This window comes from Trichocoleus sp. DQ-A2, assembly GCF_039961915.1.
Lineage (GTDB): Bacteria > Cyanobacteriota > Cyanobacteriia > Cyanobacteriales > FACHB-T130 > FACHB-T130.
This window is the reverse complement of the sequence record NZ_JAMPKD010000008.1, coordinates 173014-257327: the sequence shown is the minus strand read 5'-3', so window position 1 is coordinate 257327 and position 84314 is coordinate 173014. Positions and strand designations below refer to the sequence as shown.

Genomic DNA, 84314 nt, shown 5'->3' with positions numbered 1-84314 from the left:
ATCACCTTCTGACGCAGGTCATAACTATAGGGGTTTGCCATGAGCAGCTTGAATAACTTCAGGACAACAGGTGATCTCTACTCTACGTCCTAACTATCTTGGCGGTTGCTATAATTCGTCAGTAGGATTTTTTTATGCACAGAAGGCTAGGGAAAAGACTTAGTAATCGCAAAAACTTGTAGTTCCTCTGCGTAACTTTGCCCTTTCCCAGATTGCCCTTTGCGTTAAAAAATCATTACTCTTCTACTTGAAATATTCGTAAGCCCCAATGTCATGCTTTAGCCCTAGCGGACGGCTCGATCCTGCATAATCATTCGTGACTTGAGTAAGCGTAGTACCTCTTTCAATGGCTAGGGAACCAGGCTGAAGCTTGTAGTCAGTTGCCACTGTAGTTCCCGGATTTACCAGCAACGGGTTGGCAGTGATATCGCCGGTACCCACAGCAATACCAGCACTGCCACCATACCAAGAGTTATTCTGAAATGCCAATCCCGTTTTGGCTGGAATTTCTGTCATCGCGACACTGCCAGTTTGGGAGAAAATGTTGTTGGCAATCAGATTGTTTGTATGACCTGGATCGCTATGGATCAGGAGCATGGCTCGCGTCGCTTTGTAAAAGGTATTGTTGGCGATAACAAAGTTCTTCAACCCTCCGCCTCTGCCGTAATTTGAAAAATAGGCAAAGCCTGTAAGTCCCCCAATGACGATATTGTTGCGGATTTTAATGTTATTCACTGGGTTGGAAAAATCGTAGTATTCATTGGATGCCTGAATCCCACTCGCTGGTTTACCGTCTCGGTAAAAGTTTGTGTTGTTGGTGGTGTAAATGTGGTTGCGCTCTACCGTGATGTCAGTAGCGTTGTCCAGGTATAGATTCACGCTGTAGTTGTCATACACCTTATTACCAGAAGCTACACCGCCCTTGGTCAAAATAAAGTCGATTCCCTCACCGTAGTTCTGATACACGTGGTTGTTGCTGATGGTGACGTTGCTTGCTCTGCCACTAGCGATCCCCTGATCCCAACCATCAGCAAGGGTACGGCTTTTATTCGCAAGGCAATTCATATAAACGGTGTTGCCGTCGATTCGGATGTTTGAGGCTGTGGTCATATCTTTGTCGTAACCAACAAAGATACCGTTCTTGTAGGAGTTGTAAACGGTGTTGTTGAGGATCTGGAGGTTGTTGCCGCCCCAGGACACAATGCCTGTAAATTTGGAGTTCTTTACTTCAAAGCCCTTGAAGATGTTGTATGCGCCAGCTAGATTCACGATGTTGGTGTTGCTTGGCGTTTTAGTGCCATCTAAAATTGCTTTCTCGCCTGGATAGGATTGGTAGCTAATCGGACTGCTGGCGGTGCCGATGCTGCCAATGTATTGTTCTTTCGTAAAGCTGTAGGTGCCTCCCCGTACATATACCGTGTCGCCAGCCTTTGCCTTATAAGCTGCGTGACTGATAGTGGCAAATGGGCTGTTTTGGCTTCCAGAATTACTATCACTACCATTCGTCGCAACGTAGTAGGTGGTAATAGCGAGTGCTGGTTTTGTTACTAGTCCGACGCTAACCGTCGAGGCACTAAAAATCAACAGCAGGCTCAATCCAGAAGAGTGTACTTTAGACATTTTTTACTTCGTTGGTAAACGACAAGAACGCTAGAGATGACCCTGCTGTGCAGTTTTAGGAAGCTTCATCAAAACTTCATAAAACTGGTCTGCTAAATCCTAGCCGTCGTTAATACCGATTGAGATCCGCGATATTACTGACATCTTTCGGAGAAAAGGCTGAAATGCAGTAAAAACTTGCTTTATTTGTAGGCTTGTCTTGTGGTCGCTAGTTGCGTTTGCAAAAAAGTTACAAAGAATTTATCAGTAGTACGGAAACTGTACTTTATATAAAAAATATATATAACCGATCGCAAGCTAGCTAGAACAAGGTCTAACCCCGAGGATTATGGTGCTTGTAGCGTTTTTATTGTCCGTAATTCAAGGATTATTGCCAATAACCTTAACTTATGCCTGGATTTTAGGGCGAGTACCTTACGCTGACAATGAGCGCATCCTATGCACTCACAAGGTTTTGAAACTTTGCCACCAAGTTTGACAGTGTTAGCGATCGCTAACGCACCCTAGCCAACAAAAAGCCCCCTGCAAGCAGGGGGTCTTTAACCGAAGTGCTTTTTATGACTAAGTATTTACTAACTCTGACTGCATCTCAGGCTGGGCGGGTTCTTCCTCAGTGATGCCGTAAATGGAGTTGTACAGTTTGACATACTCCTTCGCGGATGTGTCCCAACTGAAGTCCATCTGCATACCCCGCTTCTGCAACTCCTGCCATTGCGGTTTGAAGCGGAAAGCTTCCCATGCCCGAACCATACAGGTGTATAGGTCTAGGGGTTCATAACGGTCGAAGGAGTACCCCGTACCAGCGTGGTTCACTGGGTCGTGGAAAGAAACGGTATCGACTAAGCCACCTGTGCGACGGACAATCGGCACGCAGCCGTAACGCATCGCCAGCATTTGGCTAATGCCGCAAGGCTCAAAGCGGCTAGGCATGAGGAAAGCATCGCTACCCGCATAGATGCGTCTGGAGAGAGCATCGTTATAGAGTAAGTAGTTTGCCATGCGACCAGGGTAGCGGGAAGCCATTTGCCACATCTGGGTTTCGTAATAGCGATCGCCTGTACCCAGGAGAACAAACTGAGCATCGGTATACGCCATAAAGCGATCGAGCATTTGAATCACAAGATCGATGCCCTTCTGCTCCACCAGTCGCGTTACCATGCCAATCACAAAGGCATTTTTGTTAACTTCTAAGCCGACTTCTTCTTGCAGTGCAATTTTGTTGGCTTGACGTTTCTCAAGAGTATCAATTGTGAAGGTCTGAGTAATGTATTTGTCAGTGGCGGGGTCGTAAACCTCCGTATCGATGCCGTTAACAATACCGGATAACTTTCCGCTAATGAAAGACAGCAAACCTTCTAAGGTTTCCCCGTAGGCAGGGGTTTGAATTTGCTGGGCATAGGTAGGGGAAACGGTATTTACCTTGTTGGCAAATTGCACTGCTGCTGCCATTGTGTTGTGTCCTTGCATATACCAAGGACACCAAGTAATTTTCTCTAAATACCAACGCCAAGGCCCTTGATAAGCCAGATTATGAATCGTGAAGACGGTGGTAATATCGGGATCTTGGTTCATCCACACCGGAATCATCCCGGTGTGCCAGTCGTGGCAATGGATAATTTGCGGCTTCCAGTAATTCCAGCAAAACTCTGCTGCACCGTTAGCAAACAGCGTGAACCGCCAGTCTTCATCGTCCCCAGAATAGATGCGACGTGGCATGAAAGCCGGATGACCAAATAGGTACAGTGGCACATCGGTTCCAGGTAGAACGGTTTCATAGACTGAGAACGACTGGAACATGGCAGAACCCGACCAAACAGGGTCTTTGGGAATCTCCATTTTGTCGGGCAGCATACCGTAGTAAGGCATGAAGATTCGCACATCATGCCCCATTTTTCGCAGAATTTTTGGTAAGGCACCAACGACATCACCCATCCCACCCACTTTGGCGATGGGCGCTGCTTCAGCTGCAACAAACAGAATTCGCATTATTGCTGGCGTTTCCTGAAATATTTTGGTTACATCATACCGAGTCAGGGGATCGCCTACCCGATTTTGGAGTTTGATTTTGGATTAATGACCGCGTCCGACTTCGGTAAAAATCTCTTCTAAAATTGCCGAAGCTCCCTGTTCGCGTAACCGATGGGCAAGCTGAATTCCGATTTGTTCGGCATCGCTGGCAGCACCGCTAACGGTGTCTTTAATCATCCGCTTGCCGTCTAAACTGGCAACCATGCCCGTCAAGGTGAGTGTATCGCCGTCAATCTGAGTATTCACTCCGATTGGCACCTGGCAGCCGCCTTCTAGTGTCCGTAAAAAGGCTCTTTCAGCGTAGCAGCGTTGAGCAGTGGGTTGATGCTCTAGTACCTTGAGTAACTCCAGAATTTCGGTGTCACCAGCACGGCATTCGATGCCTAAAGCACCTTGTCCGACGGCATGGAGGGATACTTCAGGGGCAATCACTTGATGAATGCGATCGCTCATATCCAGCCGTTGCAACCCAGCCACAGCTAAAATAATTGCGTCGTACTCGCCAGTATCTAGTTTTGCGAGTCGGGTGTTTAGGTTGCCCCGAATATCTTTAAAAGATAGGTGAGGATAGTGGTGGCGCAGCTGTGCCAGTCGCCGCAGGGAAGACGTTCCAATTACAGCCCCTTCTGGCAGGGTTTCCAGTTGCTTATCTTTGTGCTTTTCATGCACGACAAGGGCGTCTGCCGGATTTTCCCGTTCGCTAACGCATCCTAAAACCAATCCCTCTGGCAAGTTGGTGGGCAAATCTTTGAGGGAATGCACGGCAAAGTCTGTCTCTTGGTTGAGCATTCCCAGTTCGAGTTCTTTCGTAAAGAGTCCCTTATCGCCAATCTTGGCTAAGGCAACATCTAGAATTTTGTCCCCTTGAGTCGCCATCGTGTGGACTTCAAAGGTACATTCGGGAAAGTGTTTCTGGAGTTGTTCTTGCACCCAGTAAGTCTGGACGAGTGCGAGTTGGCTTTTGCGAGAACCGATGCGGATAGTACGAGCCGGACTAGAAACTGTAGGAGACATAAAGCGATCGCCTGAACACAGCAAATAAAGTCACCTGTTCTAGACTACCGCAGCCGTGGCTGTAATAAGCCTGGAGTTTGATGCCAACGCTCTCAAGATAGGTTAAGTAATATAAATTCTCCCCTGTGCTGGAAGTAAGCCAGTCATCGTTGATGGATGTTTATCAGCGACAGCATCATGGATAGAGCGATCGCCTTCTTCAAGAGTCATCGAATTTACAGGCTACAAGCCATTGCCAATCAAGATAAACGGTGCCCAATAATAAGGGTGGCTAAGCCGAGCGATCGCATCCGGTGATGAAGTATTGCCAATACGTTCGATGACAATGCCCCCGCGCTTTTGAGCCAAAGCTGTATAGTCGCTAGTAATCAGAGCAATTTGTGCCTGACGCAGGGCTTCAGCTTTTGTAGTGTTGCCCTTTTTGAGAGTTGCATAGAAGGCATTCATTAAGGCTTGAGTCCCGCCATCATCGACTGTCCAAAGAGATGCGATCGCAGCCCTTGCCCCTGCTCTCTGCATCTGGTAGCCTAAGCCGAGAATCTCTTCACCATTCCCCAGTTTTCCGCCCAATCCGGTTTCACAGGCAGAAAGAACTACCAAATCAACGTTTTTGAGGCTCCATTTTTGGATATCTCGGAGGGTGATGCGATCGCCATTACCAAAGAGAATAAAAGAATCATCCGGTGTCCCCACGACAAACGCGGCATGAGTCGCTAGATGCACGACGGTATAGTCATCCATTTTAGGAACGGTGACTTGAGGGGTGAAGGCTTTATCGATGAGTTTGGTTGTAGTGGGAACGGTCTTGGCTAAATTTTCTACCTCAGTTCCAGCAAAGGGCAACCCAGCAAAGTTAAAGTCTTGTCCACCAACCGTGAAACTGTAGCGTCCGGTGGCAAAGGCACCGGCTAAAACTTGCAGTTGCCGTTGAGGTTGGGTATTGAGTTCTGTAAGGGAAGTGGCAGTAATGTTATTGATGCGGTAGCGTTGCACTAACCATTGTTGTCCATCGTACAAAGCCGCTAGGGGAATGTAACGCAGTTGAGCGTCGGGTGCGTAGACAATCGTTTCGGCATCTGCGGCTTTCAGGTCTGGTTCTAGGGGTTTAATCAGCCAGTTGTAAAGTTGTTGGGCGGGGATTTTGGCGTCAGATTTGGGGTCTTGTAAGGCGCTGCGAAATGCTGCAATTGTCTCGTTGAGTTGTTTCTTGGAAACGTGGACGGTGCGCCGAATGGGGGGAGAGTCAGGGGTGGTGAGGATGAGTTCGATGCGGTCGTCCAGAATTAAGGGGTAGAGGAGGACTGCCTTTTGTTGCAGATTTTTCAGGTTATCTTGTAAGCCAATCAGGTCTTCTAAATCGTCCACCAAATCTGGTTTCCTGCTCTTGGGACTCAGCTGCTGAATCAGTGCCAATACTTCTGGACTTTCGCTGAAGTTATTGAAATCTTCGATAATTTTTTCTTGGGATTTCACCAATTGAGCGATGCGCTGTTCTTGTGCTGGGGTGCGGTTTTCGGGTCGTATTTGTCGTAGTTGAGTGAGTTCTTTGCCAATTTCTACCGCTTTGTCCAGAACCACTTCATAACTCGCCCAAGTCTGTTGTTCTAGTAGGAGATTCGGTAATCCTTGATTAGTATTGTTATTGCCTCGCACGTTGCGGAGGTAATCGTCGAGTTCTTGTACTTTGAGCAAATCTAAAACTCTTTGTGCTTCGAGGATTCGGTCTTGTTTGAGGAGAAGGTTAGCAAGATGACGATATACATTATTAGGAGATGTTTGAGAACAAGCGTTTTGTCTTGCACTGGGTAAGACTTGCAAATTTTTACGAAAGGCTTCAGTGATACTAACAAATTGTTTGTAAAAGATAATTGCTAATTCCGGTTGATTTTGTGCTTCCAACACAGAACCAATGGTATTGAGAGCAGTAGCTTCTTGAGAGCGTGAAGTGTAGGTATCGCCCTTAGACGAATCGCCGATTTCTCTGTAAGTTGCTAGAGCCTGCTGAAAGGATTCTAAAGCTTGAGGGTACTGTTTTAGTGCGACGTAAGACCACCCAATATTATCGAGAGTAGAGAGTTCTTCCCTGCGTGAAGCGTAGCTACCGCCGCTGTTACGATCGCCCATTTCTCTGTAAATTGCTAAAGCCTGCTGGAAATAGTCCAAAGCTTGGGTATGCTGTCCCAGATCCGTGTAGCTCCATCCAATTAGCCTGGAGATAAACGCCTCCTGCTTGCGGTTACTCCCTTTCCGCTCGACCTCCAATGCCTTCTGAAAAGACTGTGCTGCCTCTGGCAACTGATTGTTCCTAAGCTGCTGCAACCCTTCTACAAGCAGGCGAGCCACTGCTCGATCGGAGATAGGTGTTTCTTCAGCGAGACTCCTGCGGCTATAAACCTTCTGAAGGCTTTGGAGAGTTCTTTCTTCTCCTGTGCGATCGCAGGAGTCTCTTCTAATTACCCAAGCCTGCTGGTAGTATTCCAAGGCTTGGGAGTACTGTTTCAGGTTTTCATCATAAACCTTCCCAATATTGTTGAGAATGCGGACTTCTCTTGTAAGGTCGCCAAGTTCTGTATAAATGGCTAGAGCCTGCTGAGAGTATTCCAAACCTTGAGAGTACTGTTTTGAGTCGAAGTAAAACTCCCCAATTTCGCTGAGAGTGTAAGCTTGTTTCTTGCGAGCACCGAGTTCTGTGTAAATCGCTAGAGCCTGCTTGAGGTATTCCAGCCCCTGAGAAGACTGTCCCGACTCTAAGTAAAAATCCCCAATTTCCTCGAAAGTCTCGGCTTCTGACTCGCGAGCGCCAAGCTCTCTGTAAATGGCTAGAGCCTGCTGATAGTATTTCAAAGCCTGAATAGGTGGTTCTGCTTGAGCGTAGATCGATCCGATTCTTCTAGTTATAGTAGCCTCGCCTGCACGGTCGCCACGCTCTCGATATTTCTCCAATGCCTGTTGCAGGGACTGTAACGCTTCTTGAAATTGACCGTCTTCAACCTGCTCTAAGAGGCGTTCTGCTTCTGCCTCGCTGAGAATGGCTACTCCACTTTGAGCGAGCTGAACCCTGCGAATATTCTCAAGATAAGCAGCTTCTCTCCTACGATCGCCGAGTTCTCTATAGATTTCCAGACCCTGTTGGAAGTATTTCAAAGCCTGAGAGGGCTGTTTTAGATCGTGAAAGTAAATCCACCCGATGCTGCCGAGAGTGGAGGCTTCTGCCTTGCGCTCTCCCATATCTGTGTAAATAGCTAAAGCCTGCTTGAGGTATTCCAGCCCCTGAGAGGACTGTCCCGATTCCAAGTAAAACTCCCCAATTTCCTCGAAAGCCTCGGCTTCGTCCTCGCGAGCGCCAATCTCTCTGTAAATGGCTAGAGCCTGCTGGAAGTATTCCAAAGCCTGAGTATTTTGTCCTACCTCACCGTAGATCGAACCAATCTCTAAAGTTGTAGACGCTTCCTCTGCACGGTCGCCAAGCTTTCGATAAATATCCAATACCTGTTGAAAGGTCTGTGATGCTTCTCGAAATTGACCGTTTTTGAGCTGCTGCTCACCCTGCTCAAAGAGCTGCTCGTAGAGGCGTTCTTCTTCTGCGGTTTTAGGAATGGCTGCTCCACTTTGAGCGAGCTGAACCCTGCGAATATTATCGAGATAAGCAGCTTCTTTTTGGCGATCGCCGAGTTCTCGGTGAATTGCTAGACCCTGCTGGAAGGACTCCATAGCCATAGGGTACTGCTCTAAGTCAAAGTAAGACCAGCCAATATTGCCGAGAGTGTAGGCTTCTTTTTGGCGATCGCCCATTTCTCTATAAATGGCTAGAGCTTGCTGAAAGTATTCCAAAGCCTGGGTATGTTGTTCTACGTTCCTGTATATCGATCCAATTCTTCTAGTTATGGCAGCCTCCTCTGCACGGTTGCCACGCTCTCGATAAATCCCCAACACCTGTTGAAAAGTCTGTGAAGCTTCTCGAAGTTGACTGTCTTTTAGCTGCCGACGACCCTGCTTAATGAGGCGATCTACTTCTGCCTTATCAAGGATAGGTACTCCACTTTGAGCGAGCTGAACCCTACGAATATTCTCAAGATAAGCAGCTTCTCCTCTACGATCGCTGAGTTCTCTGGAAATTGCCAGAGCTTGCTGGAAGGCATCCAAAGCCTGAGAGTACTGTTTCAACTCAAAGTAAGACTTTCCAATATTGCCAAGAGTCGAGCCTTCTCTCCTGCGATCGCCAATTTCTCTGGAAATAACCAAAGCGGCTTGAAATTTCTGCAAAGCTTCTCGAATTTGACCTCTATTTAGTAACTGAACTCCCTCTTTGTTCAGCTGTAACGCCTCAGCCTTTCTGTCTTGGGTCGTTTGCGCCTGTACCGCAAGAGGCTCAAACTTCAAGGTAAGCGGTAAAAGGGGAGATGTCAGCGAAAGCAGTAAAGTAGCAGTGGCAAGGCTGAGAGATTCGAGACAGTAGTGCATTGGCAAATTCTCCAGCAGCTGATTTATAGATTTGGTCGCTCCATCATCTATATCTTTATCTGAACCGGAGTTATGCAAAAATCTAATTGGTCGCTAAGGGCCTTGCAGAATAGAGTTGGAATAGAGCGATCGCATTCCTCACCGATTTCATTTCAGTAGTGCGATCGCATTCTCGCTTTACCTATCGGCGTTGCTTAGATATTGCTCTAATTGCGCTGTCCGCTGTTTTGTTACTTCTGCAAGGCAACTACTGTAAATCATCGGTTCCATTGTTCCGCCTGCAAATTCAGTTCTTTCATAAGTACAACTCGCATCTCTAAACTTTATCCAAGCTTGCTGCGCTGATATTAATTTCTGTCGTCGCGAGCTTTGCAATCTTGGTAGGAGTTGTTTGTATACTTGGTTCAACTTTTTATCTGCATTTTGGTAATCTATTCCAGCGCAGGCATTCATTTCTCCTTGAGTCTGAGGATTGTTGCAGTTAGGTCGTTGAGCTAGGCGGATTCCCGATACATCTGGTGTTGCATTTGCATTTGTCACCGCCGCAGTACCTAAACTGAGCAAAGCTGCCACACCTACAATTGCGGGTAATAACTTATTCATGGTCAAATCTTGAATTCTGTGTAGCCAATAACATAGCAAAAAGGTCATAGCAACAAAGTGAAATGCGATCGCTCTTGATGAGCATCGGCTAGCATTGGCAAATGACTAACCTTGTTAGACCTATTAATCTATTTGAGTACGAAAGGCTAGCCAACCAGCACCTCTCTCAGATGGCGCTGGATTACTACGCTAGCGGTGCTTGGGACGAAATCACGCTGCGGGATAATCGAGCAGCCTTTGAGCGCTACAAACTCCGTCCTCGGATGCTGGTAGATGTCAGCCAGCGGGATTTAAGTACCACGATGCTCGGTCAATCTCTACAACTGCCAATTCTCATCGCACCAATGGCGTTTCAGTGTTTGGCGCATCCAGACGGTGAAATTGCTACTGCCAAAACTGCGGCAAAAATGGGAACCGCGATGGTATTGAGTACCTTAGCAACCAAAAGTATAGAAGAAGTTGCCAGCGTCGCGAATCAGACACCGCAGTGGTTTCAGTTGTACGTGCATCGCGATCGCGCCCTTACCCGTGCTTTGGTAGAACGCGCCTATGCTGCCGGTTTCCAAGCGCTGTGTCTGACAGTTGATGCGCCTCTGCTGGGTAAGCGAGAGCGAGATACGCGAAATCAGTTTGTTTTGCCATCGGGGATGGAACTGGCTAATTTAGCGACGTTGACAGATTTAGAGATTTCCTATAAACCCGGCGAATCGGGTTTATTTGCCTATTTTTTAGAGCAGCTAAACCCAGCGCTAACTTGGAAGGATTTGGAATGGGTGCAATCTCTGTCGCCTTTGCCCTTGGTGGTAAAAGGGATTTTGCGGGGAGATGATGCGCTTCGGGCGGTGGAACATGGAGCCAAAGCGGTGATTGTTTCTAATCACGGGGGCAGACAATTGGATGGAGCGATCGCTACGATTGATGCTCTGAGTGAGGTGGTTGCGGCTGTGGGGGACACCGCAGAAGTTCTGGTGGATGGCGGTATCCGTCGCGGCACTGATGTCCTCAAAGCCCTGGCATTAGGGGCAAAAGCCGTATTATTGGGACGCCCGGTGTTGTGGGGATTAGCGGTAGGGGGAGAGGCGGGTGTCGGGCACGTACTGGAACTTTTGCGGGATGAACTTGATTTAGCGATCGCTTTGAGTGGCTGCGCCAAGTTACAAGATATTGACTCCAGTTTGGTGCTGCGGTTGTAGGAATGCTTGGTGTTGCGCTTGCCGATGAGAAGCTGCGATCGCGCCTTTAAGACGGTAAATTCGCTGTATGTGACTAGGATCACCCAGTCCTGGAAATACGATCACATTTTCTCCGGCATGTCAATCACCTAATGTTAGATAAAAAGTATTCATATTAGTAGTATCAGAATCTTATGCGCTAATTTATCTGCTGTGGGGGGGAGTTTGAGATGCTGGAAAAACTAATGGTAGCCGCGACTCTAACATTCTCTCTCAATGTATTTTTGGGACATAGCTGGTCAACTGCCCCTCAAATGGCATCAGAACTCAACTTGCAAGAAACCGCATCGCAAATTATCAGCCTCTTACCTCGCCCAAATACTCACACTCCAGAGAATGGCAGCGGTTCTAATTCTGTACGATAAAGCTTGATGTTTTCCCGAATGGTTTATGCTGGGGAAAATAGAGAGCTACCGCTGCACAACTCGATATGAAACCCCAAATCGCCGCAACAGCAGCACTGCTGACGACACTTTCCCTTGCTGCTCCTGCAAAAGCTGAAAACGTCGAACATACTAGACAGTTATTAGCTACTAAACAATGTTCGCAGTGCGACCTCAGTGGTGCGGGTCTAGCTTTAGCTGACTTATCAGGAGCTAATCTCACTGGCGCTGATTTGAGCCGTGCTAATCTCAGTCGTGCCAACTTGAGTGGAGCCGACCTCAGAGGTGCAAATCTGAGCGGGACTTCTCTATTTGGGGTCAATCTGAGCGGTGCAAACTTGACAGGTGCGAACCTGGCAGGCGCTGACCTAAGAGAAACTTTTCTTGTTAATGCAAATTTGGCGGGTGCTAACATCAATGGTGCTAACTTGCAGGCGGCTATTGGCATCCCTAGCTATGCAGCCACGCCTGAAGATTTCTACGCATGGGGTGTAGCAGAGGGTCAAAAAGGAGACCAACAAGGGGCAATCGATCATTTCAACCAATCGCTGGCTCTTAAGCCCAACTTTGCCCCCGCATATCTAGCGAGAGGAGTAGCGCGTTATCAAATGGGCGATCGCTCTGGAGCCGTTCTGGATTCTCAGAAAGCTTCCGAACTCTTTACCATCCAGGGAAATATTCAGGGCTATCAGACTAGCCAAGTTTTCATTAAAGAGCTAACAACACCTTTGCAGGAAGCGGGTAGCAGCGGCGGAAATTTGGCGAATTTCCTAGGAGGTATTGGTAGCTTACTCCTCCGATTGCTTTTTTAATTCTGCTAGGGTGGGTTAAAATCCCTGCCCAGTGTTTACGAGTCAGTTTATGACGATATCCAGCGATTTGTGGCAGGAAAATCAAGATTTAGCACAAGCCTGCCTCAAGCATCCTTTTGTCCAAGGCATTGCCGACGGCACGCTACACCAGGAGCGATTTGCTTACTATGTGGGGCAAGACGCCTTTTTCTTAGAAGCTTTTGCCCGTGCCTATAGCATTGCTGCGGCTAAAGCTCCCGACACGCAGGGATTTAATACGTTTCATTCCCTAGCTGGGGGCGTTTTAGATGAACTTTCCCTTCATCAAGGCTATGCAGATGAGTGGGGAGTCAACCTGCAAGCAGTAGAACCGGGAGCCGCTACACGCCGCTACACGGACTTTTTATTAGCAACAGCTTGGAGTTCGGAGGTCAGTCTAATTGCTGTGGCAATGGCACCCTGTATGCGTCTGTATACTTTCTTAGGTCAGCAAATAGCTCAGAGTGGAATAAAAGACCATCAATACACTAACTGGATTCGCACTTATAGCAGTGAGGAATTTGAGCAACTAGCTCAGAAATTAGAAAATCTGGCTGATCGTTATGCCTCTACCACAGCATCTTTGAAATCAACTTACCGCTATGCGATGTTGTGCGAACGAGACTTTTTTCAAGCTGCCTGGGAGGCTATTGATTTAAAAATCTAGATTTCAATTGATAGCAATTCTCGATTGGATGCAGTACGGTTTAACCCTATCTCTGTGTCTTCCCGCTCACCCAGAAGGGTTTAATATTCTCTCCCCTCTCCGTGAAGGTCGAGAGGTTGGGGGTGAGGTTCCGAGTTGAAAAGCAGTGCGGGTTAAGAAGATGTTTCTAAATATTATTGCAAGAACTCTATTTTTATCCCTTGATTTTATCTTTGATTTGCTGCCACAAGCTTTTTTTCTTCTGAGTGAATGCTAATTGAGCTGGTTTAGGTTCATTCAGATAACGATAGTGTTCCCAAATATCCCAATACGAACCACCTGGCTGTAAACGGACGCCCGCCCAGTGTACAAACTTCAGAGGTTGATTAACTTTTGGATCGACTAATTTATAGCCTTCCTGCTTAAAATGCGGGCTTCCTGCCCAATTTCCAGGCCCCTTCCCGTTTTCTCGAACAATATTAAATCGTCGAGGCATTCGCTTTAATACGAGATAATTAAGAATCGTTTGGTCGGAGTTCAAGACATAAAAATATTCAGGATGAGATGCACAGAACTCAAAAGTATCTTGCAAATCTTGTTGAGTAATTAGGTTTTTCTTGGAACCCCAAAAACCACTATTGAAAACATCTTTCAATTCGTCTTCAGAGAAAATTTCTGTGATTTTGGGTGTAAAAACTTGTTTAATGCCTCCTGTGTATTGATAATCACAGCAGATAAAATCATTGTTTGCAAGATAATTAAGATTTTCTATAATTTTTTCAAATACAACAATATCAGTATCAATATATAGAAATTCATCGAAAGAACCAAACCAACAGGCTAACTTTCGAAGCAAATTGGGTCTATCTAAAAGGTTGTCACCACAGGTCTGCTTGACTAAAGCATCTATCTTTTCTAATAACTGTAAATCTTCGTATATTTTTACCCCATGAGACTTAGTAATAATATCAGCGATCGCTTGATACTGATTGTTATAGGGAATCATCACAATCGGACTATCAGCATCATAAGCACGAATGCTATTCAATAGCGCGATCGCATTATCAATTACGCGATCGTTAGCAAGAATATAGATACCACGACTCATTCAAATATCCTCAACTGGTGAATCCAATTTTCTTTAAAACTCTTTTGGCTAAACTTGGAGCCTGATTGTAAGGTGTCGGTTTGGTTGTAAACTTGGGGCGCTTCTCTGGTTCGTGAAGATAGCGATAATACAAGAAAATATCCCGATAGGGAAAATCAATATTTTCTCCCTCACTAATCCGAGAAAACAATTTTGATGACAGCCCAATATAGTGTAGATAGGTTAGTCGTTTGCCTCGATCGTACAGAATATTATCCCTAGCTTCAAAATGGGGAGAAGTAACCGCGTTTCCAGTTTTTTGCTCGTCAGGTAAACGCAGCGCCAAGTTATAAACTGGAATCTCTCCTCTCATCGTCATATAGTTAAGAACTGATTGGTTAGGCGCTGGCATAAATAAAATTTCTGCCTCGCCTTCCTCTAGCTTGGATACTAACCAATCTCTTTGTTCCTGGGGGAATAACCCTCGCTTCCCGGCGTACATTCCGGCACAAAATATCTCTGTACTAAGCCGGTTTTTATCAACAACTTCTAATAATTTTGGTGACTGGAGATTAAAGATATGATTGGGGGATTTGTACTGAAAATCATAAACCACAAAATCATTCTCATTTAATTTATCAAAGATAATTTTTAAGGAATCCATGACTACGATATCGGCATCTAAGTAGATAAACCTTTCAAAAGGGCTATCCGCATCAAAGGCGCAGTATCGCCGATTCATGCCTATACGATTAACACCGGGTATTCCTTGTTCTTGCCAAGTCTTTAAAGCAGTTGGATGAGCTGCCCATACCCGTTTAGAAAAATCTTCCCAACGAGCAAACAAGTTAACATCATCCAGCAAGGTTACATTTTCCCGATTAGCGATTTCCGCGCGAACTCGATCTACTCGATTATCATAGGCAATAACGCAGACTGGGATTTCTTTACCGACATTGGCTTCTATGCTATTTAATAGAGCAACGAGTTGGTCGTAGACTACATCATTCGCTAGTGTATAGATGCCGTCTGTCATATAAAAATCCTCAGCAGGTTAATTTGAATAATACATTAAAATCTTTTTAGGAGCTTCCTGATGTCTAAAACACAAAGGCAGAATTAATGTCAATTGCTAGCTGTTCACTGTGGATTTTGGTAGCGCGAACCGATCTGCCGTTCATGATGCACACCATTCCTCATCTAGTGAAGATGAGTAAATTCAAGTTTAGCGAACGGGTGTTGGCTGTAGATACGGCACCGCTAACGGGGGACAAAGTCGGGCGTCCAGGCATCGGTACTCTAGAACAGTTACGGGAGCGCTGCGATCGCTTGCTGCGTGATGGTGTGGTAGACAAGGTAGTCGATATTGACTACTCCGGAGCCTATCACGACCGAGTATATCGCAAACATTTTGGCAGCCGCATCCGGTATACACATAACTATAAGGGCTACCCCATTTTGGGCACGATTTTTCACATTGAAGAAGCCCAAGGTGACTATATGCTTCACTATGACAGCGATATGCTGCTCCATCAGCAACCCGATTATAGCTGGGTAGACGAGGGGATGAAGTTGATGCAACAACACCCGGAAGTGATGGCAATCAGACCGCTGACTGGGCCACCGACGGAGGATGGTAGTATGTATCAACGGGTGCCCTATGAGCGAGACCCAGATGGATTCTATACATTTAAGTTTTTCAGTAGCCGCATTTACTTAATTGACAAGAAGCGCTTCGACAAGTTACTTCCATTACCAGTGCTGTGGCGTCCTTATCGGCAAAAGATTGCCAATCGGTTGCCAGTGAGGTTACAAACGATATTGAACAATATCGCTGGTAAAGGAGCTTTGGATTCTTGGGAAGTGATGGTATCGAACCAACTGGAGGCGACGCAGTATGTCCGAGGGGTTCTCGATTCTCCGAAAGCCTGGACGGTTCATCCAAAAGACCGGGGTTCAGAATTTATCGAAGCTTTACCTAAAATAATCGAGAAGGTTGAAACAGGGTGGTATCCTCCGGAACAAGCCGGTCATTATGACCTTCAGTTGAAACATTGGCTTTGACAGAGCGTTTGAAGATTTCTTGTATTGCTTGATTTTCAAGATTTACCGTAGTTATCCATGCTTATCTCCATCCCTCATGGCTGAACAGCTTCCAACGATTTATTTTTATCTTCCCGAATCGGACTGGCCTGATAGCAACATTCCGGTGAATCCTGAAACTTATCAAGAAGTTTATAAAAGTGGTAAATGCACTGGTACGTACAACTGGATATTACAAACCTATCTTCGTTTGAAAGCTGATGGTTTTCCCTGTGAAGTAGCCGGACAGATCCCTGCTGAGGGTATTGTTGTTGCGTGGACAGGTACTGTACCACCCGATCTGCGACCAGGACCAAAACAAATATTAGTGGTTGTTTGTGGAGATAAAGGGAAACACCGTTACGCACAGCTTCATGTTGTCCAAAATCGCCAGGAAATGCTCTATCCACACGTACATGTTGGGGATAAATATTTGTTTCCAGGGGAGAAATATTACATTCCGCATTGGCCTCAACCAGGGTTGATCCCGCGAGATCCAGCACGAGGCGATCGCTTTGAAAATGTTGCCTATTTAGGTCGTAAAGAAAATTTGATCTTCGAGCTGAGGCAGCCGTCGTGGCAGGAGCAGATGAATGCTTTGGGTTTGCGGTTTCAGGTAGTGAGAAACCCGATTCAATGGGGCGACTATAGCGAACTTGATGCAATCGTGGCTGTACGCAGCTTGAATCGTAAAAATGATTACTACTGGAAACCGGCTTCAAAGCTCTACAACTCCTGGATTGCTGGTGTACCTGCAATTCTAGGACGATGCGAGTCGGGGTACCGTTGGGAGCGCAAAAGCGAACTTGACTACCTAGAAGCAGGTTCTATTGATGAAGTGATTCTGGCACTGAAACGTCTTCGCGATGACAAAGAGTTGCGTCGTGCGATGATTGAAAATGGTAAGCTCCGTGCGAAGGAACTACAACCCGATCAGCTCACCACACAGTGGCGCACCTTTTTAACAGACATAGCAATTCCAGCTTACGAACGCTGGTGTACGGCTTCAAATTCGACCAGGAAAGTATTTTTAACGCGCCGTGACTTAGCTACCCAAACAAAGGGAGTTCGCATTCGTCTAAGCAACCTCTTGCACAAAATCAGAACCATTTAGGATTTCCCTGGAATTAACAGTTTTTGCCGATTCCCTGAATAACGGATGGTTTTCTATATACTCTTATGACTGACAAGCTACCACCGATTTATTTTTACATTCCCCAAAGTGACTGGCCTGGTGACATACCGGAAACGATTGATACTTACTGGCAATGGTTGGATGCCAAGCGCGGAATGTACAACTGGACATTGCAAACTTATCTGCGCCTCAAAGCTGATAAGTTTCCGTGCGAACTGGTAGGAACCATGCCGACAGAGGGAATTGTCGTGGCGCATTGGGACTTTCTTCCACAAAGCCTACAACCGGGATCGAAGGTGCTGATTGTTTGCATTCAGGCAGACCGAGCGCAACATCCCTATGCACAGATTCATATTGTGCAAAATCCGCAAGAGGAAATGGTAGTACGTTCGGTGAAGCTTTGGGAAAGCTACTTTATGCCGTACTGGCCTCAGCCGGGGTTAATTCCCCGCGATCCCTCACGAGGCGATCGCTTTGAGAAAGTTGCCTATGTGGGTCGTGAGGAGAATTTAGCACGGGAATTGAGAAAGCCAGAGTGGCAGGAACAACTCAAGGATCTAGGTTTGCAATGGGAAATCGTCAATAGTCGCGATCGCTGGAGCGATTACAGTGAAATCGACGCGATACTAGCTGTTCGCAACTTTAACCGTCATGGCGATTACAGTTGGAAACCAGCAACTAAGTTATATAACGCATGGCACGCTGGTGTACCCGCAATTATGGGTACTGATTCGGCATTCCGAGCCGAGCGCAAGAGCAAACTAGACTATGTGGAAGTAGCTTCTCTTGAGGATGCGATCGCTGCTCTCAAAGGCCTGCGCGATGACAAAGAATTGCGTCATGCCATGATTGAAAATGGTCGAGTCCGTGCTGAGGAAACAAAGGCAGAAAGATTGGTAGAACGGTGGCGCAGCTTTTTAACAGAGATAGCTGTTCCAGCCTACGAACGCTGGTGTACGGCATCGAGTTTGACCCGGCAAACATTTCTGAAGCGCCGCTACCTAGCTGTCGAAACGAAAGATTTACGGCATCGTATCCGAATTGCGCGATCGCAGGTATCCCGTCCCGTAAAATCACTGGTGTCACGGGTTAGAGAAGCGTGGAATTCCCGTTAAATGGATGATAACGACAAAGCTCAGTGGTGCAAACAGCACTATTTACTGTCAATTTAACAAACGTCTAGGCAAGGCAAGCAAAGAAGCTTTTTGATTGCAGATTCTCTATGCCTCAATTTTCTACTAACGCCTGCTCCTCTTCTTACCGCTATGAGTGATAAATTACCGCCAATATATTTTTATCTTCCCCAGTCAGACTGGGTTGAGGATATGCCAAAGAGTGCCGATACTTACTGGCAAGGTTTTGGACAAGGTATATACTGTTGGACACTACAAACTTACCTTCGCCTTAAAGCCGATGGCTTTCCGTGTGAGCTAATAGGGACAATGCCTACTGAGGGTATCGTCTTAGCGCATCGGCGCTCTTTCCCATTTGCTTTACAGCCACAACCAAAATTGCTGATGGTTTGCTTCAAGGCAGACTACGAGCGACATCCCTACGCACAGCTTCATGTTGTGCAAAACCCTCAAGAAGAATTCACCTTTAAAGAAAGTTCCTACATTGCGCATTGGTCACAACCAGGGTTAATTCCTCGCGATCCCTCACGGGGCGATCGATTTGAGAATGCTGCCTATTTTGGTATTACACACAACCTGGCAGATGAATTGAAGAAGCCATTGTGGCAGGAGCATCTGAAGGCTTTAGGTTTAAGTTGGCATATAGTGAAGCCTGAGCGCTGGAACGACTACAGTGATGTCGATGTAGTCGTAGCCGTGCGTAGCTTCGATCGCCAAGACTACACCTGGAAACCCGCCACGAAGTTGATTAACGCCTGGTGTGCTGGTGTACCAGCAATTCTAGGCACGGATTCTGCATTCCGAGCGGAGCGCCAAAGCGAACTAGACTATTTAGAGGTAGCTTCCCTTGAAGATGCGATCGCCGCTCTCCAGCGCCTTCGCGATGACAAACAGTTGCGGCGTGCCATGATGGAAAATGGTCGAGTCCGTGCTGAAAAAACACAACCGGCGAGGCTAGTTACACAATGGAGCAACTTCCTCACAGATGTAGCGGTTCCAGCCTATGAACGCTGGTATACGGCATCAGCTTGGAGCCGACAAACATTTTTGCAACGTCGTTCCCTAGCTATTAAAATAAACAGTGTGCAACGTCGCAAAAATCGTCTGCAAGAATATTTATCACCTTTCATGAAATCTTTTATATCTCAACTCTAATTGTGTATATAAATTGATAGTAAATTGATAGGCATAATAGACGGCAACCGCAGAATTGAGTTGTTATCAAGTCGCAAATAAGCATTACAAGCAATAAATTCAAATAGGTAAAGAATCATGAAAAACGGCATATATTTATTAGCAAACGATAAAGTTTACGATCAGGTAGTTGCTTTGCTTAATAGTATAAAGGCTAACTATAGTCAGAACATACCTGTGTGCATAATACCTTTTAATGAAAAAACAGATTTAATAGAAAAAGAAATTGTTAAAAGAAACAATGTTTTCTTATTTGAAAATAAAAAATCTATAGAGAAATGGGAGAATTTTATTACTGAAGTCCACAAAATATATTACACAAGTCTATCTGAAATAAAAATCAAAAAGACAGAAGTTCTAAATATGCATAGGAAATATTGTGCATTTGATGGACCTTTTGAGAAGTTTATATATCTTGACTCCGATACATTAGTCTTTCAACCGCTAGATCATGTATTTTCTAAGTTAGAAAAGTACGATTTTGTAGTGCATGATTTTCAGAGAAAAACTGCTATAAAAAAGGGTACAATTAGCAATTTTCTTGAAGTTTTTAAGGATGTATATGAATCAGAAGATGCCCTTGCTGAACGAATTCACTGCGCTGGTTTTTGGGGATCAAAACAAAATCTTATAGATGAAAAAGATTTAGATATTTTCATCAAAGAACTTGCCAATAATGAAGTAAAAATCTTTGGGGAATGGCTGAGTGAGCAACGTATCTTAAACTATATGACATTGAAAAAAAGATTTGACCTTTATAATTTTACTTTAGACGAAAAGTCTGAATATAAAACAGGCGTATGTGTAACATCTCCTCACTTTAAAGAGAAAAATCATATTTTATTCGACCAAGAGAAAAGACTAACTTACTTGCACTATATGGGTGTTAAAAATGACCGATTTGAGCGTTTATGCCGAGTGGCACAGTTAAATTTTCCTTTAAAAAATATTTATATAAAGCTTAGTGATAAGTTATTAGACTGGCAAATCTCAAGTATTCCCTACAAAAACGTATTCCTTTATTATAGATTTTTGCATGAAACCGGAAAAAATTGAGAAGCTTAAAGGCGTAGATGTGTAGGGGATTTAGGCAAATATCAAGCTTTCAATTAAGGAAAACTTACTAAAATAGAGGGTATAAAAATGGATACATCAACATCAGAAAAAATAAAAGAAGTATTGCACAGACAACTAGAAGGTTTAGGAACATTTGAACAGTGTGCTTTACTGAGCTATCCCGATCATTACAATGTTGGCGACCATTTGATCTGGCTAGGTACTTTGTTTTATCTAAAGGATGTTTTAAAGACAAAGATTAATTATGCAGCAAGTATTGAGAGTTTTTCTGAATTAGCAATGGAGGAGCAAGTTGGTAAAGCTCCTATAATCGTTCATGGTGGAGGCAATTTAGGAGATATTTGGTCTTATTATCAAAAATTTTATGAAGGTCTTGTTTCTAAATACCAAGACAGACCAATTATTATTATGCCACAGAGCATTTATTTTGCTAATCTAGATAAGCTAAAGAAAGCTGCAAATGTATTTAATGCTCATCCTAACTTAACGATATGTGCCCGTGAAAATTATAGTTACGAACTAGCTAGCCAACATTTTCATAATTGTCAGCTACTTAAAGCACCTGACATGGCTTTTCAACTAGCCAACCTACCTGGTTTATCCTCTAATTATAGTCAAAAGCATTCAATTCTTTACCATTGTAGAGGGGACAAAGAATTCAATGAAACCTCCTCTCCAACTTCTCTTGAACTTCCTAACCTGGTTGTCGAAGATTGGGCTTCCTATAAATACAAAGGTGCACCTAGAACTTCCTCTATTGCAGGTATTACCAGAATTTTACAGGACGGTTGGCAACAAGGCTCTATAATTCCTGTGGAATGGATATCGCGACAAATATGGCAAAATTTCCATTCCTATACGGCCAAATTTGAAGATATGTATGAACCCTCTATACATCGCAAATCTTGGAAATTTATGCATAATGGGGTTTATCAATTTAAGCAGCATCGTCTGATCGTCACGAATCGTTTACATGGGCATATTCTTTGTGTTCTTTTAGGCATTCCTCATGTTTTTTTAGCGAACGCCTATCACAAAAATGAATCATTTTATCAAACTTGGACTTATCAAATTCCTTATTGTAAATTTGTAAAAGACGCTTCTCAAGTTAAAGATACAGTACAAGAACTTTTAGATGCGCTTAAAAATTGAAAAGCGCATAAAGCTTTAATGCTGAAAAGAATAAGGGTAGATAATTGCTATTTCATTTTAGAGCTTTCTTCTAGAAACTCTAAAGTTCTGAGAAGACGAATTGCTGACTCGTATGCTTCCTCGGTCAGTTCGCGTGACTCTTCTGCACTGTCTACTAAATCATCAACTACTAACTTGAGAAAACCAATCATGGGGTTCAGACGAGACCGAACTTCGTAAGAGGTTTTGACTAAAGCTTCATTAACGGCAGCTTTAATAACATTTTGAGTGGTTTCAGAGAACTGCATTGAGTACAGACGAGTGTAGTAGCCGTTTTTCTTTAAAAGTTCCTCATGAGTGCCGAGTTCTACAACACGACCTTTTTCCATTACGGCAATTTGATCGGCTTTCTGCACGGTGGAAAGGCGGTGAGCAATTACAACTGTTGTGCGATCGCGACAAAGTTCCTCAATCGCCTGTTGCACCAAACGCTCTGAAACTGTATCCAGGGCACTGGTGGCTTCATCTAAAATCAATATCTCTGGGTTGCGTAGCAGTGCGCGAGCGATCGCAATCCGTTGTCGTTGTCCCCCCGATAGGAGAACTCCCCGATCCCCAATGGTTGTATCAAATCCTTGGGGTAAGTTCACAATAAATTCGTAAGCGTTTGCTCGTTTAGCCGCTTCCACCACCTCTTCCTCAGTCACTTTCTCCCAGGCATAGGCGATGTTGTTGCGAACGGAATCATTAAATAGAAACGTATCTTGACTGACGATGCCCATCGCTTTTCTCAGAGAGTGCATGTCAAATTCCTTCATATTTCTTCCATCCATCGTGATGCGACCCTCGGTCGGATCGTAAAATCTTGGTAGTAGATCGACCAGCGTTGACTTACCTGCCCCCGATGCTCCTACTAAAGCAAGAGTTTTCCCTTTAGGAATCCATAAATCTATCTTGTTTAGGACTAAATCGTCACTCCCCGCATAGGCAAAAGACACGCCCTCAAAACGAATTTCATCTTTAAATCCGGTGTAAGGAACGCCACCACTTACCATCAATGGCTTGTTATCCCGGCGCAAGAAATCTGTCACTACTTCAACGCTGGGGACAGAGTTGGCAAATTCGCCCCTGGCACTGTTTAACTGACTTACAAAAGGCAGTAACCGGAACAGGACAACTAGATAAGTCAGTAGTACTGCTGAAAGCGACTCCAACTGCTGTAAAAATAAAGCACGACCTAACAATACAATTGCTAATACGACAATAATTCCCGATACTTCGTTGATGGGTCCAATCGCTGCGGAGTTCGCTTGCGATTGTAATTCCGCTTGTTCGCGTTCCTTGATCAGTTTGTTGAGTCGCTGGAATTCCTGCTCTTCATTGCTAACACTTTTGATAAGCCGAATCCCAGTCAAAACTTCAAGTTGGGCACTAGAATAAGCCTTTGATGCTCTTGATACTGCTTTCCCAAATTTCTTGGAGCGGTTGATATAAAATTGATTGGGCAGCGTTACTAAAATCAACAAAACTGTAGATGCTAAGGTCAGTTGCCAAGAAATCAATAATAATATCCAAACAAATACTAAAATTGTAACTACTGTAATAAATAGCCGTATTAAAACGCGAATTGAACCAGCAGTCCGACTAACTTCTTGTCCTAATCGATTAATAATATCTCCAACTTTCGTCTTTGCATAAAATTCAATATCGACATCTAACAATAGCTGAATTCCTTCTTTACGAATATCGTTGACCAAGGATTTGGATAGATAACTGCCGACTAAAGAGCTTACATAGCTAGTCACATTTTTGAGAATAATGGCTAGTAATACTGCCGCAGTCATTGCTATAAGGCGATTTTCTCCAGTAAAACCGTCAAAGACAGAAAGCATTCTCCGAATGATCGGGGGGCCTCCACTAACATTCAGCTGATCTTGCCCTAAAAAGTCCAGCACTACTGGCACAATTAAGGTTGTACTCACACCATTAAATAGAGCGCCGGAAAAGCCAAGAACAACTGTCGCGATCACTAGAACAGGATACCGTAGCGCAAATTGTAGAAGTAACTTATTAGAGTTTGAAAACATACTTTCTTTTCTGCTACGAAGCGAGCCTCACTTGATTGATAGTCTAAACCTTGCCAACTAGTTGCAAATCTTTAATCACATCAGATAGTATAGATGCCATTGTCTCGCTACTATAGTGGGATATGCATCTTTCTCTTGCTTTTATACCCTGCTGATTTGCTTCATCTAAATGCTCGAATATCCATTGGATTTTTTCAGCAATTTCTTCTGGAGATTCAGGAGCAACTAGATAACCTGTGCCGCCTAGAATCTCTGGAATATCGCCAACGTAAGTAGACAGAATTGGTTTTGCCATTGCCATTCCATCTGTTAGTTTGAGCGGGAACTGAGCCTGTGCAGCAGGGGTATCTCGTTGGGGAACAACCACAATATGGGCAGCGGCTACCACAGCAGGCATTTCTGAAACTGGATATTTTGGTAGTTTGATAATCCAACGCTCCCACTGTTGCATTAATTGATTATCGTAGGCATCGTAGGGACTTCCCCCAACAATTACGAGTCTAAGGTCTGGCTGATTCAGCCGGTCTAGTGCTGCTAAGACATCTTCAAGACCTTTGTACGGTCGTGGCGCTCCTGGAAACATTAAAATACGGTAGCCTGTGAGACCATAACGGATTCTACTTGCTTCAGAATCGAATTGGCTAGGATCGAAAAGAGTAGTATCTTTACCATTCGGTAAATATACACCTCCAAAGCGATCTTTCAAGAATTGAGTGTGTAATGTAATCGTATCGGCATAAGATACCAAGCTTTCCATCCACTTCAAATAAAGAGGGTGATCTGGATATCTTAATGCCCCATCAGGCTTCAAAGTATCTCTATAAAATTGCTTTAAACTGGGACGATATTTCCATTGCTCGCCTCCATGCCAACTGAGTTCCCAGTCATCTATATCTAAAATAACAGGACAACGAGCTGTTATTTTCTTAATGATAGATAATCCGAAACTTGTAGGTTTCAGTTTTACGGCGTATATAATATCTCCATCAATTTGTTTTATAAGTTTTTGAGCGGCTTTTATAAAACCTGAATGATAAGCGCAAGGAATAGCAACAATTGGTATGTTCGATTGAGCGACTTCTAGTGATTCTTCACCAAAAACAAAACCAAAAATTTTTACTTCATGGTTAAGTTTCTTTAAGGCTTCATATAGCAAAAACGTACGAACAGCCCCTCCCCATCTTCCTGCACCACTAGCGGATAGATCGCTTACAATCAATGAAATTTTTAATTTTTTGTTTTGCTGTAAGTCCACAAATTTCTAGTTAAATTTAGATAGTTGAACATAGAATAAGCGAGTAATAGTACAGTCTAGCTGAAATAACCAATTTAATCCTTTCTAGAGACTGACTTCATTCTTTATCAGTATAATGGGTGAAGTTAAAATATCAAGAAACTGGAATAAATGTATGTAGGAAAAAACAATGGTAAGTAAATCAGCTAGTAGGGTTCGGTGTCTGTTCGGCATTCCCATCTGCTAAAAAAGAATTGAAGAAGGTCTAGTCAACAAACTTTAGATGACCCGTTTGGATATTGTCAAAGATGCGATTAAGCTGGCGACGTTCTTCGTCTGTCACTAGGTAATCAGAAAGAATAGCCGTTGTCAGATGCAGATACTCGCTTCGGGTCAACTGACCGGCTGACAGGATACGGTCTACCATTTGTTGAATCTGTAGGTTTGACTGGCGTTCTCGTGTCCATGCCATAGGTGGTTAGTGACTCCTCAATTTTCGCCGATTATTTGGTGGCGTCTACTGTCTATTTAAGATTATCTGTTTGCCGTTCGTTGGCATTTGTCTAAAGTTTCTGTAAGAATAATGTTAAGAAATGATAAAGTCCTGTCCCATTGGGACACTCCCTTACAGAGGCAGTGGTAAATGCAGGTTGACCGAATTCCGGTACTTTCTGACAACTACATCTTTTTGCTGCATGACCCGACTCAGAAGATAGCAGCGGTTGTAGACCCCGCTGAAGCTCAGCCGGTACTGCAACGCTTGCAAGAAATTGACGTGCAGTTGGTAGCAATTTTCAATACTCACCATCATAGCGATCATGTGGGCGGAAATCGGCAGCTGATGCAACGCTTTCCGGATGTCTGCGTGTATGGGGGGGCTGAGGATAAAGGTAGAATTCCTGGGCAACAGGTGTTTTTGCAGGAGGGCGATCGCGTCGAGTTTGCCGGTAGAAGTGGCGAAGTTTTCTTTGTTCCCGGACATACCCGCGCCCACATTGCTTACTACTTCCCGCCAGCAACTGCTGAGGAAACGGGCGATTTATTTTGTGGTGACACCTTGTTTGCCGGTGGCTGTGGCAGGCTGTTTGAAGGTTCACCCACTCAGATGGTGTCAAGCTTGAGCAAGCTCAGGGCTTTACCGGATACTACCCGCGTTTGGTGCGCTCATGAATACACCCTGAAAAACCTCCAATTTGCTCTCACCGTCGATGGGGAAAATCCAGATTTACAATCCCGCTATGCTGAGGTCAAAGACGCCCGCAGTCGTTTGGAGGCAACGGTGCCATCGAAGCTAGGAGTAGAAAAGCGCACGAATCCATTTTTACGCTGGGACACTCCGACGCTGCAATCAGCAGCGAACAGCCAAGATCCAGTGCAGGCTTTTGCTCGGCTGCGGGGGATGAAAGATCGGTTTTAGGATTCTGTACCCCGGCAAACAGATAGGCATTCGCTGAATTCAGATTTTATATTGCGATCGCTCAACATATTTTCGTAGTATGGAGTGTTCTACCCCACGATTAATTTTCTTTTGTCTGTAGCAGAAAAAAAACTATGGCGAAGCGCGTGCAATTAGTTTTGAATCAAGATGTCAGCAAGCTAGGAAAAAGCGGTGACTTGGTTGAAGTCGCTCCCGGCTATGCTCGCAATTATCTAATTCCCCAAAAACTGGGAATCCCTGCCACTGCTGGCTTGCTCAAGCAAGTCGAACGGCGCAAAGAAAAAGAGCGGGTGCGCCTGTTGGAAGAAAAACAGCAGAGCCTTGAGCTGAAGACTGCCATAGAAGCTGTGGGCAGCTACACCATCGCCAAGCAGGTGGGTGAAGAAAATGCCATTTTCGGTACCGTCACGAGTGCAGAAGTGGTGACAGCCATTCTCCAAGCCACTGGGAAGGAAATCGATCGCCGGACGATCAGTCTTCCCGATATTGGTGAGACGGGCACCTACAAGGCAGAGATCAAGCTACACCCTGAAGTTAGTGCAGTTGTGCAAATTCAGGTTGTGCCCAGCTAATCGGAGTGCCTTGCCTGAAAACTTGAGTCACCGCCACAACGGTTTGACCGATAGTTTCCTGCCAGGGAAGGGGGTTGAGTGAAGCAGGAGTGCGATCGCTTAACCCCCGTTATCATAGTCATGGTCTGAATCTTTCTGAGAACGGCCTTGTTATGGCTAACGAACTAAATTTCCAAGGCAAAAACGGTAACGAAGCGATGTCGTCCTTGGCGAATCGCTTACCCCCCCAAAACATTGAGGCCGAAGAAAGTATTTTGGGAGGTATTTTACTAGATCCGGAAGCCATTGGTCGGGTTGCCGATATCCTCCTGCCAGACGCATTTTCAATTAACGCTCACAAGGCAATCTATCGCGCCGCCCTTGCCTTAAGCAGTCAAGGCAAACCCACAGATTTGATGAGTGTCACTACTTGGCTGTATGACAGGAGCGAACTTGACAAAGTGGGCGGACAGAGTAAGTTAGCCCAACTGGTAGATCGCACCGTGTCTGCTGTCAACATCGACCAGTATGCAGCACTGGTGATGGATAAATACCTGCGCCGGAAGTTAATTCAAGCAGGTGGCGAGATTTCTCAGTTAGGTTATGAGACAGCGACCGAGCTGGAAACGATTCTCGACCAGGCGGAACAGAAAGTTTTTAGTCTCACCCAGGATCGCCCTCAGCAAGGTCTGGTACCGATTTCCGACACCCTAATCAATACGTTTCAGGATATTGAAATCCGCCATCAGGATCTCGCCCTCCCCGGTCTTCCCTGTGGCTTCTATGACCTTGACGCGATGACTGGTGGTTTTCAGCGTTCTGACTTGATTATCGTGGCGGGAAGACCGTCTATGGGGAAAACGGCTATCTGTTTGAATATTGCTCGAAATATCGCTGAATTTCATAAATTGCCAGTCGCTGTTTTTAGCCTGGAAATGTCCAAAGAACAGCTGGTGCAGCGAATGCTGGCTAGCGAGGCAGGAATTGAAAGTAACCGCCTGCGGGCTGGGCGAATTAGTCAAAATGAGTGGGAACCACTCTCGCACGCCCTCGGCACCCTCTCGGAGATGCCAATCTACATTGACGACACGCCCAATATGACGGTGATGCAGATGCGATCGCAAGCTCGTCGTCTCCAGGCAGAACAGCATGGAGAATTGGGATTAATTCTCTTAGATTACTTGCAATTAATGGAAGGAGCCAGTGACAATCGGGTGCAAGAATTGTCAAAAATGACGCGAAGTCTCAAAGGTTTAGCCCGCGAACTCAACGTCCCGATTATTGCCTTATCCCAGCTCAGTCGCGGCGTCGAAGCGCGTAACAATAAGCGTCCGATGATGTCAGATTTACGTGAAAGTGGAAGTATTGAGCAAGATGCTGACTTAATCATCATGCTTTATCGGGATGAATACTATAACAATGACACGCCCGATCGAGGCATTGCAGAGATTATTATTGCAAAACATCGCAATGGCCCAGTAGGGACTGTGAGACTATTATTCGATCCGCAATTTACACGCTTTCGTAATCTGGCTTCTTCCAATCGCTGAGGATGGAAACACTATAGGGGTTCTCAGTTGAGTGTGATGTATGCACTCGCCACCTCACCTCAAAGCCGTCTCCGCTTTTGGGGTGAAACAGGGTGGTTTTAATTAATCTACTTCACCTTGTTTCGTTTCATGACGAATTAAGAGTAGTGGGTAAAGATTACTCACTACTCTTAAGCCATGACCGATTTGAAAAGAGAGCTAATCGCCATTAAAGAGACAGGACTTTAGCAACTGTCTGCACATCCTTATCGCCGCGTCCAGAACAGTTGATGACAATGCGGGGATTGCCAGTCAGTTGAGGGCAGAGAATATCCAGGTAAGCGATCGCGTGAGACGTTTCCAACGCTGGAATAATTCCCTCTAGCTGCGATAACTTCCGAAACGCTACCAAAGCCTCTTGGTCAGTCACGCTGTAATATTCAGCTCGACCTTCATCCTTGAGATAACTATGCTCCGGGCCAACGCCGGGATAATCTAGACCAGCGCTGATAGAATGCGCCTCCACCACTTGACCATCCTCATCTTGCAGCAAATAGCTCATCGCCCCGTGTAAAACCCCCACCCGTCCCTTGGTAAGAGTGGCAGCGTGTTTCTCGGTATCAACACCCTCACCAGCCGCCTCAATTCCAATCAGTCGGACTGATGGGTCTTTCACAAACTCGTAGAAGAGTCCCATCGCATTTGAGCCACCGCCGACGCAAGCTAGGAGAATATCCGGCAAACCGCCCCATTTCTCCATCGCTTGAGCGCGAGTTTCCTGACCAATTACTGCATGGAAGTCGCGCACCAACATCGGATAAGGGTGAGGGCCTGCAACCGAACCTAAGATGTAGTGAGTCGTTTCTACATTCGTTACCCAATCCCGAATGGCTTCTGACGTGGCATCTTTAAGCGTTCCGGTTCCCGCCGCCACAGGGCGCACCTCTGCCCCCATCAGCCGCATCCGAAACACATTCAGCGATTGCCGTTCCATATCCTGGACGCCCATATAAATGACGCAATCCAGACCAAATCGAGCGCAAACCGTAGCTGTAGCGACGCCATGCTGTCCGGCACCCGTTTCTGCAATAATCCGCTGCTTGCCCATTCGCTTTGCCAACAATACCTGAGCCAAAGCATTGTTGATTTTGTGGGCACCCGTATGGTTCAAATCTTCCCGCTTCAGATAAATTTGTGGCCCCGTACCATCTGGCTTTGCATGGTGAGCCGTCAAACGTTCGGCAAAATAAAGAGGGCTGGGACGACCCACATAATCCCGCAGCAATCCTTGAAGTTCCTGCTGGAAAGCGGGTTCAGCTCGGTATTGTTGAAAAGCAGCTTCCAACTCACTCAGCGCTGGCATCAACGTTTCCGGCACGTACTTGCCGCCAAATCGTCCAAATCGCCCTAGTGCATCGGGTTGTTGTGTAGAAGCGTTAGCAGTTTCTTGGGAATCAGGAGAAATGGGAGTACGTGTCACAGCGAATTGTGGGAATTACAACACAAACTTCATTATAGTTTCGATGAGTTTATCCAAAACAAAATTACTGTGCTGGAAGGTTCTAGTGTCTCGGAGATAGAGTGGGGCTGGGAGGTGCAGCCGTTGGGATGGGAACTGGAGTGGCATTTAAAGACGGCGGCGGCGACTGGTTCGATTTTGGCGGCGAGATTTAACAAATTCGCTAAAATTGCCCTACAGGGTAGATAGGTGCGCTCTTCCAGATGTATCTCACACTCTCATTGAGAGCTGCTATATCTAAATAAATCACGGACAAAGCTCGCGCCCAAATTTTGAAGAGATTTCCGGCTTCTCCTCGATCTAATCTGTTCTTGAATAACTTTTACCTGACTCACTGTTATGTCTTCTTCCAAGGGCAAAGCATCCAGTTCTAAAACACCCGCTCAAAATCGCGTTATCTACTCGGAATTCGGAAACACCGATAATTCAGATGCCTTAGAACGACCCGTGCCAGAACTACCGCCCAATCAGCAAAACCTCAAGGTTCAGGCATCTCGGAAAGGAAGAAAGGGCAAAACTGTTACTGTAATCAGTGGCTTTCAGATAAAACCAGAAACACTGGAAGCCCTAGCGAAACAGTTGAAAGCTCAGTGCGGCACGGGGGGCACAGTGAAGGAAAATGCGATTGAGATTCAGGGGGATCATACTCAGAAACTCGTCCAAGTTCTCGCAACTTTGGGCTACAAAGCGAAAATTAGTGGCGGCTGACTTTAGTTGGAAACAGGATGAAATGCTAGAAATCAAAGTACGGATCTAAGATTATCAATTGCTCTCTCGATGGGAGTGGAAAAACACCGATAATCGCCGGTTTAGTCAGCTTGGGTAAGGCACATTTCTCAGGAAGGTTGTGCTTCAGTAACAGTCGAAGGCTTCAGCGGCAACGACACTGTAAAGCAAGTGTAATTGGCAGCACTTTCTAGATGAATCGTGCCTCCTAAATTGGCAACCAATTTCTGTACCAGCGCCAGTCCCAAGCCAGTCCCGCCTTGCTTCCAGGGATCGGAGTTGGGAATCCGGTAAAACTTTTCAAATACTCGTTCGCGCTCGCTGGCTGGAATTTCCACGCCAGTATTTATTACGCTCACTTCCATCTTATCTGCGACGCTACGTGCTTTTACTGCAATCCGTTCGGCTGATGGCGTGTACTTGCAGGCATTGTTGAGTAACTCGCTGAATATGCGTCCTAAACTGGTGCGATCGCAAATTAACGGAGGCAGTTCGGACTCAAGGTGAATTTCTAAGTGGCGATCGCGTTCTTGGGCTGGCTTTTGAAAAGTTTCTACAATTGTGGGAAGCCAATCTTCTAGCTGAATGCTTGTCAGTACCAAAGGCTGAATCTCTGCATTGATTCGCTGCCACTCTAGTAGATCGTTGATCAAGTTGGTTTCTCGCTCGCATTCATTATGCAAAATATGGAAGTAGCGAGCCACTTTGTTTCTTTCTGCGGGCGGCTTCGAGAGTTCTGCAAACAGTCCGTGGTCTTTATTCAAGGCAATCCCCAACATCTGAATCGCCATTTTCATGTTGGCAACTGGCGATCGCAATTCATGGGGAACGGTACTGAGAAAGTCATCTTTGAGGCGATTCAGCTTTTCCAGTTCTGCGACTTGCGTTTGTGCTGCTTGGTAGAGTCGAGCTTGTCGAATTGCGATCGCGCATTGAGACGCCACTTGCTGCACAAGCTGGATTTCTAGCTCGTTGAAAGCTTCTTCCTGCCGCTTAAATAACCAGAGATCCCCAAATACTGCTTGGCTATCAAAAATCGGACAAGCTAGGATAGCCACCGATCCTCGAATCTCAGGGATTAGGTAACAAAACTGGAAATACTGACCTTTCAGTAATTGAGCATCGTCTTGAAAAAGGTCAGAAATTGTGACGACTTTTCCTAGTGCCGATGGCAATCCTTGGGTGTATTCGTGAGCGATTGTTGCCGTGGTTTGATTGGCATCGTATAAAGCTGTATCGCAGCCTTCAATCCCCAACACTAACGTTAATTCTTCGACAGCCGTTTGCAAAATATGGTTTTCGTCGAGGCTATCACGAACTTTGTCAGTAATGCGTTTAAGCATTGCTTCAAAGTCAAGGATCTGTTGCAAGTGGATTGTGCGATCGCGATTGAGCCGGTCGTGGGGTTGCTCGTACAGCGTTTTTTGCAACCTCGTATCCCTTACCCCGCTATCATTTTGGGCAATTTTTCCCTCAACCTGATTTTCTAGATCCCTATCGGCGCACTCCCAATTTGTCCCCGAAAAATCTACTACCCGCTCGGCTTGACACGGAAGCATTTGTTGCAGCAGCCAGCGCAAACCTACGACTTGCAGATGTTGCGGCTCTTGCACTGGCTCGACAGTGACGATAGCCTTAAATGTCCTACCCTGCCTTGTTTGCAGGCAGATTTCCCAGTTATTGACAACAAATCCCTGTTGTAGGGCGCTGAGCTGAGTCTGAAAGTCGTCACGAGCATCCGTGACCACGAACTCCACCAGCGCCTTACCGACTAAGCTTTCTTGAACGCTTTCGAGCCACTCACCGCTAGTCCGGTTGGCTGATAAAATTACGGCTTCTGGATTTGTCACCAAAAAGCCAATCCCCTTTCCCTGGGAAACCACCTCTGAGTTGCTATAAGCAGGCTCGATTGCTTGTAAAGCTTTTTGGTGAGTGGAAAGGAAAATAAACTCACCTTCGGTTGGGGAACGCTGCTGTTCTTTGAGTCCTGCGTGATTTTTGTTAGCAAATTCTTGCTGAATTTGTTGGCGCAGTTGCTCAATGACGGCCTGCATTTCTTGCAGCTGGGTCGATAGTTTTTTCAGAGCATCCACGAGCGGCTCCTGGTGAGACATCGGTAACTTTCCAGCACATTGCCACAGATGCTCAAGCCGCTGTAGGGAATCTTCAATCTGCTGGTCTAGATCATTTACCATTGCACCCTTTAGCCGCCTAGACAACGCTTCTGTATCAGCAGTAATACCCATATCAGCAATGCTCAGATTTTGCCGGATTTGTTGCAATAATAGCTCTGCTTATTTGTGCCTTTATTTTCTTAATAGAATAACTTCATATTCTTTGGGGCAGCATCGCATCTTAGACTGATTTTCCCCAAAAAAGTTCCTGCCTTGTTGATAAATATGTAGCCCAGCTTGATGTTTTGAGGATTTCCCCGATAGTCTCACACAAACCATTGCTTCTCGGCGATCGCCCGCGATTCCCGTTCCCAAAATTCCTCTCTACTGACGACTGACTTAATATTTTTAAACATTAAAGATTTTTAGCATTTTAGTAGCAAAGATAACAGTAAAGTTGTTTTATCTACTCACCGATAGATTGACAGTTCTATCGGAATAGGGAGAAGAATTCCCCAAATCAATGAGATCCTAGAAAATATTCCCATTAATTCTCAAAAGGTGTTTTTATGGATTTCTTCCGTATCCTGATCGCTATTTTTGTGCCACCGCTGGGCGTTTTCTTGCAAGTTGGCTTTGGAAGAGACTTTTGGATCAATCTCGTCTTGACTTTTCTAGGTTATTTTCCCGGAATCATTCATGCGGTGTGGATTATTATTTCGAGAAAATAGCGATCGCTCCTGCATTCCCCCACAACCTACTCATTCGGCTCCATTCAGAAGAAAAAAGGAGCCATCTTCATGGCTCCTTAAATCAGCACGATTTATTTCTAAGGACAGTCGAGTAAATTACTCGGCTGCACTCAGCAAATTTCCAGCCGCAGTCGCGGGTAAAGTTGGTGCAACCAAACCGCGCGAGTAGAGAGGCGCTTTGGTTTGAGCGACTAGAGGCAGTACATTGTGAACTTGGGCAGCGATCGCTACAGTCTTCACATCGTAGGTTTGAGTTGCCACCTTGGGATAGAAACCAATTCCGATAATCGGAATAATTAAGCAAGCGGCAATAAACACCTCGCGCGGCTGGGCATCCAGCAAGACTAAATCTGTTACCAACTCTTGATGTTGCTTACCGTAGAACACCTGCCGCAGCATAGAGAGCAAATAAACTGGCGTCAAAATTAATCCCACCGCAGCCAGCAATACTACCACTACTTTGAAAGTGGAACTGTAAGCATCGCTCATGGTGAAGCCTAAAAAGACTGTCAATTCCCCGACAAATCCACTCATCCCTGGTAAGGCGAGAGAAGCCATTGAACCGGCGGTGAACAAAGCAAAGACTTTAGGCATTTGTTTCGCCATGCCCCCCATTTTTTCCATCATCAGGGTGTGGGTGCGTTCGTAGGTAACGCCTGAGAGGAAGAACAGCGCCGCTGCAATCAACCCGTGGGAAACCATTTGCAGAACTGCACCGTTTAGCCCTAAGTCAGTGAACGAGGCAATTCCAATCAGTACAAAGCCCATGTGGGCAATCGAAGAACAAGCTAGCCGTCGTTTGAGATTGCCTTGAGCAAAAGCGTTTAAAGAACCATAGACAATGTTGACGACACCCAATATCACGAGTACTGGGGCGAAATAAACATGGGCGCTAGGCAGCATTTCGATATTCATGCGGATTAGCGCATAGCCGCCCATTTTCAGCAACACCCCAGCCAAAATCATCGAGACGGGGGCGGAAGCTTCACCGTGAGCATCAGGTAGCCAAGTGTGCAGGGGGAAGATTGGCAGTTTGACGCCGAAGGCAATCAAGAAACCAGCATAGGCAAGAAGTTCTAAGGCTAAGGGGTAATGCTTGGCTGCCAGTTCCGCCATGTCAAAGGTGACGGTATCGCCATAGAAAGCCATCGCTAAACCGGCAACTAAAATGAACACCGAGCCTAAGGCAGTGTAAAGGATAAATTTGGTTGCAGCATACTGGCGTTTTGGCCCTCCCCAAATGGAGATGAGCAGGTACACTGGCACTAACTCTAGTTCCCACATCAGGAAGAACAAAAGCATATCCTGAGCAGCAAAAACACCAATCTGGGCGCTGTACATTGCCAGCATCAGGAAGTAAAACAAACGTGGCTTATTTGTAACGTTCCAAGCCGCGAAGATAGCCAGGGTGGTGACTAAGCCGGTCAAAGCAATCAACGGCATAGACAGCCCATCCACCGCTACAGACCAATTTAGACCGAGTTGAGGCACCCAAGAATAGGTTTCAACTAACTGAAATGTTGGGTTTTTTAAGTCGTAGTGACGCCAAAAGGTATAAACAATCAGAGCAAAATCTACTAACGCTACTCCCAATGCGTACCAGCGGACGGTCTTGCCGTCTTTATCCGGTAGTACGGGGATGGCGAAGGAAGCGAGTAACGGCAGCAGAATAATCGTGGTGAGCCACGGAAATTGAGTACTGATCATCAGAACCTACCCAAGGTTGAGGCGATATTGCGGCATTTAGGTGGCGTATTGCAGGCACTCAACAGAGCAACCTGTACTTCGCCAAAGTTTCCTGTATAGACTCAATCAGAAGTGATGTCTTAGGAATTTATACTTACCCTACGAATATAGCTCTAGTTGTTTAAATGTTGCAATATGTTAATTTAAAAATTTTTATGTTAAGCGTCTAGGCAAAAAAAGACGGCTGCGATCGCCATCTCCGAGTAAATATTTGATAAGAACGCCATAACTAATGCGCTCAAGAGCGCCCAAAGACCCTTGCTCAGTTAATGCAACGCCAATACAGGCTTCCCGAATAGAGTGACGCGATGACCGCGAGAAACCAATTCTTAGCCTAAAGTCGTCATCGGGTTGAGATGACCGGAGGCGGTAGGACAGATGATGCCAAAGTGAGTCATCGGAAAGCCCCTATAAACAGAGACGTTTGACGAAAACAGTTGGCTTAGTGTAGCTTTTTGCGCTTACAAATTACTGGTGAGTAACCATTTGTTGCAGCACCTGTCGTATTACATCTGACGGCACTTGGTCGGTTACAGTTACTGCCCCAATCTGGGTGGGAAGGACAAACCGCACCTTTCCATCTTTCACTTTCTTATCGGTTTGCAGCGTCTCAATAATTGCTTCGATGTCTAGCCCTGCTGGTAGCTGGGTGGGTAATCCGGCTTTTTGAATTAGGGCATCTTGACGTTGGGCGTCTGCCTTGTCCCACATCTGAAGGTTAACCGCAATCTGACCCGCCGCGACCATCCCAATCCCTACTGCTTCCCCGTGGTTCACGACACGGTAGCCGGTTAAGCTTTCTACAGCATGACCGATGGTGTGACCGTAGTTGAGAATGGCGCGGAGTCCGGCTTCTTTTTCATCTTTGCTGACGACATCGGCTTTGGCTTGGCAGGATCGCGCCAGGATTTCTTGTAATAAACCAGCGTCTAGAGAGGGGAGTGAGTCAAGATATGGCGATCGCTCCATCTGCTCAAATAAATCAGCATCCCAGATAATCCCATACTTAATCACCTCTGCCATCCCCGCCCGAAACTCTTGCACTGGCAAAGTTTTCAGCACCTCTGGGTCAATTAAAACCAGCCGCGGCTGATGGAAGGCACCAATTAAATTTTTTCCTTGGGGATGATTAACGCCGGTTTTGCCGCCAATGGCAGCATCAACCATTGATAAGAGTGTTGTCGGAACTTGTACGAAGTTAATTCCCCGCAGCCAAGTAGCGGCAGCAAAGCCAGTCATATCACCAATTACGCCACCGCCTACCGCAACAAGCGTTGAAGAGCGTTCTAGGCGATTTTCTAAGGTAGCGTCGTAGATTTTTTGGACAGAGTCGAGGGTTTTGTAGCGTTCGCCAGCGGGAAGGGTTAGTTCGGTAACGTCAAAACCAGCTTCTTTCAGGGATGCGATCGCTTCTTGACCATAGTGCCGAAAAATTTCTGGGTTAGAAACAACCAACACTTTCTTCCCCAAGTTCAAACTGGTCATCTTAGCGCCTAGTTGCCCTAGACCAGAAGATGCGATCGCAATTTCGTAAGCCTGCTGCGGTAAATTAACCCGAATCACCGATTCCATAAACCAAACCCCATCAACCAACAAGCGCCCGTGGGCTGTATTCTACTCCACTTGATGTTTCAATGGTGGATATTGCGTTCTATCGGAAAAATGGAAATCTCTGGAGCGATCGCTTATTTCTTACTTTTGGGTGGTGCTTTTGCTGTTGCTGTGGGGCTGTATTTCGGTCTCCGCGCCATCAAGCTGATCTAGTCACCAGCCTGCTGGCGAAGGATGAACGATGAAGGAATTGTTCGTTCTGTACTTCTTTCCTACTTTATCCTTGCTAAAGGCAGGTTACAGTAAGGAGACAAGAAGACGAATCAACGAATCCTTTCATCTCTCATCCTTCTGTTAGACTTAACACCTTGACTGTAGATTGCTTTGGGTTACTCTCACAGGGCTTGCTAGTCACTCGACGCGCCATTTGGATTGTTTTTGGCAAAACTCCCACCAATTGAGCTAGAATCTCATCCGGCATTTGGGCAGTCGCTTCAAGACCAAAGTATTTTTCAAATACAACTAAAATGACACGGGCACGCTGCAACGGGACGCAATACTCCATTGCTTTTTGAGTAAAGCGAATCCATTGTTGCCGAATTTCATAAGCTTTTTGTCGCTCGGCGCGAGACTCAGGGCAAACCACTGACGGGTTTCCAATGGGAATCACCCGGCTACAATTAATATCAAACAGACTGCCAATCCCTGCACCAGGACCCGCCAATTCTGCATGGTGGCGATGACAGATAATTAAGGCGCTGCTGCGACAACCATTGACCCGGAGGAGCTGTCCGCTGTGCAACTGGCTTAAGATTTCTGTGGGTTGATTAATCGGTTTGGTGATGAGGGCTTTGTCGGGCATCGTAAGTCACAGAATCCTCTAAATTGAGTATCTTGCATTTACTTATACCCCTCGGTGATCGAATCTGTTTAGGGGGTGTGATACCCATTTGACTCATTAGTGATTCTTATCACTATAAATCCTGTGACTCACTAGAGATGAAGATGTTTACCCATCCAGGATTGGACTTGTAGCACAATGCTTGAGGACGTTTCCCTAGGCTAGCGTTGTGCTTTCCAGCCAATCGTCTGACGGCATCTTCAACTTTTCAAAGGAGTTAGAGTCGCCAGAGGTAATATCGCTGTTTTCGCTTTGTCGTTGAGTAGCAGTTTGCCAGCTGCATCGACACTAAAATCTTTTCCTGGCATAAATCCTTTGCAAATCAAACGTTTGCCGACAGCTACTGAAGTAATGGTGCGAATTTCTTGCATTACATCGGCAGGAATGAGATTCTCTATCGTCCACAACACTGAATCGCTGTCAAACCAGATTAAACGTTCGATACTCACCAGCATCATGCCACCGATCTCTTCGAGGGTCATCTGACTTCTCAAATTCGCTATCAGGTCTTTCCCAATCTGGCTATTGCGGGTCATCATCGCCCTAGCCATCTTGGCAATTTCTTGTTCTAACTCTAAGTAGTTCATTCCTGACATTTAGGTTTCCTTCCTAACTGTGTTTGCGGTTCTGCCAAGTATACCTAAAGAAAGAGTAAAATATACCCCTAGGAGGATGAAGAAATAAATTATTTTAGAAAGTATAAGCAGAACCTTGTCAGTAGCGCCAGACAGTAGAATGACTGCGCGATCGCTGTTATGGCGATCGCAAGAGTATATAGATGCTCTACGAAGACAGCTTGATAAAAATTGGATAAAAAGTAGAAATTTGAGACATTTCTGAGCGATGTGAGTGCTGAGCGCATACCGGGAATCGTAACCAGAAAAAAAAACCCCTTAACAGGGGTCATTTAGTCTCTACTGAAGAATATTTATCGAGATTTAATCCGAAAGGGTGAGGGGATAGGTTTAACCTCGGTTTTTAATTAACATCACTTGCACAATCTGCACCGCCGTTTCCGTGGAAATCTCTAAAGCTTGATGCAAATCATTTAAAAAATTCTGTTCTTCTTCGGTAACGATGCCATCGGCTAAGACGAGATCGGTTGCCACTGCAAAAGCCGTTTCCTGTAAATCGTGAGGAAGAGATTCACGAGCCGCTTTAACCAACCCGCTAGGGCCTTGTCGTTTGAGAATACCGAGAAGTTTATCAAACATCCGTCTCATCACATCGTCTGGATAACTTCTGAAGAGTTTCATTCGAGACAGTGTAGAAGAAATGCCTCGTGCTTCTTCGTCGGAGAGGTATCCGTCAGAGGCACAAGCAGCTAAGGTAATAGCAGCAAATGCTTCCGTTGGACTAAGCGTTTCTTGAACTTTGTTCTGAGTACTGAATACTTTGTCAAACAAGCCCATCGCAGTCTACTCCTTAGCGGCATAGTAGGGATTTACTTTGTCCTACACGATTGATGCTGATGATTCCAGAAGCCTGTCAACTTCAATTCGCAGCTTGGTTGAGTATGACGCGAGTCCTAGATGAGTATTGTTAACAGTCAAACTATTTGAGCGAGAACTTTTAGCAATCGCTGTTCAACGAGAACCGAGTTGCCGTGAGGGGGTGTTGTCGCTAGCTTTTTCAATCTTGTCGATCGCGATTAAACCCAGGTAAGAAGCCGCAAGGAGGAAGATAACTGAAGCTAAATAGGCGTTTTCAAGCATCCGTAGCGCGGTTTCAAAAGTAATGTAGGTCGTCATGGTTTGGCCTTCTCAGCTCTGGGCTGTTGTTGTTCTTCCCTTATTACTCCACACACTGGCTACTCATTTCCTCAGAAGAATCACTAGATTTAGCCTAAGAGCCACTAATGTCCCGGTAATTACACGGGTTTGACTCAACAGGCTGGTAAGTCTTATGAAACTATAAATACTAACCTCAACAGCAATAATACTGAGGCAATCAACGAATTGAGTCATTTAGCAAAGCTTCAGGTTTTTAGTTCTTGATTTTTTATACTTAAATGTTTTTTATAATGAGGTGCGCGTTAGCGTACAGCCCCTTGGGCATGAAAACAGCGAAGCGAGGCGTTAGCCTAGCGCTGACTTGTCAGTTCGCCCACTTCAACGATTCCTGCGTTTTTGGGTTTGCTCTTGATACCGAGATTTGGTTCAAGTCCCCTCTAAACTTGCAAGAAAAAACTTTTCCTAAGAAAGCGATCGCATCCAAGTTTCTCGTAAACTTTAGTTTTTCTCAGCTTCCCGATCGTCTTAATTTTTTAAGAAAATCAACATTTTCCCAATTAAGGGAAGATGTTGAGGCTTTTATCTTTGGGAATTAATTGCTTCTTGTATACTAGTTCGCCGTTTCTAGCTACAGCAATTGCTAGTTAAATAATGTTTTTAAAATTTATTTATAAGCAGTTGATTTAGGGATTCATTCTTAGCCATAAATATTGTAATCTCTTTTACCTTTAATATTATTATTTGATTTTGCTGTTTGTGCTTGCTATAGGCTTGAACAAAGGATTAACGGAGAGAATCAGATAGATGATCCTTTCAATTTGTTAGACTGTCGGCAACTTGTAAAATTGGCAAGCTTTGGTTCCACATTACAGCTTATCAAAAACAATTAGTTTGTTTTAAAAAAACAAAAAAATTACAGAGTAATGTATTCAAAAGCACTTAATGACTTAATATGTGGGTATTTCTTTGGAACAGCTACTCCTTCCCTTTGATAGAAGCAAAGGTTTAAACCAGTAATTAGATTAGTAAAAGAATCACCGCAAAAGGATGGAAATCATGTTTGCCATAGGGGATGATGTTCTTAGCCAGAAAACTGGGCATTTTGGCAAAGTGGTTGGTTACGGACATGAAATGGTTAATGGGGTTTATTTACCAACCATCAAAGTGCTTATAGCTGAAAGTTTAAAGTCTGGGAAAAAGGCTTTTGTAGAGGAGGACCTGCATTCAGCATGGATTCAACAGCAGACCGCTACTACTCTCTCTGCCAAATAAGTTTTTGGTAATACATTAAAGAAGCACGACAAGTGAAAACAAAGCCGGAGAAGCAACTCTCCGGCTTTGTTTGTATCTAAACGCTTTAAATTATTAGATTGCGCTCGATACCACCCAATGGATATCGTTTTAAGAATCACCATGCCCTTATCAAGCGCTTAGTCGGTTCTAGAACAAAGATAAAGTTCCTCAAGGGCTGGTAGTATCGTATTTACTTATCGCTGGTGAAGATTATTTTGGCGGGTTTTCCGGTTAGTCTGAGGCGTCGAGTAGAATCGAGGGAGCTTGTGTTTTCATCTAATTCTAGTCTGTGACCAGTGCTGCCCACTGTATTAATCCCGATTGTTCGCGTCCCTATCCCCAGCCTTGGGGAAACAAATTTTGCAACTGTTGTGGGGCACCGCTACATCTGAACAATCGCTATATTCCTCTCCAGACTCTAGGATCTGGGGGATTCGCTGCTATTTATACAGTCTGGGATTTGCAGTTGGCAAAAGACCGGGTGCTGAAGGTATTACTGGAATCTTCATCAAAGGCGCAGGAACTGTTTGAGCAAGAAGCATCTGTTTTAGCAAGTCTGCATCATCCGGGTGTCCCTAGCGTCGAGCCAGATAGCTATTTTGTAGTGAATTTGGGTCATCCCTCTTACCGGCGTCTGCCTTGTCTGGTAATGGAAAAAATCAACGGTCAGACATTGCAGGATATCCTGGAGCGCCACTATCCCCAAGGGTGTCCGGAGCCGCTGGTGGCGAATTGGCTGAAGCAAGCGCTTGATATTTTACAAGAGTTGCATCGGCGGCAGATTATTCACCGAGATATTAAACCCTCCAACTTGATGCTGCGCCAGGAAACCGGGCAACTGGTGGCAATTGATTTTGGCGGGGCAAAACAGATAGGCACTGTCCAAGTGGGACAAGAGGCAAGTTCAACGCGTTTGATTTCTCCCGGATACAGTCCGCCGGAGCAGATTTTTGGAGGTGCGGTGGGACCGGCGGCAGATTTCTATGCGCTGGGTCAAACGATGATTCACTTGCTCACGGGTCGATATCCCCCAGAGTTGGAAGACCCGGCGACAGGAGAGTTACGTTGGCGTCATTGCGCCCCGGTGAGTCCCGCCTTCGCCGATTTGCTGGATGATATGGTGCAGCCTGATGTGCGCCAGCGACCGGGGACGGCTGTGGAAATTCAGCAGCGTCTGGCTGGGGATTCTTCCATGAAGACGAAAACCAGTCAGGTTCCGCAGTCTTTCTCGGATGCGATCGCGACCATCGCTAGCAGAAGCCTAAAGCTTTTGTGGGTGGCGATCGCCTCTATTGTGACGCTAGCGGGTCAAACGGCTCTTTTCGTGGTTCGAGCGATCGCTAAAGTTGTGACAGCTTGCCTGGATACGCTTTGGGAGATGCTTGTTGGCGGAATTGCGGGGGGGGTGTTTGCTGTTACTGGTTTTTCTTTGGCTTATGTGTTCCCTTTAGGGACTCATTTCGCTGCTTTGCTGGCGCAGCTACCACCTGTTTTCCCCTATATTCCACCCCCAGTCGGACAAGCCATTCTGCTATTTGCATTCGCTGGATGGGGAACGGCTTGGGGTCTTACTGAAGCTGGTGGCTTTGGTCAACGCAAGCGCCGTTTAGTGGCTGGACTAATGGGTGTCTTTGGCTATGGGTTGGGGTGGCTGGTTTGCCATCTGATGCCTGCTGGAACGGTGCTACAAATGGTCACGTTGATTGCAGTTGCTGTTGGCCCGTTAACGCTCGGTCTTGGTTTGCCCAGCCATCAACTGGTTCACGCCATTGTCGCCGCAGCTGGCACAGCCGGAATCTTTGGGGGTTTAGGGTTCTTTACTCTTAGTTCGTTCGATCTCCTTCCCAGCCTTGGTTTTTTCAGCCTCCTGGGTGTCACGATTGCCTTCTGGCTGGGCGTGAGTTACTACTTGGTTGTGCCTTTTCTGCGTTGGTTAGGTTGGCGTTAATGAGGTGTCGCCTGAGCCGCGATCGCTCAATCCCCGGAATTTGCGATCGCGCCTTGGAAGCTCTACTTGAGCAGACCGATTTAATTAGCAGCTCATGATAAAAAAAATTTTCTTATTGGCAATGGTTCTGATGTTGGGTGCTTGTAACTCTACAACAAATTCCAACCAGTCCACATCAACAACATCGACAACTTCCCCAACTCCCTCAACAGTGGCTGAGTTACCCAATTTGCAGTGTCAAGGCGAAGTCCCGCAACCTGTGAAAGCAACCCTTGGCGAACACCGCCTCGCCAAGGAATCCGATTTTGTACCGTCGATTCGCAACTTTAAGTCTAGTGAAACTCCGAACCAGAAGTTTACTTGCAGCATCTTCTCGGCTGATTTTAATCAAGATGGCTTGAAAGACTTTGCAATGTTATTAGTAGCTGAAGAAACGGCTGATTTCCGATTTCAAATCGCCCTGAATCAAGGCAATGAAAAGTTTGAGCGATCGCTCGTGAAAGATTATAAGCGCGCTACGAAGCCAGAAGAAGGTGTAATTTACACTTCAATGGACTTCAAACCTGCAAAAGAAAAAGGTTTGGCAAACCGCAAGTATAGTCCTTTGAAAGCGGAATCGCCAGACGAAAAAACCTATATCAATACACCAGCGATTGAATTGTGGAAAGTTAGTAAAACCGATGAACCACCCAAACAACTAGATGTATATTCTCTTGCTTACTGTTCTGAAGCTTTGTACTTCGTAGAGGGTAAACAAAAGAATTTTGCAGTCTGCGATTAAGTCTTTATTTAAGCGACAACTCTACCTGTTTTGGATAAAATTAGAGAAATCTGTTTTTTATAAAATGGGCTTTTCTAATTTTTTTTGTTTGTACCTACTTATTTATCATAGAGTCAGTAGTCTTAGGGAAATTAGTCATGTTAGAGTACAAGCCACCGAAGTATTTTCCATCTTCCGAGGAGCTACCCGACTCTGACGAAACGCCTGTGGATAATGAACTGCAAGATTTAATCCCCGGTTTGCTAAAAGCTATATTGGCTATGGCTTGGGCAGATCGCATGGATTGGTTTTTTGGCGTAGATATGGGAATTTACTACGATCCGGATCAACCAGCCATTGTACCCGATGGATTTCTTAGCTTAGGAGTCGAGCGGTTTTTTGACGAAGAACTGCGCTTAAGTTACGCGATTTGGGAAGAAGAGAGTGTGCCCACGATGGTGTTAGAGGTTGTCTCCCAAACTTATCGGAAAGAATACAGCCAGAAAAAGCTAGATTATGCAAATTTAGGGGTTTTGTACTACGTAATTTATTCGTCACGCCGTCGCAGAAAGCCGCATTTGGAAGTGCATCGGTTGGTTGATAGCGAATATGTATTGCAGCCAGGAAATCCGGTTTGGCTACCTGAAATGGGATTGGCGATTGGTGCAGAAAGAGGAATTTATCAAGGAATAACGCGGGAGTGGCTGTACTGGTACGACGAACAAGGACAAAGATTGCTGACACCGGAAGAACGCGCCCAACTTGCCGAACAAAACGCCCAACTTGCCGAACAACGCGCCCAACTTGCTGAACAACGCGCCCAGATTCTAGCAAAACAACTTCGTGCGATGGGGTTAGATCCAGACTCGCTAGCTTGATATCTCGTTAGTTCACCTAAGCTGGGTTTTGCAGGCTACCGATACTTCTAGACCTTAGCAACAGCCTAATATAAGCGATCGCTCAAGCAGATACATGACTACAAGCTTTCCATAATTAGCTGAAGGCGATCGCTACTTGTTAGCAGTGGTAGTTTTTCCTGTTTGATAAAGTAACCCTTCCGGCATACTAAATTTAATTTATTTTTATAACCTCTGGAAATCACTTAAAAACTGTTTTTAAATTGGCAATTATCACCCGAATGATTATGAAGAAAGTATCGAAAGCTGTAAATGCGACTATATGGGTAGAAAGATATTTATATTTGGGAATGATTAGTAATAGTATGTTTGAGATCAAGCGATCCCAGTCGCGATCGCATCACGTCCAGCTAGCTCTTTATAGCCTCTGTTCTATTTTTGTCAAGGTTTAGAATCACTGCTTTTGTAAATATTCTGCAATTGCTTTCTATTTACCCATTATTCAGCGATCGCTTACAGTCTTTATAATTGAATGACTAAAGGGCAGTTGAGTTTTTTAACCACTCTTATCATGAAATAAGCGTTCATTCAATTAAGAAATCCGTGCTAACTCGTATTAAAGACATTGCTGAAAAACTAGCGCCTCGCCTGATTGAAATCCGACGACATATCCACGCTCACCCAGAACTAAGCGGGCAAGAATATCAAACTGCTGCCTATGTTGCTGGCGTGTTGTCTTCCTGTGGGCTTCATGTCCAAGAAGCGGTGGGTAAAACTGGCGTAGTTGGAGAGTTAAAAGGACAAGGTATCGATGAGCGACTACTGGCAATTCGTACTGATATGGATGCTTTGCCAATCGTAGAACGCACCACTTTAGAGTATGCCTCGCGTCTTCCGGGAATTATGCACGCCTGCGGTCACGATGTCCACACCACAGTCGGTTTAGGCACGGCGATGATACTATCTCAGATCGGAGATGCCTTGCCAGGAGATGTGCGTTTTCTGTTCCAGCCAGCAGAGGAAATCGCTCAAGGAGCTGGGTGGATGGTTGCAGACAAAGTGATGGAGAATGTCAGCGCGATTATGAGCGTTCACGTTTTCCCTTCTATTTCGGCGGGATCGGTGGGAATTCGTTACGGTGCTTTGACAGCAGCCGCAGACGATCTGGAGATTATTATTAAAGGCGAATCTGGGCATGGGGCGCGTCCTCATGAGGCAGTTGATGCAATTTGGATTGCGGCGCAAGCGATCGCTTCTCTTCAGCAAGCGATTAGCCGCACACAGAACCCGTTGCGCCCGGTCGTCCTAACGATTGGTAAAATCGAGGGCGGACGCGCCCCAAATGTGATTGCCGACCATGTGCGATTATTGGGAACTGTGCGATCGCTGCATCCGGAAACTCATGCCACCTTACCCCAGTGGATTGAGCAAATTGTCTGCAATATCTGTAAAACTTACGGAGCTACCTGCGAAGTCAACTATCGCCGGGGAGTCCCTTCTGTGCAAAATGACTCAGCGCTGACTCAGTTGGTGGAAACAGCTGCCAAAGAAGCGTGGGGAAGCGATCGCGTCCAAATTTTACTGGAACCCTCTCTCGGTGCGGAAGACTTTTCGATGTATCTGGAACACTCTCCTGGTACGATGTTTCGACTAGGTGTGGGATACCCGGACAGAAAAAACTACCCGCTGCACCATCCCCAATTTGAGGTGGATGAATCTGCCATTATTACCGGCGTCGTTACCCTCGCCTATGCTGTCTGTAAATATTGGCAGCATCGCTAAAAGCATTTGAATTCCCTCGATTTTCTAACTCCAGAAGGATAAGTCTCTGGAGTAAATCTCAGTATGCTGCAAATAATACAACTTAAGATTCAAAACTACTTATGGCCTCACCCACACCTCTCAAAGGTTTAGAGCTGGTTGATTGTGCTAAAGCAAATGCAAAACAGGGAGTTGAAACTGCGGCTCATCTGTCAGGCTATGGTGAGGATTTAGGCACCTTTAAGCGAGAACTAAAGAAAGCTTGTGAAGATATGGGCGTTACTTTTCATGAGTTGAGCGATTTGATTACCGATCAAGACTCCTTAATGAGTATGGAAGGGGAAATCGTTGCTCCTGATACAGCAACAGAATTGTAGACGCGAAATCTCATTCTCAACGTTTAATTTTACGTATATCAAATTCGTTTGAGTCGCTATCATTTGAAAGCTCATCCCCAAACCCTCTTTGCCAGCGAAGTGGGAATAGCGAAGGAGCAGGAAGTAGGTTTCTATGCCCTTTCAGGACGCTACGCGGACAAGAATGCATGGTCGAACAAGCGGATTTGATATCACCTTCTCATAACTTCCTAATTCAACTGAATACCCAGTTACTCGCTGCTTCTACAACTTCAAAATTAGCCGCGCCAAATTAAAGTAAATCAGTACGCCCAATACATCAACTGCCGTTGTAATAAACGGCGCTGACATCAAAGCTGGATCTAACCCGACGGCGCGAAAGATGAACGGAAGACCAGAACCTGCAACTGATGCCAAAATCGAGATAGCCACCAAACTAATCCCTACAGCCAGCGAGACTGACCAATCTCCATTCAGGAGCCAAAAAGCCCATAAGGTGGCTACGGTGCCTAACATCACTCCCAGGAGCGCCCCAGCGATCGCTTCTCGCATTACCACCTGTGCTGGCCCCATTTCTCGAAGTTCTTCGGTATTTAAGCCCCGAATCACGACTGTCGAGGATTGAGAACCGACATTCCCGCCAGTGCCAGTTAACAAGGGAATAAACGCCGCCAGCGATACCACTTGCCGAAGAATTTCCTCTTCCGCTTTGATAATCGTGCCGGTGACAGTATTAGTTAGTAGCAAAACGAACAGCCAGACGACTCGCTTGCGAGCCACCGTGAGTAAATCTGTCTGGAAATAATTGTCGCCCCCCGACTGGAGACCGCCCTGTTTGTAAATATCTTCTGTCGTTTCTTGTTCAATGATGTCAATCACGTCATCAACGGTGACAATGCCCACCAAACGCTTCTCCCGGTCTACCACCGGGACAGCGAGAAAGTCATAGCGCCCGATCAGCCGCGCCACTTCTTCCTGGTCATCGCTGGTATAAACGCATACCACATCACGAGTCATAATGTCCCCAATCTTCTGCTCGGGATTGGCGATTACCAAATCGCGTAAGGATAAAATGCCCGACAAGTGACGAGCAGCATCCGTAATATAAAGGTAATAAATAATCTCAGTAGCATGGGCTAAACTGCGAATTCGCTCCAGCGTTTCCGCCACCGTCATGTTTTCTTTCAAAGAGATATACTCTGGTGTCATCAATCGTCCAGCAGTACCAGCCTCGTAACCCAACAACTGAGCTGTCGCTTGGCGTTCGGTGGGGGTGAGCTGTTCGAGCAGACGACGGACAACGGTAGCGGGCAGTTCGTCAAAAAGTCGTGCCCGGTCATCAGGGGACATTTTATCAACAATGTCCAGAACTTCCTGCCGCCGGAATTCCTCAATCAGCGCCTGCTGCACGCTAGAGTCGAGATATTCATAAACTTCAATCGCCTCGTCCTTGGAGAGCAAGCGAAAGGCGATCGCTTGCATCGCCTCTGGCAACCCTTCAATGGCTTCTGCAATGTCCGCCGGTTGCACCGGGACGAGGATTGCTTTTGCCCCCTGAAGGTCTTCCGCCTCAAGCAGCATTTGCAGCTGCATTCGGACGAGCTGCCGGAGTTCGCTGCGCGAGACTGTCTGGAAAGGAGTATTGGTGTCAGTCAAGGTAGACCCTCTTAATCCAGTGTTAAGTTTGTTGCTGCTTTTAGTCTAAAGGGCATTGGTACGGTTGTTTTCGTGGGATTTAAGAGTAAATGCAGCACCAATGAGAGCCAACCGCCCTACTTAATCAATTGTTGATATTTTTCCTGCACCAGTCTAGTCTCCAAGGATCGAGATTGAAGGCTCTGGGAATGGTGCGTGCTAAGCAGTCATAGGGTTTTTTCTACCGCCCGCTCCGAGCCAGAAGCGTGCCTAGCTGAACGCTAATAATTCCAAGTATGGCGCTACCTGCCCAGTAAATACCGGCGGCTGCATAACTGCGATCGCGCAGTAGAGTAGATGTTTCTAACCCATAACTGGAGAAAGTTGTGTAAGCTCCTAAAAAGCCGGTCGTTACCATCAATCGCACATCTAGAGGAATATTCGCTACCCGTTCTAAGGCGAGAGTGACAAAAAAACCCATCCCAAAGCAACCTGTAAGGTTGATAAAAAAGGTGCCGTAGGGAAAGCTGGTGCCGAAGCGTTGGGCAAACCAGAGGGTGAGATAGTAGCGACTCAATGCTCCAGCGATCGCTCCTAAACTGATGGCAATGGGATGACGAATCGCGGGGTCTTGCAGCATTTAACTTGAAAATTAGACTCTCGGACTGGGGGAATGAAGGGTCTCCAATCCAGCGATTTCTCATAGGAGGTTAGGTTGGTTAACCCGTACCTTTGCTATCGTTTTTTCCCATAACCCTATGAAATTCTACCGATAGGCTGAAGGAAATATACTACAGAAATGCTATTTCAGATATAGCCCTTTATTTAAGCAGATGCCTTCAACGAGAGCAAGCGGAGTGAATCAGTTTAAAACCGTTGCCTAATTAGGTCTGTTTAGTGCGCCAATCATTACCGTCAGCTACTGGTTCATTGGTGGTTGGATGGGTGCCTTGGTAGGGATTGCTTTAGTAGCTGTGACGAACTTACGAACTCTATCATATCTACAATCGCGACACGTTAACTCAAGCCGTTGCTGTCACAATTGGTCGTGCGATCGCGTTTCTTGCCCCAATAGTTAGCTACCGCTGATGATTTATTGGTCTGTACTAGCATTTCTTCAATTTTCCGGTTTGTGAAATTAGTAGCCGAACCTTACTAAAAGCTAATCTTTTTCGCTCAAAACTCTACTCATGAGATGTAGCCATGAATACAGAAGTCCCTAATAATACAGAAACCGCCATAACAGTTAGCCCGGAGACAAAGGCTATCGTTGATGAAAATATGGCAGGCGAATCCGAAGATTTGAAGCGTGAAACGATGGCGCTGATTGACGCCATTAAAAAACGGGCGCAGGTAGAAACAAAATCTGCTACCGAATATACTCGCGATGCCTATCTCAATGCAGTGAAACAAGCACGGGAGAAGATTGAACAGGATAAGTTGTTCGATCCAGAGCGAATTTCATACTCGATTAAACTCATTCAAATGGATGCAGAGAAGAACTGGGAGTCCATCGTGAAGGAAGTGTCAACTTTCGGCGATCGCCTTGCCGAAGCTGCTAAAGCGGCTTGGGATGTCCTGACAGCTCCTCGCACCCCTTCTTGATGTTGAAACAGTAATCACGCGCCGATATAAAACAGGGGCACTCAGCTAGCTGGGTGCCTTTCTAATTTTTTAATTCTAAATTCGGATAGCCTAATCTAGTCAGGCATTACCAGCAAGCTTTAGAATTTCACTGACAATAACAGGGTTTACTTCAGATGATTAACAAATATTGATTACTTAAATCTTGGCTGCGATTAGATAGGGTACTTTTATGAAAATTGCAACTCACAACAGATTGCTTGTCGCGGTTGCCAGCCTTCTGTTTGGATTAGCGATCGCTCTAATTTCTGGATGTGAAGCCATCTCAAATTTTCGGACTTCTCAAGTTAATTTTGATGCAACTGAGGGACAAGCCCGTAATTCGCAAATAGTCATCCCGCTTAAATTTAGCTGGGCTGATTCATTTTCAGAAGAGCTAGCAGCAGTCAAAATAGACGGCAAATGGGGCTATCTTGATAATAAAGGCAACTTCGCAATCAAACCTCAATTTGATAATGCCGAATCTTTTTTCCAAGGGTTAGCGGCTGTCAAATTAAAGAACAAGTGGGGCTATATCAATAAAAGTGGCAACTTAGTCATTAAACCAAAATATGATTTGGCTAAAGCTTTTTCTCAAGGGCTGGCAGCGGTAAAGATAGATGGAAAGTGGGGCTATATTGATAAGAAAGGCAACTTGGTAATTAACCCAAAATTTGATTTTGCTGAATTTTTTTCTATAAGCGATCGCACTGCGTCAGCGCTGGCGGCGGTAGAAATCGGTAAAAAGTGGGGCTATATCGATAAGAAAGGCAATTTTGTCATTCAGCCCCAGTTTGATGCGGCTGAATTTTTTTCTATAAGCGATCGCAGTGAATCAGCCCTAGGACTCGCGCCAGTCAAAAAAGACAACAAATGGGGCTATATCGATAATCGGGGAGACGTTATTGTTCCGTTAGAATTTGAGGAAGCTAAGTTTTTTTCGGAAGGACTAGCAGTGATATCCAGTAATAATAAGTGGGGCTATATTGACAAAATGGGATATATTGTTATTCCACTCCAATTTGATTGGGGTGGAGACTTTTCTCAAGGACTGGCGGGCATAACGATAGACACTAAGGTAGGCTATATTGACAAGGCAAGCAATGTTGTCATTCCCCCACAATTTGATAATATTGATAACTTTTCAGAAGACCTAGCAGCGGTAAAGAACGGCGACAAATGGGGCTATATCAATAAGAGTGGCAAATTCGTAATTAAACCCCAATTTGATAGCGCTCAATCTTTTTCGCAAGGGCTAGCAAAAGTTAAGATTGGCAATAAATATGGCTATATCCGCAAACCTCTTCCATAAGTTCTCATTTCTGAAGACATAGGAGAATTGAGAGTCAGTGGTCGCGGAAACTTCAGCAGAATGAAGCGAGAGCCTGGTGAGGATTTCCCCGGCTTCTCGTTGCCTTTATCGGAGTGTATTTGCAAGGAAACCTATAACACGCCTTTAGAACTGGGGATCGTACCGCCACGACGGGGATCAACTTCGATTGCCATGCGGAGCGATCGCGCAAACGCTTTGAACGTTGCTTCAATAATGTGGTGCGAGTTAATTCCATCTAGTTGGCGAATGTGCAGCGTCATCTGGCTGTGATTGACCACCGCCACAAAAAATTCCCGCACCAGCTGAGTGTCATAAGTCCCGACTCGCTGAGTGGGAATCTCTAAGCCATAGCTGAGATGGGGGCGTCCGGAAAAATCTAACGCTACCTGAACCAACGCTTCATCGAGAGGGGCGAGGAAATTCCCAAACCGGACAATTCCTTTGCGATCGCCCAGTGCTTGATGCAACGCCATTCCTAGGGTAATTCCCACATCTTCATTGGTATGGTGGTCATCAATTTCCAAGTCTCCCGTCGCGGCTACATCCAAATCAATCAGGCTGTGAGAGGCGATTTGATGCAGCATATGGTCTAAAAACGGAATGCCAGTTTTTGCATTGCAAGTGCCATTCCCGTCTAATTTGACGGTGACGATAACATCCGTTTCGCCCGTCTTGCGGGGAACCCTTGCCATCCGAGGAGACAAAAGCTGTTCAATGCTTGGAGAAGGTGTAAATTGGCGATCGCGTGCCTGCATCGCAGATGCTCACTCAAGAAAATAAAGTTAAGTTTATTATCCTACTTTACTGAGCATCTGGGAGACGCGAAAGCCTTAAAAATGCAAAATTAAAAATTAAAAGTTAGCAGAATCTTTGCTTTTTAATTTTTAATTTTTAATGTTTGATTCTTTCTACATCCCCATAATCTCGTATCCGGCATCGACATACAGCACCTGACCTGTAATGCCACTTGACAAATCGCTACACAAGAAAGCAGCCGCATTTCCCACTTCTTTCTGAGTTACAGTGCGTCGCAGCGGTGCCACTTCCTCAACGTGATGGATCATATCCAGAATGCCACCTACCGCCGACGATGCCAAAGTGCGGATGGGACCTGCCGAAATTGCATTCACGCGAATATTCTGCGGTCCTAACTCAGATGCCAGGTAACGGACACTCATTTCCAGTCCAGACTTGGCAATTCCCATCACGTTATAGTTGGGGATCACTTTAACGCCGCCTAGATAAGTCAGCGTGACAATACTGCCGCCTTCTGTCATTAGCGGTTTTGCTGACCCGGCAAGTTGCACCAGCGAATAGGTACTAATTTCTAGAGCTTGGGTGAAGCCAGCACGGGTAGTGGTACTAAAATCACCTGATAAATCTTCCTTGTTCGCAAAGGCAAGACAATGGATCAGGATGTCTAGCTTGCCCCACTTATCGCGGATGGCGTCAAATGTAGACTGAATTTGGGTCTCATTCTGGACATCGCAGGGTAAAAACAAGCTGGGATTGAGGGGTTCTACCAACTCTGCCACTTTTTTTTCAAAGCGACCTCGGTCGTCTGGCAGGTAAGTCACTCCTAGATTCGCACCCGCTTGGTGCAGTTGCTGAGCAATCCCCCAGGCGATCGATCGATTGTTGGCAATGCCGGTGACTAGGGCGTTTTTTCCGGTTAAATCTAGCATAAATGTCGATTTTGAAGGCAATATTAGAGGATATCCGATTTAGGGGAGTATTCAAGATCGCGATCGCCCGGAGCGAGGCTGTCTAGTACGGGTAAGGATCGTGCCTCCTTACTCACCATGCATCCCACCCGATGGCGCAGATACTGTCAAGATATCAACATTTTCCGTCATAATCTTACTTGCCTTGAGCGGGGAGAGAGCTAAAGAAGGTAGCGGAGGAAACTACTTTAAAATTTTGTATCAAATAGCACAAAAACCACCCGGAAGTCAGTTTATCTGTGTCTAATGTCAGAAAACTCTCATAGTTGTTTTGCTATGGTTAAAGTTCCTCCGACAGAAAGTTGCAGAAGTCTGTAGGGCAGCATTTAGGAAAAAGGAAGTGGTAGTGACGCAAGATAGACCGCTAGCAGCTGTGTTCCGTCAACTGGGAGGTGGGGCGTTTCCACCCGTGGTGGAAACTTTTGAGCGGGGCAAGACGATCTTTTTCCCAGGAGACCCGGCTGAACGTGTATACTTTTTGCTCAAAGGTGCAGTAAAGCTGTCTCGCGTGTATGAAGCTGGGGAAGAAATTACCGTGGCGCTGCTGCGAGAAAACAGCGTTTTTGGAGTACTGTCCTTAATTACAGGGCATCGTTCGGATCGGTTTTATCACGCTGTAGCATTTACGCCAGTGGAGCTGCTTTCGGCACCGATCGATCAGGTAGAGCAATCGCTCAAGGATAATCCGGAGCTATCGATGTTGATGCTGCGAGGGCTTTCTTCGCGCATTTTGCAAACAGAAATGATGATTGAGACATTAGCTCACCGAGATATGGGATCGCGCTTGGTGAGTTTTCTATTGATTCTGTGCCGTGATTTTGGCGTTCCTACCGCCAATGGAATTACGATCGATCTGAAGCTTTCTCATCAAGCGATCGCAGAAGCAATCGGCTCCACCAGGGTAACTGTCACCCGCTTACTGGGAGATTTGCGGGAGGAAAAAATGATTTCTATCCACAAGAAAAAAATTACGGTACACAACCCAGTTACACTGAGTCAGCAGTTTACTTGAAAACAGCTAGAGGCTCTCGTCAGGTTGTAGGTTAGGTTGTTGGTTAAAACGGCATGGTAGCGCGAGCAGGTTATCCAGTTTTAACATTTAGTCGGGAGTTGAGTTAAAAGGTGTCAGGTTTTAAGCGGATAGTTTTCAACCTTCCAACCTTTAACCTTTCCGATTTCACCTTCGATCTTTAATTCCTGTTAACCCTTTCTCTAGCCTGCGATGCGATAGGCTGTAACTGGAATGACTGTAGCAGACAATGACCGACAGTGCGCTCTTCCTGATTTTGTCTATTTTAGTGTTGGGAAGCGTCATCGCAACGGTAGGCGATCGCATTGGCACGCGCGTGGGAAAAGCACGCCTGTCGTTGTTCAATCTGCGTCCCCGCAAAACAGCTGTTTTAGTAACGATTCTAACGGGACTAACGATTTCTGCCTCAACACTGACAATCATCTTTGCGACAAGCGAACAATTGCGGATTGGAGTTTTTAGACTCCAAGAAGTGCAGAAAAAACTCAAGACAGCCAGTAAGGATATTGCCAAAGCGAACGAGCAGAAACGGAAAACCGAAAGCGAACTTGCTAAAACCGCCGCCCAAAAAGAGCAAGTCGAGAAGGAACTCGCTCAAGCTCGCACCCAGCAATCTGTCGCTCAGCAGCGCTTAGATGCGATTAATCGATCTTTGGCAGCTGCGCTGGCTAAACAAGGCCAGACGGAGGCGCAACTAAATCAGACTCAAAGCGAACTGACCCGGGTTGCCAGCAGCTTTCAGCAAACCCAAAAACAGCTTACATCTGTCTCAGGGCAAGCCAAGACGCTACGTTCGGAAATCCAACAACTTCAAGCAGAACGCCAAGAACTCCTCCAGCAGCGAAATCAAGTCAGAGCTGAAATTACTGAATTCAAAGCGAAAGTGACTCAGCGCGACCAAAAAATTGCCCAGCAAGACCGAGCAATTAGCCAACGCGATGAGCAAATTCTCAAGCGGGATCAAGCCCTTGTCGAACTTGATGAGAAACTTGCTGCCTTTCGGAAGAGCCTGAGCGATCGCGACGAGCAAATTGCCCAGCGAGACAAAGCCTTATCTCTACTTGACAACAAAATTTCTCAACGAGATGAGGTGATTGCCCAGCGAGAAAATCGCCTTAAAGAACTCGAAAAACAACAAGCTTCCCTAGAGCAGGAAGTGGCAACCTTAGAACAGTATTACCAGTCTTATCAAACTTTGCGTCAGGGTAGTCTGGCACTGCTGCGCGGTCAGGTTCTGGCGGCGGGCGTTTTTCGTATTGTCGAGCCAGCCGCAGCCCGACAGGTCATTGAGCAGCTGTTACGGGAAGCGAATCGGACAGCGATTAAAGCGACCCAACCCGGTCTCAACAAGGTGGCGAACGAACGGGTCGTGCAAATTACAGAGGCACAGGTCGAGCAACTGATCAACCAGATTCAGGATGGTCGAAACTATGTAGTCCGAGTTTTTTCGGCTGGTAACTATGTCCAGGGAGAAAAGCAGGTACAAGTCTTTGCAGACGCCGCACCCAATCAAGTTGTATTCCGCACTGGTGAAGTCGTAGCAACGACATCTGCCGATCCTTCAAACATGACCGACCAACAAATTCGGCAGCGGATTGACCTGCTGCTTGGAGCATCCCAGTTCCGAGCCACTCGCGCGGGGATTTTGGGCGATACAGTTCAGGTTGGCGACAATCGAATTGTTAGCTTGATTCGGTTTATCGAGCAGTTGAAAAAGCACAATAAGCCGATTTCTCTGAAAGCGGTCGTGGCAGAGGACGCCTATATTGCCGGACCCATGAAATTAAATTTGGAGGCAGTTGAAGACGGAGAAGTTGTGGTCAGGATGTAATTTATTAGTCATTAGTGATGAGATGATGACTAATGGCAATTAACCATTTGTAAATTAGCGATTAGCCAATTCAGATGATTTTAGGGTTCGATCCAGGGCGCGATAAGTGTGGTTTAGCCGTAGTGGGGAAAGACAATTCTCTGCATTACCACCAGGTTGTACCAGCAGAAGCAGCGATCGCAACGCTCCTTGAGTTGTGTGAAAAATTTCCAATTGATACTCTAGTGATGGGCGATCAAACCACTTCCAAAAGTTGGAAAAAGAAACTTCAGCAATTTCCAACGTCGGTGCCAATTGTCCTGGTAGATGAGCGCTACAGTACATTGGAAGCACGCGATCGCTATTGGCAAATGTACCCTCCCCAAGGTTTAGGACGCCTGATTCCCCAAGGGATGCGGAGTCTACCCCGACCAATCGATGACATTGTTGCCATCCTCCTCATCGAAAGATACATGAAGCAACGAGAGACGAGGAACTAGGAAACTCTGTCATTCTTAACTTTCTTAATTTAAACTGAACTCAAAACTCAAAACTTTTAAAGTTCCGCCCGGATCGTAAACGCATAGTCCCCTCCAGGCTCTAGCTGGTAATCTTTCTGTTCTAAAAATCGACCCAGAGGTTCCTGAATTAAAGCGCGTCCCAAAGAAGGTGTCACCGACAATTGACCCTGTCGGAAACACCACTGGAACTGCCATTCATATTCTGCCGCCGTGACTTCCCCTGCTAGAAAGCCCCGTTGCCAGGAAAGATGGGTAATTCGGACGTGGGCAGTAGTTTGAGGTAAACGCTTAGAACTCACAATCGCTGTGCCGATCAAATACCTTCATTCAGCAACAATACTAAACTTATTGCGATCGCCTTCGAGATAACATCATTCTCACAGCTGATACTGAGCTGGCACGAACCGAGTAAAAATATCCCTCTGGATATGGAAAGTGCCAGACTAGATCGGTATTGACTAGGATGAAAGAAGAGTAACATCTGAGCAAAAAAGGTGCAATTTTGAGTCGTTTATCGTCTGACCGAACCCCAAATGCCAGCCAGTTCCCTTCACAAACCCCGGACGCAACAGATTTGGATCGGGAACTAGATAACGCCATTTTGAGCTTTGATGACATCCAAGCAGAACTAAATTACAAAAAGGCGCAAAATGCTCTGCGAGATTTGGTAGATAACCTGGATCTAACACCCCAAGAGCGGACGGGACTGGAATCCGAGATTGATGATTTGGCAACGATGCTTGAGAAGTTAGATCGCTCAGTCGTCCAGATTGCCGCCTTTGGGATGGTGGGACGGGGTAAATCTTCAGTACTGAACGCCTTATTAGGTCAGAACGTGTTTGAAACGGGACCGCTTCATGGCGTCACCCGCACCCATCAAGGTGCCAGCTGGCAACTGACTCAGGAGAATGAGACGGGAAGCGTCAGCGATATCCTACGAGTCACGCTGCCGAGTGCGGGCAATTCCCAAATCGAGCTAATTGACACCCCTGGAATTGACGAAGTAGACGGAGAAACCCGCGAAACCTTAGCCAGACAAGTTGCCAGACAAGCAGACTTGCTGCTGTTTGTCATTTCGGGCGACATGAACAAGGTGGAATACGAGGCGCTCTCGCAATTGCGGGAAGTCGGTAAACCGATGTTGCTGGTATTTAACAAAATTGACCAGTATCCGGATGCCGACCGGATGGCGATTTATCGCAAAATTCGGGATGAACGGGTGCGGGAATTGCTCTCACCGGATGAAATTGTAATGGTTGCTGCCTCTCCCCTGGTGGCGCAGGCGGTTCGCCGTCCTGACGGAACGAGGGCAGTGCAGCGACGACCGGGAACGCCCCAAGTTCTGGATTTGAAGCTGAAAATTCTGGAAATTTTGCACCGAGAAGGCAAGGCTTTGGTAGCGCTCAACACCATGCTGTATGCCGATGATGTGAACGAACAGATGATTGCTAGGAAGATGCAGATTCGCGATGAAAGTGCGAATCAGATCATCTGGAAAGGGGTGATGACGAAGGCAGTTGCGATCGCCCTCAACCCGGTCACGGTTGTCGATCTCCTCAGCGGTGCCGTCATCGACGTGGCAATGATTCTCACCTTATCTAAACTCTACGGCATCCCCATGACCCAGCCGGGAGCGGTGGGACTGCTACAAAAAATTGCCATCAGTATGGGCGGAATTAGTGCTAGCGAACTTTTGGCAACTTTGGGACTGAGTTCCCTGAAAAGTCTCTTAGGACTCTCCGCACCCGCAACGGGTGGGGTGTCTTTAGGTCCCTATCTATCAGTTGCCGTGACTCAGGCAGGTGTTTCAGGGGTTTCTTCTTACGGGATTGGACAAGTCACTAAGACTTACTTGGCGAACGGCGCTTCCTGGGGTCCCGATGGCCCAAAAGCCGTGGTAAGTCGCATTCTGACTTCACTGGATGAAGCCTCAATTTTGAATCGGATTAAGAATGAGTTGAGTGCAAAGTTAGTGAATTAAAACAAGCGATCGCTCTTTTTAAAAACAAGCGATCGCTTGTTTTTTATTACTTGAAATTCATCTAATTCGATTTATAAATACATCGATCAGTGCAACTGATCGATGTATTTTATTTAGCTCGAATATACTTATAATAAAATGCTTGTTTTGTGCATGTTAAAGTCATAATATAGTAATTGTATTTGTCTGACTAGACGTTGTAGTTGGAGCGCGGAGGACAATGTCCTCTGCGCGAGTTCCAGAAAAGGTACTAAAAAGCAAATCAAAATATAGATATTATAAATAAATTGTAAACTCTCTTTTTTCCAACCTCTATAGCAAAAAGAATGGAAGATAAGTCTTTATTAGATGATATTAACCAAGCTTTCTCAGCCTTCAAAAAGCCTTTGATCATCCCTATTCTTCCAAAAAAGGGAGTTATTGAGGGTGAATATTTAGCGATTCAGCGAGATTTTGGTGAAGTTTTAAAAGATGAAATGAGCGACGAGCAATGCTCAATGATGATCTGTGATTACTCGCTCATTTCGGATGAAGCTTTGTGTTACTTTCTCCCCAGGCTAGCCAGAAGTGTTTTGCAAGAGAGAGGTTTTTCAGACTTATTTTGCAGCCGAATTGAAAAAATCAATGAGATTTTCCTAAATCGAGAGCAAAAAGCTATACTGAATCGCCTTATTATTACCCTTAAAGATATTGAAAAAGAATTAGAACTAGAGGAAAAGCATGAACTAGAACAGTCTTGGGCAGACTGGGAAGAGTCTTTAGGACAAAGTCAGAATGAAAATGACAAACTCTTATTGGCTATAGCTAGAAACAATATTGATGAGGTTAAAAGCTTAATTAACCAAGGGGCTAATGTAACAGAACAAGACAAGAATGGAAACTCACCCTTAGATATTGCCAAGTATAAAGGACACACCAAAATACTTGAGTTGCTCAAGCAAGCAGGTACTAAGGAATGATGGTGCGTGAGGAACATTTGAAAAGGGTGGACACGGATGCCCACCCTACGTTTAACTGACCAAGAAAATTTGTGATTAGCGAGGCGTTTTATCTTCTTTAAAGGATGCCAGCCATTCGCGGACTTGCCCAGCTGCAACATCGCGGCTACCCAACCCGAAAGCCAAGGCGATCGCGACAGCGATCGCTCCCAATAGCAATCCAAAAGCTAAGTTAACGATATCGCTAGCAATTCCCATCTGTTGCAGCGCCATTGCTGAAACCAGGGCGATAATCGCAATCCGAGCAGTTTGTCCGAGTATCCGCGCTTGGCGAGTACCGGAACTGGTAATCAAGTTAAAGGCGAGGTTCGCGAGATACAGACCAATCGCAAACACCACCAAACCGGCGAGAATGCGACCTAATATCACCACAATGCCGCTGACCAACAGAGTCAGCGCCGGAATTTGCAGAATATTGGTTGCTGCTACTGTCGCAAACAGCATAATGCCAACCAATACCACAATCCCGGCGAGTTCTGACGGGGTGCGGGTGGGAGGCGTCGGTTCCTGAAGGATAGTTTCTTGTCCGGTAGGCAGTATCTGTGCCTCTGGAGCCGGAGGTAGAATTGGCGTGGCGCGGGTGTAAGGCTTAGATTGGAGTCCCAGCCAGTAGAAAATATTGTTGAATCCGATGCTGGTGAGGATGTTGGTGACTAACTCTGAAACAAAGTGTCCAACTACATAAGCGATGCCGAGAATCAACGCCGCTGTAAAGATTAGCGGAATCGCGTTGAGAATCTGGGTCAACATGGCGATCGCTGGAACCGAAATTGCTGCAATTCCCAAAGCATTGAGAGCAGCGATCGCGGTCGGGATTAAAATCAGAACAAAAACAATTGTCCCGATCAGCCAAGAAAGCGTTTGTCCGCCGGTTGCCCGTGAAATTCCAAATCTTGCACCTAACCGATCCGTTCCGGTTGCTGTCAGCAGATTTGTAACAATCCGCCGCACCACCTGCGCCAGCAACCAACCTGCTGCACCGATGACGATAGCCGTCAAAATATTCGGTACTGCTGCCAAAATTTGATTTAGCAGGTTATTAACCGGACCCAGTGCCTGCTGTAGCTGTAGGGCATCTAAGATCAGCGGTAAAAATAGCAAAAAGATGAACCAGTACAGAGCGTTGCCTAAGGTATCGCTCAGAGAATACTGGTTTGTCCTTGGCGTCGTACCCCCCGGCGTCGTATCCCCCGGTGCCGTACCTCCCGTTTGCTCGCCCAAACGTTCGTCTAACCGCAGCGCCCGCAGTCCCCGCGTTACCACTAGCTTTGTCAAGGTTGCCAGTACCCAGGCAATTCCTAACAGAATCGCTGCACTAACGAGTTTGGGGATGAACTGAGTGACTTGCTCTAACAGAGTGTTAAGAGGACCAGCAACCGCTGTTAGTTTTAAAGTCTGTAAACTAGCAACGATGGCAAAGAGCATAATCAGCCAGAACACCACACTGGAGATCCATTTCTCCACAGGTGGCCCTTCTTCAGCCCCTTGGCGACCTGTAATCCAAGCGGCTAAACGATTATCGATGTTTGTGCGATTCAGCAGTCCTCGCACCGCCGCCGCCGCCAGTGAAGCCACGATCAAGCCAACGACTAACGCTAGGATCGCCTTAATCAGATCCACTAGCGAATTGCCTAAGTTGAGGCCGAGGCCTGAGATAATATTGTCAACCGAAAAATTATTATTGGTTGCAGGAGAGGATTCCGCCGCTGGTACGGGTGTACTCTGCGCTAACAACCCGTTCAACCTGAGTGGCACCTCTCGAAAGAGAGTGAGTGTAATTCCTTGCCAAGTTCCATTCATGGTGTTCTGAGTTAACGTCGGATGGGCAAATATACAAAAGTTACGCTGCTTAGCAGGAATCGCCAAGACTTATCCTACGCTGATAAATTCTCTCGCTACTGCATTGGAGAATCAAAAACCGACTAAAACAGGATGAGATAGATATAGACTAGCGTTCTCAGTTTTTAATCTATCTTTATAGATAAATAAGCCGAAAAAGTCGAATATTTGCGATTTTTAGCGGTGCTTCCCGATTTGCGTTTCTGTAGCGTTCGCTTCCAGTAAGTCTGTATAGTATGTCTCCTACTGAAGTTTTCGAGCAATCTATCCAAATCAATGCTAGTGCAACGGTGGTTGAGCGCTGCATTACCGATCGTGTCTTAATGCATCGATGGCTGAATCCGGCGTTGCGGTGCGAACCCGTCGGAGAGTGGCGAACAGATGTGGGGAGTCAAAGTCGGTTTATTATTCAAATTCCCTTATTGCAACCCACGCTCGAAACGGTAGTTGTGGAGCGAGAACCAGGGCTAATTGTCTGGGGATTTGAAGGATTTTTTAAAGGACGCGATCGCTGGGAATGTCAGTCAGAGGCAACGGGAAAGGGCACGCGCCTGCTGAATCGCTTTGAGTTTGAAATTCCCAGTCCTTTCGTGCGTTGGGGTTTTAATACCTTCGCCGCTGCCTTTACGAAAGCCGATATGCAAGCTCAATTGCGACGTCTCAAGCGAGTGGCAGAGGAGATGGATCGCTAAAGGCTAATAGATATCTTGTTCGATTTGTGTCAGTAACTGGCGAATCACGCCAGCATCCTCCGCATTGGGAAGTATCGCCAGATAAATGTTTAAATCTTGGGATGCTTCTGACCAGCGTCCCATTTGGAAGTAGAGAAGACCGCGATCGCGCAATTCCATCGGTGCGTCTGGGAACAACAGCAAAATCCGTTCCACTGTGGCGAGTGCTTTTTGCAACTCCTGCCGGTTCAGGTAAATCATTTTCAGATTCGTCAGCATCCGGGTCAAAAAGCGCCGAGAACTCACGGGTTCTACGAAAGTCGCTTGCAGTTGCACTGACTGTTGGTAAATCTTCGCAAGTCTATCTCTGCAATCTTGCTCAAACAGAATCTCGCCGCGATGGAAGGCATCCACGAAGATTCCTACATCCTCAAACTGTGGGCGAATCAGGAAATGCCCCGGCATCCCCACCCCAACCATCGGAAAATCAATGCGTCGTGCAATCTCTAAATAAACTAGCGCTAGGGCGATCGGGATGCCAGTGCGCCGGTCAATTACATCATTTAAAAAGCTATTGCGAGGATCGTAATAGTTTTCATTATTTCCAGTAAAACCTAAGTCGTCGTAAAGATATTGATTGATAGTTTGAATCACCCGCAGGGGATACCGTTGGGCAGGTAGACGTTCTTGTACCTCCGCTGCCATTGTATCGAGGGCATTGAGGTATTCATCCGGGTCGAGGTCTGGATATTCTTCCTGAGCAATGTCCAGAGCAGCTTTTGCCAGATTAATTTGCTCATCTGGCTGATTAATTTCCTGATAAAAGGATAGGCGACCCAGCGGCAAGTTCATGGCAATTCAATTGTTTAGCGAAACTCTTCCTCTGATTGTAGAAAACAACGTGCTATCTCGCTTACAACTAAAGGATAATTAGCAAGTCATCCGTGCTAGCAGGCTAACTACAAATCGGTGAGCAGCCTTGCCTTTCTAAGAATAAATGTGAGTACGGTTTCTTCTCTAGAAATAATCTCTGCGGCAATTTCCATCCCTGGTTGAATTGGATAGGGGCGATCGCCTTTGATCAGATTTATTTTTTCTGGCTGGATGGTTACTTCGTAGGAGGGCGGAACCGCAGGCGCGTTGGCGTTATTATTTTCAGGCGCGATCGCATCGGGTGCGATCGCGCTCACTTTTCCGGAGAGAGTTCCATAATCGGGATAGGGATAGGCAGAAACCCGCATTTGTACCTTTTGCCCAACCGCCACTTTCCCGATATCCTGAGCCGCTACCCGCGCTTTCACGATGAGTGGCGTGTTGCTGGGAGCAATTTGAGCAATTGGTTCGGCTGCACGCACCACCTGAGAGGCATTTCGCAGTTCTAGTTTGAGGATGGTGCCAGATGCTGGAGCACGAATCACGCTTTTTTGCAGTTCCATCCCGATTTGTTTGAGTTCGCGGGTGTCGCTGTTGAGTTGATTTTGAATTTCAATTTGACGCTGAATCAGGGTTTTTCGTTCTTTGTTCAATGTTGCTAAGGTAGATTCACCCGTTGCTCTTTCTTGAGCGATTCGCTCGTTAGCAATTACTACGGGTGCCGCACTGGGATTAAGCATGGCTTTTGCCCGTTGTAGTCTCGCTTGCGCGGCTTTGAAAGCTTCTTCTTTTTCCTTGATTTGCAGTTGAGCGATCGCGCCCGTATTTGCTAGCTGTTGATATTGATTCATCTGCGCCCTTGCTAAATCCACAGATGCCTGTGCTTCTTGCACTTCTGCCTTAGTTATGATTTCCTTCTCTTGATAGTCTCGTTGGTTACGACCCAGATCCGCTTGAGAAACCGCAATGTTGCGATTCATCAAGTTCCACTCTGCCTTTTGCTGGCTGTCAAGGGCACTAATTTGAGCTGCGATTTGACTCAGTTGCAGTTGGTTATTCTGGATATTGCCTTGCAGTTGGCTTTTTTTCGTCTGGAGTTGGGAGTTATCCAGAATCGCGATCGCATCCCCTTGTTTCACGACCTGATTTTCTTTCACAGAGATGCTTTCAATCGTTCCTTCTGTTGAAGCTTGCACGATGCGCAGCTCACCTATAGGACGCACAACGGCAGCGGCTTTAACAGTAATGTTGTACTGCGTATAAGCGGCAAGCATCACAGCTACCCCAAAAGTACCGACTAAAAACAATCCCCCTAGCGTTGTCCATCGGCTGATGGGAGGAAGAAATTCGTCGCTAGAGACTGGGCGGAGAAAGTCAGGGTTGCTGTCACTAAGCATGATTGTCCCATTCAGTGAATGAGTGTTCTCTACTATGATTGCATTTACTTTAAATAGAATTTAATTTCTTTGCCATCGTTTAAAATTTGAGCAGTTAATCGCTTTTTCCTAGTGCAGCCTGTTGTCTGAAATTTACACAATACTTTTTGTTGATTTTTTAAAATTATTAAATTAATTGGGAGTCGCGTTGGTTGAAAGCGTGTTTGTTTTGATGTAAAACCCTACCTCAGAGGGGTACGGTCATTTAATCTACAGAGTAAAACTCTAATTAGTTAATCCCAATACACTTAAAAACTTAGAAGGATTTTATGCCCCATCCCTTTGCTCCAGAACTTTCCGAACTAGGAACGGTGGAGTTCAATCTTCTAGAAGAACTCACGGATGAGGAAGCTGCCACCATTACAGGCGGTTTTCACACACCCACGACACCTGGCAGCATACCGATTGGAGGGAATGTTGTCACTCCACTGGAATTTAACGATGAGGGGGGGTATTTTATCACCCTGTGGCTTGGTGAAGAAGGTGGTTATGTAACGATCCCAGCGACACTCCCTGAAGACGGAGGCAACGGACTGCAATAACCTTATTGAAAGTAATGTCCGATTAACTTTTTTTCCTGAAATCATTGATTATTAAGGCAAAATTGAGCTAATTCTTCAGGCAGAATCAATGGAATTGTGGCACTTTTTAAAAAAAGCCACAATTCTATATTCTTTTGTAAGTAGTCTCTAGAGCAGTTTTGCTCTATCGCATCTTTTTTATTTTGCCTGAAGAACGGAAATGAAATCTGCAAGGCATCAAAAACGTGTTTTGGAAGAAATTTTCTGTGTTGAGAATTTTTTATTCAAAGATTATTATCAGCAATCAATTGTTCAAAGGGGTGCGATGCTCGCCTTGCGATCGCTCTTTTCAAAAATGCTGCGTTTATTACTTGATGGCAAAGAAAAACTCGTGGCTTGAGCCTGGGTTTGGTCAACCATGAAAAAACCCACCCTAATTTTAAAATAGGGGGGTTGCCATGTGGTTTGACTGAATAGTTGCAGCAAATAAATTGACGATTTAACTGCTAGTAACTGTGAGATTTCCTCCAGTTCCAGTCAAAGCTCCATCCACTATTGATATTGTTGCTGGCTCTGTTAGTTGAGCTGTATAGCTAGTATTGTCAATCGTGAAACTGATGCTAAATGGACTGAGATTGAAAGTGCCATTAGGAATCTCAGCCTTCCAATCGTCAAAGTCAAAACTGAATAAAACTAAACCTCCAGCTACTGCCTCTTGTTCCTGTTCGGATAGTTCTGCAAACAAGGATTGGTCTTGAGGTTGCATTGGTTGGTTGTTTGCACCTACAGTCATGATGTTGCCCTCAAAATAAACTTTGAAGCGTTGGAAACTTCTGCCGTGCTTAAAACTTACGTAAATGAAAACACCTTTTCCTCCCACTTTTGGGAGATTAACCTTTGGTACCCTTGGTTGTAATAATGCAGTCTGCTTTGTTTGCGTAGTGGATACGGGCAACTTTTCGCGATCGCTTCTAACCGGCGAAGTCAACAAACTGGATGACACCCCGCTGTCCATTGGTTAACCAGTGAGGATCTTCTTCGTTAAGTGTGTTTATCTGAGTTTGCTGTAAACCTGCCACCAGTTCAGATTTGAGGGTGCGTAGTGCTACTAACGGTGCTGGGAAGTAGCAGGCAATGTCTTGAAAAGGGGTAGTAAAATCCCAGTGGCGATTGCCTAAACAGCGGCGGTAGTTAGCATCTCCTTTAATAAAAATTAGGCTGGCGGGTGCTAACTCTTGTCGCAAAGCTTCGGGTATTTCCCAGAAAGGCAAGGGCATTGTCCAAAATAAATCGTCATAGCATCGCAAACGACCGGAAGCGATCGCGTCTTGCAAGCGCAGAGAAAGCGATCGCACTTCCCCATCAACGTCAGCAGCCAAAACCTCTAAAGTGTGGTGCAGATCCTGAATGGTCGCATCAGAAACGAAGATAGGATACCGCTTCAGGTGCAGGGAAATCTCAGCCGCCTGAGTGGTTAGCAGAAAATCTGCCAAGCACAAATCGCAGACGAGTTCAAAACCAGCATTATCGACGATGAAGTCAATTCTTCCCCCATCAAGGCTAGCAATCCTGTCCGCAATGATGGGTGTATCATCGACCAAAATATGAGCCTCTTCGTGCTGAATTTCCTGACGGCTGCGATCGCTTTCTCCAGCCTCAATAGGCCAAAGGCTCAGATCGGCGCGGTTGCCCCACAGTGAAAAATAGAGCAGTGGGATTAAACGAGTATGGCGATCGCTTGTATGATGCCCAATCCTAGCGGCGATTGCCCGGATTGAATCCATTGCCGTTTCTAAACCCAAGCGTTTTTGCAATCCGTAGGGATCGACGCCTTGGCTCGCTCCTGGCGGAAAGTAATTGGTTGCTTCCACAATCCGCCGGAAAAAGTATAACTCTGCAAATAACCAGGGAATGTCTATCCAACGCTTCCCCAGAAAAGGAGCCAAATATGTTGTCCACGCAGCCAAATCTGGGCCATTGTCATCTTTGAGCGATCGCACGATTCCGTTCGGCAAGTCCCGGATCAAGGTTTCCAGGTTGTCTACAATCGATGCCGGAAAGTCGTTTTCAGCGATCGCTCGCTGCGCGATCGCAGGCATTCGCTTCAGAAGCGTCATGTTTGCAAACGAACCTTCTTCCGACATCATCAGCGGTGGAGGAAGCGGTAATCGAGGCTGTAAAATCTGCTGTGACATTAGGCGATAGCGCTTTTTATCATGTGTCGAAAGTAATTCTACTTAAGCAGCAATTTTATTGACTCTGAAATCTGGTTACATAAAGCGCATCAAGCCAAAACCCTCAACCTTGAGAACTCTTGCCGATTAGGATGGATTGGGAGCATCTTTTGCAAATATCCATGAGCCTAACCGAACAGATTCTATCTCAGGTACCGGGAAATCCTCTCCTCGGACTGCGTAAAGCCGATAGCCTTTGGCAAGCCATCAAGGAAGACACTACACCGATTCCGATGGTGGTGAAAGAAAGCCAAGAGCCACTAGGAAGCGTAGACTGGGATGCAATAATCTGCGGCGGCACTTTGGGAATTTTAATCGGTGCTGCTTTAGCTCAGTTGGGGTGGCGAGTTGCCTTGATTGAAAGAGGAATCTTGCGCGGTAGAGATCAAGAGTGGAATATTTCCCGCCAAGAGTTAGAAGTATTTTTAGAGCTGAATCTACTAACTGAAGCGGAATTAGAGCAAGCGATCGCAACCGAGTATAATCCCGCCCGCGTCAGTTTTTTAGGAGGTTCTGACGTATGGGTGCGAGATGTCCTGAATATCGGCGTCGATCCGGTTTTTCTGCTAGACACGCTCAAATCAAAGTTTCTGGCTGCTGGCGGACAGTTGTTTGAAAACACTCCCTTTGAAGGGGCGGTTGTACACCCAGATGGCATCAGGGTGGAAGCCTCTGGCGGCATGAAAACGCGGTTGTTAATCGATGCGATGGGACATTTTTCACCCATTGTTCAGCAAGCGCGACAGGGAGAAAAACCGGAAGGCGTCTGCTTAGTCGTGGGTAGTTGCGCCAAAGGCTTTCCTCTCAACGAAACCGGCGATCTGATCGCAACTTTCACATCGATTCAAAATCAATGCCAATACTTTTGGGAAGCCTTCCCAGCACGAGATGGCAGAACGACTTATCTATTTACTTACCTGGATGCTCACCCCAGTCGTCCCAGTTTAGAGTTCTTCTTTGAAGAATACCTGCGCCTGTTGCCCGAATATCAAGGCGTAGAAGTGTCCCAACTGCAATTTCAACGGGTGCTATTTGGCTTCTTTCCCTCTTACCGCAACTCATTAAAGATGCCTTGGAGTCGCATTCTGCCCGTAGGAGATAGCAGTGGCAACCAATCTCCCGTCAGCTTTGGCGGGTTTGGGGCGATGGCGCGGCACCTGAAACGGTTAACAGAAGGCATTCACGAGGCTTTACAAATAGATGCTCTCGACAAGAATGCTTTGGCACTTTTGCAACCTTATCAGCCAAATATTGCTGTAACCTGGCTGTTTCAAAAAACAATGGGCGTGGGAATCGAGCAAAAAGTTGACCCAAATCAAATCAACCAGTTGCTTTCTAGCGTATTTCAAGCAATGGCACAGCTGGGAGACGAGGTATTACGCCCATTTTTACAAGATGTTGTCCAGTTTCCCGCTTTATCAAAAACCCTGTTAAAAACAGCCGTCACTTACCCCGGATTAGTGGCTCGAATTATTCCCTTAGTGGGAATCCCGATGCTTCTAGATTGGATGGTTCACTACCTAAACTTGGGAATTTACACGGCTTTATATCCTCTAGCAACCGCCCTGCAACCGTGGACGAAGACGTTACTGCCACTGCCTCGATACTACTGCGATCGCTTCCTCCAAGCTTGGAAATATGGCTCCGGAGGCGATTACAGAAGCCTGAAGAATCTAGGGTGAAGCCCTTCGGTAAGGGTAAAAGAAACCATAGAGGCAAGCATGATGAAGCCTAAAAGAGGAAATTTTACACTTGATACTTCACGCTTGAGACTTCATCCTTTATCCTTAGGTAAACTCTGGCATCGCTTGAGCATTACCAGTAAGTTTACTTGGGCAGTTGTGGCGCTGCTGCTGCTGATTACACAAGTCGCGATGACGAGCTGGCTGTCGCTGAATGCAGTGGTGCGAGAGACAGAAGCGGCGATTCTCACCAGCATTGAGGTGCAGGCAAAAGTATTTCAGATGGATGCCGCCTTACAAGACGCCCGCCAACTGGAAAAAGACTTTTTTTTGAGCTGGCCTTCTATGGGATTTTCCAGCGCTAGCCAGGATTATGTCCAGGCGCATCGGGAGCAAATTGACAAAGCCCTGGATATCAGCAGCCAGTTGCAAGAGTTACTCAATGGTGGGAAGGTTAGCGATGCTTTGCGTCGGAGCAATCCGGAATTGGTGGCTTATGTAGAGCTTGTCGAGCGCTATGCTAGCAGCTTTAAAGAAGCTGTGGCGTTGGTGGGGACGCTGGGAATCGATGATGTGGGGGTGCTGGCGCGGTTAGAGCAAAATTCGCGGCTATTGCACGACACGCTGCAACTCTCTGCCAGTTCGGAGTTGATGATTTCATATCGGGAAATGCAGTCGGTGGAGAAAGAATATCTCTCCAACCGTCAGGAGGACAAAATCCAGGCGGTGTATGAGGCGGTGGAACGTTTGCGCCAGGGAATTCAACAAGCACCCCAACTCAATGCCACTCAGAAGGCGGCGGCGTGGGAGTATCTGAATGCTTACGAGTTAGCGATCCGAGAAATTATCAACCTCGACGCTCAAATTAGAAGCAAAATCAGCACTTTTGACGAGCAAGCGGCACGTGTTTCCACTAAAGTAATTGGGTTGGCAAATGCTGACGTACAGCGATCGCGCCTTGAAATCGCCCGAACCAGCACGCTAGCTACGGTACTGCAAGCGATGACAGTATTGACGGCGGTGTTGCTATCTGGGGTGATTGCGAATATCTTCGCCACTGCTTTAAAAAATTTGCAAGCAGAACAGGAAAAATCTGAGCGTCTGCTGCTAAATATCTTTCCAGAAGCGATCGCCAATCGATTAAAACAGGAACAGCGCACGATTGCGGAAAGCTTTGCCGATGTGACGGTATTATTTGCTGACATTGTTGGTTTTACTGAGCTTTCGGCTCGGATTTCCCCAACTGATGTGGTTGAGTTGCTCAATCAAATTTTCTCAGCCTTCGATCGGCTGGCAGATCGCCACGGTTTAGAGAAAATTAAGACGATTGGAGATGCCTATATGGTAGTGGGAGGACTGCCAATGCCTTCAGAAGATCACGCGGAAGCGATCGCGGAAATGGCACTGGATATGCTGGAGGAAATGACTTGCTTAAGTACCAAGATTGGCGAAGCGTTGTCTACCTCTCGCCCTCAACACTACACCATCCGAATTGGAATTAATACGGGTCCCGTCGTTGCAGGCGTTATTGGCACGAAAAAGTTTATCTATGATTTGTGGGGCGATACGGTGAATATTGCTAGCCGTATGGAATCCCAAGGCATTGCGGGTTGCATTCAAGTGACAGGAGCAACTTATGAACGCTTACGGCATAAGTACCAGTTTCAGGAACGGGGAACTATCCAGGTAAAAGGTAAAGGGGAGATGAAAAGCTTTCTCCTCAAAGGCAGACATCAAGACGATTCACGATAGATGAATGGTACTGATATATAAGAGCCTTGAGATAAATCTCTCACCTTAAAGCTAAAGCTTAAAACAGGTTGAAAGCCTTTGTTTCCCCAGTATTTGGGCCAATTTCAACTGATTTTAGCTCTTCTCCCTAACTTTAGTTCAGGGCTGAAGTCAGCGCGATTCCACTATAGATTTTTGTAGAAGACTTGCGATTCTCACGTTTTTCAGGACTGCGAACAAGCCAATCTCTAAATATTTCCGGCTCAACTCGAAAAAGCGAGGTTAAGGAATGTAGATCATCCCCAGTTTATTATTAAACCTCTCTTGGCTCTGAGTCAAAAGATCGCACCATGATTAAACAAGAATTTCAAACCACTCACTACTTTACCGTCTTAATGGGGCTGCTACGCGATCGCCAAGGATTTATGGAAGAAATTCGTCAAGGCGTAAGACTTCCCAGTAAAATCACCTCTCTACTCGTTTGTAGTTCCCTCTTTTTTGCCGCCTATGGCGCAATTATCGGTTCATCTCATAGCCTTTTACAAGCATTGTCCTCTGCTGTTAAACTTCCCTGCTTCTACTTAATCACGCTGATTCTTTGCTTGCCAACTTTATATTTTTTCAGCATCCTTTTTGGCTCAAGCAAAAGTATTGGACAGTACTTCGCCATGCTTCTAACTTCTGTCGCCGTGATTAGCGTTCTAGAATTTAGCTTGGCACCCGTAGCGCTAGTTTTTCTGTTGACCGCCCACAACTACCAATTTTTTGTATTGTTAAATGTGGGTATTTTTGCTCTCACCGGATTGACTGGCGTCACTTTCCTCTATCAGGGAATACAGTTTATGTCCGTACAAGATAGCGAAGCAGCACAAGAAACTCGTACCAGAGTTCTGAAATTTTGGTTAATTCTTTATGCTTTAGTTGGCTGTCAATTAGGCTGGACACTCAGACCCTTTTTTGGAACTCCTGGACAATTTGTATTGTTTCGACCGATGGAAGGGAATTTTTATCTGAGTATTTTCAAAGCAATTGGACACCTTCTAGGTTTTAATTAAAGCTGCACTCAAATAGCACTTGTCTACGTTCAGGATTGTCCATCCTACTTAGCTCGGTCTTAGCTAAAATATCAGAATTCTTGTTTGGAAGCAGTACATAAACCCACCCCTGCTCCTCCTCAATTTCAGAGAAGAGGTTAGGGGTGAGGTTACGAGTAGATATCGAAACAAAGTGAGAACTGCTATATATATCGATAGATAGTTGATAGTTGTAATTTCTGTAGTAAATTGTTACTGTTTTCAAGGAAAAAACTTCGGCTAGATAATATTAACAAGTGATTCTGGCTCACGATTAATATCAGAAAATGATGCGATCGCTTGCAGGATCGCGCTTAATTCACAGAAACTTCATTTAAAGCCCCTAAATTATAAATTTAGGGTAAAGGATTATTTCATCGGTGATAATACGGATAGCAATATCCTCAGATCAGCGGTGAAATCTACTCATTTCAGTGGCGAAGCTACAGTTCGTTGAATTTGGATATTTGAGTGTAGGGTAGGGAACACGGACATTTTGCACCTTACTCTGGGAACTGGGAAGGCAACAATCCCTCCACTTCTCGTTTCTAAGCGTCAGCCTAGAGAACGAGAGGAATCAAGGCAGAGCTTTGATTTGGTAGGTGCAAGATGTAAAGTATCTGGAATCAGGATTGATTAGGAATTCGAGAGTTCCTAGCGTTATGCATCGGCTTTATGAGATGTATGAGAGCGATCGCTTCCAGTTATGAATTTTTTAGAAGCTTTGTCTCGCCCCTGTAAGGTGTTGCAGGTTTGTTAAGCGATGAACGTTTTTGGAAGTGGTAGGTAGGAGAAACAGGTAGCAATGACAATTAAAAATCCCGCAACTACTAATTTTTTCTGTCTTCTGTCTTAAGTACCATCCAAAATCTCCTGAGCCAATTTAGGCGTTAAAGCTCAAAGACAACCTGCATTCTCATGCTAGTCCAACCCGCAAAAAAATTATAAACATCGGCTTTTTACTTACGAGATGGTCATCAAAGGAAACAAACTCATGAAAAAAACTCTAGCCGCCCTTACTGTTGGCTTTACCTTAGCGATGGGAGCCACTTCTGCTAACGCCGTTCCTCTTTACGACGGCGTATCGCAGCCAAATCAAACGCCCGCTCAACAGGGATGGGAATATAAAGAAAATGCTTTTAAGTCTCCTGTACCGACTGCATCGCCTTCTAGTGAAGGCACTATTTTGAATACGGGTAATAGCAGTAATCAGGCAGGCTACTTCAAAGTATCGCCAGTGCTGCTTGACCGCAGTACCGGATATAGCATCAGTTTCAGCGTCAAGGTGAGTTCAGAAACTCACCTCAACAACAATCGTGCAGGCTTCAGTCTGATTGTGATGAGCAATGGCGTCTCTGGTGAAACGCAACCTTATGGGCTGGAATTAGGTTTCTGGCAAAATAGCATCTGGGCGCAAAACGTTGGTTTTACTCAAGGCGAGAAAGTAACTTTCAACGTCCAGAAAACGATGAATAACTATGTATTGTATGTAAAAGACAACCAGTATCAACTGTTTATGAACGGTTCTACCTTTCCTGTTTTGCAAGGCAATCTGCGTCAATATACCGGATTTACACCGCCTCCCGGATATCTCAACCCTTACACAACTTCCAACCTGATTTTCTTAGGCGACAACACGACATCCGCCACGGCGAACGTTACCATAAAAAGCCTCTCCGCATCCTCTGCCAGCAATGTTAACCTCACCAATGCCTCTGTAAAATAATCATTTCACTTTAGGGAATCAAAAAGTCCAAATGAGCGCCAGTTTGGGCTTGTAGCTCCTCCAGAGAACCTTGCAATTTCAAGCGACCTTGCTCCAGAAAAACAATCCAATCAGCTCGATTAATTACTCTGGGGCGGTGGCTAATTAAAATGGTGGTTCTGCCTTGGCGGTGAGACAGCAACTGCTCTAAAACTTGCGCTTCGCTCACCGGATCGAGTCCCCCCGTGGATTCATCTAAAATCAGAACTGGCGGCTCGTTTACAATCGCTCTGGCAATTGCTAATCGTTGCCGCTGTCCGCCAGAAATATTTGCCCCGAATTCACCCAAAACGGTTTGATATTTGTCGGGTAGCTTGCTGATAAATTCATCTGCACCCGCAATCTGGCAAGCTCTCACAATGTGTTCAAATGCAACGTGAGGGGAACCTAAGCGGAAGTTTTCCACAATTGAGCGACTCCAAAAGTGAGGCTCTTGAGGAACGAGAATCACCTGTTGTCGCAAGCAATCAAGTGATAAATCTTGCAAATTATACATGCCAATGCGGAGATTTCCAGAATGTGGTGAATATAATCCAGCGATTAACTTCGCCAGGGTGCTTTTACCGCAGCCAGATTTACCAATGAGTGCAATAACTTTTCCTCCAGGAATGGTTAGCGAAAAATCTTCTAAAAGGTCAGTTCTGCCAGCATGGTGGAAGTTGAGATTTGTGGAAATAATATCTGCATCTCCCGGAATTTTAGCAAAGGGTCTTTTGTCATCGACTGGATTTTCTGGTGTAGAGTCAATTACTTCCGTAAGACGTTGGGTAGCGGTTTGAACGCGAGTGAGTTCATCGACAAATCCCACGACTGCCCCAATAAACGCTAGAAAATTTCCATTCATGCCGTTAAAAGCTAACAGTTGCCCAATGGTTAATTCTTTACTAATCACCAGGCTACTGCCAAACCAAAGTAAGATGACGCTACCGATACTAGAAACTAATCCAGAAAAGGTACTGTTAATAATGACAATCTGAATCGTGCGGAAGGTGATGTTGGCAAGGCGACCGAAGCGACTCTGAAATTCTTCCCAAAATTGCGGTGCAGATGTAGTCGTTTTGAGCGTCAGTGCCCCTTTAAAAGTCTCAACTAAAATGCCTTGATTTTCTGCTTCTAAGACTAATAAGCTCCGAGTTTTTTGTTGCAGTGTCGGCAGGAAAATAATTGTGGAAATTGTCATAACAACAGCAATGCACACAGCAACACTTGTTAGTTTGATGCTGTAGAACAACATCAAACTAAAAGAAACGATGGCAATAAATAGCTGGCTCGGCAAGCTGACAACGACTTGAGAAACTAACTGATTAATTTCTTGAATATCTCGCAAGCGGCTGACAATTTCGCCACTGCGACGAGCTTCATAATAGGAAAGCGGCAAACGCAAAATTGCTCTGCCAAATTCTAAAACTAAGCCTAATTGGAGCCGTTGAGAAAAATGGGCGATTAGGTTAGATTGCACCAGTCTGAGGCTACTGGATACAACATTCATCACCATAACAGCAGTCACGACACCCGTTAGTAGCTGGGTATCCCCCCGAACCAACACATCATCGGTGAGGATTTGGATGAGGAAGGGGGATGTCAGGGAAAGCAACCCCAAGACAAGGTTAATGATAAATGCCTCAGCCAGAATCCCTCGGTAAGCCCAGACGGGTTTAAAGAAACGCCCAAAACCGCCAACTTTATCATCAACTTGGGCAAAAAAGCGGGCCGAGTCTGGCTCTAGTAACAGCATGATGCCATTTGTCCAGCCTGCCGCTAGCTCGTTTTTAGTGAGGTAACGGATGCCGACAGCGGGATCGGCGATCGCATATTTTTTCCGGTGTTGCCCGTATAAAACAACCCAGTGGTAGCCTTTCCAGTGAATGACGGCTGGTAGCGGTGCTTGCTTCAATTTGTCAAGAATCTGTGGTGAAGCTTTCACTGCTCTAGCATTAAAACCGAGTGCTTCTGCACCCCGCCGGAGTCCTAGCAATGTGGTTCCTAGCTGTCCAGTGCCTACGGCTTCACGGATACGGTTGAGCGTAAAAGTCCGCCCGTGGTGTTTCGCGATCGCAGCAAGACACGCCGCTCCGCAGTCTTCTTCACTGTGTTGTAAGACATGCTCGTACTTCATGCTTAACTCATGCTATAGTGTCAGGATTTATGCGGTTCGGTAACTAACACACTATAGGCGCACTATAGACAAAATCTAATGGTCAACTTGAACGGTTGATAGAGTTAGGAGGCCCTCAAAAGCAGTCACTACAAGAAGATCGTGGCTGCTTCCCTTTGACATTCGTGACCGCCTCAGTCAATTTTCGCAACGAGCATCAATCACAAAGCAGTAGATGCATACTTGGGTTTTCATCAACCCAGCTCAACGATGGGAGCGATCGCTCCAAAGCGAAAATCTCAATCAACACGCAAGTAACCACATTTACATAACTTGTCATGAATGTTTGATAAAACCCTTGGTCAAACATTTCTGCAATTATGACGTTTGCATCTAATATGAGGCGTTTGAACAATCCCAGCCTCTTGACAAGATTCCTACCTCTTTACATTAAATCAAATACATTAAAACAAAAAATTATTAATTATTAACAAGCCGTATTACTTAGCTATAACTACTTTAGCCTACCTCTTAAGCATTGAATGAATAATCCCAACAATCTTTATAAGAACTCATACACAAAACTCAATAAAATTTGCTTGTTTTAAATGTCTTTCCTCTATCTTGAGATTGATGCTAACTCAGTATTTAAGTCGCAAAATATACGATATCGCGAGTCAAATAGAAGAAGACTCTGCAAGCCTTTAAACAAAACCTTTAGTGGCTTTTGCTAAAAAGTTTTCTCTAGTTTTGAAACTTTAAAACGCTTACACAATTTTAATAAATTTTAGGAAAAAATAACTTTTCTTAGGAGGAAGCAAGAAGGGATTTCCTGAATATTTTTCTTCAAATAAGCGTTCCGGCAATTGAATTGAGAAAATTTTACTAGCAAGAAAGAAAAAGGAATTGTATAACCCTATAATTGGAATTTTATTACCTAACACTTAAGGTATTAAAGCTTCAATCTGAAAGGATTACTTTTTGGTTTGCGGGCTAAGATTCGCGCGACTCTTTCCAAATGAGCATTCATTGGAGTTTAAGGTGAAACGAGTAGCGATCGCATTGAGTCTTTTTAGTCTAGCTAGTAGCGCTCTTGTGAGTTGCACGTCAGCTCCCCAGAACACTCAAAACAGCCAACAAAACAGTTCAGAACTTTCATCGGTTGCTGTCACAGTCCGCGATCTCGGCAACCCCTTCTTTGTACAAGTTGGTAAGGGTGCAGAGGCGGCAGCTAAGAGAATTGGCGGTGCGGACGTTAGCACAACCCTCGTCTCCAGCGGGGACGATTTAAATCAGCAATTTAATCAAATTGAAAATTTCATTGCCTCAGATGTCAGCATGATTATACTTAATGCTGCTGACAGTAAGGGGATTTTTGCAGCAGTTGAAAAAGCTAAACAAGCAGGAATTCCAATCATTGCAGTTGATACTGCCGCTGAAGGAGGTGTTGATGCCACTGTTACCTCCAATAACGTGCAAGCAGGTGAAGTAAGTTGTCAATACATTGCCGATCGATTGAAGGGTCAAGGCAATGTTGTAATTATCAACGGACCTCCTGTTGCTTCAGTTGTTGAGCGAGTCCAAGGATGTCTGAGCGTATTTTCCAAATATCCCAATATCAAGATCCTTTCAAAAGATCAGAATGCAGAAGGTAGCCGTGATGGTGGGTTGAGAGTCATGAGCGATTTGCTCACATCCTTCCCAAAAATTGATGCCGTTTTTGCAATTAATGACCCTTGTGGGATTGGTGCGGAGCTAGCTGCTACCCAAGCACAACGGAAAGAGTTCTTTATTGTTGGCGTCGATGGCGCACCCGAAGCTCTAGATGCGCTCAAGCAGGAAAATAGCTTATTTGTTGCGACTGCGGCTCAAGATCCCTTTCGCATGGCAGCCAAGGCAGTAGAGGTCGGGAATGACATTATCAAAGGGAACAAGCCTGCCAATCCAGACATTCTCATTCCAGTCACGTTGGTTACTCGTGAAAACGTGAATCAGCATAAAGGCTGGACAAGTGAATAACGAAATTTTTGTCGTTAATTGCACCAATTTATGACTTGATAATCCATCCATTTGAATCGTATTTTCACAAACATTACAGGGATTTCTGATGGCAAGTAGCACTCAACCCTCAATAAAAACTAAACCAGTACTCGAAATGCAAGGAATTACAAAAACCTTTAATGGTTTCACCGCCTTGCATGATGTAAATCTCACTATTTATCCTGGGGAAGTTCATGCCCTTATGGGTGAAAATGGTGCAGGCAAGAGTACGCTGATGAAAATCCTAGCTGGAGCCTATATAGCCGATGCAGGGGAAATCAGAATTGACGGTCAAGCTGTTAAGATGACAGACCCAGGTCAAGCCAGAGATTTGGGTATAGCCATTATTTATCAAGAGCTTAATCTCGCCCCAAATCTGACCGTTGCTGAAAACATTTTTATGGGGAGCGAGCTTAAGAAAGGAGGTACCTTCATTGACCGAGACGGAATGCGGCATCAAGCATCTGAGGTATTGAGAAACCTCGACGCGAGTTTTGATGCGGGCGACCTGGTTTCAACCCTTTCCATTGCAGAACAGCAGCAAGTTGAAATTGCTAGGGCGCTCAAACACAAGAGCCGCATTCTAGTAATGGATGAGCCGACAGCAGCGCTTTCAGACCGAGAGACAGAGAAACTTTTTGAGGTTGTTCGCCGCTTGCGGAATGAAGGGATTGCGATTATTTACATTAGCCATCGGATGGAAGAGATTTATGCGCTTGCTGACCGCGTTAGCGTGATTCGAGATGGCGGGTATATAGGCTCTCTGGAGAGGAGTGAAATTTCCGCCCCTCGCTTAGTAGAAATGATGGTGGGTCGTTCTTTACAGGATTTATACGAACATAAGCGTCAAACCCATCCTGGCTCAGTAGTCCTTGAGGTAAAGAATTTAAGTGATGGGCGCAAGGTAAAATCTGCGAGTTTTAAACTGCATGCTGGGGAAATTGTTGGTTTAGCAGGCTTGGTTGGCGCAGGCAGAACTGAAATTGCTCGTCTTATTTTTGGTGCTGACCGAAAGGCTAGCGGTGAAATAAAGCTGGAAGGTCGTTCTCTCAATATCTCGACACCCGATGATGCAATTAAAGCGGGAATTGCCTATGTCCCAGAAGATCGTAAGGATCTCGGTCTATTTCTGGAGATAAGTTCTGGTGAAAATATCACTATGAATGTTCTTGGACGAGAGGCAACCTCTGGCATCATCAACTCAAAATCCCTTTTTAAAATTGTGGCTGATGCCGTTAGCAACTTAGGGATTCGTCTTGCCAGCCCAAGCATCAGGGCAATGGATTTATCTGGGGGAAATCAGCAGAAGTTATTGCTAGCCCGTTGGTTGGCAATTAATCCCAAGGTACTTTTGCTCGATGAACCTACGCGCGGCGTTGACATCGGCGCGAAAAGCGAAATTTATCGAATTATTAGCGATCTGGCAGCAAAAGGTGTAGCCATTTTGATGATTTCCAGCGAACTGCCGGAAATCGTGGGAATGAGCGATCGCGTCTTGGTGATGCGTGCGGGAAGCCTGGTTGGTGAAGTAGGCGGCTCAACTGGGGAAGCAATTACACAAGAGAACATCATGGGTTATGCCACAGGGGCAAGAGAGGTAGCAAAATCATGAGTCAAACAGAAGTAAGAACCACCAGAAATGGAACGAGCGATCGCTCTAAAGCGAGTAATCGTCAAGCTTGGAAAAATTTCATTCAGGTTGCTGGCATCCTCCCGATTTTGGTTGCAATCTGTATAATTTTTTCAATTGTTACGCCAAGCTTTCTTTCGCCCGGAAATCTGATTAATGTCATTCGGCAAGCATCGATCAACATCGTGCTAGCGACCGGAATGACGTTCGTTATTTTGACCGGAGGAATTGACCTTTCTGTGGGGTCAATTTTGGGCGTAACCGCAGTTGTCGGGGTGCTTGTCTCGTTGATCCCCGGTCTTGGTTTGCTCGCCATACCAGCCGCCCTATTAGCAGGATTAGGTCTAGGCTTACTAAATGGGTCGTTGATTGCCTATTTAGGTTTGCCACCTTTTATCGTCACGCTTGGTTCTTATACGGCTTTGCGGGGTGTTGCTTACTTAGTTGCTAATGGCACGACCGTTCTAAATCGAAATCTAAATTTTGCTTGGATAGGCAACAATTATCTTGGTCCCATTCCCTGGCTAGTTGTGATTGCTTTGCTTGCTGTTGTAGCGAGTTGGTTTGTCTTAAGACGGACAGTATTGGGAAGGCATATTTACGCCGTAGGCGGTAACATACGGGCAGCACGACTAACAGGAATTAAGGTGAGTCGGGTGCTGTTATTTGTTTATGGTGTGAGTGGGTTGCTTTCCGGTTTAGGCGGAGTGATGAGCGCCTCGCGTCTCTACAGTGCGACGGGTATGTTAGGTCAAGGCTACGAACTTGATGCGATCGCTGCCGTCATTTTAGGAGGAACCAGCTTCACGGGTGGCATTGGCACCATCTGGGGGACTTTACTGGGTGCTTTAATTATTGCCCTCCTCAACAATGGGTTAACCCTGATGAACGTGTCATTTTTCTGGCAGTTGGTTGTTAAAGGTCTTGTGATTATTATCGCCGTGACGATTGACAAACTTCGCACCCGCACTAGCGCTGCGTAAGCGTTGAGCTTCCGATGACAGACTGGTAGGAAGCGATCGCGCGTCAGGCAGAATTAGTCTAAAAAACAGGGAGTCGCGATCGCGACTCCCTGTTTGCCGATCCTCACCGAAGATTTAACTAACGACTGCGTTGAAGATAGCTTTCTACATTGCTAATCGCTCGTGTCGCATACGAATCCCCAGGACGTAGATTAAGCGCCCTTCTAAAGTTAATCAAAGCAGTTTGGTAATCTCTTTGTTGGGTTGCAGCGTACCCAAGTCTCATGTACTGAGTATAATTCCCCTGCCGACCACTCCGTTGCGTAGCCCCTGGAGTATTACCTGCGGGATTCTGTTGGGTAGTGCCCGTTCCTATTGGATTTTGTTGCCCAGTCCCAGTTCCGGCTGGATTCTGCTGAGTTGTACCCGTTCCTGCCGGATTTTGTTGTCCAGCCCCAGTTCCGGCTGGATTCTGCTGAGTTGTACCCGCGCCAGATGGACTTTGTTGCCCAGCGCCAGTTCCGGCTGGATTTTGTTGAGTTGTACCCGCGCCTGCTGGAGTTTGTTGCCCAGTACCTGTACCTGTACCTGTACCTGTGGGATTTTGTTGAATTGTACCCGCGCCTGCTGGAGTTTGTTGCCCAGCGCCAGTTCCTGCTGGAGTTTGCTGGGTAGTGCCCGCACCTGCCGGATTCTGTTGCACAACTCCTGGACTAATTACCTCATAATTAGGTTGCCCAGTACGAGTACCGGCGGGAGTTTGTTGGTTCGTCCCCGTACCAGTACCAGCGGGAATTTGTTGGTTAGTACCCGTACCCGTACCAGCGGGAGTTTGTTGGTTAGCACCAGCGCCAGATGGATTTGTTTGTGTCCCACCTGGAGTACTCTGAGCTAATAATTGTTGGCTTCTCGTACTAGAGTTGGAATTGATGAGGGCTAATGCTGGAAAACTGAGGAAAACACTAGCGCCAGCAACGCTCATCAAGCTAACAAGCTTTTTAACCGAATGTTTCTGATTTTGCGTACTCATGGGAATATCCTGAACTTAGGCTAAAAAATACTGACTTTGGCAGCTTTCTTGCCAAAAGCGAACAAATGTTGGTTGTAAAAAAATTGACCTTCAATCAGTTACGTCAGTTAGCAGCCTAAAGACATATTTCTTGAAACTCTTTGTTAAAACCCTACCTCTATTATTTTCTTGGCTCGTCTATCTAAAGAGTTGTACTAATGTTAAATTAATCTGCCTAATTAGGTAGTAATATCCAATCCGTTTGATTACTCGCAATTTCCCAAAATCCAAAGCAAGTCTAAGTCTCTGGCTCTATCTCTCCTCCCTGAAATGTGGGTAGATAGAGGAAGCGGTTTCCTCTTGCGGGAAATCTACCAGATTTGAAATGAGGCAGCTAATAGAAATCCACCGTACCTATACTTTGATATCGCAAGCCTGAATGATTCGTGAAGGCGAGATCCCCGACTTCGAGAAAGAAGTTGGGGATCTGAACTACTAGCATCCACACTCAAATAGGATTGCCATAACAATTGAGTTAAAAAGGTTTAGAAAAAGACAAGCAGCAATTTTGGCTCAGGCGCACTGAGACAGAGTAGCGGATGAATTGTACTGCTGAATCGGAATCGCGATCGCAAACTCTGTTCCTTTCCCCGTTTCGGAAATATAGGTCAATTGACCGCCGTGTTTTTCTACCACGATTTGATAACTAATTGACAACCCTAAGCCAGTTCCTTTGCCGATAGGTTTAGTCGTAAAGAAAGGATCGAATAGTCGTTGCTGTACCTCCGAGGTCATCCCAATGCCGTTGTCTGCAATCCGAATTACAACTTGATTGTTATCTCCGACTTCCGTGCGAATCCGAATTATCGGTGATGGGTAATGGGTATTTCCTTGTCTGTGACTAATTTCCTTTTCTAGTGCCTCAATTGCATTGCAGAAGATATTCATGAATGCTTGGTTGAGTTGCCCAGCATTGCATTCTACAAAAGGAAGGTCGCCATAGTCTTTTTGAACCACAATATCAGGGCGTATACCTCTGCCTTTGAGCCGATTTTGTAGAAACAGGAGCGTGTTGTCGATGCCTTCGTGAATATTGACACACTTCACTTCTGCTTCGTCGAGCCGAGAGAAGTTCCGCAGGGAAAGAACAATCTCAGAGATCCGTTCTGCACCTACCTGCATTGAAGATAGAAGTTTCGGCAAATCTGACCTCAGAAAATCCAGGTCAATGTCTTCCATTTCTGCTTGTATCTCTGGCACTGGCTGAGGATAGTGCTGGATAAACAGGTGCAGCAAGTGCAGCAAGTCGTAGGCATACTCGCTGGCATGGGTGAGATTGCCGTAAATAAAGCTGACAGAGTTATTAATTTCGTGGGCGATACCGGCAACGATTTGTCCCAACCCAGACATTTTTTCGGTCTGAATCAGTTGAGCTTGAGTACGCTGGAGTTCATGCAGGGTTTGCTCTAACTGGGTTGTTTTCTCTTTGGATTGCGCTTCTGATTGCCGCAGTGCTTCTGCTGCCTGTTGATGAATCTGCGATTGAGCAATGAGTAACTGATGTACGTCTAAGAGTCTGCAAATTCCCGATTGCAGTTGCACGACGATCGGTTCGTAAATGAGTTCGGGCGATCGCTTTAAGGACTGCTGTACAGTCTCGACAATGGAACTGTTGCGATCGCATACTAAAATCTCACATCGGGCAATGCTGTAGAGCGCCTTCAAAGAGGGCGGCGAAGATAACTCTAAGCTGTAGAGACGGCGCATAGATTCAAAGAAGCGCCGTCGCGAAATCATCCCGACAAAATTACCTTGTTCGGTAATAATCATGCCAGGAAGCAACGGGTTCGCTTCAAAAATCTGGATTGCTTCCTCTACGGCACGTTCCGAGTCGATGCTAGCGTCGTAGAGCGTTAATTCTTTTAGCGTCGAATTTAAATGTAGGGGTGACGGTTGGGAAGTCGCATCTGTTTGGCTTTGTTCAAAATCCTCAGTCCGGGTTACTGATGCTTGCTCAATCCATGCCCAGGGCATTACTTGCTGTTGATTCCTGCTTAGCATTTCTTGTGAGTAGTCCGTCCAGTGAGAAGTGTCTTCTGGAATTTTGTGCATCAGTCCCATCGCACCTCTGGTAATGCCCTGACTCAGTATGGCTACTATCAAGCTTTTGAAAAAGCTGCGTAGTGCTACCGATCTCTACACGTTTGCGATCGCTTAATCCGGAAACAGCGATCGCGATCGCTTACGTAAATTTACGTGTTGTTCGATACACTATACGGAAACTTTAAACGCAAAGCCTCTACCACGGGTGTGAATTAGCACTCTTCTTTTGTGTAGATGCCATTTTGTAGGCTTTTAGCCACTCTCCTAATCAAGCAATCAGCGAAGGTAGCCAAATTGCTAAACTCAAAAGCGTTATAAACAGCGCTGGCAAAGTCAGGATGAGACTCAAATGACGAGAGTGAGGGTGAGAAAGAAGAAAGCGATCGCTCCTGCTGAAAATCTCGTCAAGGCGATCGCTATTGGTGCAACATAGGCAGTTGCCGCTATGCTCATCTTAGTTACGATGCCATCGTGTACCATCCGGGCTATCAATTAAAGTAATGCCCTTGGCTTGTAGCTCGTTGCGAATGCGATCGCTTTCAGCAAAATTTTTCGCGATCCTGGCTTCCTGGCGCTGCTGAATCATCGCCTCAATGTCTGCATCGCTGAAACCACCAGAAGCGGCAGTGGTTTCAACCTGTAGCTTTGCAATGTCGTCGGCATTCACTTCTAAGCCTAATACACTTGACAAATTAACTAGGTTATGCCAGTAAGCTTCTAATTGTTCGGGTGGGATCTCGGTTTTACCCTGATGAACGAGGATATTCCCCTGCTTGCCTAACTCTTTAGCAAGTTCAAACAATATCGTTAAACCGCCAGGAAAATTCAAGTCATCATCCACTTCTGTCTGAAATCTTTCCACAGCGTTGTCATGTCCCCCCCCGTTAACGGGGGGGTTAGGGGGGGTTCCCATCCAACCCAGTTGGGAACCGTACTTATATCCAAACAACAGACCTTCTTTTAGGGTAGTCCAACCGTTTGTAGCCGCTTTTATTGCTTCATCGGTAAAATCAATCGGCTTGCGATATTGGGCTGTAAGAACAAATAGCCGTACCGCCATTGGATCGACGGGTCGATCGAGTAACTCGCGAATGGTGATAAAGTTGCCCAGAGACTTAGACATCTTCTCCCCATTTACCGTCACCATCCCGTTATGCAGCCAGTAGTTCGCTAACGGCTTGCCAGTTACCGCTTCCGATTGGGCAATTTCGTTCTCGTGGTGGGGGAAAATTAAGTCAGCACCGCCAGCGTGGATGTCGATTGTATCGCCTAAGCGATCGCGCACCATTGCCGAACATTCAATGTGCCACCCCGGACGACCCGCACCCCAAGACGATTCCCAGGCGGGTTCCCCCGGTTTTGCCGCCTTCCACAGCGCAAAATCAAACGGATCTCTTTTCTTGGACGCTTCCAGGTCTTCCACCTCCACCCGGTTACTCGCGCCCGCTTGCATATCTTCTAACTTGCGTCCCGACAGCTTACC

74 protein-coding genes and 1 pseudogene (1 of these 75 running past the window's edge) are annotated in these 84314 nt (G+C 45.8%); 42 read left to right on the top strand and 33 right to left on the bottom strand.

What is annotated here, in order from left to right:
* Positions 1 to 243 precede the first annotated feature (243 nt).
* The 5 genes from NC997_RS10475 to NC997_RS10455 form a co-directional block, all read right to left on the bottom strand.
* A complete protein-coding gene (locus NC997_RS10475) occupies positions 244 to 1620 on the bottom strand; it encodes a right-handed parallel beta-helix repeat-containing protein (RefSeq protein ID WP_190527266.1) in 1377 nt (458 codons plus the stop codon).
* 561 nt (positions 1621 to 2181) lie between these two features.
* Positions 2182 to 3606, bottom strand: coding sequence for a glycogen synthase GlgA (gene glgA / locus NC997_RS10470; RefSeq protein WP_190411276.1), 1425 nt, complete (start codon positions 3604 to 3606; stop codon positions 2182 to 2184).
* A gap of 84 nt (positions 3607 to 3690) precedes the next feature.
* Positions 3691 to 4662 carry a hydroxymethylbilane synthase gene (hemC, locus tag NC997_RS10465; RefSeq protein WP_190527264.1) on the bottom strand — a complete coding sequence of 324 codons (972 nt, stop codon included), beginning with the start codon at positions 4660 to 4662 and terminating at the stop codon, positions 3691 to 3693.
* A 222-nt stretch (positions 4663 to 4884) separates the two neighbouring features.
* Positions 4885 to 9123, bottom strand: a complete 4239-nt coding sequence (locus tag NC997_RS10460; RefSeq protein ID WP_190527262.1) for a tetratricopeptide repeat protein — start codon at positions 9121 to 9123, stop codon at positions 4885 to 4887.
* A 177-nt stretch (positions 9124 to 9300) separates the two neighbouring features.
* Positions 9301 to 9726 (bottom strand): lysozyme inhibitor LprI family protein, encoded by a 426-nt coding sequence (locus tag NC997_RS10455; protein ID WP_190527260.1) that lies wholly within the window; start codon positions 9724 to 9726, stop codon positions 9301 to 9303.
* 101 nt (positions 9727 to 9827) lie between these two features.
* Here NC997_RS10455 and NC997_RS10450 point away from each other — a divergent pair, with 101 nt between their 5' ends.
* From NC997_RS10450 to NC997_RS10435, 4 genes are all read left to right on the top strand, one after another.
* Positions 9828 to 10919 (top strand): alpha-hydroxy acid oxidase, encoded by a 1092-nt coding sequence (locus NC997_RS10450; protein ID WP_190527258.1) that lies wholly within the window; start codon positions 9828 to 9830, stop codon positions 10917 to 10919.
* A gap of 209 nt (positions 10920 to 11128) precedes the next feature.
* Positions 11129 to 11323 carry a hypothetical protein gene (locus tag NC997_RS10445; protein ID WP_190411270.1) on the top strand — a complete coding sequence of 65 codons (195 nt, stop codon included), beginning with the start codon at positions 11129 to 11131 and terminating at the stop codon, positions 11321 to 11323.
* A gap of 65 nt (positions 11324 to 11388) precedes the next feature.
* A complete protein-coding gene (locus tag NC997_RS10440; RefSeq protein ID WP_190527256.1) occupies positions 11389 to 12153 on the top strand; it encodes a pentapeptide repeat-containing protein in 765 nt (254 codons plus the stop codon).
* A gap of 49 nt (positions 12154 to 12202) precedes the next feature.
* Complete coding sequence (locus NC997_RS10435) at positions 12203 to 12838, top strand: TenA family protein (RefSeq protein WP_190411268.1); 636 nt, start codon at positions 12203 to 12205, stop codon at positions 12836 to 12838.
* Between the two features lie 193 nt (positions 12839 to 13031).
* On the opposite strand, the gene NC997_RS10430 is transcribed toward NC997_RS10435, so the two are convergent.
* A complete protein-coding gene (locus tag NC997_RS10430; protein WP_190411267.1) occupies positions 13032 to 13925 on the bottom strand; it encodes an Npun_R2821/Npun_R2822 family protein in 894 nt (297 codons plus the stop codon).
* Between the two features lie 10 nt (positions 13926 to 13935).
* On the bottom strand, positions 13936 to 14940 hold the full coding sequence (locus NC997_RS10425) for an Npun_R2821/Npun_R2822 family protein (RefSeq protein WP_190527254.1): 1005 nt from the start codon (positions 14938 to 14940) through the stop codon (positions 13936 to 13938).
* An 86-nt stretch (positions 14941 to 15026) separates the two neighbouring features.
* On the opposite strand from NC997_RS10425, the gene NC997_RS10420 reads away from it, so the two are divergent.
* The 6 genes from NC997_RS10420 (at position 15027) to NC997_RS10395 (ending at position 21677) form a co-directional block, all read left to right on the top strand.
* Entirely contained in the window at positions 15027 to 15968 is a 942-nt protein-coding gene (locus tag NC997_RS10420) for a hypothetical protein (RefSeq protein ID WP_190527253.1), read from the top strand.
* A 76-nt stretch (positions 15969 to 16044) separates the two neighbouring features.
* A complete protein-coding gene (locus NC997_RS10415; RefSeq protein ID WP_190527251.1) occupies positions 16045 to 17100 on the top strand; it encodes a hypothetical protein in 1056 nt (351 codons plus the stop codon).
* A 65-nt stretch (positions 17101 to 17165) separates the two neighbouring features.
* Complete coding sequence (locus NC997_RS10410; RefSeq protein ID WP_190527249.1) at positions 17166 to 18236, top strand: hypothetical protein; 1071 nt, start codon at positions 17166 to 17168, stop codon at positions 18234 to 18236.
* Positions 18237 to 18386: 150 nt separating this feature from the next.
* Complete coding sequence (locus tag NC997_RS10405) at positions 18387 to 19409, top strand: hypothetical protein (protein WP_190527246.1); 1023 nt, start codon at positions 18387 to 18389, stop codon at positions 19407 to 19409.
* Positions 19410 to 19526: 117 nt separating this feature from the next.
* Complete coding sequence (locus NC997_RS10400) at positions 19527 to 20504, top strand: Npun_R2821/Npun_R2822 family protein (protein WP_190527244.1); 978 nt, start codon at positions 19527 to 19529, stop codon at positions 20502 to 20504.
* An 87-nt stretch (positions 20505 to 20591) separates the two neighbouring features.
* Positions 20592 to 21677, top strand: a complete 1086-nt coding sequence (locus NC997_RS10395; RefSeq protein WP_190527242.1) for a polysaccharide pyruvyl transferase family protein — start codon at positions 20592 to 20594, stop codon at positions 21675 to 21677.
* 47 nt (positions 21678 to 21724) lie between these two features.
* Here the strand turns inward: NC997_RS10395 and NC997_RS10390 are convergent, their stop codons facing one another.
* The 3 genes from NC997_RS10390 to NC997_RS10380 all read right to left on the bottom strand — a co-directional run bounded on the left by NC997_RS10390 (position 21725) and on the right by NC997_RS10380 (position 25449).
* A complete protein-coding gene (locus NC997_RS10390; RefSeq protein ID WP_190527240.1) occupies positions 21725 to 23743 on the bottom strand; it encodes an ABC transporter ATP-binding protein in 2019 nt (672 codons plus the stop codon).
* Between the two features lie 43 nt (positions 23744 to 23786).
* Positions 23787 to 24998, bottom strand: a complete 1212-nt coding sequence (locus NC997_RS10385) for a glycosyltransferase (protein ID WP_190527238.1) — start codon at positions 24996 to 24998, stop codon at positions 23787 to 23789.
* A 244-nt stretch (positions 24999 to 25242) separates the two neighbouring features.
* Positions 25243 to 25449, bottom strand: a complete 207-nt coding sequence (locus NC997_RS10380) for a hypothetical protein (protein WP_190411256.1) — start codon at positions 25447 to 25449, stop codon at positions 25243 to 25245.
* A gap of 171 nt (positions 25450 to 25620) precedes the next feature.
* Between NC997_RS10380 and gloB the strand changes: the two genes are divergently transcribed.
* From gloB to dnaB, 3 genes are all read left to right on the top strand, one after another.
* Positions 25621 to 26394, top strand: coding sequence for a hydroxyacylglutathione hydrolase (gene gloB, locus NC997_RS10375; RefSeq protein ID WP_190527236.1), 774 nt, complete (start codon positions 25621 to 25623; stop codon positions 26392 to 26394).
* A 134-nt stretch (positions 26395 to 26528) separates the two neighbouring features.
* On the top strand, positions 26529 to 26987 hold the full coding sequence (rplI, locus tag NC997_RS10370; RefSeq protein WP_190428532.1) for a 50S ribosomal protein L9: 459 nt from the start codon (positions 26529 to 26531) through the stop codon (positions 26985 to 26987).
* A gap of 152 nt (positions 26988 to 27139) precedes the next feature.
* Positions 27140 to 28516 (top strand): replicative DNA helicase, encoded by a 1377-nt coding sequence (gene dnaB, locus NC997_RS10365; protein WP_190411253.1) that lies wholly within the window; start codon positions 27140 to 27142, stop codon positions 28514 to 28516.
* 208 nt (positions 28517 to 28724) lie between these two features.
* Here dnaB and trpB read toward each other — a convergent pair whose 3' ends face one another.
* On the bottom strand, positions 28725 to 29975 hold the full coding sequence (gene trpB / locus NC997_RS10360; RefSeq protein ID WP_190527234.1) for a tryptophan synthase subunit beta: 1251 nt from the start codon (positions 29973 to 29975) through the stop codon (positions 28725 to 28727).
* A 69-nt stretch (positions 29976 to 30044) separates the two neighbouring features.
* Here trpB and NC997_RS10355 point away from each other — a divergent pair, with 69 nt between their 5' ends.
* The gene (locus NC997_RS10355) at positions 30045 to 30203 is read left to right on the top strand and encodes a hypothetical protein (RefSeq protein ID WP_190527232.1); all 159 of its coding nucleotides are present in this window, start codon (positions 30045 to 30047) and stop codon (positions 30201 to 30203) included.
* Positions 30204 to 30353: 150 nt separating this feature from the next.
* Positions 30354 to 30722: a translation initiation factor gene (locus NC997_RS10350; RefSeq protein WP_190428534.1), complete on the top strand. Its 369-nt coding sequence runs from the start codon at positions 30354 to 30356 to the stop codon at positions 30720 to 30722.
* 128 nt (positions 30723 to 30850) lie between these two features.
* Here NC997_RS10350 and NC997_RS10345 read toward each other — a convergent pair whose 3' ends face one another.
* Entirely contained in the window at positions 30851 to 33022 is a 2172-nt protein-coding gene (locus tag NC997_RS10345; RefSeq protein ID WP_190527230.1) for an ATP-binding protein, read from the bottom strand.
* 401 nt (positions 33023 to 33423) lie between these two features.
* On the opposite strand from NC997_RS10345, the gene NC997_RS10340 reads away from it, so the two are divergent.
* Positions 33424 to 33585, top strand: a complete 162-nt coding sequence (locus NC997_RS10340) for a YqaE/Pmp3 family membrane protein (RefSeq protein ID WP_190411249.1) — start codon at positions 33424 to 33426, stop codon at positions 33583 to 33585.
* 117 nt (positions 33586 to 33702) lie between these two features.
* Here the strand turns inward: NC997_RS10340 and NC997_RS10335 are convergent, their stop codons facing one another.
* Together NC997_RS10335 and aroB are read right to left on the bottom strand one after the other, a co-directional pair.
* Positions 33703 to 35313: an NAD(P)H-quinone oxidoreductase subunit 4 gene (locus NC997_RS10335; RefSeq protein ID WP_190527228.1), complete on the bottom strand. Its 1611-nt coding sequence runs from the start codon at positions 35311 to 35313 to the stop codon at positions 33703 to 33705.
* Between the two features lie 507 nt (positions 35314 to 35820).
* Entirely contained in the window at positions 35821 to 36924 is a 1104-nt protein-coding gene (gene aroB, locus NC997_RS10330) for a 3-dehydroquinate synthase (protein WP_190428537.1), read from the bottom strand.
* A gap of 96 nt (positions 36925 to 37020) precedes the next feature.
* Here aroB and NC997_RS10325 point away from each other — a divergent pair, with 96 nt between their 5' ends.
* Complete coding sequence (locus NC997_RS10325; RefSeq protein WP_190411348.1) at positions 37021 to 37116, top strand: cytochrome b6-f complex subunit PetL; 96 nt, start codon at positions 37021 to 37023, stop codon at positions 37114 to 37116.
* Between the two features lie 130 nt (positions 37117 to 37246).
* Here NC997_RS10325 and NC997_RS10320 read toward each other — a convergent pair whose 3' ends face one another.
* The 5 genes from NC997_RS10320 to NC997_RS10300 all read right to left on the bottom strand — a co-directional run bounded on the left by NC997_RS10320 (position 37247) and on the right by NC997_RS10300 (position 39555).
* On the bottom strand, positions 37247 to 37765 hold the full coding sequence (locus NC997_RS10320; RefSeq protein ID WP_190527226.1) for a hypothetical protein: 519 nt from the start codon (positions 37763 to 37765) through the stop codon (positions 37247 to 37249).
* A gap of 239 nt (positions 37766 to 38004) precedes the next feature.
* On the bottom strand, positions 38005 to 38391 hold the full coding sequence (locus tag NC997_RS10315) for a hypothetical protein (RefSeq protein ID WP_190428543.1): 387 nt from the start codon (positions 38389 to 38391) through the stop codon (positions 38005 to 38007).
* A gap of 98 nt (positions 38392 to 38489) precedes the next feature.
* On the bottom strand, positions 38490 to 38711 hold the full coding sequence (locus NC997_RS10310; RefSeq protein ID WP_190433213.1) for a hypothetical protein: 222 nt from the start codon (positions 38709 to 38711) through the stop codon (positions 38490 to 38492).
* Between the two features lie 58 nt (positions 38712 to 38769).
* Positions 38770 to 39216: a tellurite resistance TerB family protein gene (locus NC997_RS10305; RefSeq protein WP_190428539.1), complete on the bottom strand. Its 447-nt coding sequence runs from the start codon at positions 39214 to 39216 to the stop codon at positions 38770 to 38772.
* 174 nt (positions 39217 to 39390) lie between these two features.
* Entirely contained in the window at positions 39391 to 39555 is a 165-nt protein-coding gene (locus NC997_RS10300) for a hypothetical protein (protein WP_190411245.1), read from the bottom strand.
* Positions 39556 to 39860: 305 nt separating this feature from the next.
* Here NC997_RS10300 and NC997_RS10295 point away from each other — a divergent pair, with 305 nt between their 5' ends.
* From NC997_RS10295 to NC997_RS10265, 7 genes are all read left to right on the top strand, one after another.
* A complete protein-coding gene (locus NC997_RS10295; protein ID WP_190428540.1) occupies positions 39861 to 40133 on the top strand; it encodes a hypothetical protein in 273 nt (90 codons plus the stop codon).
* Between the two features lie 451 nt (positions 40134 to 40584).
* Positions 40585 to 40809 carry a hypothetical protein gene (locus NC997_RS10290; protein ID WP_242028962.1) on the top strand — a complete coding sequence of 75 codons (225 nt, stop codon included), beginning with the start codon at positions 40585 to 40587 and terminating at the stop codon, positions 40807 to 40809.
* Positions 40810 to 41119: 310 nt separating this feature from the next.
* Positions 41120 to 42778, top strand: a complete 1659-nt coding sequence (locus tag NC997_RS10285; RefSeq protein ID WP_190527224.1) for a protein kinase — start codon at positions 41120 to 41122, stop codon at positions 42776 to 42778.
* A 94-nt stretch (positions 42779 to 42872) separates the two neighbouring features.
* On the top strand, positions 42873 to 43559 hold the full coding sequence (locus NC997_RS10280; protein ID WP_190527222.1) for a hypothetical protein: 687 nt from the start codon (positions 42873 to 42875) through the stop codon (positions 43557 to 43559).
* Positions 43560 to 43696: 137 nt separating this feature from the next.
* On the top strand, positions 43697 to 44416 hold the full coding sequence (locus NC997_RS10275; protein WP_190527220.1) for a Uma2 family endonuclease: 720 nt from the start codon (positions 43697 to 43699) through the stop codon (positions 44414 to 44416).
* Positions 44417 to 44998: 582 nt separating this feature from the next.
* Positions 44999 to 46177: an amidohydrolase gene (locus NC997_RS10270; protein WP_190527218.1), complete on the top strand. Its 1179-nt coding sequence runs from the start codon at positions 44999 to 45001 to the stop codon at positions 46175 to 46177.
* A 101-nt stretch (positions 46178 to 46278) separates the two neighbouring features.
* Positions 46279 to 46533 (top strand): hypothetical protein, encoded by a 255-nt coding sequence (locus NC997_RS10265; protein ID WP_190430352.1) that lies wholly within the window; start codon positions 46279 to 46281, stop codon positions 46531 to 46533.
* Between the two features lie 243 nt (positions 46534 to 46776).
* On the opposite strand, the gene mgtE is transcribed toward NC997_RS10265, so the two are convergent.
* Entirely contained in the window at positions 46777 to 48168 is a 1392-nt protein-coding gene (gene mgtE / locus NC997_RS10260; RefSeq protein ID WP_190527216.1) for a magnesium transporter, read from the bottom strand.
* Between the two features lie 220 nt (positions 48169 to 48388).
* A complete protein-coding gene (gene crcB, locus NC997_RS10255) occupies positions 48389 to 48787 on the bottom strand; it encodes a fluoride efflux transporter CrcB (RefSeq protein ID WP_190409990.1) in 399 nt (132 codons plus the stop codon).
* Positions 48788 to 49037: 250 nt separating this feature from the next.
* Between crcB and NC997_RS10250 the strand changes: the two are divergent.
* The 3 genes and pseudogenes from NC997_RS10250 to NC997_RS10240 all read left to right on the top strand — a co-directional run.
* Positions 49038 to 49230: pseudogene (locus tag NC997_RS10250) on the top strand (hypothetical protein); the annotation flags it as partial.
* Between the two features lie 120 nt (positions 49231 to 49350).
* Positions 49351 to 49752, top strand: coding sequence for a hypothetical protein (locus tag NC997_RS10245; RefSeq protein WP_190527214.1), 402 nt, complete (start codon positions 49351 to 49353; stop codon positions 49750 to 49752).
* A gap of 211 nt (positions 49753 to 49963) precedes the next feature.
* Positions 49964 to 51082 carry a WG repeat-containing protein gene (locus NC997_RS10240; protein WP_190527212.1) on the top strand — a complete coding sequence of 373 codons (1119 nt, stop codon included), beginning with the start codon at positions 49964 to 49966 and terminating at the stop codon, positions 51080 to 51082.
* A 131-nt stretch (positions 51083 to 51213) separates the two neighbouring features.
* On the opposite strand, the gene hisB is transcribed toward NC997_RS10240, so the two are convergent.
* Positions 51214 to 51858 (bottom strand): imidazoleglycerol-phosphate dehydratase HisB, encoded by a 645-nt coding sequence (gene hisB, locus NC997_RS10235; RefSeq protein ID WP_190527210.1) that lies wholly within the window; start codon positions 51856 to 51858, stop codon positions 51214 to 51216.
* 153 nt (positions 51859 to 52011) lie between these two features.
* Positions 52012 to 52788 carry an enoyl-ACP reductase FabI gene (fabI, locus tag NC997_RS10230; protein WP_190527207.1) on the bottom strand — a complete coding sequence of 259 codons (777 nt, stop codon included), beginning with the start codon at positions 52786 to 52788 and terminating at the stop codon, positions 52012 to 52014.
* A gap of 379 nt (positions 52789 to 53167) precedes the next feature.
* Here fabI and ntcA point away from each other — a divergent pair, with 379 nt between their 5' ends.
* The 3 genes from ntcA (at position 53168) to NC997_RS10215 (ending at position 56167) form a co-directional block, all read left to right on the top strand.
* Positions 53168 to 53839 (top strand): global nitrogen regulator NtcA, encoded by a 672-nt coding sequence (gene ntcA / locus NC997_RS10225; RefSeq protein WP_190527205.1) that lies wholly within the window; start codon positions 53168 to 53170, stop codon positions 53837 to 53839.
* Between the two features lie 247 nt (positions 53840 to 54086).
* Positions 54087 to 55688, top strand: coding sequence for a DUF3084 domain-containing protein (locus tag NC997_RS10220; RefSeq protein WP_190409996.1), 1602 nt, complete (start codon positions 54087 to 54089; stop codon positions 55686 to 55688).
* A gap of 74 nt (positions 55689 to 55762) precedes the next feature.
* Entirely contained in the window at positions 55763 to 56167 is a 405-nt protein-coding gene (locus tag NC997_RS10215) for a pre-16S rRNA-processing nuclease YqgF (protein WP_190527203.1), read from the top strand.
* Positions 56168 to 56223: 56 nt separating this feature from the next.
* Here the strand turns inward: NC997_RS10215 and NC997_RS10210 are convergent, their stop codons facing one another.
* Positions 56224 to 56487, bottom strand: coding sequence for a DUF3146 family protein (locus NC997_RS10210; protein WP_190409998.1), 264 nt, complete (start codon positions 56485 to 56487; stop codon positions 56224 to 56226).
* A gap of 275 nt (positions 56488 to 56762) precedes the next feature.
* On the opposite strand from NC997_RS10210, the gene NC997_RS10205 reads away from it, so the two are divergent.
* Both NC997_RS10205 and NC997_RS10200 read left to right on the top strand, forming a co-directional pair.
* The gene (locus NC997_RS10205; RefSeq protein ID WP_242031359.1) at positions 56763 to 58169 is read left to right on the top strand and encodes a GTP-binding protein; all 1407 of its coding nucleotides are present in this window, start codon (positions 56763 to 56765) and stop codon (positions 58167 to 58169) included.
* Positions 58170 to 58495: 326 nt separating this feature from the next.
* Positions 58496 to 59128 (top strand): ankyrin repeat domain-containing protein, encoded by a 633-nt coding sequence (locus tag NC997_RS10200; protein WP_190410000.1) that lies wholly within the window; start codon positions 58496 to 58498, stop codon positions 59126 to 59128.
* A 75-nt stretch (positions 59129 to 59203) separates the two neighbouring features.
* Here NC997_RS10200 and NC997_RS10195 read toward each other — a convergent pair whose 3' ends face one another.
* Entirely contained in the window at positions 59204 to 60967 is a 1764-nt protein-coding gene (locus NC997_RS10195) for a mechanosensitive ion channel (RefSeq protein ID WP_190527199.1), read from the bottom strand.
* 275 nt (positions 60968 to 61242) lie between these two features.
* Between NC997_RS10195 and NC997_RS10190 the strand changes: the two genes are divergently transcribed.
* The gene (locus tag NC997_RS10190; protein WP_190527197.1) at positions 61243 to 61698 is read left to right on the top strand and encodes an SRPBCC family protein; all 456 of its coding nucleotides are present in this window, start codon (positions 61243 to 61245) and stop codon (positions 61696 to 61698) included.
* A 3-nt stretch (positions 61699 to 61701) separates the two neighbouring features.
* Here the strand turns inward: NC997_RS10190 and NC997_RS10185 are convergent, their stop codons facing one another.
* Both NC997_RS10185 and NC997_RS10180 read right to left on the bottom strand, forming a co-directional pair.
* Complete coding sequence (locus NC997_RS10185) at positions 61702 to 62529, bottom strand: SirB1 family protein (RefSeq protein ID WP_190440549.1); 828 nt, start codon at positions 62527 to 62529, stop codon at positions 61702 to 61704.
* 107 nt (positions 62530 to 62636) lie between these two features.
* Positions 62637 to 63947, bottom strand: a complete 1311-nt coding sequence (locus NC997_RS10180; protein WP_190527196.1) for an HlyD family efflux transporter periplasmic adaptor subunit — start codon at positions 63945 to 63947, stop codon at positions 62637 to 62639.
* A gap of 308 nt (positions 63948 to 64255) precedes the next feature.
* On the opposite strand from NC997_RS10180, the gene NC997_RS10175 reads away from it, so the two are divergent.
* Together NC997_RS10175 and NC997_RS10170 are read left to right on the top strand one after the other, a co-directional pair.
* Entirely contained in the window at positions 64256 to 64528 is a 273-nt protein-coding gene (locus NC997_RS10175; protein WP_190527194.1) for a hypothetical protein, read from the top strand.
* A 199-nt stretch (positions 64529 to 64727) separates the two neighbouring features.
* Positions 64728 to 64907: a hypothetical protein gene (locus NC997_RS10170; RefSeq protein ID WP_190440541.1), complete on the top strand. Its 180-nt coding sequence runs from the start codon at positions 64728 to 64730 to the stop codon at positions 64905 to 64907.
* A 99-nt stretch (positions 64908 to 65006) separates the two neighbouring features.
* Here the strand turns inward: NC997_RS10170 and NC997_RS10165 are convergent, their stop codons facing one another.
* Both NC997_RS10165 and NC997_RS10160 read right to left on the bottom strand, forming a co-directional pair.
* Positions 65007 to 65300, bottom strand: coding sequence for a hypothetical protein (locus NC997_RS10165; protein ID WP_190527192.1), 294 nt, complete (start codon positions 65298 to 65300; stop codon positions 65007 to 65009).
* 178 nt (positions 65301 to 65478) lie between these two features.
* Positions 65479 to 66702 (bottom strand): damage-control phosphatase ARMT1 family protein, encoded by a 1224-nt coding sequence (locus tag NC997_RS10160; RefSeq protein WP_190527189.1) that lies wholly within the window; start codon positions 66700 to 66702, stop codon positions 65479 to 65481.
* 161 nt (positions 66703 to 66863) lie between these two features.
* Between NC997_RS10160 and NC997_RS10155 the strand changes: the two genes are divergently transcribed.
* The 4 genes from NC997_RS10155 (at position 66864) to NC997_RS10140 (ending at position 72953) form a co-directional block, all read left to right on the top strand.
* Positions 66864 to 68423 (top strand): FAD-dependent oxidoreductase, encoded by a 1560-nt coding sequence (locus NC997_RS10155; protein WP_190527187.1) that lies wholly within the window; start codon positions 66864 to 66866, stop codon positions 68421 to 68423.
* Between the two features lie 39 nt (positions 68424 to 68462).
* Positions 68463 to 70175, top strand: coding sequence for an adenylate/guanylate cyclase domain-containing protein (locus NC997_RS10150; RefSeq protein ID WP_242031357.1), 1713 nt, complete (start codon positions 68463 to 68465; stop codon positions 70173 to 70175).
* A gap of 329 nt (positions 70176 to 70504) precedes the next feature.
* A complete protein-coding gene (locus tag NC997_RS10145; protein WP_190440532.1) occupies positions 70505 to 71209 on the top strand; it encodes an actin-binding WH2 domain-containing protein in 705 nt (234 codons plus the stop codon).
* A 1012-nt stretch (positions 71210 to 72221) separates the two neighbouring features.
* Positions 72222 to 72953, top strand: coding sequence for a hypothetical protein (locus tag NC997_RS10140; protein WP_190527185.1), 732 nt, complete (start codon positions 72222 to 72224; stop codon positions 72951 to 72953).
* A gap of 10 nt (positions 72954 to 72963) precedes the next feature.
* On the opposite strand, the gene NC997_RS10135 is transcribed toward NC997_RS10140, so the two are convergent.
* Positions 72964 to 75108: a peptidase domain-containing ABC transporter gene (locus tag NC997_RS10135; protein WP_190410012.1), complete on the bottom strand. Its 2145-nt coding sequence runs from the start codon at positions 75106 to 75108 to the stop codon at positions 72964 to 72966.
* 1020 nt (positions 75109 to 76128) lie between these two features.
* Here NC997_RS10135 and NC997_RS10130 point away from each other — a divergent pair.
* The 3 genes from NC997_RS10130 (at position 76129) to NC997_RS10120 (ending at position 79740) form a co-directional block, all read left to right on the top strand.
* Positions 76129 to 77106, top strand: coding sequence for a substrate-binding domain-containing protein (locus NC997_RS10130; protein WP_190440527.1), 978 nt, complete (start codon positions 76129 to 76131; stop codon positions 77104 to 77106).
* An 88-nt stretch (positions 77107 to 77194) separates the two neighbouring features.
* Positions 77195 to 78739 carry a sugar ABC transporter ATP-binding protein gene (locus tag NC997_RS10125; protein ID WP_190527183.1) on the top strand — a complete coding sequence of 515 codons (1545 nt, stop codon included), beginning with the start codon at positions 77195 to 77197 and terminating at the stop codon, positions 78737 to 78739.
* Entirely contained in the window at positions 78736 to 79740 is a 1005-nt protein-coding gene (locus tag NC997_RS10120; protein WP_190440522.1) for a ribose ABC transporter permease, read from the top strand. The genes NC997_RS10125 and NC997_RS10120 overlap by 4 nt, the downstream gene beginning before the upstream one ends.
* A gap of 118 nt (positions 79741 to 79858) precedes the next feature.
* On the opposite strand, the gene NC997_RS10115 is transcribed toward NC997_RS10120, so the two are convergent.
* The 3 genes from NC997_RS10115 to cysS form a co-directional block, all read right to left on the bottom strand.
* On the bottom strand, positions 79859 to 80749 hold the full coding sequence (locus NC997_RS10115) for a tetratricopeptide repeat protein (protein WP_190527181.1): 891 nt from the start codon (positions 80747 to 80749) through the stop codon (positions 79859 to 79861).
* 552 nt (positions 80750 to 81301) lie between these two features.
* Positions 81302 to 82891, bottom strand: a complete 1590-nt coding sequence (locus NC997_RS10110) for an ATP-binding protein (RefSeq protein ID WP_242031356.1) — start codon at positions 82889 to 82891, stop codon at positions 81302 to 81304.
* Between the two features lie 394 nt (positions 82892 to 83285).
* A protein-coding gene (cysS, locus tag NC997_RS10105) for a cysteine--tRNA ligase (RefSeq protein ID WP_190527179.1) crosses the window boundary here: on the bottom strand, positions 83286 to 84314 show its 3' portion. It continues 456 nt past the right edge of the window; the window shows 1029 of its 1485 coding nt (coding positions 457-1485); the start codon falls outside the window, past its right edge; its stop codon occupies positions 83286 to 83288.

Coding starts and splice junctions, on each gene's coding strand:
- NC997_RS10420 (WP_190527253.1), top strand. CDS start 15,027: ATGTCAATTGCTAGCTGTTCACTGTGGATTTTGGTAGCGCGAACCGAT.
- NC997_RS10200 (WP_190410000.1), top strand. CDS start 58,496: ATGGAAGATAAGTCTTTATTAGATGATATTAACCAAGCTTTCTCAGCC.
- NC997_RS10125 (WP_190527183.1), top strand. CDS start 77,195: ATGGCAAGTAGCACTCAACCCTCAATAAAAACTAAACCAGTACTCGAA.
- NC997_RS10220 (WP_190409996.1), top strand. CDS start 54,087: ATGACCGACAGTGCGCTCTTCCTGATTTTGTCTATTTTAGTGTTGGGA.
- NC997_RS10275 (WP_190527220.1), top strand. CDS start 43,697: ATGTTAGAGTACAAGCCACCGAAGTATTTTCCATCTTCCGAGGAGCTA.
- NC997_RS10160 (WP_190527189.1), bottom strand. CDS start 66,702: ATGTCACAGCAGATTTTACAGCCTCGATTACCGCTTCCTCCACCGCTG.
- NC997_RS10475 (WP_190527266.1), bottom strand. CDS start 1,620: ATGTCTAAAGTACACTCTTCTGGATTGAGCCTGCTGTTGATTTTTAGT.
- NC997_RS10450 (WP_190527258.1), top strand. CDS start 9,828: ATGACTAACCTTGTTAGACCTATTAATCTATTTGAGTACGAAAGGCTA.
- NC997_RS10280 (WP_190527222.1), top strand. CDS start 42,873: ATGATAAAAAAAATTTTCTTATTGGCAATGGTTCTGATGTTGGGTGCT.
- NC997_RS10300 (WP_190411245.1), bottom strand. CDS start 39,555: ATGACGACCTACATTACTTTTGAAACCGCGCTACGGATGCTTGAAAAC.
- NC997_RS10380 (WP_190411256.1), bottom strand. CDS start 25,449: ATGGCATGGACACGAGAACGCCAGTCAAACCTACAGATTCAACAAATG.
- NC997_RS10430 (WP_190411267.1), bottom strand. CDS start 13,925: ATGAGTCGTGGTATCTATATTCTTGCTAACGATCGCGTAATTGATAAT.
- NC997_RS10215 (WP_190527203.1), top strand. CDS start 55,763: ATGATTTTAGGGTTCGATCCAGGGCGCGATAAGTGTGGTTTAGCCGTA.
- NC997_RS10320 (WP_190527226.1), bottom strand. CDS start 37,765: ATGCCCGACAAAGCCCTCATCACCAAACCGATTAATCAACCCACAGAA.
- glgA (WP_190411276.1), bottom strand. CDS start 3,606: ATGCGAATTCTGTTTGTTGCAGCTGAAGCAGCGCCCATCGCCAAAGTG.
- NC997_RS10460 (WP_190527262.1), bottom strand. CDS start 9,123: ATGCACTACTGTCTCGAATCTCTCAGCCTTGCCACTGCTACTTTACTG.
- NC997_RS10315 (WP_190428543.1), bottom strand. CDS start 38,391: ATGAACTACTTAGAGTTAGAACAAGAAATTGCCAAGATGGCTAGGGCG.
- NC997_RS10340 (WP_190411249.1), top strand. CDS start 33,424: ATGGATTTCTTCCGTATCCTGATCGCTATTTTTGTGCCACCGCTGGGC.
- NC997_RS10335 (WP_190527228.1), bottom strand. CDS start 35,313: ATGATCAGTACTCAATTTCCGTGGCTCACCACGATTATTCTGCTGCCG.
- NC997_RS10435 (WP_190411268.1), top strand. CDS start 12,203: ATGACGATATCCAGCGATTTGTGGCAGGAAAATCAAGATTTAGCACAA.
- NC997_RS10170 (WP_190440541.1), top strand. CDS start 64,728: ATGAAATCTGCAAGGCATCAAAAACGTGTTTTGGAAGAAATTTTCTGT.
- NC997_RS10405 (WP_190527246.1), top strand. CDS start 18,387: ATGAGTGATAAATTACCGCCAATATATTTTTATCTTCCCCAGTCAGAC.
- NC997_RS10400 (WP_190527244.1), top strand. CDS start 19,527: ATGAAAAACGGCATATATTTATTAGCAAACGATAAAGTTTACGATCAG.
- hisB (WP_190527210.1), bottom strand. CDS start 51,858: ATGCAGGCACGCGATCGCCAATTTACACCTTCTCCAAGCATTGAACAG.
- NC997_RS10455 (WP_190527260.1), bottom strand. CDS start 9,726: ATGAATAAGTTATTACCCGCAATTGTAGGTGTGGCAGCTTTGCTCAGT.
- NC997_RS10290 (WP_242028962.1), top strand. CDS start 40,585: ATGGAAATCATGTTTGCCATAGGGGATGATGTTCTTAGCCAGAAAACT.
- NC997_RS10180 (WP_190527196.1), bottom strand. CDS start 63,947: ATGCTTAGTGACAGCAACCCTGACTTTCTCCGCCCAGTCTCTAGCGAC.
- NC997_RS10440 (WP_190527256.1), top strand. CDS start 11,389: ATGAAACCCCAAATCGCCGCAACAGCAGCACTGCTGACGACACTTTCC.
- NC997_RS10245 (WP_190527214.1), top strand. CDS start 49,351: ATGAATACAGAAGTCCCTAATAATACAGAAACCGCCATAACAGTTAGC.
- NC997_RS10425 (WP_190527254.1), bottom strand. CDS start 14,940: ATGACAGACGGCATCTATACACTAGCGAATGATGTAGTCTACGACCAA.
- NC997_RS10310 (WP_190433213.1), bottom strand. CDS start 38,711: ATGACCCCTGTTAAGGGGTTTTTTTTTCTGGTTACGATTCCCGGTATG.
- NC997_RS10145 (WP_190440532.1), top strand. CDS start 70,505: ATGATTAAACAAGAATTTCAAACCACTCACTACTTTACCGTCTTAATG.
- NC997_RS10115 (WP_190527181.1), bottom strand. CDS start 80,749: ATGAGTACGCAAAATCAGAAACATTCGGTTAAAAAGCTTGTTAGCTTG.
- NC997_RS10155 (WP_190527187.1), top strand. CDS start 66,864: ATGAGCCTAACCGAACAGATTCTATCTCAGGTACCGGGAAATCCTCTC.
- NC997_RS10140 (WP_190527185.1), top strand. CDS start 72,222: ATGAAAAAAACTCTAGCCGCCCTTACTGTTGGCTTTACCTTAGCGATG.
- NC997_RS10445 (WP_190411270.1), top strand. CDS start 11,129: ATGCTGGAAAAACTAATGGTAGCCGCGACTCTAACATTCTCTCTCAAT.
- NC997_RS10395 (WP_190527242.1), top strand. CDS start 20,592: ATGGATACATCAACATCAGAAAAAATAAAAGAAGTATTGCACAGACAA.
- NC997_RS10150 (WP_242031357.1), top strand. CDS start 68,463: ATGATGAAGCCTAAAAGAGGAAATTTTACACTTGATACTTCACGCTTG.
- aroB (WP_190428537.1), bottom strand. CDS start 36,924: ATGGAATCGGTGATTCGGGTTAATTTACCGCAGCAGGCTTACGAAATT.
- NC997_RS10135 (WP_190410012.1), bottom strand. CDS start 75,108: ATGAAGTACGAGCATGTCTTACAACACAGTGAAGAAGACTGCGGAGCG.
- hemC (WP_190527264.1), bottom strand. CDS start 4,662: ATGTCTCCTACAGTTTCTAGTCCGGCTCGTACTATCCGCATCGGTTCT.
- NC997_RS10390 (WP_190527240.1), bottom strand. CDS start 23,743: ATGTTTTCAAACTCTAATAAGTTACTTCTACAATTTGCGCTACGGTAT.
- NC997_RS10295 (WP_190428540.1), top strand. CDS start 39,861: ATGAAAACAGCGAAGCGAGGCGTTAGCCTAGCGCTGACTTGTCAGTTC.
- NC997_RS10185 (WP_190440549.1), bottom strand. CDS start 62,529: ATGAACTTGCCGCTGGGTCGCCTATCCTTTTATCAGGAAATTAATCAG.
- NC997_RS10120 (WP_190440522.1), top strand. CDS start 78,736: ATGAGTCAAACAGAAGTAAGAACCACCAGAAATGGAACGAGCGATCGC.
- NC997_RS10410 (WP_190527249.1), top strand. CDS start 17,166: ATGACTGACAAGCTACCACCGATTTATTTTTACATTCCCCAAAGTGAC.
- NC997_RS10305 (WP_190428539.1), bottom strand. CDS start 39,216: ATGGGCTTGTTTGACAAAGTATTCAGTACTCAGAACAAAGTTCAAGAA.
- fabI (WP_190527207.1), bottom strand. CDS start 52,788: ATGCTAGATTTAACCGGAAAAAACGCCCTAGTCACCGGCATTGCCAAC.
- NC997_RS10165 (WP_190527192.1), bottom strand. CDS start 65,300: ATGACTGTAGGTGCAAACAACCAACCAATGCAACCTCAAGACCAATCC.
- rplI (WP_190428532.1), top strand. CDS start 26,529: ATGGCGAAGCGCGTGCAATTAGTTTTGAATCAAGATGTCAGCAAGCTA.
- NC997_RS10195 (WP_190527199.1), bottom strand. CDS start 60,967: ATGAATGGAACTTGGCAAGGAATTACACTCACTCTCTTTCGAGAGGTG.
- NC997_RS10190 (WP_190527197.1), top strand. CDS start 61,243: ATGTCTCCTACTGAAGTTTTCGAGCAATCTATCCAAATCAATGCTAGT.
- NC997_RS10415 (WP_190527251.1), top strand. CDS start 16,045: ATGGCTGAACAGCTTCCAACGATTTATTTTTATCTTCCCGAATCGGAC.
- dnaB (WP_190411253.1), top strand. CDS start 27,140: ATGGCTAACGAACTAAATTTCCAAGGCAAAAACGGTAACGAAGCGATG.
- crcB (WP_190409990.1), bottom strand. CDS start 48,787: ATGCTGCAAGACCCCGCGATTCGTCATCCCATTGCCATCAGTTTAGGA.
- NC997_RS10265 (WP_190430352.1), top strand. CDS start 46,279: ATGGCCTCACCCACACCTCTCAAAGGTTTAGAGCTGGTTGATTGTGCT.
- gloB (WP_190527236.1), top strand. CDS start 25,621: ATGCAGGTTGACCGAATTCCGGTACTTTCTGACAACTACATCTTTTTG.
- NC997_RS10240 (WP_190527212.1), top strand. CDS start 49,964: ATGAAAATTGCAACTCACAACAGATTGCTTGTCGCGGTTGCCAGCCTT.
- NC997_RS10350 (WP_190428534.1), top strand. CDS start 30,354: ATGTCTTCTTCCAAGGGCAAAGCATCCAGTTCTAAAACACCCGCTCAA.
- NC997_RS10175 (WP_190527194.1), top strand. CDS start 64,256: ATGCCCCATCCCTTTGCTCCAGAACTTTCCGAACTAGGAACGGTGGAG.